This window comes from Nautilia abyssi, assembly GCF_055388085.1.
On the sequence record NZ_AP042376.1, the window covers coordinates 957659 to 1071894 of the forward strand.

Genomic DNA, 114236 nt, shown 5'->3' on the forward strand with positions numbered 1-114236 from the left:
TTGTTATAATCCATATTCACTACATTAAATGTACCGGTTACAGCAGTATAACTATTTAATGTTGAGTTAAAATCACTACATTTAGGCAAAATGTCATTATAGGTAAACTCATCACTTCCTATTGTATAAATATAATTTGTCAAGAAATTAAAGCTTATATTACCATCACTTTCTATTGTAGTATTGAAATCAATTGTCGCAACATAATCTGGATTAGTTGTAGTTGGTAAAAACTCATTATTACTATCACCTATAATACCGACATCCCATGTTTTATTATTATCACTGTAATATACACCTAAACTGCCATTAGTTTCATTATCATCCAAATGTATAAAATTATCTGTTAATACATTCTTAATATAAGTGGAATTAGGTACATAAGATGTGACATTACTATCGAATATGTTTCTTACAAAAACATTTTTTGCTATTTCATTATCCATATTTTTAACATCAAATTGCACTTTAATTTTACTTCCGACTTTTACCTGTGAACCTGAGGTAATCTCAGTTCCATTTTCATCAAAAAATTTAAGGTTATCATAACAAACTTTAGGAACGTATAAATCTGTTGCAAAAACTACCAAAGAAGGAAAATATGCATCTCCTTTAGAAGTCACATTAATTTTGGCTGATGTGTCACCATTTTTAACTATATTTAAACCATTTGTACCAACATCATAATTATGTATATCTATACCAAAGTTATTAGTTAAATCAGGATCAACATTAAAGCCATTTGTAGTAGAATCAAATGCATTATCTTCTTCATCAGTTCCATCATTTACATTTACATCATTTAAAAATAATTGATCACCTGTATATGCATAATCACCTTCTCCAACAAATATAGACATGTTTGCATTTACATCACCATATAACGGTGTAATAAACCCATTAATATCAATTTCAACATTATCATGCGAACTATCATTATATACAAATTTATACCCATCAAAAATTGATATATTTTTAAAATGTAATGATGTGTCTTTATAAACAACTAATAAACTCCAAGCACCAAATAATCCTAAATCACTATCCGCCCCTTCTTGTGTCTGAATATTTGCTCCTGTCCACCATCCATTAATATCTTTTCCATAAACTTTATGAGTAGAATTACTTTCAAGTGACTTAACTTCTGTAAATGTAGAAAAAGTATAAACATCTCCAAATTGATATGTATCTATTTGTTCAGGATAAATTGTATATTTCGTGCCATTTGGTGATATTAAATATGAAGGATTATTATTAAGCCTTTCTGTAAGTTCTGATAAACTTTCATCATTTCTATCTCCTTGAGTATAAAAACCAACCCATACAATTTCAGCATTATCAGGAATACCACTTATTTCAGCTTTTGATGAATTATTGTATTCTGAATTGACATTAATATAAGATAACGTCAATCTATTATTAGGAGAGGTGGTATTTATACAATTACCATTTCCATCTTTCCAACACAATACACTATTACCAACTAATTTATAATCACCATATATATTAAAGCTCTTTCTCAAAGTAAAATCTCTCTCTCCATTATTAATAACAGTATCACTTTTATAAATATATAAATTATAATTTGAAGCTCCTGTATATGCATATAAATCTAAATAATAAGTAGTACCACTACTTAAATAAGTATATATATAAACATTACTATTATCACTCTCGTCGCTTGCTATAAGTCTATAACTATTATTACTTTTTTCATTATATAAATATCCATCTATATCAGCTGTACTAGATATATTTTCAGTTTTAATAATATAATAACCACTTTCAGATGGAGTAAATTTAAAGAAATCATCACTATCATTATATTCATTAATATTACCGACTATTTCAACTGGCAATGAATTAATAATTTGAGCCGAACTAAAATCATTATTAGGTTCCACTTCATTAATAGTATCAGCATAAACAATTCCTAAAAATATAAATAAAAACAATATAAACTTCTTCATTACAAATCCTTTATATTAACCCTACTTTAATTATACATCTTTTTTATTTAAAACACAAATCAGATACATATTTTAATTAATATACGTAATATTAATGTAATATAAATTAATATATTTTTTGTTAAACTTATAAAAAACAAAAAGGTTTATATTGATTTGTTATATAGAAAAAAATGTTCTAACATTTCCTATCACGCAAAATATAATCGGCAGATTTAAGCCAAAAGTTATATTGATAAACCATTACAAAGATATTTTTAACCGCTCACATCAGGATTTTAACTGGCAAAAGAATAAAAATGTACTTATATTAGCCGAAAAAAAAGATAAATTTTTATATAAAGGTAGCGCTTTTTGCAACAGCAGAGGATATGAAAATTTCTACTATTCAACACAGATACTCGGATGTGTCTATAACTGCGAATACTGCTACATAGGAGGCATGTATCCGTGCGGATATCCGGTAATATTCGTAAATGAAGATGATTTTATCAAAGAAGCCGAAAAACTTAAAAACGCATATATAGCAATAAGCTACGAATCGGACTTGCTGGCTTTTGAAGGGATATATCCTTTTCATCAAAAATGGATAGAACTTGCAAGAAAAAGAGATGATCTGCTTATTGAAAGCAGAAGTAAATCCGCAAACGTTGACAGACTTCCGGATAATCCTCCGCAAAACTTTCTGCTTGGATTTTCACTCTCGCCTGTTGAAATAAACAGATTCGAAAAAAAAGCTCCAAATTTGGAAAAACGCATAAAAGCCCTAAAACTTGCAATCAATAAAGGATACAGTGTAGAAATAGCCATAGACCCAGTAATAAAAACAGAAAATTTCAAAGAAATTTATAAAAACTTTATCGAATATCTGAAAAGCGAAATAGACCTCTCAAACATCAACATAGAAATCGGTGCATTTAGAATGAATAAAGACTTTTTAAAAAAACTTCGTAAAATTCATTTAAGCGAAGTTACATGGTACCCGTATAAAATCAAACAGGGCGAAGCCAGATACAGGGATGAAAAAGAGATTATCGAGTATGTGAGGGAGCTGATAGTAGATAGTTGATGGTTAATAGTAGATAGTAGATGTTTGATAGTTGATAGACAACAATCGATAGTTAATGCTTAATGGTTTATAATTAACGGTTTGAAAATAACATTTAAGAATTTAAATTTTAAACATAATATTTAACAACAACTTAATCGTTAACTTAAAAAAATAACAACAAAACCCTCAGTATAGCGCCAGACACTAAATAAGGATATAAATTATGTATAATTTCTTAATAAGAGAATTAAAAAATAAAAAGGCAATAAATGAAAATACTTCTTACCGGTGCCAGCAGCGGAATAGGAAAAGCCATAAAAGAAACACTTACAGATCACGAAATAATAACACTTTGCAGAAACTGTGATAAAAAAATAGATTTCAATGATATAAACTCATTAAAAGATCTAAAATTTGAAGACGTTCACGGAATAATACATAATGCCGGAACCGGTTATTTCGGGCAGTTTGAGGATATCGGAATAGACAAAATAGAAAAAATGATAAACGTTAACTTTTTAGCTCCTATGATACTGACAAAAAACCACCTTAAAGACATCAAAAAAAACAGAGGGTTTATAATAAACATCTCTTCCACTTCAGCAATCCACCCTGCCCGTCAGGGTGTCGTCTACGGCGCAACAAAAGCGGCTCTGAGGCATTTCGGCACATCGCTTTTTGAGGAAGTGAGAAAATCCGGCGTAAAAGTATGTACTATACTGCCGGATATGACACTTACAAATTTTCATAAAAACACTTATTTTAAACCTTCAGCAGAAGAACTCGCACACATCAAACCCGAAGATATAGCCAAAATAGTCAAAGATATAATTGAAGCGCCGAAAAATATCGTTATGCACGAAGTGATAGTTAAACCTCAGATTTTTAAGCTTGACAAAAGTTAAGCCACTCTTTAGCCTTGCGTCTTAAATCCTCTGGATTGTCGCTTGCAAAAAGTTTAATGGAAGTATCTGCTTTTTCTTTTAAATTATATTCATTTCTAAGCAGTTCTACTATTGCCTGGCCTGAGTGAATCAGTTTGGCATTTGGAAAATGCTTTTGAAAACTTTTTTCTAAAAAAGGATAATGAGTGCAGCCTAGTATCACATAATCAATACCGTTTTTATCAACATCGTTAAAATACAGATCAAAAACCTCATCAACTATTTTACCTTCTGTAATCCCTTCTTCAACCAAAGGAACAAACAGCGGAGTCGCAACCGATATAATATTTTTATAATCAAGCTTTTTAAGCATAGACTGATATTTGTTGCTGTTGATTGTTCTTTTAGTTCCTGTTAACAGAATATTTGCTTCTTTTTCAGCGTTTAAAGCCTTTACGCCGGCTTCTATAACTCCTACAACAGGAAATCCTGCTTCGCGTCTTAATTCCTCAATGGCAACGGAGCTTGCCGAATTACATGCGACAACCAAAAAATCAATATCGAAATTTTTAAGAAATTCGAGAGCTTCGAGAGAATATCTTATTATTGTAGATTCGTTTTTGTTTCCATAAGGAACCCTGGCCGTATCTCCGAAATAAATTATTTCATCGAACAGCCTGGATTTAAGAATTTCGGAGGCTACGCTCAAGCCCCCTATTCCGCTGTCAAATACTCCGCACCTATTCATTTATTATACTTAAGAACTCCTGATTGTTTTTGGTTTTGAGCATTTTTGAATACATAAGTTTAAGCGCTTCTATTTCATCCATTTCCGAAATAATGTTTCTAATCGCCCATACTTTAGCAAGTTCTTCAGGAGTTAAGAGCAGTTCTTCTTTTCTTGTTCCGGATTTAAGCAGGTCAATCGCAGGATAAATTCTTCTGTCTGCAATTCTTCTGCTTAGAACCGCTTCCATATTACCCGTACCTTTAAATTCTTCAAAAATAACCTCATCCATTTTACTGCCGGTTTCAATAAGTGCCGTGGCTATGATAGTAAGACTTCCGCCTTCTTCGATGTTTCTGGCAGCACCGAAAAATCTTTTAGGTTTATGAAGCGCGTTTGCATCAACACCGCCGCTTAACACCTTACCGCTTGCGGGAGTAACGGTATTATAAGCACGGGCAAGCCTTGTGATTGAATCGAGTAAAATTACAACGTCTTTGCCCATTTCTACCATTCTTTTTGCTTTTTCGATAACAAGCTCAGCAACTCTGACATGGTTTTGAGCGGGTTTGTCAAACGTAGATGAAAACACTTCGCCTTTTACGCTTCTTTGCATATCTGTAACTTCCTCCGGTCTTTCGTCAACAAGTAAAACCATTAATTCGATTTCAGGATGGTTTTTAGTAATACCGTGGGCTATTTCTTTTAAAAATACGGTTTTACCGCTTCTAGGAGGCGCAACAATAAGACCCCTCTGCCCTTTTCCGATAGGAGCAAACAGATCCAAAACCCTTCCTGTAAGTTTTGTAGGCTCATATTCGAGTTTTATTCTTTCCTGAGGATAAAGCGGAGTCAGGTTGTCAAAAAGAGGTCTTTTTTTGGCTTCTTCCGGAGGCAGATAATTAATAGCCTCAATTTTTAAAAGAGCGTAATATTTTTCCTGGTCTTTCGGAGGTCTTACCTGTCCCGTTACGATGTCACCCGTTCTTAGGGCAAATCTTCTTATTTGTGTCTGAGAAACATATACGTCGTTTAAAGAGTTCTCAAAATTCCCTCCGATACTTCTTAAAAATCCGTATCCGTCAGGCATTACCTCAAGTATACCGGTAAAGAGCAGATATCCGCCCTGTGCCACCTGAGCCTTTAAAATTTCAAACATCAAATCCTGACGTTTAAATTCCTGAGGATTCTCAACATGAAGTTCGTTTGCAATTTTAATAAGCTCTTCTGTAGGTTTGCTTCTTAAATCTTCAATTGTATACCCTTCAACCGGTATATGAGTTCTCTGTTTCTTATTATTACCGTTATTTGCGGTATTTTGATTTTCGTTTTCCATAAATATCCTTGTAAGATTAATGTAGTAAATAGAAGTGTTTTGGTTTTGCGATTTTAGTTAAAATGAACTGTTTTGTCAAGTTTTAACGCAACCTTATAACCTTAAGAGGATTAATAGGCTTGTCTTTATACGTCACTTCAAATTCAAGGGAGTTTTTCACTCTTGCTATTATCTGTCCTCTTTTTACGTAACTTCCTTTTCTAAGGAGCGGCGAAACTTTTATAAGATTCGCATAAACACTGAATAAATTACCCGGGTGTTTTATAAAAATAACTTTCCTGTCTCCGTTATCGCCTATATAAACCACTTTACCGCTCATAATGGATCTGACAACGGAATTCGGCTTTGTTTTTATTGTAATGGAATCGTTATATATTCTTATTTTGTAAATAGGATCAATGTATGAACCGAACTTTTTAATTACTTTGCCGTATACCGGAGGAATGGTTTTTCTTCCTCTGTAAGTTGCCGTTTTAGGTTTAAAATATACAGATCCCACTTTTTTGACGTTAATCTGAGGGGTTCTTTTTTTAACAATTTTAAGTTCCTGCAGTTTTTTTCTCAAACTCTGCTGTTTTCTTATCATAGAAAGAAGTTTCTTTTTATAGTCTTCTTTTTGTTTTTTCAAAGAAACAAGCTCTTTGACTTTTTCTCTTCTCAGTTTGGCGAGTTCGTTTCTTTTTTTTATCAGAACAGCCTGTTTGGATTTGATATCGTTAATTTTTTTATTGGTGTTTGCAAGATTTTTATCAATTTTTTTATACTGGAAAAGCAGATTTGATATCTGTCTGGAATAAAGCTCAAGCGCTTTTTTGTTTATTTCGCTGTAAATGAGGTCATTAAGAGAATCTATCTGTTTTGTATCAAGGTAATAATTTTGAGAAATAAATTTAATCACCTCCGCTTTTATATCCTCTTTTTTTCTGTTTAAGCCTTTGGCAAGATCTGTCAGCTCGTTTAATGTTCTGTTTGAGTTTTTCAGCTGCTGCTGTAATGTATTGATATCCTTTTGGACGTCTTTTTCTTTTTTATTCAAAAGTTCTATCTGACGCTCTTTTGACAAAATCTGTCTGGCCAGCTTATCCAGCTTTTTATTCATTTTGGCAATTTTATAAGAAGTGTATCTAAGCTCTTTTTTAGTGGAAGTAACAGAAGCAAAGACAAAAACCGAAAAAACAATCAATAAAACTATTCTTTTCATTTTTTCCTTCCGATTACGACTACTATCGATGAAATAAACGAAATGGAAAGACTGACAATTAACAGTATTAAAATTTCTTTTTGTAAATCAAGCCCGGATGTAATATTTAAATCTCTCATAACCGCTTGAAAATAAATTGAATTTTCCATATAAAAAATTATAGCGACAGTAAAAATTAAAGCTGCTATCGAATCAATAAAAGCAATTTTGAAAAGCGCCGCCCCTCTGAACCAGAAAGGCGCACCGAAAAGCTCCATAATATACATTCTTTCATTATGTTCAAGACGCCATACTTCAAGCTGCTTGATAATCAGTAAAAATCCAAGTACCGCTATTATTACCATAAACACGTTACTTGTTATTTTCAAAAGCATTAACAAGTTGTAAATTTTCGTCTGTGAAGAACGGTATGTCAAAACTCTCTTAATATAAGGATAGCTTTTAAGCGTATCTTCTATATCGCTGAGCTTTTTAGGAGAAGGTAAGGTTTTTAATTTAAGTCTGTAAAAATAAGGCATTTTAATTTCATCAAGATTTATGTTTTTAAACTTTCTTTTCATATAATTAAGCTGCCTGGATATGTCAATTTTTTCAATTTTTCCTATATCTTTTATATCCAGATGGGTTATTTCTTTGTCGCTTACTACAACAATTGAATAATTGTTTAAAATATTCTGCTGGTACTGATGAAGTATATCATTAAACAGTCTAAATAAAAATATACTTAAAAGTATAGACACAAGTGCCAGGATAAGGGCAAAATGGCTTTTAAGAGAGTTCATAAAGAGTTCCTTTTTCAAGGTGTATTTGTCTGTAGTTAATATCAAATGTCTGAGGAAGTGAATGTGAAGCTATCATAATAGTTATGTCTTTTTCTCTGTTTGCCATTATAAACAACTCCATTACAAGATTCGCCGAATATTCATCAAGCCCGGAAATAGGCTCATCCGCCAAAATCATAACGGGATCGTGTATTATAGCTCTTGCAATCGCAGCCCTTTGCTGTTCGCCTCCGCTCAGTTCAGCCGGATATTTATCCAGTTTATGCGAAAGCTTTACTTTATTTAAAAGTTTAATAGCCTCTTCTTCGGCCGTTTTTTTATCTATTCCGGCTATCAGCATAGGAAGCATAACGTTTTTTAGAATTGTCCATTCCGGTATAAGCTTATAATCCTGAAACACCACTCCCAGATATTTTCTGAGATATGAAAGTTTCGATTTTTTAATATTGTTAAGCTCTATTCCTCCAACGTTTAAAGAACCGTTGAAAACAGGGACTTCTCCGTATAGGGATTTGATTATAGTAGTTTTTCCGCTTCCGCTGACACCCGTTAAAAAAACGAAATCCTTGGTATATATTTTAAAATTTGCGTTCTTTATTATCGGCTCGCCTTTATAACCTACATATAAATTTTTAGCTTCTACCAGTACACCCATTAAACAGCCTTTTAAGTTCTTTGTGAGCTAGATAATTTTCTTTTATAGGAGCCGGAAGCTTAAAATATTCCGGTTTGTCTTTATTTAAAATATAAATATGTTCGGGCCTGTTGAAATTTCCTATCGTAGCTCTGATAAGTTCGTTATTATCATCGATTTTAAATACTTTTTCTATATGTATTACAAATTTATCGTAAATTTTAGGTTTGAAATCAAGATTTTCAAGCCTGCAGTCAAAAGAAAAATCAAAATCGTCATTAATTTCTTCCGATATTTCATGATTAATCATGTAAATATCATATATGTCTTTTTGCTGTCTTCTCCATCTGTCTTCATATTTGCTTGATACTTCGTAAGGAATGTTTTTTTTGACTTTCAGATCCATTTCTTTAAATTTCATAAATTCGTTAAAAGAATATTCAAAATAGTTATCGCTGTCCGTTCTTAAATGTAAAAAACCGTCTCTTTGCAGCACTCTTTTTGATTCGTTTATAAAATCTTCGTTTATAACCCTTCTATGCGGCTTTTTATCCCACGGGACCGGAAAGTGCACATATATGGAATGCAGCTGATTTGAATTTATCTTGCTCAGAATTATTCTGGCGTCATGGTTTATAATTCTGATATTGTCTATTTTTTCATGAATACATCTTTTCAAAACCTGCTCAATTGACGGTTTGTGAATTTCAATTCCAAGTATCGTTTTTTCCGGATATTTTTTAGCAAGATGTATTAAATGCCTTCCGCTTCCGAATCCGACTTCCACAATATCTATACCGCTTAAATCGGAAGTGATGTCCAAAAGATTTTTATCAGGGATTTTTTCTTTAATGCCTTCTATGTTTTCAAATAAAATTTCGGCTTCATGCAGTTTAACAAAAGCCTTGTAGGCTTTTTTTATTTCACTGACAATCGGTCTTGTTATTTTGTCGTATTTAACAAGTGTGCCGTTTTCTTTTTGCAGCACCTTGATTAAAAACTTTGCACGCTCAGTTTTAACACCTATAAGATTTTCGGCTTTAAACAAAAACTCCACACCGTCAATATTTACAGGGTATTTAACATCTTTTAAACTGTCTACAACGATATGAGGCATTAAAAATCTACCTCCACGCTGTTGGCTTTTGAAATCAGTCCGTATTTATCCACGGCATATATATCATACGTATAAGAATGTTTATGCACTACGTTTTTATCAAAAAACCTGTTGCCGTTTACGATATATTTATGTTCTTTCGCATTAAACAGCCCGCCTTCTTTTTTTACTATCAGATATTTTACCGCTCTGTCGTCAGGACTTGACATTATAAACTGAACCCCGTCAGGCAGGATATTCGTAGAAACAAGCGGTTTAGCAGGTGCGGGAAGAGTCTGTCCCATTACTTCAGGCGTTTTGCTAAGAAGAGATTCCGTATCGTGAACGCTTACTGCGGTTACTTTATAATATTTGGTTACGCCGTCTTTATTTATTTTATCAGTATAAGTTGTCTGAGTTGTTTTTGCTATAGGCGTATATCCGAAACCTAAAAAATTCCTTGTATAAATTTTATAATATTTTGCACCCTGTACCGGCGACCAGGTTAACACTATTTTTCTTGGCAGATTGTTTGTAGCCGTAATGTTTTCCACAACCGGAGGTTTAGGATAAGTAGATACGCTTATAGTCTGAGAAGGCAGTGATTTCAAACCGTCAAACGTATAAGCTATTATTCTGTATTTATAAATTTTGCCGTCTGCAAGGTTTTTGTCAATATATTCAACATTATATCTCGGAGTTAAATTAGCCAAATCTTCCCATTTAGCGTTTTTGTCATTAAATCTTTGAATTATATATCCTTCAACCCTTTCATTTGGATGAGGCCTGAAAATTATTTTTACCATTCCCTTTTGAAGAGGTTTGATTTCAAGCGGAATCACCGGAGCTACCGTAGGAAGAGTTTTTTGAGTAACTTCTTTTGCCAAAGAAGGGATTTTAGCTTTGTTAAACGTTGCAATTCTGTAAGTATAAGTCGTAGAAGGTTTCAGTCCCGTATCTACGTATAAAGTTCTGTACGGATCATTAATTGTCGCAAGCATCGTCCACTTATGTGTTTTATTGTTGTATTTTTGAATATAATATCCGCTCATACCTTTTACCGCGCTCCATTTAAGCGCCATAGCGTTTCTGTCGGGATAAGCGTTAAACTTCTGAACAGCAGGAAGGTTGGGATTGGATTTGGGAGCCGGCTTATTATTTACCGCACAACCCGTAATAAGGAGCAAACCTATCAGATAAAGAGCCATTTTTTTCATTTTCGTATCCTTTTGGCAAATATTTTTTAAAATCATCAAACATTGGTGCAATTATACTAAGTTTTTCACCTCTTGGGTGCATAAAGTATATCTCCCTGGCATGCAGCATTACTCTAGGTATTTTCTGTTCTTTTTTACCGTAAAGCCTGTCGCCTAAAATATAGCGGCCTATAGTTCCCAAATGAACCCTTATCTGATGGGTTCTTCCCGTAAAAAGTTTAGCGGCCGCCAGGTTTTCAAAAATAGGGACAAAAAGCGTTTTGGCTTCCCTGCCGTTTTTTATATACGCCATTTTAAGACGGTTTTTAGGGTTTCTGGCTATCGGTTTGTCTACACACACAGCATCTTTTAACGGCTCGTTCAACAGCATCAGATAATACCTGCCCATTGATTTGTCTTTAAGCTGGGCGCTTAAAAACTCGTGTGTTTTATTGTTTTTGGCAATAACAAGAGCACCGCTGGTTTCTTTGTCGATTCTGTGCACTATTCCGAAACGCTCTTCCCCTGCTATGGTGGAAAGTCTGATATTTTTACTTTTCAGCCAGTCGACAAGCGTCGCTTCTTTAACCGAAGGTGCCGGATGCACTACAATCCCGGGAGGCTTGTTTATTACTAAAAGATCTTCATCCTCATATAAAACGGGGATGTCAAAATCCACTTCATATTCCTGTTCGGAATTTTCGGCATTTTTAAACTCGACTTCTACAACATCGTTTTCTTTTAACTTAACACCGCCTTTTTTTACATCACTGCCGTTTAATTTTACTAAAGAGTGTTTTATAAGGTTTTCAATCTGATTTCTTGATACATTAAGTTTTTGAGCCAAAAACTTATCAACTCTTTCGTTTTTTTCGGAAATAAACCTTTTAATCAACCGTTTCCTTTTTTAAAAATTATATCAAATAATCTCTGCCGTTGATTATTTGTATATTTATACATTGATATAACAGACAACTGTAATAAGCCAACCCAGCTAAAGCATATAAAAAACCATAAACCGGACATGAGTTTTAAACTCTCAACAAACAATCAACCGTCAGCAATTTACCATTAACTATCAACAGTTAACAATCAAATATTTTCCATTTTCAGTGTCGATTCTCCATTCTAAATTCTACATTCTTATGATATAATACCATTTTAAAAAGGCCTTCAATGAAAAGAAATCCAAAAAGAATTTTAATTAAATTTTCAGGTGAAGCATTAGCCGGTGACGACGGCTTTGGAATCAACACAAAAATATTAAAATATCTTGCAGACGAAATAAAGTCTGTAATAAAAGAGGGCTTTGAAGTTGCTATCGTCATAGGCGGAGGAAACTTCATCAGAGGCGTAAGCGCGGCTAAAGACGGAATAATAAAAAGAACTTCCGGAGATTATATGGGAATGCTGGCAACGGTAATAAACGCCGTAGCTATGCAAGAAGCACTCGAAAACGACGGAGTCGGAGTAAGGGTGCAAAGCGCTATAAAAATGGAAGAAATAGCCGAAAACTTCATAGTAAGACGTGCAATAAGACATTTAGAAAAAGGCAGAGTCGTAATTTTTGCGGCGGGAACCGGAAACCCGTTTTTTACGACAGATACGGCCGGAGTGTTAAGAGGAAGCGAAATAGGAGCGCATGCGATAATTAAAGCGACTAAAGTAGACGGTATTTACGACAAAGACCCGGAAAAATACGATGACGCCGTTTTAATCAAAGAATTAAGTTACGACGACGCTCTTAAAGAAAACATAAAAGTAATGGACGATACGGCAATAGCGCTGGCTCGTGAAAACAAGCTGCCTATAATCGTATGCAATATGTTTAAAAAAGGTAATTTATTAAAAATATTAAAAAACGATCCTGATGCCAAATATTCAATAGTTAAATAAAAGGAGAATCATGAGAATAGAACAAATCAACGCAAAAGCGCTCGAAAAAGCAAATTACGACAGATATCTGTTAAGCCAGGCAATCGCAAAAAGAGTAAACGAATTAATAAACGGGGCAAAACCTTTAATTGAACTTCCAAAACCGAACATGCAGCTTACTGAAATAGCAACTCTTGAAATAGCCGAAGGGCTTGTAAAGGTTAAAGAAATTTGAGAGAAGATTTCCTTCATCTGTTAGAAACAATAAAACATATCAAATCTACCGACGAAGCCGTCAGGCTTCTGCTTCTAAGAATCAATACGCCGTTAATTAATGAAGCCATAGAATTTGCCATAAAGGCACATCAAGGACAAAAAAGAAAAAGCGGCGAAGACTATGTAATACACCCCATACTTGTTGCAACGATAACCAGTTATTTCAGCGACGACGAAGATGTTATCACCGCAGCAATTCTTCATGACGTGGTGGAAGACACCAACTATACAATATATTATATTAAAGACAAATTCGGTGAAAACGTCGCAAACCTGGTTGAAGGGCTTACTAAAATAGTTGAAATCAGACAGAGCTCTTTAGTCCCTTCAACATCAAACGAAAAACTTACCAAATCGGCAATGACGTTCAGAAAAATGCTTCTTGCGTCGATTGCGGATATAAGGGTGCTGGTTATCAAACTCTGCGACAGACTGCACAATATGCTCACCCTCGACGCACTGCCTCCTCACAAACAAAAAAGAATAGCGGAAGAAACGCTTGTAGTTTATACGCCGATAGCCCACAGACTGGGCATATCTACGCTTAAAAACTGTCTGGAGGATCTGGCTTTTAAATATCTTCTTCCGGAAGAGTACAAAAAAATAGACGACTATCTGAAAAAACACAAAGAAGAATTCAGACTCAGACTCAACGAATTTACTCAAAAAATCCAAAAGCTTCTTTTAAAAGAAGGTCTTAAAGACTTTGAAGTTAAAAGCAGAATTAAACATTATTATTCAATATTTCTGAAAATGCAGAGAAAAGGTATATCCATAGAAGAAATACTGGATCTTCTCGCAGTCAGAATTATTGTAAACGAACCTATTGAATGTTATGAATCTCTGGGTGTGATACATCTCAATTTCAGGCCGTTAATATCAAGATTTAAAGACTATATCGCAATTCCGAAAGAAAACGGATACCAGACGCTTCATACCACCGTCTACGACGGAAACTCGATTATAGAAGTACAGATAAGAACGTTTGACATGGATAAAAATGCCGAATTCGGTATTGCCGCACACTGGAAATATAAACTCAACACCGCTCTTCCGAATGTAAAATGGCTTGAAGATATGAAATTTGACGAAGACATTGAGGATTTTTACGAACTTGCTAAAAACGATCTTTTCAGCGAAGACATAGTCGTTTACTCTCCTAAATTCGAAACCTTTACGCTTCCGCGCGGAGCGACTGCTCTCGATTTTGCGTATATGATTCATACCGATATAGGCAACAAAGCTATAGGCGCATACATAAATAAAGAAAAAGCCACCCTTCTTACTACGCTTAAAACCGGGGACATCGTCAGAATAGTAACCGGAAACGAAGTTATTCCGAGATGCAGCTGGATAGAATCTTTAAAAACAAGCAAGGCTAAATACGAACAGAAAAAACTATGCCGTCAAAAAGAAAAAGAGATAAACAAAAAATTAGCCCTTGCCATTTTAAAAGGCATATTCGACATTAACGAAATAAAACTGAGAGCCCTAATTAAAGCAAACTATTTATGCGATTCCATAAGCAAAATAGTAGAAGATAAAAATTTCTTAAAAGACGTTGTTAAAAGACTTTATAAGACTATGAGAAAAAGAAATCTTTTATATTTTAAAAACATCAACCTAAAAGAGCATGAATTCGGAAACATTAGAATACTCACAAACAAACAGATAAGCGATATCAGCTTCAATTACTGCTGCCATCCGAAATTCGGAGATAAAATATTGGGGCTTCTTAAAAAAAGAGAAGTTGAAATTCATCATAGATTTTGTAATAATGCCGAAAAAAAAATAGACAAAGCCGTTTTCGTAGAATGGATAAGGAACACCCAAAACAGATATTTTCTCGTAGTAACCCTGCAGAATAAAAAAGGCGAGCTTGCTAAATTTATAAGTTTTTTAAGCCGTCTGGGTATTTTTATTCATTCAATCAATTTAGGCAAAGAATCAAACAACTGTAAAATGGAAATAGAATTTGATTCAAAAGAGTTTAACAATATCAAACAGAAAATAGCAAACGAATACAACATAATAGAATTTATATCGACAAAGGACGCGTATAATGGGTAATAAAGTACAGAACACAAAAAACGGAGAAATTAAGATGGAAAAACATCCTAAATTAAACGAAGCGATGGCTGAAATACAAAGAGGATCAAACGAAATAATAGGTCTTGATTATATAGAAAACCTTGTAAACAGATATTTAAACACAGGTGAAAGATTTACTATAAAAGCAGGATTTGACCCTACGGCTCCTGACTTGCATTTAGGGCACACCGTTTTGCTTCAGAAACTTAAAACATTCCAAAAATACGGTGCAACCGTTCAATTCTTAATAGGAGATTTTACCGCTCAGATCGGAGACCCTACCGGCAAAAGCGCAACACGTAAAATGTTAACTCCCGAAGAAGTCGCACAAAATGCGGAAACATATAAAGAACAGGTTTTTAAAATTCTGGACAAAGACAACACTGAGGTGGTTTTCAATTCCGAATGGCTGAATGCTCTTGGCGCGGCGGGAATAGTAGAACTTACAACAACTTATACGGTTGCCAGAATGCTTGAACGTGACGATTTTGAAAAAAGATACAAAGCGCAGACTCCTATAGCAATAAGCGAATTTATATATCCGCTTCTTCAGGGATATGACAGCGTAGCGCTTAAATGTGATATAGAAATCGGAGGGACTGACCAGAAATTCAATCTTTTAATGGGAAGACAGCTTCAAAAAACATATGGAGTAGGAAAAGAGCAGAGTGTTATTATGATGCCTCTTTTAGTGGGTCTTGACGGTATAAACAAAATGAGCAAATCATTAGGAAACTATATAGGTATTACGGAAGATCCTAATACAATATTTGCCAAAGTTCTTTCTATAAGCGACGAACTTATGTGGGATTGGTATGAACTCTTAAGCGACAAATCAATTGAAGAAATCAATAAACTGAAAGAAGAAGTCAAAAACGGACTTAACCCTAAAATAGCAAAAGAAGCCCTTGCGATTGAAATCGTAGACAGATTTCACGGAAAAGGCGAAGGCGTTAAAGCCAAAGAACATTTCGACAAAGTACACAAACAAGGACAGATTCCTGACGATATTCCTGAATTTGAACTTGATGCCCAAAATATCGTAGACGCATTGGTAAATACCAAACTCGCAAGCTCAAAAAGCGAAGCGAGACGCCATATAAAAGGCGGAGCAGTTAAAATAAACCAGGAAAAAATAAGCGATCAGAATATTGGACTCAAAAGCGGAGAAGAATATATTCTTCAAATCGGAAAAAGAAAATTTGCAAAAGTAAAGGTTAAATAATGAAGCCTCTAAAAATAGGTAAACACACAATAAAGCACCCTATAATTCAAGGCGGAATGGGCCTTGGAATCAGCTGGGACAGACTGGCAGGGACCGTAAGCAAGCATGGCGGTCTCGGAGTAATAAGCGCAGTCGGAACAGGATATTATGAAAATAAAAAATATGCAAAAAAACTGGTAGAAGGCAGACCTCTTTTGGAAAAAGAGTTCTATAACAGAGACGCCCTTTTTAAAATAGTTGAAAACGCAAGAAAAATATGCGGTGACGCTCCTCTAGGATGTAACGTATTATACGCTATAAATGATTACGGAAGAGTTGTAAGAGACGCATGCGAAGCCGGAGTAGACGTAATTATTACCGGTGCCGGACTTCCGATGGATATGCCTGAATATACAAAAGATTTCCCTGATGTTGCATTGGTACCTATAGTCTCTACGGGAAGAGCCTTTAAACTGATAGCTAAAAGATGGGAAAAAAGATACGGAAGAATTCCTGACGCCGTAATCGTTGAAGGACCTCTTAGCGGAGGACACCAGGGATTTAAATACGAAGACTGCTATAAAGAGGAAAATCAGCTTGAACATCTTATTCCGGATGTAAGAGAAGAAGTGGACAAATGGGATCCTAATATTCCTGTAATAGCGGCCGGAGGGATTTGGACACACGAAGATATTATGAAATTCATAAAACTCGGCGCAAACGGAGCACAGCTTGGAACAAGATTCGCACTAACCCACGAATGTGACGCAAGCGACGAATTTAAACAGATTCTTCTTAACGCAAAAAAAGAAGACATCGTACTTATGAAGTCCCCTGTCGGATATCCGGCCAGAGGAATAAGAACAAAACTTATAGAAAAAGTAGAAAAAAAAGAAGGTCCCGCAATTAAATGTATTTCAAACTGTGTTTTCCCTTGTAACAGAGGCGAAGAAGCGAGAAAAGTCGGATACTGTATCGCCGACAGACTTGCGGACGCCTATGAGGGCGACGAAGAATTAGGATTATATTTCAGCGGAGCTTACGCATATAAAGCGGACAGGCTTTTAAGTGTCGAAGAACTTATGAAAGAGCTTACCGGAGAATAATGAAAAAACTTTTCTTTATTCTTTTTTTCACATATCTGTTCGGAGCATGTAACACACAGTCTATAAACACCGCCTATAAAGAGTATTATAAATACCAGCAGCAGTATATTTCTGCCATACTCGACAACAACAATCAAGATGAAATCAAAGCCTTAAAAGGGCTTATAGACTGCGGCAGATTTTTAAAGTTCAATATAAGCGATTATGAAAAAAAACTTCAAAAACTTTCTAAAAATAAAATTAAAAGCAAACTGAATCTAAACAAAAAATCTAAAATCCAGTCGAACACCCCGAATAATAAAACGAAATTTTCAAAATACGTAAAAATTTATTCATATAATCCTCTTAAAATCAGAATTCCCGATAAGAACATTAAATACTTTACGATAAAATCAAAACTTTACAAAAAAGTTATCGACCTTCCAAACGCAATAATCGCAAAGCCGGTATTCAAAAGACTTCCAGGCTCTGTAACGCTAAAAATAGCTCAATTCAATAAAAAAACCGTCAGAATAGTTTATTATTCAAAAAAACGTTTTCCATTTAAATACACTATAAACAATCACATTTTAACAATCAATACAACATCCAAAACGGCAAAAAAAAGAAAAATTCAAAGCGTGCTTGAAAAGCCGAAAGTATACAGGCAAAATAATAAAATAATCGTAATTGACCCCGGACACGGAGGCAAAGACCCGGGCGGTATAGGAATCGGTCACAGAATGGAAAAAATTGCCGTGCTGCAGATAGCCAAATATCTCAAAAACTTTCTCCAGCAAAAAGGATATACCGTATATTTGACAAGAAAAGGTGATTATTTTATACCTTTAAAACAAAGAACACATTTTGCCAACCTTAAAAAAGCTGATCTTTTTATTTCCCTGCACTGCAATATCGCTCCAAAACATATTAAACGCATTCACGGAATAGAAACTTACTTTCTTTCCCCTACCAGAAGCGAAAGGGCGATAAGGGTGGCAAGACTGGAAAACAAAGAGGTAAAAGGGTTAAACTATCTTGACCAGAGAGTTATTCTGAATTTTCTAAACCGAGACAGAATGATAGACTCCAACAAACTGGCTATTGATATACAGCAGGGAATGCTGAGCTCTCTTAGAAGCAGATACAAATATGTAAAAGACGGAGGAGTAAGGCCGGCTCCGTTTTGGGTACTGGTCGGAACACAGATGCCGGCCATTCTTATAGAAACCGGTTATCTTACCAATCCTTTGGAAGCCAAAAGGCTTTTCAGCCCCGCCTATCAGAAAAAACTAGCATACGGTATTGCACAGGGTGTTAGCAATTATTTTAGAAAAAACCCTTAATTTATAAGCTCAAATTCGTTTTTTTCTTTATTGTAATTATACACTTCACCCGTTTCGATTATGTAATACCACCCTATAAGATTAAGTTTTCCGCTTTCGACTCTTTCTTTTACAAACGGATATGTCATTAAATTATCAAGCTGTTTTATAATATTTAGCTGTTCTACTTCCCATTCTCTGAGTTTTGGATCTTCTATATCTATTACCGCTTCTTTTACGTCATCTATAATTTCAAGCCATTTTTTTACGTTAGGCAAAGCTTCTAATTTTTCAGGAGGATAAAAAAGAGCTTTTAACCCCCCGCAGTTGCTGTGTCCGCAGACAAGTATATTATCAACTTCCAAATATTTAACGGCATACTCCAGTATTGAGGCCGTACATTTGTAAGTACCGTCGTTAATTTCCTGAGGCGGCACTATATTCGCTATATTTCTTACAACAAACACTTCCCCCGGCATTGTCTTGGTTATAAGATTCGGAACAATCCTGCTGTCGCTGCATCCTATATAAAATGTATGAGGTTTTTGACCTTCTTTTAATTCCTCAAAAAGATCTTTATGCGCCTCAAAATCTTCTTTTTTGAAATTTAAAACCCCCGAAAAAAGTTTTTCACTCATTTTTCATCCTTTCTATCAGTTGAATTACGGTATCGGCAATTTTTTTAACGGATTCAATATTTACCCTTTCATTTAAGGAATGAGGATTTTCTATTAAAGGGCCTATCGAAGCCATTGAAACGTTAGGAAATTTGTTTTTCAGCACCGCACATTCAAGCCCGGCGTGTATGACTTTATATTCTGTATTCATGATTTCTTTTAATATTTTTGCAAGCTCGCTTATTTCAGGCTTCCAAGCCGGATATTCGCCTTCAAACTCTATTTCGGCTCCATAGCATTTCTGTTTAATATATTCTTTAAGCTCATGCAGCTTTTCATTTGAGTTTGCCCTAAGGGAGAGTATTATATTTTCATCATCGACAATTGCGAGATTTACTGATTTACTCACCACCTGAAACTCAAAATCATATTCAAGCACGCCGTGGGGAAGTTTTTTTAAAAATTCCAGATAATCATTGGAAATTATCTTAATTTCATCTCCTTTTTCGCTTACGAAACAAACTTTGGCCTGAGCGTTCGCAGGAATGGAGTTTCTTCTCTCCCCTCCTTTGAAACTGCAGATATTTTTTACTTTTTTTAACAGTTCTACAATTGCATTTGGAATGTCTTTATCGATATCTACTCCGCTGTGACCTCCCGGAAGAGCGTTTATACTCACACTTGCACAGTATCCCCTGCACTTTTCATAATTTAAAGGATATTTTACTTTTACATCCACACCGCCGGCACATCCTATATAGATATTTTCATCTTCGCTGTCAAGATTTAATAAAAATCCGCTTTTAATCTCTAGGTCTAAATTAAAAGCTCCTATAAGACCTATTTCTTCATCGTTTGTAAATAACAGCTCCAGATTGTCGTATCTTTTCATAAGATACAGCATTATGGCGACACCTATTCCGTTATCGGCTCCGAGTGTTGAGTTTTTAGCCTTCAGCCATCCGTCATGTTCTATTATTTCAATATTCGGCGCTTCTCCCACACATACCATGTCATAATGGCTCTGAAGGGCAAGAAGAGGTTGATTTTTATACGCTCTGATATTGCCTGCTTTATCCGTTTCGCAGCTGTAGCCGCAAGATTCGGCCCAATTTATTATAAATTCTTTCAGTTTTTCAGTATTCCCGCTGCAGTGAGGTATTTTTACTATTTCGTAAAAAATATCAAATATTTCTTTCATTTAAGCTCCTTAAAACGAAACAGTATCATTGTTTCTTTATGATATAATTTAAAAAAAGGCCTTTTTATGAAACTGGTAAAATTTTTCTTATTAATTATGATACCACTTTTTTTTATCGGTTGTGTAGACAAACAGGGCATTTCTTTAAAATATTATCCGGAATGTCATGAATATTACGATTATTACGGTGTATATCATGAAAAATGCGACAATAATATATATAATTTCAAAACTAAAAAGAAGCAGGAACTGCCGCCTGTGTGTTTAGACTGTAACTGAAATAAGCATACAAATAAAAAAGCCGGTATAAGTAGAGAATTTTAGGCTGGATATATTTTATAAAGGGAAAAAATGGATATAAACGCAGTTTTAAAAGAGCGTCAAAAATGGTTCGAATGGAAAAACATCAAACCTATACACCTTAAACTTGAGAAGTTTAAAAATGAAAACTTAAAAGTAAAGGATATAAAGATAGATGATGTCATAGAGATATTAATTGAAGAAAACCAGGAAAAACTTAATGAAATAGAAGAAATAGCCAAAATGATGAAGCCTTGGAGAAAAGGGCCTTTTAAAATAAACGATCTTTTTATAGACACCGAATGGAGAAGTTATATAAAATGGAACATAATAAAACCGTATCTGAATCTTGAAAACAAAGACATTCTAGATGTGGGATGCAATAATGGATATTATATGTTCAGAATGCTTGAAATGAATCCTAAAAGTATTACGGGATTTGACCCGAGTGCGCTTTTTAACCTTCAGTTTGAATTTATCAACAAGTTTATAAAAAGTAATATTGAATATAAACTTTTAGGCGTTGAGCATATACCTTTTTACGAAAAAAAATTTGACATAATCTTCTGTCTCGGAGTTCTTTATCACAGACCCGACCCGGTTACAATGCTAAAAGAGCTGAAAGCCGGGCTCAATCCAAACTCGGAAGTGATACTCGACACTCTCATAATAGAAGGAGAAGAAGAAATAGCCCTTTGTCCCGTAAGATATCAAAAAATGAAAAACGTCTATTTCATACCTACCCTAAAAGCACTTTACAACTGGATAGAAAAAGCAAAATTCAAAGATATAGAATTTATAGGCAAAAAATATACCGACCTTGAAGAACAGCGCAAAACAGAATGGATTGAAGGTGAAAGTCTGAACAATTTTCTGACTGAAGATTTGAGTAAAACGATAGAGGGGTACCCTCCGCCGCTTAGGGTATATTTAAAGCTGAAAAATTAAGCTTCGCTTCCCGCTTTCATCATAAAATAATATACCAAGATAATAAATGCAAATGTTGTAATAAATGAAGCCGCTAATATTGTACCAAATCCCATTTTTTCTCCTTTTTTTTTGAAATATAGTAAAATTATACAAAAAAGGAAATAAATGTCAAAACATTTAACCCATACCGCGGATTTAAGCAAAGAAGAAATATTACAAATATTCTCATATGCCCAAAATTTCCTTGATTTTAAAAAAAGAGAAGACTTAAACGGCAAACTGATTATTAACATTTTTTTCGAAAACTCCACAAGAACCAGAAGCAGTTTTGAAATAGCCGCCAAAAGACTTGGAGCCGATGTTGTCAACCTTGATGTGGCCAAGAGTTCTACAAGCAAAGGCGAAACTCTTTTTGATACGGCCGCAAATCTTGACGCAATGGGCCCGGACGCAATCGTAGTAAGACACAACAGGGCAGGTGTGCCGAAAATTCTTTCAAAATACGTTAAATGCTCTATTATAAACGCAGGTGACGGAGCTCACCAGCATCCTACCCAGGGACTTTTGGATCTGTTTACTCTTATGCAGAAATGGAAAAGCCTGGAAGGTAAAAAAATCGCCATAATAGGAGATATCAGAAACAGCAGAGTGGCAAACAGCGATATAGAACTTTTCACAAGATTCGGTGCAAAGGTTCTGCTGGTAGGTCCTCCCCAGTTTTTACCAAAAACGCATCTTCCGACAACCAATTCTTTAAAAGAGGCTGTTGAATTCGCAGATGCGTTAATCAGTCTCAGAACACAGACCGAAAGACACAAAAACCCTACTTTTTCATCACTTAAGGATTATGCTCAAAACTTTAAAGTTTCTAAAAAACTTCTGGGAGACAAAGATATATTTGTAATGCATCCCGGACCGGTACACAGAAACATTGATCTGGACGACGATATAATGGATGACGAAAGATGCCTGGTATTAGAACAGGTTAAAAACGGCGTTGCCGTAAGAATGGCTATATTAAAACATCTTTTAACGAAAAGATAAAAGTGGATCTGAAGTTTTTTCTAATTGATTTCGAAGGAAATTCTTATATCGAAGAGGTTAAAAACCTTAGGGATGTATTTTTTTCTTTTCCTTATTATAAAAACCATAATTTTCATTCGGAAAAAAAATGTAAAATCAAAAACAAATCTCCTATAAGTTTGAAAAGATATTCCAAGGCTTTCGAATACGTAATAGACGAAATAAAACACGGAAACACGTATCTTTTAAATTTGACATTTCCGACGCTTATAAAAACCGACTGTAATTTACTAGATATTTTCAAATCGTCGCAAGCGCCTTTTAAACTATATTTTAAAGACAGATTCGTCTGTTTTTCTCCGGAAAGATTCGTACGCATAGAAAAAAACAAAATTTACACTTTTCCCATGAAAGGCACTATTGACGCTTCCATACCAGAAGCGGACAAAAAAATACTATCAAACATCAAAGAAATGGCAGAACACACTATGGTTGTAGATCTTTTAAGAAACGACCTGGGCATAATAGGAACAAAAGTCAAAGTTAACTCTTTTAGATTTATAGATAAAATTAAAGCCGGAGAAAAAGAACTGCTGCAGGTAAGCAGCGAAATAGAAGCCACGCTTCCTGAAAACTGGCAGTACAACTGGCTGGATATGCTGAAAAAAATGCTTCCGGCAGGCTCAATAACCGGCACACCTAAGAAAAAAACCGTAGAAATAATTAAAAAGGCGGAAAATTATGAAAGAGGATTTTATACAGGTATATTCGGAATAACAGACGAGAAAACATTTCTGGACAGCGCTGTAATAATCAGATATATTGAAAATCCTGACAATACTCATTCACAATTTGACAATTTAACAACTCATGCACCTCACAGCTATATTTACAAAAGCGGAGGCGGCATAACTATAGACAGCAATATGCAAGAAGAATATGAAGAGCTTATAAAAAAAGTATATATTCCTAATTAAAAACTATTTTATTTCTACCGCTTTTTTTAGCGGCGTATAGCCGTTCGTCAGCAATTCTTATCATCTCTGCCAGCGTTTCACCTTCATCAGCCACACCGGCGGAAAAAGTATAATTAATATCTTTATACGCTTTTAAAGAATTTTTTATTTTGTTCAGAATGATTATAGCTTCCTGTTTTGAAGTACTAGGCATAAAAAGTAAAAACTCCTCTCCCCCGTATCTTATTATTTTGTCACTCTTTCTTACGTTCTTTTTTAATATTTCCGCAAAATGTTTTAAAATTTCGTCGCCTATTAAATGTCCGTATGTATCGTTTATCTGTTTAAAATGGTCAATATCAAGCATAACTATACATTTTGTTTTAAACGAATTAAAAAGGTTTTCAAAACTGGTTTCAAGATAGTTTCTGTTATAAACCTGTGTCAGTTTGTCAATCTGAGAAGACTCTAAAATACTCCTGAAATTATCGTAAATATCAAAAATATTATTTACCCTGATTTTCAGCTCTTCTCTTGTAAAAGGTTTTTTTATATAATCATTTGCTCCGATTTTTAAGCATTTGATTAAATGTTTTTCATCTTTGTTTTCAGAAATTACAATAATCGGAAGATCGTTTATATCATTTTTTTCCCTGACTTTTTTAATTAAATCCTCTCCGTTAAGTGCAGGAAGATTAAGCTTGGTGATAATAGTGTCGAATTTTTTATTTTCCATTTTTGAAACTGCTTCTTCTACACTTGAAGCTTCGGTTATATTAAGTTTTATTTTTTTTAATATTTTCTTCTGAAAAGTTCTGTCTTTTTTATTATCATTAATAATCAGCACGTTTCTTTTTCTGTTTTTGTATAAACTTTTTACGAATTTAACAAGATAATCTATTGTATGATAGTCGTCTTTAATTATATAATCAATAATATATTCAATATATGGCTGCTGTAAAAAATTATCTTCACACTGAGTTAAAACGATTACATCTTTTTTCTTTTTAACCAGATATTCAATCTGTTCTCCCTGAGCATCCGGTAAAACCGTATCTACAAGATATAAATCAAAATCTTCTTTTAATTCTTTCAGTTCGGCAAACGTATCCACACATTTACATTCGGCAAATAAAAGATGCTTTTCCAAATATTGTTTTAAGAGTTTCTTGTAAATAAGACTGTGTTCAAGTATTAAGATTTTCATGACCGTATATTGACTGACAGTTTTTTAGAAAGTATATAACTTTCATCCTTCCCCTTTTTCAAAATTAAACAAAACTTATATATGAAAATCAATTTTACTAACTGAACATTAATTTACTATTAATTTTAATATAAATTTAATTGAAGAAAAATAAAAGAAAAAAGAGAAGGGAATTAGCAAGAGTATGAAGTGATGAATTCATACGGATGCGGTCTTCCTTCTACAGGGATAATTTCAGTTTCATATTTGTAATCGATATATGTTTTAATAAAATCGTCTGTCATAACAGGTTTTAAGAAGCTGTTAGGATCTTTTAGTTCGCCTTCAACAGCGTAAATAGCTTCTCTTAAAGTTGCAGGAAGAGTTCTAATTCCTCTTTCTTTAATTTCATCAAGAGTAAGCTCGAAAAGATCTTCATTTAGAGGTTCTCTTGCCGCTTCATAAATTTCAAGATTGTTTTTGATTCCGTCAAGTCCCGCAAGAAGCATTACAGTAAACGCCAAATAAGGGTTAGCAGTTGAATCAGGGAATCTGAACTCTGTTCTTACAGATTTTTCACCCGCACCGAAAGGAATTCTGCAGCTTGCACTTCTGTTTTTAGCACTGTAAGCTAAAATATTTGGAGCTTCAAATCCTGGCTGAAGTCTTTTATATGAGTTCATTGATGCGTTTGTAAATGCAGCTACAGCGTCAGCGTGAGCAAATACACCTGCAATATATTTTTTAGCTATATCGCTTAAGTTAGCGTATGCGCCTTCTTGATAGAATAAGTTTTTACCGTCTTTCCAGATTGACTGGTGAGTATGCATACCGTTTCCGTTGTCTCCGTATAGAGGTTTTGGCATGAATGTAGCAGTTTTGCCGTTTAGGTGAGCCACCATTTTAACTACATATTTTAGTTTTTGAACGTTGTCGGCCGCTTCTACAAGAGTTCCGAATTTAACACCGATTTCACCTTGAGCCTGTGCAACTTCGTGGTGAACAACGAATGTTTCAAGACCTACTTCTTTAAGAACTTTAACCATTTCAGCTCTTAAATCCATCATAGAATCAGTCGGTGGTACAGGGAAATATCCGCCTTTAGTTCTAGGTCTGTGACCGATGTTTAGTTCATCACCCCAGTCAGCGTAATCATTCCAAACACCTTCGCTTGAATCTACTTCATAACACTGAGAGTTAACTTCATCTCTGATTACGATATTGTCAAATACGAAAAATTCATTTTCAGGTCCGAAGTAAGCAACGTCACCGATATTTTGTTCTTCCATATATTTAAGCGCTTTTTTAGCGATACTTCTAGGACATTTTTCATAAGGAGTCCCGTCAGTATTGTGTACGTCGCAGAATACTACCATTGTAGGATCAGCTGTGAAAGGATCTACGAAGTGAGTCCCTATTTCCAAATCAGGTTTTAAAATCATGTCAGATTCGTTAATAGGCTGCCATGCAGGAATTGAACTTCCGTCAAAAGGAATTCCGTTTTGTAAAACTTCCTCATCAATAGCATCAATGTCGTAAGTTACGTGATGCCATACACCTTTAATATCAGTAAATCTAAAATCAATAAATTCGATCTCTTTTTCTCTACATTCTTGTAAGAATTTTTTTGCGCTCATTTGCTCTCCTTTTAAAAATTTGAAATAATTATAACCATGTTAAAATATTAAAATCAAAAAATATTGTATAAATTTTAATCAACGGAGAAAAAATGAGGTTTATCGAAACAGTACTTATAACAGAAAAAATAGAAAATATCGAGTTTCACAATAATAGAATGAATAAAACAAGATATGATTTTTTTAAAGCCGCTCCTCTGAATTTAAAAGACTTCATAGAAATACGAAAAAACAAAAGAGTAAGGGTTACTTATTCTAAAAACATCGAAAAAATAGAATATTTCGATTTGCAAAAAAGAGAATTTAATAAATTCAAATTAATAGAATCGGACATCGAATATTCCTACAAATATGCGGACAGGACTAAACTAAACGCTTTAAAAGACGGACGTTACGATGAAATAATTATTGTTAAAAACGGGCTTGTTACCGACACAACAATTTCTAATCTAGCATTTTTCGACGGCGGTAAATGGTACACTCCCAAAACTCCTCTGCTTAAAGGGACAAAAAGGGAAGAACTGCTTCAAAAAGGCTTTCTGCTTTTAAAAGACATTCGCCCTGAAGAGATAAAAAAATATCATAAATTCGCCATGCTAAATGCGATAATAGGATTTATGGAAATTGACATAAACTGTATTAAAACCGACTGATTTGTGTTAAAATTAAACAAAAAAAGGAAACTGATGAATTGGGATTTAACACCTCTTTTCGGTTCGGTAAGCGAAGCGGAAGCTTTTTTAAAAGAAGCGGAATTCAGAGCTATCGATTTCGAAAAAAATTATAAAAACAGACTTTATACGTTAACTCCGGACGAATTTCTGGACTGTTTAAAAGAATATGAAGATATTCTGGAAAATATCGGAAGAGCGCTGACTTATATATATTTAGAATTTGCTACAGACACAAGCAAAGGACAGTTTCTTGCAAAATTTCAGGAAATTGCGAACAAAGCCGAAGAGCATTTGATTTGGTTCGAACTTGAATTTATATATCTTCCTATAGACAAACAACAAAAATTCATCGACAATGCGGGTATTTATAAATACTATCTTCTACATCTCCAGGAAGAAGCTCCTTATAAACTGAGCGAAAAAGAAGAAAAAATTCTTATGAAAAAAGACCTTACAAGCGGCAGCGCATTCAGCAGACTGTTTGACGAACATATAAGCAGACTAAAATTTTTCTTTAATGGTGAGAAGTTAAGCGAAGAAGAAGTATTAAGCAGACTGTATTCTCCTGACAGAAATGAAAGAAAAAAAGCGCAAATCTCTCTTACACTCGGGCTTAAACCTCATCAGGAACTCTTTGCTTATATTTACAACCAGGTTAAAAAAGACTGGAAAATAGATTTTTGTGAAATCAGAGGCTACGACAATGTAGAAGAACCGAGACATTTAAGCAACAAAGTAACCAAAAAAAGCGTCGACGCGCTTATCAGCACCGTAAATGAAAACACGGTACTGGTAGAAGAATACTACAATATAAAAAAAGAGCTTTTAGGATATGAAAACCTATATGACTACGACAGATACGCCCCTATAAAACTTACTGACAAAACACCTGAAATCCCGTTTGAAGAAGCAAAACAGACAGTGCTAAACGCATTTAAAAACTTTTCACATACATTTTACGAAATTGCAAAAAAAGCGTTTGAGGAAAAATGGATCGACGTATATCCTAAAGAAGGGAAAAGAGGAGGGGCTTTTTCTCATTCAGCAACACCGAAAGCACATCCTTACGTACTTTTGAATTATACAAACCAAAGAAGGGATATATTTACCCTTGCACACGAACTGGGCCACGCAATACATCAGTATCTGGCAAAAGACGTAGGATATCTTAATCAGGACACGCCTCTGACAACTGCCGAAACCGCCAGTATTTTTGCGGAAATGCTTCTTTTTGAAGAGCTTAAAAAATCTCTTCCTAAAGATGAACTTTTAGAAATATACGCAGGAAAACTGGAAGATATTTTTGCTACGCTTTTCAGACAGATTGTATTTACAAATTTTGAAAGAAGAGTCCACAGCGAAGACGAACTTAAACCTCAGGACTATAATAAAATATGGATGGAAGAAAATCAAAAAATGTTCGGCCAAAGCGTAATTCTTACTCAAAATTATGAAATATGGTGGAGTTACATTCCTCATTTTATACACTCTCCGTTTTACTGTTATTCATACTCATACGCACAGCTTCTGGTACTTACGCTCTATAACCTTTATAAAAACGGTTTTGAAAATTTCGAAGAAAAATATATTGAGTTTTTATCACAGGGAGGCAGCGTGCCGCCTAAAAAACAGCTTGAAATTTTCGGATTAGACATAGAAGACGAGAACTTCTGGAGAAAAGGTATAGGAGCCGTTAGAAAAATGCTAAACGAATTTAAAGAATTAAAGGATAAAAATGATAGTGAACCTACCCTATTTTAGAGAAATAAAAGAACAGCACGCAAAAGATATTTTAATGATACTTTTGGAAAGGGACGAGCCCTTTTCCGTTCTGGCGCATACTCCTGCGATAAAATTCGATCCGGAACTTCCTAAAAACATAACAGAACAGTTCACTGACGTAATAATGTTCGCTATTGCAAACTATACATTGCAAAGCGCACATATTTCTGATGATAATTTCGTATTTGAAGCCGGGTTTGGAGAAGAAAATATCGGAAGCGTAGTAACTGTGCCTATTTCAAACATTATACAGATTACGCAGGATGAAGTACCTCTTTTTGTAAATGCAGCTGCAACTCTGCCGAAAGAAGAAAAACCAAAAAATCCTTTTGCGGCCAATCCGAGAAACAAAAAATTTATAAAAGATTAATTTTTTACGAAGTTTAATATAGCTTCGATATCTTTTGTTTTTTCTTTGTAAACGATATACGTTTTTCTTTTTAAATTCATACCTTTAATTTTTGCCATAAACAGTTTTTTATCTCTCAGCTCGTCTTTAATAACCATTTTGGAAATTATAGAAACAACCTGTTCACTTGAACTCATAACGGTATATTTCAAAGCGGTAGAATTGTGCACTACACTGATAACATTCAGCGTATCTCATTCAAACTCATGCTCTTCAAAAACATTTTTTATAAAATCCCTGGTAGAAGAATTAGGCTCCCGGCATATCATTTTATAATTTTTCAAATCCGAAAGCTCAATACTAGGCGGCAGTGGTTTATTCGAAAAAACCACAAGTTCGTCGTCTATCCATTCCACGTATTCAAGTCCGTTGTCTTTCTTTTTGGTTACAAACGCCATATCCACGGCTTTTTTTTCAACATCTTCAAACAAAGCGTCATTATTCTTGATTACAAGGTTTATTTCTCTGTTTATCAGACTTTTAAAATACTTAATGCATTCCGGCAGATTGTAATTACCCACGGTAGGAGAAGCGCCTATTAAAAACGGCGTATCCGCATTTCTGAATTCTTCAAGCTTTTTTTCGAACCCGCTCAAAAATTTTTCAAACTCTTTGGCGTATATTAAAAACGTCTGGCCTTCTTTGGTAAGAATAACGCCGTTTTTTTTACGTTCGAAAAGACTTACGCCGAGAAAATCTTCAAGTATTCTTATCTGCTGGGTTACCGCCGGCTGTGAAATACCGAGCGCCTTACTTGCTTTGGAAAAACTGCTTTCTCTGTTTATAACTAAAAAAGTGTAAATTTTATCAAGGTATTTAATTACCATAATTCTCCTCTTCAATTTTATTAATGAGAATTATAACTAAAAATTATAATTATGCAAATACAATAGTTAAAAAAGAAAAAAAAGAATATTTCCACTTAAAAAGGAATATGTTTCAAAATAAATTTTCCGTTAAACAATTATTAATTTTTGCTTTTTAAAAAAATATTCTTTTGGTATAATTAATATAAAAAAGCGGGAAAATGGACTTTTTAAACGAACTTAACGACGAACAGAAAGAAGCGGCCACACATATAGACGGAGCCTTATTAATATTAGCCGGAGCCGGAAGCGGAAAAACAAAGACTATTACGACAAGACTTGCCTATCTTCTAAGTCTCGGTATCGACCCTGCAAACACCCTTACTCTAACATTTACAAATAAAGCGGCAAGCGAAATGCGAGAACGTGCGCTTAGAATGATACAAGGCGGAGCGGCGCACCCTCCTCTTTTGAGCACTTTTCATAAATTCGGGCTTATGTTTTTAAAGCTTTACATACATTTAATCGGAAGAAAAAACACATTCGTAATAATAGACAGCGACGATCAAAAAAAGATACTCAAATCAATTTCTACTGATCTTCCTCTTTCGTTTGTAAGCAAAGAAATAAGTAAATATAAAAACTCTTTTTTAAATGCCGATGAAGTTTATTCCCTTGCAAAAGACACGACTTATAAAAAACTCGCCCATATTTACGACAAATACCAAAAATATCTGCTTGAAAATAATTTAGTCGACTTTGACGACCTTCTTCTTTTAACATACACCATATTAAATGAAAACGACGATCTGTGCAAAGAAATTTCGGATAAATACAAATATATTATGGTTGATGAGTATCAGGATACCAATGAAATACAGCTTCTTTTATTAAAAAAACTCTGCAGAACACACAACAACATATGTGTTGTCGGAGACGACGATCAGTCAATTTATGGATTCAGAGGTGCAAACCACAAAAACATCCTGAATTTCGAAAAAGATTTTGACGCAAAAGTAATAAAACTGGAAACAAATTACAGATCAACAAATCAGATCTTAAACGCGGCGAATTCCCTTATCAGCTTCAATAAACAAAGATACGACAAAAAACTCAAATCAGCCCTCGGTGACGGCAAAGCCATCGAACTGCTGTCAAATTATAATGAAATGGCCGAATCAGAAGCAATAGCAAAACGGATTAAAAACCTTATAAATAGAGGCGTAAATCCAAAAGACATAGCTATCCTTTACAGAATAAACGCCCTCTCACGTTCCATAGAAGACGGACTCAGAACATACGGTATTACCTATAAGCTCGTAGGTGGCATGAGATTTTACGAAAGAGAAGAAATTAAGGATTTAATAAGCTATTTGAGAGTGTTTGTCAATCCAAACGATGATTATTCGTTTAAAAGAATAGTTAACAAACCTAAAAGAGGAATAGGAAAAACCACCATACTAAAACTCGAAGAAGCAAAAGGGGAAAAATCGTTTCTTGAATTTATTAAAGAAAACGATCTCTCATTTTTAAGTAAAAAAGCCGCAAAAACATTAAAAGATTTCGAAAAAACAATCCAGTTTTTAAGTTCTCTCTCAATAGAAGAGCTTCCTGAAGCTATTGAAAAAACCCTGGAACTCAGCACAAGCTACAAAGACGAAGACAAAAGAAGAAACGTTGAAGAGTTTTACGGTATGATGCATGAAAGAAAAGATTTAAACCTCAGAGAATTTCTAAATGAGCTCTCCCTTGAAAGCGATCAGGACAAAATAACAGATGAGATGATAAACGTTATGACAATACATGCAAGCAAAGGCCTTGAATTTGAACATCTTTTTGTAATAGGAATGGAAGAAGGCTTTTTCCCTTTAAACGAAGCGGATATAGAAGAAGAAAGGCGTCTTGCATATGTGGCGATTACAAGAGCCAAAAAAGAACTCACCCTTTCTTATGTGCAGAGCAGATATATCAGAGGCCAGAGAAGCAGGGTTTCGAAAAGCCGCTTTTTAACGGAAGCCGGCCTTATAAGAGGAGAGAGGGTAAACCTAAAAGAAGCTCCAAGCGGAGGAGCATTCAAAGTAGGAGGGCTTGTCAAACACAAAGTATTCGGAACCGGCAGAATTCTCGGTATAAACAAAGCCGGAAACAAAACAAAACTTAAAATAGATTTCGGACACAATATAAGAGAAATACTAAGCGATTTTGTGGAAAAAGCGTAAAATAAGTGGAAAATGGAAAATGAAAAGTGAAAAATTAAAATGTGAAAATATGCTGTTTGTAGCAAACAAACCGATGTTCATAAGTTCAAATAAATTTTTAAATCGGTTAAAAAGAAAATACGGTATTAAAAAAATGGGATTTTCGGGAACACTTGATCCTTTTGCATGCGGATGTCTTATTATAGCCAGCGGACAGTACACAAAACTTTTCAGATTTTTAAAAAAAACACCGAAAACTTATCTGGCTACATTAATGCTTGGAGCTTACTCTCCCAGTTTAGATATAGAAAAAATTGAAAAAATTGAAAATATCGAACCTCTTGAAAAAGAAAAAATCATCGAAACGTTAAATTCATTTAAAGGAATTCAAAAACAGCTGCCCCCTAAATACAGTGCCAAAAGAATAAACGGACAAAGAGCTTACAATTTAATTGAGAATGGAGAATTGAGAATTGAGAACAATATATCTCAAAACGTATACTTGGAAAAAGAAGTTGATATAGAGATATTTGACATAGAACTTATTAACTATTCCCATCCTTTTATTACGTTTAAAGCCAGCGTAAGCGAAGGGACGTATATAAGAAGCCTGGGTTTTGATATTGCAAAAAAACTGGGCGTAAATGGAGCTTTGACATATCTTGAAAGGTTAAACGAAGGAAAATTTCATTATGAATGCGAAAAACCTTTAAATCCTATCGAATATCTTGATCTGGAAGAAAACAGTTATGAAAACGATATTGAAAATTTAATACTCGGAAGAAAATTAAACATAAATGATTTTAAAATTAAAAAAAACGGCAAATATTATGTAAAATTTGATAAATTTTTTGCTATTATAGAAATAGAATCAGATAAAGTATCTTATATTTTGAACAGGATTGAACTATGCTAGTAATATCAAGGAAGATAAACGAAAAAATCAAAATAGGCGACGATATTGAAATAACGATAATATCAATCGACAAAAATCAGGTAAAAATTGGTATAGAAGCGCCAAAAGACGTGCCTATTTTAAGAGCAGAGCTTATTGAGCAGATAACCGCCGAAAATAAAAAAGCAGTGCAGGAAGTCGATATAGACACATTAAAAAATATTTCCGATATTTTTAAAGGATAACAGTGAAAATAAAAGCGCATGCAAAAGTAAATATATTTTTAAAAATAGTCGGTCATGACGGCTTTTACCATCTTATTAAATCAAGATTTATGAAAGTTGCAGATTTATATGACGAAATCGAAATAGTTGAAGCCGAAAAATTTAATATCGTAGGAGACATAAACTGCGCCCTTAGGGAAAACAGCGTATTTAAAGCTTATGTAGAACTTACACAGGAGTATCCGGCAATTAAACCCTGGTTTATAGGAAAAGAGATAAGAATACATAAAAACATTCCTGAAATGGCCGGACTTGGAGGAGGAAGCAGCGACGCAGCAGCTTTTTTAAGACTGGTAAATAAAGAATCAGGTCTTAATCTCTCAAAAGAAGAACTTGTAAAAATAGGTAATAAAATAGGCAGCGACGTAGCGTTTTTTATTTATGACTATGACAGCGCAAACGTATACGGAAGAGGAGATGTAGTAGAAAAATATGACGAAAATCTTCTTGATATTGAAGTATTTACTCCTCCTATAGAATGTTCTACGCCTGATGTGTACAAAACGTATAAAGAAAAATTCTTCAACCCTTCAAATACCGATTTTGATAAAAAAGATTCAGCTGAACTTTTAACCGCTCACACTCCTTCCGAATTAAACGACCTTCTAAAGCCCGCACTGAATTTATATCCTGATTTATATAAATATATGGACAAAGGCTTCTTTACAGGCAGCGGCAGCAGTTTTTTCAAAATAAAAAATTAACCCTCTCCTAAATATAATTTTATCTTATATTAATAATAAATTAATATTATAGGAATATACTTGCGCGAAATTCAATCGGAGGTTTAAAATGCAAAGAAGCCTAAAATATTTTCCTGTACAGCTGTTTGCAGTGATTATGGGTCTTTCCGGACTTACAATTGCATTTGCAAAAGCCTGGCATTTTCTAAAAATAGACGCTTTTCATCCAATATACGAAGCTCTGCTTGTAATTGACACAATACTGTTTTTTGTAGTATTTTTCACTTACATCATTAAATGGATCAAATACCCGGAAGCGGTTGCAAAAGAATTCAACCATCCTATTAAAAGCTCTTTTGCCGCGGCAATATCCATAAGCTTTCTGCTTATTTCCATAGCATATTACGACTATGCTCCTACCGTATCCATAGTATTTTGGTATATCGGTGCGCCTTTACATCTCTTTTTTACTTATAAAGTAATGAAATTCTGGATAGAACACAAATTCGAAGTGGGACAAATCAACCCTGCATGGTTCATACCGATCGTAGGTAACGTGCTGATACCTGTTGTAGGAGTTGACGCCCAGCCGGAAATGGTAAACATTTTCTTTTACGCGATAGGAATATTTTTCTGGCTTGTGCTCTTTACCATAGTAATTTACAGAATGATTTTCCACCATCCTATAGGACAGAGACTTGTTCCTACGTTTTTTATACTTATTGCGCCTCCGGCGGTAGGTTTTATAAGTTATTTTAGAATAACTTTCGGTCTGGTAGATACTGACAGCCTGTTTTTATATTTTATTGCGCTGTTTATTTTCGTACTGCTGCTTACAATGATTAAAAGTTTTATCAAACTTAAATTTTTCATTTCATGGTGGGCATACACATTCCCTATGGCTGCTATTACAATAGCCACAATATTAATGAATTCGGCTTACAATAACAATCTTACATATTACGGAGGGCTGCTGCTTCTTATAATAACAGCCCTGCTCGTAGCCTATGTAACATACAAAACATATATTGCAATAATAAATCAAAAAATCTGTATACCTGAGGAGGAATAAAATGAATAAAAGAAGTTTTATTGGAGGATTAATAATAGGAGCTGTAGCCGCGTTGTTCATAGTTCCGCTGTTAATTAAATTTTCGGCTCAAACTATGCTTTTCAAACAGGTTGTAAGCCCGTATTCTTTTGAAAAAACGGTCAATCTTATTACCCAAAGAATATCAAAACAGCCAGGATGGCATGTTGTAACCGTTATTAACCAGGAAGAAGAAATTAAAAAATACGGCGGTCCGGATGTCGGTAAAGTAGCCATTATCAAATTCTGTAACGCTAAATACGCAGGCAAAATGCTGAGCGACGACGATACTAAGTTTATGGCGGTAAAAATGCCTCTCAGCATAGCCGTATATGAAAACAGCAAAGGCGTAGTAAAAATATCTCTTATGAACGGTTATCTTCTTACAAGACTGTTAAGCGGAACAAAAGAAGCGAAAATTATGGAACATGTAGTAAGAGACATTCAGAGTATTTTAGGATTCGTCCACTTCAGATATTCTATTTTTTAAAAGGCTTTAAGCCTTTTAAGCTTTAAAATCAAACGTTTCGTTTTCTTTTTGCTGGTTATAAAATTTTTTTAAATTCTGGATTTTCTGCATTTCCAAAGACAGCCTCTCTTTTTCTTTTTGTAAAAGTTTTACGGCTTCTTTGATATATGCCTGTATTTCCATTGCTTCTTCTATACTCTCAAATTCAGGATCGTTTTGTATAATCTTTTCTAAAAGTTTTAAGTCCTGATTAATTACTGCTACTTTCAATTTATTTAAATAATCTTTCATCTTAACTGATTCCCGTCTCTTCTTTCCAAGCTTCAATCAGCCCTTTTAACACCCTTATAACGTCGTCTAAATATTTAGTGTCGTTTTCCAGATTGGCTTTTGCCAAAAGTTCTAGCTGATACCCGTATAATCCGTTTAAATAATAAGCGATATCCCCGCCTTTTTCAAAATCAAGAGAGTTGATAAGCTCGATAAAAATATTTGAAGTTTTAATAATATATTTTACTTTGTCTTCAATATTTCCTTCATCTATGGCTTTTTTTGCAAAATTTGCAAATCTTAAAGCTCCTTCATAAAGCATAAGTATTAATTTTTCAGGTCTGTCTATATTTACGTTCATTTGATTATAACTATTAAGAGCTTTATTATACGTCATTTACCGTCCTTTATTTTTTATCTGCTATTGACTGGTCTATTGTCTGCTGTAAAGTTTGACTCTGAACATTCAGTTTATTAATCATTTCATCATACGCTGCAAACTGTTTAGCCATAATATCATATTTAGTATCAAGATATTTGTTCATAGCGTCTATTCTGTCCTGATATCTGTCTTCTTCATCTTTAATTTCCTGATCAAGAAGGTTAAGATTCGAATTATCGCCGGTAATAGTTGTATCAAAATCGGTTTTTAATTTAGTAAACATATCGCCAAAAAGTTTGTTTGTTAAATCAGGGTCTTTATCATAGGCTTCTTTAAATTTATCGGCATCAAAACTGATCATTCCGGTTTTATCCATACTGAATCCTACATCCGCAGCCGTAAAAACTGATGTAGTGGTATACTGATTTCCGTTTAAATCTGTAGCAGTCGTTTGATTAGACATTACAACACCGAAAATATCGTTGCTAAATCTATTTTCAAGCATTGTAAAATCACTGTCACCCTGGAAAAGACCCACATTTCCGGTATCTTTATCATACGCTGTAAGACTCTGAAGATTTGAAATCATCTGATTGTAATCTGCTACGAATTTCTGAATAGCTTTAGTCATATCGTCTACATTGGATGTAATATCAACGGTAGAATCTCCTTCGCTTTCAAGATTAATCGTAACACCCGTAATCAAATCATCCACTGTGTTTGAAGATCTTTCTACCTGAACACCGTTATACGTAAACACGGAATCCTGAGCGGTTTGCAGTCTGTTTGAATTTGTAAAATCAGTGTTATCGTTAAAGTTTGTAGTAAGTCCCGTATCGGTAATACTGATATCGCCTATTGCCTGAAGACCGAAGTTTATAGCACCCGTATCTGAGTTATATGATGCGTTTACTTTTAAAGAATTTCCTTCACTGTCTTTTAAATCTCCGCTGTTTAAAGCATTTATAAAATCACTTACGGTTGTCCCGTCAGCCACGTTCATTGAATAAGTTGTTCCGTTTACATCAATACTGAAAGTCTGATCGCTTCCGCTGTTGTTAACCAAATCGGTATCCGAAGAATATGTAGCGGAAGTATAATTAGTAGCGTTTAATCCTAAATCGTCAATTCCGGAATAATTAAACTCTATATAATTATCCGCTCCGGTATCATTCGCTTTTAAAACAAGTTTATACGGATCGTCTCCTATACCTGTATCGATAATAGAAGCGGTAACTCCGGCATTTGCGTTGTTAATGGCATCTCTTAAATCTTCCAAAGTGGCTCCGGCAGGGACAGAAATTGTTGTTTCAGTCCCGCCCGTTCCTATAGTAATGTTTTGAGAAGTACCGGAACCGTTTATAATAGAATCAGTTGACGCATAACCTTTAGACTGATATACGTCGTTTTGCGCAAGCTGAGAAACATTAATATCAAAACTCTGAGGCTCAACCCCGTCATTAGCGGTTACGCTTACGCTGCTTCCGTTTACAGTAGTATTTACCTTTGCAAACAGTGTACCGTCCGCTAAATCCAAAATATCCGTTTTAACGGTAGATCCTATTGTAATAAACTGTGATAAAGCACTCTCTTTTTTCTTTAACAAATCAAGCTTATCTTCAAGAGGTTTTACCATCATATCTTGATCTGCTTTTTTTAATTTATCAATAACGTCGTAACTTAACACCCCGTTACTTCCGGCTCCCAATGAACTTAAAATTCCTAAATCTGCCATTTCCTATCCTTTCTTGTCAAATAGTAATCCTACTACTTCTCTCATTTTTTCCATTAATTCCAATGCTTCTTTCGGAGGATACTCTCTTATAACTTTATCGCTTTTAGTATCCACTACCTTTACGGTCAGTTCGTCAATTTTATCGTTAAAATGAAACTTAAGCGTCGTATTAAGAGGGTTTAACGCTTTATTCAGCTCCTCTGTAAGCTTTTGCAACTCTTTTTTTAATTTGTTTTTATCCTGTGATTCGATTATATCATGCTGTTCGTTAGATAATTTATTTACTTTTTCTACCTGCACGTGTTTCGTGCTGTTCTGATTTGTAATATTATCTAAATTCTGCGTTTTTTGAGCTACGTTTTTTATATTGCTAAAAACGTCCATAACAAACCCCTTTTTTAATCTGTAACAATATCGTCAAAAATATAAAATAATTTAATTTTTTGATAGAATTTCTTAAAACTATTCCCGAAGGTTTCAAATGCAGTATAAAATAAAATGCAATTCTCCGCTTTTACAACATACACTTGAATATTTTTTAAAAGACAGTTTAAGCGAAAACGGTATAATTATTACCGACAATCCGGATATTGACGGAATATTAATCGGAAAAGACATTAAAAAGCCTTTTACCAAAACAACACTTTACATGCAGCTGGAAAAACAGATGCCTGTAAAAACAGAAAGCCTGGAAGAAAAAATAGACAAAGCGTTTGAAAAATTCAGGGAAGAACTTTTAGAAATATTAAAGGAGTACGATGGAAAAAAGTAACATAAAAATTATCGGCGGCAAATACAGAGGCAAAAAACTTTATATGGGAAACAAAGAAGTCACAAGAAGCACCAAAAACATACTTAAAGAAAGCGTTTTTAACACCCTGCAGTGGGAAGTGCCGGATTCCACATGGGTTGAAATGTTCAGCGGTGTCGGAAGCATAGGCCTGGAAGCCGTAAGCAGAGGTGCAAAAAAAGCATATTTCCTGGAAAAAGACCCGGAAGCTGCAAAAGTTTTGAAAAAAAACATCGATTCAATGGATCCTGAAAAATGTGAAATTATTTTGGGAGACAGTTTTGAAACTGTATGGGATGTAATTGAAAAACTAAAAAGAGACAGGGATAAAGCGTTTTTCTATTTCGACCCTCCTTTTGCAATAAGAGAAGGCTATGAAGATATTTACGAAAAAGTTAAACAGCTGATAAAACAGCTTCCAAAAATCAATGTTGAAAAAATTTTAATAGAACATCAAAGCGATTATGACTTCCCTGAAGAACTGGGATTATATAAAAAAATCAAAACAAGAAAATTCGGAAAAAGTTCCGTAACTTATTATGAATAAAGGAAACATCATGAATAAATTATTATGGATACCATTAGCGGGAATTGTATTTTTTACTGGATGTGCAACTACTGCGCAGCAGCAAAACGTAAAACCTATAAGCTTTAAAAGCATAAGTCTTCTTGACAAATACGGCGTAAATGAAAACGCATTAATGAAAGCTGGCAAAAACGCATATATTTTTATTATTCCGGATCCTAACGGCACGGCAATATATAAAATTGACAAAAATTACAATCTGATATGGAAAAAAGTCACTCCGATACTTTTAGATGCCGTTAAATCGGAAGTAAAAAACGGCAAACTCTACATACTCGGATATGACCAGAACAAAAACAGAGTCGCATTTTTAGAATACGATTTAAACGGAAAACTTGATAAAATAACTTATTACGGGAAAAAATACGATCTTGCAAGAGACTTTATAATGATAAACGGCAAAACATATGTAGCCGTTACACAATACTCGCCAAACAGCAACTCTGATATTGTAATTTATTCCCAAAACAATAAAGACATAACACTTTCAACACCGAATATGGATGACGTAACATTTATAAAACCTTATAAAAAAGGTATTTTAATCATAGGCACAACACAAAACACTTCTCAAGACGTGATTATTGCTTACAAAACACTTGACAATAAAACAGTTTGGGCCAAATCAATAGACCTGGGAATGGATGAAAAACCGGAAAGCATAGAAATAAAAAACAATGAAATAATCTTAAAAATCCTTTCTACCGACCATATGGGTGCAGAAAAAGAAGTCACATTCATTATTGACGAAAACGGAAAAGTAAAAAGTGTAAAAAAAGGTATAGAATTTAAACAGCTGCCTGTTAAGTATAGGACGTAAATGAACCTGAAACAGGAATTTTACGCCCATAATTTTTCTTCTTTCGTTTTAGAAAACAGACCTTTTTTTAAAAGTTACAGGGAAAAATTCGCCGGCATACTTAGTGAATATTTAAACAGACTTACCAACAGCAGATTTACAACGGAAGAAATAGAGCACTTTTACGACATGCTGTTTATTTCTCCGTTTTTCAGTAAAAATACCGTTAATCCCTCTAAAGACATGGCTTTAATATACAAATTAAACGACTACGATATAGATTCCTCTTTTATTTTAAACAAAATGTTTCTTATTTTAAGCAACAGTTATATTAAGTATTTAATAAAAAAGAAAAATTCAGTCTCAGAACTTAAAAAAATGACTATGCTGCTGGATTTTTACATAAAATACATCGAACTTCACAAAAACATTGAAGAGGACATAACTACAAAAATTCCAAAAGAAATAAAAGAAATTTACATCAACAAAAAACCTTTAAACCTGTTTACGATTTACAAAGGTATCCCTATAGCTCATAAAACACATATTCTTTCTCTTGACGAAGAAGAAGGCATTATTAAAGTAACGGCAAACAATTACCAAATCGTAGCGGCAAAATTTCATAAAGAAATATTTCTTCTTGAAAACGATAAAGAATACAGTTTCAGAGCCAATATAAAACATTTTGTCGTACATAAAAAACAGATGTATCTGAACAATATAGAAAAAGTACACAGAAACGCACCTAAAAGAAGCTTCATAAGAGTTCAGCCAAAAGAAAAAATAGAAGTTGTTCTGAAATACGGCGATAAAAAGCTTAAAACGGAACTGTATGATATTTCTTTAAGAGGCTTATGCGTTTTAGGACCTATGTCTATACTGAAAGTATCTGATATAGTTACTTTGGAATTTATACTCCATATGGACAAGCCTTATCTTATCGCAACGGAAGGTGAAATCAAATCAATTACCAAACTTGATTCAAAAACATACAGATATCACATACATTTCGAACTTCCGACTCATTATGAATATATTCTCTCAAAATATATTACAAAAAGGGAAAAAGAGATCGTAAAAGAGCTTAACGCCTATATTTCAAAAGAATTTATCGCTCTTAACGAATAAAACTCTTTTTTGTATTCTTTAAACCTTCCCTCAAGAATCGCCTCCCTGATTTCTCTTACGAGATTGAGATAATAGTGCAGGTTGTGAATACTTGCAAGTCTGAAATACGTAAGCTCTTTTGCCTTAAACAGATGATTAAGATATGCCCTGCTGAAATTTCTGCACGTATAACAGTTACATTTCGGATCAATAGGTGAATCGTCAAGTTTGTATTTTGCGTTTTTAATTCTTAGCGTTCCGAATGTTGTAAACAGATAACCGTTTCTGGCGTTACGTGTCGGCATTACGCAGTCAAACATATCCACCCCTCTCTCAACCGCTTCTATGATATCCTCCGGTGTTCCGACACCCATGAGGTATCTTGGTTTGTCCTGCGGCATATATGGAGTCGTAGCTTCAATTGTATCGTACATCAGCTGATTTTCTTCCCCTACACTGAGCCCTCCTATGGCAAATCCGTCAAAAGTATGTCCTTCATACTCTAAAGAGACAAGACTCTCGGCACTTATACGCCTGAATTCAAAATCCGTACCTCCCTGGATAATCGCAAAAAGATTGTTTTTTTTACCTTTTTTTACATGATGTACAAGACTTCTGTAAGCCCACTCAGTCGTTCTTTCAATTGATTTTTTAATTCTCTCTTTAGTATTCGGAAGAGCTATCAAATCATCCAAAACCATCATAATGTCGCTGTTAAGGTTGTACTCTATATCTATAACCTTTTCAGGTGAAAAAAAATGTCTGCTTCCGTCTATATGGCTTTTAAACCATATTCCCTCATCCGTAAATTTTACGTTATCTCCTAGACTGAACGCCTGAAAACCTCCGCTGTCTGTTAAAAAACTTCTTTTATAACCGCTGAATCCGTGAAGCCCTCCGAGTTTTGCGACGGTTTCATCCCCCGGACGGAGATAAAGGTGATACGTGTTTCCGAGTATTATCGGCGCATCAAGTATTTCCGTCATATCTACGGCATCAAGGCTTTTTACGGCTGCCGCGGTTCCCACAGGCATAAAAATCGGTGTTTTTATTTCACTGTGGGCTGTTTTTATCGTACAGGCTCTGGCATTTGAGTCTGTTTTATCTATTTTAAATTCCATTTAATCCCTTTAATTATAATCAAGCTGAAAGCTCAACAAGATATATCCTATATTGTCTTCATTGCCCTAATTTTTACTTTGCACCAATGCACATACTTTTTTTTCAAGAGTATATACCCTGCAAGCTTTTTCACTTTTCACTTTTCATTTTTAACTTTTCATTTCCCATTCGTATGATATAATTTTATGAAATTTTATCAAAAGGAACTGCTTGAATAAAATATTAGTATTTGCAGGCTGTCAGGAAGCGACTCTGCTTATTAAAAAAATTTCGGATAATTATTTAAATCTGGGCGAATTTCACATAATATACGAAGAAGACGAAATCAAAAACGGATTTAACGAAAAAGAAAACCTCTTTTTTTATAAGATAAATTTTTATGCATACGAACTTTATAAAAATCTGCTTCATAAAGAAAACCTCAATAAAATAGTTATACTCGTTAAAAATAAAAAAGAAGCCGAATTTATACTGAAAAATTCCCTTGATAAAAAAGTTCCTATTTTATTCGTAAAATTCTGGCTAGATTTTGAAATACCTCAGCAAAACAATATAGAAATTATCGATATACCTGAACTTCTGACAAATAAAGTTATCGATTTCCTTCCCGGCGTTCCACTTTTTGCCAGGGATATAGGACTGGGAATAGGAGAAATACTGGAAGTTGAAGTGCCTCCCCACTCTCCATTTGTATACCTGCATCCAAGCAAACTGGAAAACAAAGAGGCAAAAATCGCCGCCATTTACAGAAACAACGAACTGAGACTCATAAACGAAAACACTATGATACTGCCAAACGACAAGCTGCTGCTTGTAGGAGAGCCTGAAGCCCTTAAAGACCTTTTTAATAAAATCAAAAAAAACATAGGCGCCTTTCCGCAGCCTTACGGACAAAATATATACCTGCTGCTTGATATGAAAAACATGGAACAAAAAGAGATATCGGCTCTTTTAAAATCAGCTCTGTTTTTACACAGAAAACTTAAAAACAAAAAACTTATTATAAAAATAATCAATCCTTCCATCAATAATCAGATTTATAAACTCTACAAATTCAACAATATAGAAATTCTTTCCGACTATTACGAAACATCATACAAAGAATGCCTTAAAAAAGACGTAGATACGTATAATATCGGTCTTATCGTAACAAACAACGAATTTTTCTTTAAATATTCAACATTTTTCTATGATATTAAACTTCCTATTTTCAAAAAAGGCGAAGAATCAATAAAAAAATGCAAAGGAATTAAAGTACTGCTGCAGGAAAACGAAATCAAACCTATAGCATCTGTAATATTCGACCTTTCATTTCAGCTTGACAAACCGTTAACGTTCATAGACGGTGACCCGGAAAACACACACACCGAACTAATTGAATATCTTACGAATTTTGCAAAACTGTTTAATTTCAAAGACGTACACATTGAAAAAACAAAAGATAATCCGATATTTGAACTGAACAAAGAAGACAATCAGTGCATTATTTCGCCGTTTACTACAAAACCGGTGCCTAAACTGTGGCAGGTTTTAAATCCTAAAATGGAATATTCATACCTGTTTTTAAACAAATTCAATCAATTTTTAATACCAGTAAAATAAGGACAGCAATGAAAGTACACATCAAAACGCCAAATAAATCATACGACATACTGATACAGCAGCTTCCGGAAATAACTTTGGATAAAAAAGTAGCCGTAATAACAAATCCTACGGTAGCCGGTTATCATTTAAACTATCTTTTAAACAGATTAAAGGCAAAAGAGCTTAAAATCATCACTATTCCGGACGGTGAAGAATATAAAACAATGGAATATATTACATATGCTCTTGACAGGATGTTCGACGCAAAATATGACAGAAACAGCATTGTTATAGCATTCGGAGGCGGAGTTATAGGAGATATGAGCGGCTTTGCAGCTTCGATCTTTTTAAGAGGAATAGATTTTATTCAAATCCCTACTACCCTGCTTTCAATGGTTGACAGTTCTGTCGGAGGAAAAACCGGAATCAACAACAAATACGGCAAAAACCTCATAGGTGCGTTTTACCAGCCTGAAGTCGTATACATCGATACACATTTCCTATCAACACTGCCGAAAAGAGAGTTTGCGGCAGGTATGGCAGAAGTTATTAAAATGGCGGTAATGTTTGATAAAGACTTTTTCGAAAATCTTGAAAAAGAGACTCTTAAGATAGAAGAAATAATAAAAAGGTCGGTAGAAATCAAAGCATGGGTCGTTAACCAGGACGAAAAAGAAAAAGGCATAAGAAGCGTTCTTAATTACGGACATACATTCGGACATGTCATAGAAAACCTGACAAACTACAAAACATACCTGCACGGTGAAGCAGTGGCTATAGGTATGGTGATGGCAAACGAGCTTTCGGTAAAATTAGGCCTGCTAAGCGAAGAAGAGGCGTTAAGAATTAAAAAACTGCTTGAAAAACATTTGCTTCCGACTTCATACCAGATAAAAGATGTTAACGAATTTTACGAGCATTTTTTTGCAGACAAAAAAACGCTTGATAATAAAATAAAATTCATAATTCCCGAAAAAATCGGAAAATACAAAATAGTAGAAAACATAGACAGACAGATTATATTAGAAGTACTGGAAAAGTTCGCTAAATGAGAATAATAGTTTTTTTATTATTCTTTTTATCCCTGTTTGCAAATACAAACGATACCAACATTACAGCTTTGAAAACAAAAAAGCAGAATATTTACGAACTGTTAAAAAAAGACGAATTTTTTATTAACTATCAGTCTTATTTAAATTACAAAAAACTTCAAAACAAAATTTATACGCTTGAAAAACTTGCAAGAAGAAATCCGGCTAAATATAAAAACAAACTTGACCAGCTAAAAACAGAGCTTGAACTGCTGAGTAAAAACAGAAATATATTTACAACGCTTATAAAAATAAAGGAGCTGCCGAAACCTCCCGTCGTAAACAACCCTTTTCAGATATTTAACGCATTGAACTATGAAAAAGAAGTAGACAACGTAATAAATGAAAACTTTAAAACATATGAATATTTCAAACAGACTTTAAATATGCTGCTGCAGCTTGATAAACTAAATAAAAAACTGAACATAAAAGACAGCGAGCTTAAACAGACGATTCAGGATTTTATAGTAATAAACAACATCTATAAAACAAAACTTAAAACCCTCGAAGCCGAATCCAAAATATACAAGCAGAAAGTTAAAAAAGAGATCAATAAAGAAATCAATAAACTCATATCCCTTGTAATTTCAATAGCAATCAGTATATTTATTTTCATGCTTATAAAATTAGCCGTGAGAAAATACGTAAAAGAGGAGTCTTTTTATTTAACTAATAAAATACTAAACTTCATAAACGCTACAGTCATCCTTATTATAATTTCATTTTTCTATATTAATAACGCAACTTATCTGATTACCATTGTGGGATTTGCTTCAGCAGGTATTGCCATCGCTATGAAAGACTGGTTTATGAATATCTTCGGGTGGTTTGTGATTATGACCAGCGGAAACTTTAAAGTCGGAGACAGAATAAAAATATATCTTCAAAACGGCCAGGTAAGAATAGTGGGAGATGTTATAGACATTACCATGACCAGAATCGTAATTTACGAAGACGTAACTCTTACAACTTACCTGTATAACAGAAGAGCCGGAAGAATCGTTTTTATTCCTAACAATATAATATTTACAAACCCGGTTTTTAACTACACCCATCACGGAATGTCAACGGTATGGGACGGTATAGACATTACCATTACGTTTGATTCAAACCATAAAAAAGCCGTATATCTTGCAAAAGAAATAGTAAGCAAATATTCAAAAGGTTATACCGACATAACCAAAAGAAGACTTCAAAAACTAAAGTCGGAATACCATATTAAAAACGCAAACGTTGAGCCCAGAATTTATACATTTATAGAAGACAACGGTATCAGAATCAGCTGCTGGTATCTTAACAATTATACGCCTCTTAATCTTAGAAGCAACATTTCTGCGGAAATAATCGAAGCTTTCAATAACGAAGAAGATATAACGATAGCATACCCTACATACACAATAGTAAAAAGAGGAGAACATGAAGAACCTGATAAAACTGAAACACCTGTATGATCTAAAAGCCGCCGGAGAGGAATATTTTGAAGGTTTTCATTCAAAAGAAACGGAAGTCAAAATGCCTAAACAGCTTGACGAGCTTAAAAAAATATGTCTTAATTGCACACTGTGTGATTTAAGCAAAACCCGCACGAACGTTGTATTCGGCGAAGGCAACCCAAATGCCGATTTAATGTTTATCGGTGAAGGTCCCGGAGCCGAAGAAGACAAAACCGGAAGACCATTTGTCGGAAGAGCCGGCAAGCTGCTTACCAAAATAATTTTAAATGTGCTAGAATTAACGAGAGAAGACGTTTATATAGCAAATATAGTAAAATGCCGGCCGCCGAACAACAGAGTGCCGAGTATAGAAGAAGCCCAAACGTGCAAACCGTATCTTTTAAAACAAATTGATATAATAAATCCTAAAATTTTGGTTTGTCTGGGAAAAACCGCTTTTATGTATTTAATGAACAGCGATATGCCTATAAGCAAAGTAAGAGGCCAGATATTCGAATTTAAGGAGAAAAAAGTGATACCTACATTTCATCCGAGTTTCCTTTTAAGAAACCCGTCAGCTAAAAAAGAGGCTTATAAAGACTTCCTGCTAATAAAGAGTATGTTATGATGAAAAAACTGTTAATAACAGTATGTGCGGTATTTTTAAACGCACAGCAGTTAAATTTCGAACTTCCAAACGATATAAACACAACTTCGGCCGAAACAAACAAAACCGCCGTAATTGCCGAGAGTAATGAAACAAATGTATCAGATACGAATATAACTGCAGAAACAAACACAAGCGCGGAAATAAACGAAACCAACAATACCGCTATTGTAGACGTAGAAGATTTCAACGACACTTATGTCTCTTTTAATTCAAAAGCCTCTTTTGCCGTGGTTATTAACAAACAGAGATTTTTTAAATTTATTCCTTCTTTAATGAACGCCCTGAATGCATATTACGCCCAAAAAGGAATAGATTACAATATTACCCTTTATAATATAGACACAAATCTTTCAAAAATAAAAAGCAAAGACATTATTTATTTTACAACAGACATAAACCAGCTGTCTAAATTAAAAGACTATAACAAAACCTTTTACCTGCCGTTAATCAATAAAAACGAAACCAACATAACGGCTAAAAACATCTATTTCGGCTCAATCGATTTCAAAGACCAGATACAAAAACTTACTTCGTTTATTGACGATAAAACGGATGTAATAGCTGACCATACTCTTTTATCAGACAAACTGCTAAATTACGAAAAAAATCTGACGTATATTCATACCGTATATCATTTTCCGAATATTTATTATCAGGATCTGAACAATTCTTTTGTAATATTTAATACAAGCGCAGGAAAAACGGCCCAGGTTCTTTCAACCATTACGCAAAAAGAAATCCAGACCAAACTGACTCTAACACCGCAGCTGGGATATAACCCTTTAATGATTGTACTGACCCAGCCGGCTGACATTCAAAAACTGCTTATTGCCAATTCCATAATTCATCCTCCTTTGATTATCAATGAAGATGCTTCTTTGCTTAATTCAGATATAAGATACAACTGGATGAATTACGCGGCCTGTATTTTTGCCAACAAAATATACAACAAACAAAATTCAGAAGACCAGTTTTATATGAACGACTTTAACATATATATATTTAACAATCAGATAAACTATAAAACAAAACTTTACAGAATAATAGACGGGGCTTTTAAACAGGTTGAATAATTAAGTTGTGAAAATAATTATCACTTCACAACTTACCTACTTCACAACTTAACCACTTTTTTTATGCTATAATTCCGCTTAAAAAAGGACACTAATGGCAACTTACGTTATCGGGTTCCCAAGAATCGGTGAGCAAAGAGAACTTAAAAAGGCACTAGAGGCATATTGGGCTGGCAAAATTTCTGCACAGGAACTTCAAAAAACTGCAAGCGAACTTAGAAAAAGACACTGGACTTATCAAAAAAACGCGGGTATCGATCTGATCAGTATTAACGATTTCAGTTTTTACGACAATATGATTGATGCAATGACAATGCTAAACGCTATTCCTGAAAGATACAACGATGTTAAAAACTGCATGGACAAAAACTTTGCGGTAGCAAGAGGTGATGCAAATCACAAAGCAATGGAAATGACTAAATGGTTCAATACAAACTACCATTACATCGTTCCTGAACTTGACATTAATATGGATTTCAAAGCAAGTATCGAAAAAATCAAAATTGAATACAATGAAGCAAAAGAGCTTGGAATTAATGTAAAAGTTAACTTCGTAGGACCAATTACATTCGTAAAACTTTCTAAAATCGTTAACGGCAGCGAAGATGAAATAATTGAAAAACTGCTTCCTGTTTACGAAGATTTAATCGCTCAAATCAAATCACTTGACGAAAACATCACTATCCAGTTTGACGAGCCTTATTTCGTAACCAACCCTAGCGAAAAAGACCTTCAGACACTTAAAAAAGTTTACGACAAATTAGGAAGCCTTGCCAATATTTTCGTAGCTACTTATTTCGAACATTCAAACGAAGCAAACGAAGTGCTTGCGACTACTCCTATTAAAGGTATGTTTTTAGATTTCGTTGCAGGAAATGAAAACAGCATCAAAGCACTTGCTGATGCAGGTAAAATCGTAGGTATAGGTATCGTTAACGGAAGAAACGTATGGGTTAACGACATCGAAAAATCTGTTGAATTCCTAAAAGGCATCGCTGAAACATACGAAGCTGACAAAATTATGGTAGGAAGCAGCTGTAGTTTACTTCACGTACCTTACACTCTTAAATACGAAACAAAAATGGATGAAGATATTAAATCTTGGATTTCATACGCACTTGAAAAACTTGACGAAATCAGAGTAATAGACAAACTTTTCAGAAATGAAGAGCTTAGCGAATACGAAAAAGAAGTTCTTGAAGGCAACAAAATCGCAATCGCTACAAGAAAAACAAGTGACAAAATCCACGATCCTGTAGTTAAAGATAGAGTTTCTAACCTTACTGACAAAGACAAACACAGAAGCGTACCGTTTGAAGAGAGAATCAAACTTCAGCATGAAAATCTAAAATACCCTATTCTTCCGACTACAACAATCGGAAGCTTCCCGCAAACACCTGAACTTAGAAAACTAAGAAGAGACTATAAAAACGGTGTAATTAGCGAAGAAGAATACAAAACTCAAATCAAAGCAATGATTAAAGACCTTGTTGAATATCAAGAAGCAATCGACATCGACGTACTTGTTCACGGTGAGTTTGAAAGAAACGACATGGTTGAATACTTCGGTGAGCAGCTTAAAGGTGTTGCATTCTCACAAAACGGATGGGTTCAGTCATATGGTAGTAGATGTGTTAAACCACCTCTAATTTTCGGAGACGTTTCTAGACCAAAAGATATGACAGTTGAATGGACTGTATACGCTCAAAGCCTTACAGACAGACCGATGAAAGGTATGCTGACAGGTCCTGTTACAATGCTTAACTGGTCATTTGTTAGAGACGATCAGCCAAAAAGAACAACTGCATATCAAATGGCTATAGCAATCAGAGACGAAGTTGAAGCTCTTGAAGCCGCAGGAATAAAAGTTATCCAGGTTGACGAAGCTGCACTTAGAGAAGGTTATCCTCTTAGAGCTGAAAAAAGAGCTGAGTATGAAGACTGGGCTATTACCAGCTTTAGAATTACAACTTCAAGCGTAAAACCTGAAACTCAGATCCACACTCACATGTGTTATTCTGAATTCAGCGACATTATGGACGCTATTGAAGATATGGACGCGGACGTTATCTCAATCGAAAACGCAAGAAGCGACAACAGCCTACTTAAAATCTTTAAAGAAAGAGGATACAAAGGTGAAATCGGACCTGGTGTTTACGATATACACAGCCCGAGAATCCCAAGCACTGAAGAGATGGTAGAACAGATCGAAGCTATTCTTGAAGTGTTACCTGCCCAAAAAGTATGGGTTAACCCTGACTGCGGTCTTAAAACAAGAAAATGGGAAGAAGTTAAACCAAGCTTAGAAAACATGGTAAAAGCTGCAAAAGAAGTAAGAGCTAAACTTAAATAATGAAAAAGCTCCTGCTTTTTTTACCCCTTTTTGCTTTTTCTTTTTATTATCCTCTGAATTTCAAATTCCAATTTATACATAACTGCATGCAGACATCCTCCCTGCCTGATAAATATCAATACTGCGAATGTGTTTATAATAAAATAACAAACCGTTTTACTTATCAGTTTTTTTCATACAACACTGCATCTCCGGAAGTATTGAATTTTATAAGAAAAGCCTCTAAAGAATGCCTCATAAAAATGAAAAGTGTAAAATGAAAAATTTAAAATGATTTATTTAGCTGTAATTTTTCACTTCTGACTTTTCCCTTAACAACTTATCCACTTATCAACTTAACAACTCATTTTATGCTATACTTCTAATTAAAAATTCTCAAGGAGATTTTATTATGAGAGAATATCTTTTTTCAAGTGAATCTGTAACTGAAGGCCACCCGGATAAAATGGCAGACCAGATCAGTGATGCAATATTAGACTATATTATAGAAAGAGACAAAAACGCAAAAGTAGCCTGTGAAACACTTCTTAGCAACGGTTTTTGTGTTATAGCGGGAGAGCTTAAAACAATAACTTACGCTCCAATGCAGGAAATCGCAAGAGAAGTGGTAAGAGAAATAGGATATACCGATGCAAGATACGGTTTTGATTACAGAACTGCGGGAGTTCTTAACGGAATCGGAGAACAAAGTCCTGATATCAGACAGGGGGTTGAAAGAGGAGAAGAAATAGGAGCTGGCGACCAGGGAATGATGTTCGGTTATGCGTGTACTGAAACACCTGAACTTATGCCGCTTCCGATTATGCTTGCACATAAACTCACAAAAAGACTCTCAGTTGCCAGAAAAGAAGCTATTATTCCATGGCTGAGACCTGACGGAAAAGCACAGGTAAGCGTAAAATACGTCGACGGCAAACCTGTAAGCGTAGAAAAAATTGTAGTTTCTACTCAACACGAAGAGGATATTAACTATTCTGAAATAAAAGAAGCGGTAATAGAAGAAGTAATAAAAAAAATAATCCCGGCTAATATGTTAAGCAAAAACGTAGAATATTTCATTAACCCTACAGGTAAATTCGTAATAGGCGGACCTCAGGGAGACGCAGGACTTACAGGGAGAAAAATCATTGTTGACACATACGGAGGAGCAGCGCCTCACGGCGGAGGAGCATTCAGCGGAAAAGACCCTACTAAAGTTGACAGAAGCGGAGCTTACGCAGCTAGATGGGTGGCCAAAAACCTAGTAGCGGCAGGAGCGGCAGAAAAAATAACAGTGCAAATCGCATATGCAATCGGTGTGGTAGAACCCGTAAGTATTTATGTAGACTCTCACGGTACTGCAAAAGTGGATGAGAGAAAAATAGAAGACGCGGTAAGAAAAATATTCAATCTTACACCAAAAGGAATTATAGATTCACTTGATCTGTTAAGACCTATTTACAGAAAAACAGCTGCTTACGGACATTTCGGAAGAGAAGAATTTTCTTGGGAACAGCTGAATAAAGTTGAAGAAATAAAAGATTTTTTAGGACTTAAATAAAATATTATTTTCAAAGTTTTTGAGGTTATTTAGGTTTTTATATATAACCTTTAATAACCTTAATATCTTTCGCTTATTTTTTACTTTTTATTATTAACTTTTCAATTCTTAATTATGGTAAAATACGACTATGATAGTTTACGGAAAAAGAGTAGTAGAATATATAATTCAAAAACACGGCGATATTGTTAAAGAACTTTTAATAGCAAAAAAACTTGATAAAAAAGAATTAAACAGACTGAAGAAATTTAAAATAAATTTTATTGATAATAAAACTGCACAAAAAATAAGCAGAAACGGAAATCATCAGGGTTATTTTGCAAAGATAGACTTCACTCCTCAGGAATGGGAAATAAGCGGTAAAAAAATTGTCGTTTTAGACGGTGTAACCGATATGGGAAATATAGGAGCAATTGTCAGAACTTCTTATGCACTGGGAATTGATCTGCTGATAATTACAGGAATTAAAGATCTTAAATGGCCTCAGATTATAAGAATGAGCGCCGGAGCCGCACTTGATATGAAAATCATCTCTTATCAAAACATACTTGAGCTTATTAATATTTTAAAAACCAAAGGATATACGCTTATTGGGGCCGATATGAACGGAGAATGTAAAGTAAAAGCAGAAAAATCAGCCCTGATTTTAGGCAATGAGGGTGAAGGAATTAAGAAAAAAGTCAAAGAAAAACTTGATAAAATTTTAACAATAGATATGAAAAACGAATTTGACTCTTTAAACGTATCAGTCGCTGCCGGAATACTAATAGATAGGATCACAAATGAATGCTAAAGACTTTTTTGAACAGTACTCAATTGAGGTAATAAACAAACGGACAAGAATATCTCCCATATCATTAAGATTTATAAAAAATAAAGAGTTTGAAAAAATACCGAGAGTTAAATTTTTAGGATTCGTAAGAATAATTGAAAAAGAATTTGATGTAGATTTAAGCGAACTTATAGAAGAATACAATCAGTCCACAAACCATACTCCTACTCAGACTTCCGATAAAAAAGAAGCAGAATTAAAAGAGCCAAAAAAGCATAATACGCTGCTGTTATTTATACTTGCGCTGATATTATTTTCATTGGGTGCTTATCTTCTTTACAAAACTTACAATTCAAAAAGCGGATCAGACACAATAAATAAAACTGCCTATATGCCGAATAATGAAGAAAACCTATCTTCCGAAAACAATATTACAACACAAAAAACACAAGAAAACAATACTTCAAAACAGGCGGCCAAAGCGGAACAAACGACAAAAACACAAATACAGCACTCTCAGCAAACGGCTATACCAAAAACGGTCAAAATTTTCCCAAATGAAAAAGTATGGTTTAAGGCTGTAAATTTAGACAACAATAAAACTGTGGAATATCTGACAAGCAATCCAAAAACACTGATAGGACCAAACTGGTATATAAAATTCGGCCACGGTAATATTACAATAGATTACGGAGACAAAACCATAACTCCTCAGACAAAAAAAATAGTAAGACTGCTGTTAAAAAACGGAAAAGTGGAATATTTAAAATATCCAAACAGGTATGAAAAATGAAAAAACTGATTTTTGTATTTATAAGTGTTCTGTTTTTATACGCAAACAATGCAAAACTGATAAAAGACTTGATAGGCGAAGAAAAGTTTAATACTTATTATGAACTGCTAAAACCGGTTTTAAACGAACCGTCGCTGGAAAAAACATTAAAATATCTGCAAAACAACGGTCTTTTAGAAATTTTTTTCAATAAACCGAAACTGATTCATCCGACTTTTGTATTCAAAAACAGCGATCCGGTTTTCAATACAAGAATCTTATACAAAACACTGGATTCACTGGGCTATTATTATTTCTATCCGGTACAGATAACTAAAAAATCTGATACTTATTCATTAACCCTTGAAATGAAATCAACACATTATATAGACCCTCTTTTATTTACAAATACTATTTCACAGTACGGATGTAAAATCATAGGTATAAAAAAAGACAAAAATTACAAATACACACTAGACTGCACAAACGAGAAACTGGATGCTTTAAAAGTTATAGACAAAAAAACAAAACTTTTAAACGCAAAAGGCGTTTACTGGTTAAATCCTAACGGTTTTAGAAAAATGCTTATTGTATCTTCAAAGTTTGACAAATGGTATCCTTACATTGTATTTTATGACAGAAATCTGAATATTTTAAATATAATTTCAAAACAAAACCCTCAAAGAAGCATTTATATAAATATACCGGCAGAATGCAGTTATATTAAAATTACAGACACATTTTCAAAAGAAAACTTTAAAAGAGGAATTTATATAAAAGGAATTAAATGAACCATTTTGAAAGAATAGAAAGACTTCCTAATTATATTTTTGCAGTAATTAACGAACTTAAACTTCAGGCAAGAAGAGCGGGAGAAGACATTATAGACTTTTCTATGGGAAATCCCGACGGCCCTACTCCCAAGCCTATAGTAGACAAACTGATTGAAGCGGCACAGAAACCTAAAAACCACAGATACTCTGTAAGTAAAGGTATATATAAATTAAGAGAAGCTATCTGCAACTGGTACGCAAGAAGATATAATGTATCGCTAAACCCGGAAACCGAAGCAGTTGTTACAATGGGAAGCAAAGAAGGCTACGTACATTTAACCCAGGCGATTACAAATGTGGGTGATGTGGCGATTGTCCCGGATCCAACCTATCCTATCCATTCATACGCTTTTATGCTTGCAGGTGCAAGTGTTAGAAAAGTAGAACTTAAATACAATGAAAAATACGAACTGAAAGAAGACGAATTTTTCGAACAGCTTAAACTCGCAATGATAGAAGCCGTTCCAAAACCAAAATTTTTAGTATTAAACTTCCCACATAACCCTACAACGGTTACTGTTACTAAAGAATTTTATCAGCGCGCTGTAGATTTCGCAAAAGAAGAAGGACTTTATATCATAAGCGATATAGCATATGCGGATATTACTTTCGACGGTTATAAAACTCCAAGTATTTTCGAAGCAAAAGGTGCTAAAGAAGTGGCGGTTGAAAGTTTCACTCTCAGCAAAAGCTATAACATGGCAGGATGGAGAGTAGGATTTATTGTAGGTAACCCTGTTTTGGTAGGAGCGCTTCAAAAATACAAATCATGGATTGATTACGGAATGTTTACACCTATACAGGTAGCGGCTACTGTAGCACTCAGAGATTATCAGCATTTAGTCAAAGACATAGTTGAAACATACAGACAAAGAAGAGACGTGCTTATAGAAAGTTTTGCAAACGCAGGATGGGAAATAGAAAAGCCTAATGCAAGTATGTTCGTATGGGCAAAAATTCCTGAAAAAGTAAGACATCTCGGAAGCCTTGAATTTTCTAAAAGACTGTTAACCGAAGCGCACATTGCGGTAAGTCCCGGTATAGGATTCGGTGCATACGGTGATGACTATGTAAGAATAGCATTAATAGAAAATGAAAAAAGAATCCGCCAGGCGGCTAAAAACATTAAACAATTTTTAAAGGATTTTGATGGTTAAAATAGGAATTGTCGGAGTCGGAACAGTAGGACAAAGCGTTGTTAAAAACATTCAAAAAAACAAAGATCTTATAAAAGCCAGAGCCGGAAAAGAAATTATCGTCAAAACCGGTGTAGTAAGAAACCTAAACAAAAAAAGAGCTATTGATATTCAGCTTACCGATAACTATAAAGAAGTTACACAGGACCCGGAAATAGATATAGTAGTGGAACTTATGGGCGGAGTTAACGAAGCATATGAAGTGGTGAAAGACGCCCTTAAACACAATAAAGCAGTAGTAACCGCAAACAAGGCTCTTTTAGCTTATCACAGATTTGAACTTCAAAGTATTGCTTCTACACCGTTTGAATACGAAGCAAGCGTCGCAGGAGGCATACCTATTATAAAAGCTCTGAGAGACGGCCTTAGCGCAAACCATATTGAAGAAATAAAAGGTATTATAAACGGTACCTGCAACTATATTCTTACTGAAATGAAAAACGGAAGAAATTACGAAGAAGTGCTAAAAGAAGCGCAGGATCTCGGATATGCAGAAGCAGACCCGACATTTGACGTAGGCGGTTTTGATGCTGCACACAAACTGCTGATATTGGCAAGTATTGCTTATAACATAGATGCAAAACCAGAAGATATTTTAATAGAAGGCATTGAAAATATAAATCTTACCGATATAGAATTTGCAAAAGAATTCGGATACGAAATAAAACTTCTTGGTATTGCCAAAAAAATAGAAAATCAGGTTGAACTCAGAGTACATCCGACTTTAATTAAAAATTCTCAGATGATTGCAAAAGTCGACGGAGTAATGAATGCCGTAAGCGTAATCGGAGATGTTGTGGGAGAAACAATGTATTACGGTCCGGGAGCCGGAGGAGACGCTACGGCAAGTGCTGTTATTAGCGATATTATAGAAATAGCAAGAGGAAATGTAAATCCAATGCTGGGCTATAAAAAACCTCTTGAAAACGAAAAAGTAACACTAAAACCGTCAAATAAAATAGAAACGAAATATTATTTAAGAATTGCGGTAAACGACAAACTAGGCGTTCTTGAAAAAATCGCAAATATACTTGCCAAAAACAATATTTCAATAGAAAGTTTTCTTCAAAAACCTAAAAACGGATATGTAAAACTGCTGTTTTCAACACACAAATGTGTAGAAGAAGAAATAAAAAAAGCAATAAAAGAAATAGAAAATCTTGATTTCGTAATCAAACCTATTAACTACATCAGGATAGAAGACTAGTGATTAACAAACTTAAAAAAATTTCTCTTTTTTTCAACATAGAAGAATCTCTTTTAAAAGAAATTTCTTCTTTTTCAACTATAAAACATTACAGTAAAGACCAGATAATATTTTATGAAGGTGAAAAAGAAAACTATTTTTACGGAATTGTATACGGACAGGTGCTAATGTATGACGTAGACCTTAAAGGCAACATCATTCCTAAAAATCAGTTCGGATGCGGTGACATATTCGGGTTAATTTCACAAATACAAAACAGGCAATACTGTCTTAGCGCCGTCAGTGAAAATGAAAGCGAAATAATCAAAATAGATTATTCTAAATTCCAAAAATATATCTCAAATCCGCCGTTTAGCGACAGAATCATTAAAATGCTCAGTAATCAGATTATGCAGGAGCTGGAATTTAACAAACTTCAAAAGTTTGACGCAACGAAAAGAGTCATATATACACTTCTTAATTTCCCGCAAAAATTCGTTAGAAAGAAAAAATACATGCTTGCAAAAGAGCTAGGAATGAGCGCTGAAACACTCAGCAGAATACTCAGTAAGTTAAAAAATGAAGAAATAATATGCTATTGTGAAAAATCGATAAAAGTAAATGATTTTGAGAAACTAAAAAGTAAACTAAATGAAAGTTAAACACTATCAAAAATAATAAGTGCCAGGCACTTTAGTTTACAAAACAAAACCCCCGAAAGGGGAAGTTGAATTAGAATTTGTATAGAGCTTGGAATCTAAATTCACCTTGATCAGTTGCGTCAGCTGGTTTATAATCAGCATAGTCATAATATGCAGAGAATGACATTTTTTTAGTGTAAGCATAGCTTCCACCAACAGTGTATTCATTGATGTCATCATTAGCTGCTGATTTGTCATTTTGATGTTGATAAGCTGCAAATACGCTTGTTTTAGCATCAACGTTATATCCAAGTTTAGCAAAAATTGAGCTAACTTTATAATCTTTACCTGCTATGTTGTAATTGTTAGCAGTTGTAATTACGTTACCAAATGGAGCATCGTCAGATGTAATAATTACACTATTACCGTCATTGTGGTATGCATAACCAAGTTTAGCACAGAAAGCATCTTGTTTAGCACTTGCTACAACATCGAAATAGCTTGAAGATTTAACATCGCTTCCTTGATCTTTACCATGACCATAGTCGAATTGAACATTAACACCTTCAACTGGAGCTGCATTTAAGCTTAAAGTATAAATACCGTCTGAGAAATTAGTGATTTTATATGCCCAGAAGTTACCTTTTACAACACCAGCATCAAATACTGCTACTGCCGCATAAATATCATTAGGTAAAATATCTGCACCAGTTTTTAATGTATCAACATAAGCTGCACCTACTGTTAAATTTTTGTTAACTGTGTAAGTTGCAACTGCACCTGCACCATGCCCTGGAGTTGCTGGATCAGCACTAGTGATTGAAGTTTTTACTGGAATTTTACCTAATATAGCATTAACTCCATTGCTTGAATATTTCAAGAAAAGTAAGTTGTTCGCAATACTATCATCTACTGCACTTGAAGTAGTTCCGTTAGGATTTAAAGTATCGTCATCTGTATAAACATTAGTTTGAACTGAGTTTCTAACTACTAATTTTAATTCTTCGCTTACTGGTACGCTGAAAATTAAAATCGCGTTTGTTCTCCATCTGTTATAAGAGTTTTGATCTTTTGGCATTTCATGATAGTATCTTATTCTTAACATACCACTTAAATCAACACCTTTGATTGCTTCTGTTAGAGGTGTAGCACTTGCTACGCTCATTGAACCCATTGCTATTAAAGCTGCTAAAGATAGTTTTTTTAGCATTCTCTCTCCTTTGTTTTGTTGTTTTGTCTCACAATTATATCGACAAAATTTTTAAAAATCAAATAAATTAGTGTTATTTTTGTGCTTTTTTTTAAAAAAATTCACTTTCATGTAACTTTTTGTATTAAAAACCGATATACAAGATATTACATATTATTTAAAAACAACAAATCTTTCACAAATCTTACATTGATTAATTTAAATCGCTTATATAGTAAAATGTGTATATTCATTACAACTGTAGTGACAGACACTAATTGTTACTCAAGGGCTTAAAAAGCCCGATTATTTTTCGTATCTTGGCATTCCCATAATATTATATCCGCTGTCTACGAAGTGTACTTCTCCTGTTACACCGCTTGCAAGATCGCTTAAAAGATACATACCGCTGTTACCTACTTCTTCAATAGTAACATTTTTCATAAGCGGTGAATTTTTTTCGTTGTATTTAAGTATTTCACTGAAATCTCCTATACCGCTTGCCGCTAATGTTTTGATAGGTCCTGCACTCAGTGCGTTGATTCTTATTTTTCTCTCACCCAGATCAACCGCCAGATATCTTACACTTGCTTCCAAAGCGGCTTTTGCCACACCCATAACGTTATAATGAGGGATATATCTAGTACTTCCAAGATAAGTCAGCGTAAGCACAGATGCTCCGTCATTCATAATAGGTTCAAGTTTTTGTACTACTTCTATTAATGAAAATACGCTAATTTCCATCGCTATATTAAACGCTTCTTTTGTAGTGTCTATAAATTTTCCGTCAAGAGCTTCTCTAGGTGCAAAAGCAACTGAATGAACTAAAAAATCTATATTACCGTAATCTTTTTCAATTGCTTCTTTCAAAGCTTCGATTTCTTCAGGTTTGCTTACATCTAAAGGATAAATATTGTTTACACCGAGCTCGTCGGCTACTTTTTGAACTCTTTTTTGCATTTTTTCATTCTGATAGGTAAGAATAATATCCGCACCCTGCTCTTTACATGCTTTTGCAATTCCATATGCAATGGACCTGTTGTTTGCAACTCCGATTATTAAACCTTTTTTGCCTTTCATTACCATTTTTTCTCCTTTAATTTTATACTTTTTCCTATTGAAATTTACTTTTTCACTTCTTTAGCTATTTCAATCATTTTTATAAATTTGCTTACATCAAGACTTGCGCTTCCTATTAAAACACCGTCAACATTAGGAATTAAAAGAATTTCTTTAATATTTTCAGGTTTTACACTTCCTCCGTATAAAATCGGTTTATTGGTAAGTTTTCTTATTTCCTCATGAGTTTCTTTGATCTGTTCTATTTTAGCGCTTACACCGGTGCCTATTGCCCAAACAGGCTCATATGCGATAATAAGTTTTTCATAATTAAGATCAATTCCTACAAACTGCGCTTTAAGATACTCGATAACTTCTTTGATACCTTTTTCCCTTATTTCCAAAGGCTCGCCTATACAGTAAGTTATTTCAAAGTTATGTTTTTTATAAAAATCAAATTTTTCAACTATAAATTTTTGGCTTTCTTTTAATATATGCCTTCTTTCACTGTGGCCGATTAAAATTTTATCAATGTCAAACTCTTTTATCTGTTCAAGTCCTATCTCGCCCGTAAAAGCCCCGTTTACTGCAGGATATGCGTTTTGTACTCCTAAATAATCCTTTTTAGTTAAAGCGGTACACGGAGGATACACTCTGACTGTAATTCCTGCGAAATTGACAACGTCTAAAACTTTTAAATATTCTTCAACCTCTTTCCTTGTTTTATTCATTTTAAAATTGGCTGCAACTATCATGATATCTCCAATGCGGCAATTCCAGGAAGTTTTTTGCCTTCAAGAAGTTCAAGACTTGCTCCCCCACCTGTTGAAATAAACGTCATTTCTTCATCATCTCCGGCTCTTTGAACAGCATCGGCCGTATCTCCGCCCCCTACAACTTTAATACCGTGGCTTCTTGCTATTTCATGTGAAATTTTAAATGTACCTCTGCTGAATTTATCCATTTCAAATACACCCATAGGACCGTTCCATAAAATTGTCTGGGCATCCCATAAAACCTCTCCAAAAAGTCTCACACTTGCAGGTCCTATATCAAGTCCCATCCAGCCGTCAGGAATTTCCTGAGAAGTTACATATTTAACCATAGCGTCTTCCGCAAACTTGTCGGCTATAACAATATCAACCGGAAGATAAAATTTTACGCCAAGTCTTTTCGCTTCAGCCATTATTTTTAAAGCCTCATCAATCAAGTCGTCTTCTACAAGAGAATTTCCGACATTATATCCCTGAGCTTTTAGAAATGTAAAAGCCATTCCCCCGCCTATAATAATTTTATCTACCTTAGGAAGAAGGTTAATAAGAGCCTGAAGCTTTCCACTTACTTTGCTTCCTCCTACTACCGCTACAAAAGGACGTACCGGATTCTCAAGAAGTTTATAAAAGAAATTGATTTCTTTAAGAAGCAAAAACCCTGCGGCTTTATGCTCATTATCATAAAATCTCGTAATTGCTTCTACACTTGCGTGAGCCCTGTGGGAAACTCCAAAAGCATCATTAATATAAAATTCTCCGAATTCGCTGAGCTCCTTTGCAAAGCCTTCGTCATTTTTTGTTTCTCTGCTGTCAAATCTGACATTTTCCAGTAAAAGTATTTCTGCATTTTTAAGTTTTGAAGCTTTTTCCTTAGCATCCGGGCCTACAACGTCATTAGCCATTATGATGTCTTGTTTTAACAGGTGTGAAAGTCTTTTTGCAACAGGCTTTAATGAATATTTTTCATCAAATTTACCTTTTGGACGTCCTAAATGAGACGCTATAACTATTTTACATTCGTTATCAAGAAGGTATTTAATAGTAGGAAGCGCCATTCTTATACGTCTGTCATCGGTAATATTACCGAACTCATCAAGAGGAACGTTAAAATCGCATCTTAAGAAAACAGAGCTTCCGGGTTTAAAATCCAAATCTTTTGGCGAGTTAATCTTCATACTTCTCCTTTTTGTCAAAATTATAGCATATTTGTTTTTTTCTTATTTGTGTCTTGGTTGCTGGTATATTGGTGCTCAGAAAAATATAGATAATGATTTCTTTAATTTTTGAATATCATTGTCAATATACCATTAACAATCCTCCTTCAGCCAGTTTTTTACTTCAATATAAATTCGGCCATTTCAATCATTCTGTTAGAATATCCCCACTCATTGTCATACCATGAAAATATTTTTACGAGATTTCCGTTTGCCTGTGTTAAATCATATGCAACTATACTGCTTGCAGGATTTGAATTGATGTCGCTGCTGACTCTGTATTCTTTGTCAATTTCTAAAATTCCTTTTAAATCAGTTTTGGCATGAAACTCTAAAAGTTCGTTAATTTCATCAGCAGTTACATCAGATTTAAGCTCCAAAACCAAATCCATAAGTGAGACATTGGCAACAGGCACCCTTACGCTTCTGCCGTCGAGTTTGCCTTTTAGCCCCGGAAGCACTTTATATACTGCTTTTGCAGCCCCTGTAAAAGTCGGAATTATATTCTCAGCCGCCGCGCGCGAGCGTCTTATATCCCTGTAATTTGGCGCGTCAAGCAGTTTCTGATCCATCGTATAGCTGTGAATTGTAGTCATAAACCCTTTTTCAATCCCGTATTTTTCATCTATTATTTTAGCTACGGGCGCAAGACAGTTTGTAGTACACGAAGCGTTTGAAATAATACTCTCTCCTTTGTAATCTTTATGATTCACACCTAAAACATAAGTCGGAGTATCATCTGCAGCAGGCGCGGAAATAATTACTTTTTTTACATTGCCTTTGATATGGTGCCTCACTTCATCGCTTGTTAAAAACTTGCCGCTGCATTCAAATACGACATCCGCTTCATGAAACTGTGTATCTTTAGGAGACGGAAAAGTAGTATAAGTTATAAAATTATCCCCTATTTTTATAATATCTTCTCCTATAACCTCTACATCCATAGAACCTCTTACGGTATCAAATCTTAATAAATAAGCAGCCGTATTAATATCCATAATATCATTAACCGCAACAATTTCTATATTTCTGTTTACGGCGACTCTTAATATATTTCTTCCTATTCTTCCAAGCCCGTTAATAGCTATTTTCATTACAAGCCTTTAAATAAAAATTTTCGTAATTATAGTACAATTTGAAAAAAGGTTATAAGTGAAGAGTGCAATTTTCGGAGGAAGTTTTGACCCGCCTCATCTAGGACATGTTGAAATAGTTAAAAAAGCTTTTGAAAATGTGGATATTGACAGACTTATAATAATGCCTAATTTTCTAAATCCTCTTAAAAACTCTTTTTCCGCACCGCCTGAACTCAGACTGAAATGGCTTGAAAAAATTTTTAAAAATTTTAAAAACGTAGAAATCAGCGATTTTGAAATTTCTAAAAACCGGCCGGTTTATTCAATTGAAACTATAGAACATTTCAAACCCGACTATTTTATAATAGGCAGCGACAATCTGCATACACTTGATAAATGGCACAGAATTAATGACATTTTAAAAAAAGTAGAACTTATTGTTGCAAAAAGAGGCACAGTTGATAAAAAACTTTTAAGTAAATATAATATCAAAAAAGTTTTGGATATCGACATACCTATAAGTTCTACCCAAATCAGAAAATGTAAGTTCGAATATCTGCCTGAAATTATAGAAAACGAAATAAAGGAGTTTTATGGAAAGAATTGCAAAAATTAAAGAATTACTTGAAGAGAAAAAAGCGCTTGACGTTATCGACTACGATTTAAAAGACAAAGACTATTTTGTAGATTATGTAATAGTTGCTACTACCATGGCGGATAAACATGCTCAGGCACTGCTTGACCATCTTAAAAAAACACTAAAACCTATGGGTGAAACATTTTTAGGCGTTGATTCCAGCGACGACTGGACGGTAATCGATTTAGGAGATATGCTAATACATCTAATGAGTGAAGAATACAGAGCAAAATATCAGATGGACAGATTTTTAGAAGAAATAAAAAACAGATTAAGAAATTAAATCCCACTCGCTTATAAGCTCTATCCCCTCTTCTTTTAATATTCTGCTCGTAAGTCCCGGAGCTTCACATTTACACTCACATCCGTTTACGTAAGCGCTTGTTTTTTTAACCCCGCAGCTCGGAGATTTTTCTTTGCCTATGAATATTTTAATATTTAACTCCTTACAGATTCTAAGCGCTTCATTCGCACCTTTAAAAAAGGCTTCCGTTTTATCCACTCCGTTTATGTCAATAATTTTATCGCCTATAAACCTCGCGGCAGGTCTTGGAGTCGGAAGAGCAAAAGCCTCCGGGCAGAAAGGTATAAGCTCATATTTTTCTTTTAGTCTGTTTATAACTTCATCGGGAAGGGGTTTCGACTTGCCGTCATACCTGCAAGGCCTCCCCAGCATACACTCACTAATCATCGCTTTCATAATGTTTCACTTTTCTTTTTTCACTTTTAACTTTTTACTTCTCACATTCTCTCTTTAGCTTCAATTCCTAAAAGTGAAAGTCCGAGTTTAATAATACTTGCTACAACCGCCAAAATTTTGAGTCTCACTTCTTCTTTTTCACTTCCGATTACTTTGTTTTTGTTATAGAAACTGTGAAACTCGCTTGCAAGTTCATACAGATAATTCGTAAGTCTGTGAGGTTCTCTGTTTGTAAAAGCCTCTTCCAAAACATACGGAAACTGAAGCGCTAAGAAAACTAAATCTTTTTCATCTTTGCTTAAGTCTTTAAATTCGGTATTTGCAGTATCTTCAAGGTTCATCTCTTTGTTTCTGAAAATCGACTTAATTCTCGCATGTGCGTAGTTTATGTAATATGCCGGGTTGCTCGAATCCTGACGGTTAAGCTCATCCACGTCAAATTCAAGGTGAGTATCCGCTTTTTTGGTTAAAAATACGAATCTAAGAGCATCCGCTCCAACATCTTTTACTACATCGCTTACAAGTATAAAATTACCGGCACGTTTGCTCATTTTATAAGGCTCTCCGCCTTTTAGGAGTTTTACCATTTGTGAAAGCAGTATTTCAAGTTTTTCAGGATCATATCCCAAAAATTTAATAGCTGCTTTTACCCTAGCAATATACCCGTGATGGTCGGCTCCCCAGATATTTATGTATCTGTCGTAATTTCTTTTGAATTTATCCCAGTGGTAAATTATATCCCCCGCAAGGTATGTAGGTCTGCCGTCTTCTCTTACTACGACTCTGTCTTTTTCGTCTTTGTATTCGCTGGATTTGAGCCATACTTTACCGTCTTTTTCATAAAGTGCTCCGTTTTTTTCAAGTATCGCCCTTACCTCATCCCAGTGTTTATAAAGTTCTTTTTCGCTCACCCAGTTATCAAAAGGCGTAACGTTCAGGGCTTTGATATCTTCTTTTATAAGGTTTAGCATTTTATCTTTTGCCCACATGTTGAGCTTGTCGTCATTGAAGTTTTCCGCATCTATTTCAGCTTTGAAGTAATCCTCGCCGAATTCTTTTATGGCTTCTGCTGCCAGGTCTTTTATATATTCGCCTCTATAGTATTCTTCAGGCCATTTAACGTCAAGTCCCAGAATCTCTCTTGCCGCAAGATAAACGGAGAGTCCGAGAAGTGTAATCTGGCGTCCCGCGTCGTTTACATAATATTCGGTCACTACGTCATATCCGATGTGTCTTCCGATTCTTGCGATCGCATCACCGAATACGGCTCCCCTTGCGTGTCCTATATGAAGTGGGCCCGTAGGGTTTGCCGAAATATATTCAAGCAGTATTCTCTCTTTGCCGCTTCCTTTGGCAAAATTTTCTTTTTCACTTAATACTTTGTTTGCAAATTCGTTTAAAAAGCTGTCACTAAGTGTAATGTTTACAAATCCGCTTACCGCTTCAACTTTTTCAAATTCCTCACAGTTTCCGAGTGCGTCGCATAAAGCAGCCGCAAACTCCTGAGGGTTTTGTTTGTTCATTTTTGCGTATTTGAAAATAGGAACCGCAAAATGTCCGAAATCTTTGTTTTTCGGTTTGGATAACGGAGGAATTTCTCCTAAATGGTCTTTAAACTTCCCGGCAACTTTTTGTTTCATTAACTTCCTTTCCATTCTTTTATAAATTCTTCTATATTATATTTCGTTCTTTTGATTAAACTCGCAATTGCAACACTTCTTAAAAGTTCTTTCGCTTCGTCAAAATCATCGTTTATCAAAAGAAAATCGTATTCGTCTATTTTTTGCATTTCTCTTATCGCATTAAACATTCTAAGCCTGAGGCTCTCTTCCGTTTCGGTCCCTCTTTTAAGAAGTCTTTCCTTAAGCACTTCCTGATTAGGCGTAGTTACGAAAATCCCCGTAGTAATATCTGGATAAGATTTTTTAACCAGTTCATATCCCTGAACGTCTATATCCAAAAACACAATCTGCCCTTTTTGCAAAGCGGCGTCAATCTGTCTTTTACTAGTACCGTAAAAGTTCCCGTGCACCTCGGCCCATTCCAGAAAATATCCGTCTTCAATGTCTTTAATAAATTCGTCTTTTGTTAAAAAAAAATAATCCACACCGTCTTGCTCACCTTCTCTTATCGGTCTGGTCGTACTTGATATACTAAAATAAGCTTTATCACCAAGCTCTTCGCATACAACTCTCGCCAAACTTGTCTTACCGCTGCCGCTAGGCCCTGAAATAACTAAAATACTGCCGTTTTTTCCATTCATATTAATCTCCAAAATCTATGGTAATTGTAACTTTTGCTTTTGCTTTTTTAAGCTCTTCCCAATTTATATTTAAAATACTGCCAAGAGTTTTTTCTTCCGCAGTCTGCTCTTTATTTACAATATTTTCCAATTCATGAGCTTCTTTTATTTCCGGAATTTTATCATCTATATTTATTTCTTCAATATCATTTTCGTTTATTTCTTCATTTTCCTGAGATTTTTCCTCTTCAGGAAGTTCTTCTCCAAGCACTTCAGCCAGATCATGTTCGTCAAGATCTTTCAGATCTTCTATTTCCTCCGGATTTTCTTCAATATTTTCTTCTTCATTTTCTTCATCAGAGCTTAATTCCGTAATATCTTCCAATGATTCAGCCTCTTCTTCCGGTTCTTCTGTTTGAGGCTCGTTAATATTTACATTTTCTTCTACAAGTTCGTCTAAATCAAATTCTTCATTCTGCTCATCAGGAACTTCTTTATTTTCTTGAACCGTATCTAAAATTTCTTCCGGTTTTTCTTCATTTTCTTCTTTTAATTCGTCTTCTTGTGTCTGTTCCTGTTCACTTTCTGATTTCATTTCTTCTGCAAGTTCGTCAATATCAAGCTCATTATGTTCTTCTATATTATTTTCTTCCGCCAGTTCATTTTCTTCGCTTAAAATATCTTCGTTTAGTTCATCATCAAGCTCCTGGGTCTCTTCAGAAAGTTCTTTTAATTCTTCAGGCTCTTCCTCGGCAAGTTCTGTTTCGTCTATTTCAAAACTTTCTTCTATGTCATCATCCGGAGCTTCGCCTTCTAGTTCTTCTTCACTGATTTCAAAATCTTCTTCATCACCGGCTGTAAATTCATCCTTTGCATCCAAATCTTTAAGATCTTCTTCGCTTTCTATATCTTCGAACATATCATCAATATCAAGATTTTCCTCTTTATCTTCCGTTTTCTCATTTTCTTCCGTAATTACATCATCAAGAGGTTCTACTTCGCTTTCTTCGTTTTCACCGTCCAGGCTGAAATCATCTTCCAAATCAATATTTAGATCATCATCAAGTTCATCCAATCCGTCTAAATCTGTATCAAGATCATCTTCAAAATCAAGATCTTTCAAATCTTCAAAACTTTCAATATCTATATCTCCGCTTTCTTCCGTATGCGAAGTCTTTGTCATATTTGGAAGTTTTTCCAGCAGTTCCATTAAGTCCGTAGGCAAAAAAGGTTTTGTAAGATATTCGTCAAAACCGACTATTTTTTCATCGTTTTTCGCAACAATAAGTACAAATTTAGCATTTGGATAATTTTCAATAAGCTTGTCAAACAGTTCCTGAGTAAACTGGTCTTTATCTACAAAAACAGCTTCAAAGTTTCCTTCCGGAATATTGTCCGCCGTGCCAATACTTACCTCATCGCCTTTCTTTTCCGCACTTAAAACAAAAAGTTTTTCTATAGTCGCATTTGAAGTAATTAGAAGAATTTTCATGGCCAACCCCGTTTTTTATTATAATTATAGTAAAAAAGGACGGATTTTGAAAAAAATTATATTTTTACTGTTTGCCTCGCTGCTTTTCGCATCGGAAGTATACTTTATGCCTCATGACGGAAAAAGAGCCGAAAACAGACTGTATTACCTGTTTACACATGCAAAAAAAGAAATAAAAATCACCATGTACACTTTTACAAACAGAAAACTTGCCCGTGCATTAAAAATAGCAGCAAAAAAAGGCGTAAAGATTACAATTATCGCAGACAAAAAAGAATCAAAATATAAATATTCTGTAATTCCGAGACTTGCAACTTTAAGAAATTTCCATGTTTACCTGCTTTCAGGCAAAAAATATAAAGACGGCCAAAAAGCAAAAATGCACGTTAAACTTTCCATTATTGATGATAAATATATAGTAACGGGTAGTGCGAATTATTCATACAGCGCTTTTTATAAAAATTACGAATACATTATAATTGACACCGACAAATATCTGATTAAAGAATTCGATTCGTTTTTTCATCATCTGAAAATTTTAGCCACATCATACAGGCTCAGCCGATAAAATGCATAACAGCGGCAAAGGCCTGAAGCATTTCGTTTGAAAACAGCCTCATTAATGAGGAAATAATTGCAATAAGCACCATAAAAGAGATAGTGATTTTTATAGGAAACCCGACTACCAGCAGGTTAAACTGCGGCATTGTTTTCATAATCATTCCGAATATTATATCTCCCAAAAGAGATATAGCTATAATCGGAAACGCCATTGCTACACCCAGAAGAAAATACTTACCCATATAAATAAGAAAATATTCGTATACGTTATGATAACTGAAAAACTCCCCGAAAGGCAGCATGGAAAGGGTTTTACTCAAAAACAGAATTTCAAGATGGTCACCCCCGAAGCTTATAAACACCAAAATGGCAACCCATGTAAAAAACTGAGAAATAATCGTAGTCTGTGTACCTGCGTTAGGATCTATAACATTTGCAAGCGTAAATCCCATAACGAAGCTTATCTGCTCTCCCGCATATTTCAAAACATCAAATATAAGCTGCAAAGCCGCTCCTACGAAAAAAGCAAAAGCTATTTCGTTTAATATACTAAGTGTAATAGTAGCAATGTTTATATCGTAGGCAAATTTCGGAGTAAGAGGATAAAGCAGTATGCTGAGCCAAAAAGCAAAAGCGGCTTTAACATTCATCGGAATAGCAGAATAATTAAAAAACGGTATAAAAGCCAAAAAAGAACTAAGCCTTACAAACAGTAAAAGATACGTAACTACATTTACGGGCGTTAAATAATTAAGAATCTCCATCTAACAGTACCAGTTTTTTTTCTTTCAGTTCATATACTTTATCAAATTTGTCCGCAACGTCCATATCGTGAGTTACGGTAATAAGCGACGCGTTATGATTATCACAGTACTCTTTTAATACATCTATTACCTCATATGCGTTTTTTTTATCAAGATTTCCGGTAGGTTCGTCAGCAAAAATAATTTTAGGTTTTTTTGTTAACACTCTTGCTATAGAGACTCTTTGCTGCTGTCCTCCGCTTAATGTTTGAATATTTTGATGTATAACGTCTTTAATATTCAGTCTTTCCAGTAATTCAAAATCAATATCCTCACCGCTTATCAGAGCCGCAGCTTCAAGATTTTCCAATGCCGTAAAAGTATTAAACAGATAATGAAACTGAAAAATAATACCAATCTCTTTTTTTCTTATTTGTATTAAATCTTTTTCTTTTAAAGAGTATATATTTTTGCCGTTTATATAAACTTCGCCTTTTTGAGGAGATAAAAACGTTGAAAGTATATGTAAAAAAGTAGATTTTCCGCTGCCGCTGCTTCCGACTATAGCGACTTTTTCACCTTTTTTGATTTGAATATTAACATCTTCAAACAACAAATAATCAAATGAATGTGTTAAATTAACCGCTTTAAGCATAACTGCCTTTTTTTGAGAATTATAGCAAAAGTTCAAAGCTGTTATTAGTTATTGGAGGATTGGTTACAGGTATATTTGTTATTAGTCACATGATGAACTTAGGATCAGTCAATAGTTGATAGTTGATAGTTGATAGTTGATAGTTGATAGAAAAATATAATTATATTTTTTCATAATGTCAAGCGTAATCCGGAATACAGCCGGTATGTAAAACAAAATACACATTTTTTATGTAAAAAATAGTAATAATTTATATATCAACCACTGCTGAATTTATATTCCCATCTTATATTCTCAATTCCATATTTCAATTTTTTATTCTCAATTTCCTGTTTTAAATTTTAATTCTCAATTTTTCATTCTTCATTTGCATTCTACATTTTAATTTTCAATTTTACACTTTGCTCTTCAAGTATAGTGCCAGACACTATTAATTAAAAACAAAAAGAAGCGGGGATTAAGAAAGAGCCGCCGCTACTTCATCCGCCATGTTGCATGCGTTTTTAACCAAACCTTCACCAACTTCAAATCTGATGAAGTCAACAAGTTTAGCTTCTCCGCCAGCAGCTTTAGCAGCTTTGCTAAGAGCTTCTGCTACAGTTTCTTTTTTCTCAGCTTTTACGTATTCTTGTTCTGTAACACATACGTCGCTGTAGAATCTTTTGATTTTACCAGGGATAATTTTATCAATTACCTGCTCAGGCTTACCTTCTTTAAGAAGCTGAGCTTTTGCGATTTCTTTTTCTTTTTCGATAACGTCAGCCGGTACTGCTTCAGGATTTAGGTACTGAGGTTTCATTGCAGCAATGTGCATTGCGATATCTCTTAAAGTATCTTTGATTGCTTCGCAAGTTTTTTCGCTGTCACATGCAGCAGCTACAAGCACACCGACTTTTCCGCCGGCGTGGATGTATCCGTTTACGATTCCGTTTTCAGGAGCTTTAATAGTTCCGATTCTTCTAACTACGATGTTTTCACCGATTTTAGCGATTTTAACTTTAAGTTCTTCTTCAAAAGTTCCGTTACCGAACGGAGCTTTGTTTAGAGCTTCAGTATCAGCGATGTCGTTAACATTTACAGTTTTAACAGTTTCAGCTACAAATTCAACAAATTCGTCAGTTTTCGCAACGAAGTCAGTTTCACAGTTAACTTCTGCGATACTTCCTTTTTTGTAATCATCAGTAATATAAATTTCAACTCTACCTTCAGCAGCGTTTCTGTCAGCTTTTTTAGCAGCTTTAGCAAGACCTTTTTTTCTTAGGATCTCAACCGCTTTTTCTTCGTTACCTTCAGCTTCTACAAGAGCTTTTTTACAATCCATCATTCCGGCGCCTGTTTTTTCTCTAAGCGCCTTTACCATTGCTGCAGTAATGTTAGCCATATTACGCCTCCTCAGCTTTAATTTCTTCAGTTTCAGCTTTGATTTCTTCTTCAGTTTTTTCTTCTGCTTTAGCTTCTTCTTTAATTTCTTTTACTTCTTCAGCGATTTCTTCTTGAGAAATTGGTTCTACTTCACCTTCTTCTTCTTTAGCCGCTAATTCTTTTCCTTCGATAATAGCATCGGCAATTGTTTTACAGAAAAGGTTTACACTTCTGATCGCATCGTCGTTTCCTGGGATTGGAACATCGATTAAATCAGGATCGCAGTTTGTATCTACAGGCGCAACGATTGGAAGACCAAGTTTGTTAGCTTCACCAACTGCGATTTTTTCTTTTACAGTATCAACGATAAACAGCATATCAGGAACAGTTTTCATATGTCTGATACCGCCGATGAATTTTTCTAGTTTTGCTTTTCTTCTGGCAAGGATTAATCTTTCTTTTTTAGTTAAAAGATTGATTTGTCCGCTTTCTTCCATTTTTTCAATAATTTCTAATTTTCTGATTGATTTTTGAATTGTTTTGAAGTTTGTAAGCATACCGCCTAGCCATCTGTGGTTTACATACGGCATACCACATCTCTCAGCATGTTCTTTAATAGCGTCAACAGCTTGTTTTTTAGTACCTACGAAAAGAATAGTTTTACCTTCTTCTGCAGCGTTTTTAACTACATTGTATGCATATTTGATATGTCTTAGTGTTTTTTGAAGGTCGATAATATAAATGTTTTTTCTTACACCAAAAATATATTTTTTCATTTTTGGGTTCCATCTTCTCTTTTGGTGACCAAAGTGTACACCACACTCTAAAAGGTCTTTCATTGTTACATTACACGGCATTGTTTCTCCTTGAATTATTTTGTTTTTGGTTCGGGTTTAGCCTCCCTCTTCTTTAACACCAAAATCCGGTGCAACCCTACCAAGGAATAAAGAGGTGAGAACTAGAAACGGAATTTTATCAAAAATAATGTATAATTGCAAACATAATAGTTAACTTGTATATTGGTTACTGGTATACTGGTTATTTGGATGTTGAAACATATATTATTAACAACCATTTTCCATCACTAACATACTAATATACTAATAACAAACACACTAAATTCAAGGAGTAAATATGCCGATGTTAGACAGTTTTTTGGTAGACCACGTAAAAATGCCAAGTCCGGGACTAAGAATTGCCAAACACGTAAAAACGCCAAGCGGCGATATTATTACGGTTTATGACGTCAGATTTGCAAAACCAAACAAAGAGATTATCGACGAAAGGGCAATGCATACGCTTGAACATCTTTTTGCGGGATATATGAGAGACAATCTGCAAAATTACGAAATAATCGATATATCGCCTATGGGATGCCGCACAGGGTTTTATATGAGCGTCATAGGCGAACCTGAAAATGAAGAAGTAATAGATGCATGGAAAAAATCTATGCAAAACGTGCTTGAAACGGATACAATTCCGGAAGCAAACGTTTACCAGTGCGGAAGCTGCTATATGCACTCTTTAGATGGTGCTAAAAAAGTGGCTAAACACATTTTGGACAATGAGATCGTAATTATGGATAACGAAGCCCTGGCTTTAAATCCAGAGAATATTCCAAACGATTGCAACGTTGATGTTTCAAAGGTTAAAATTTTAGGCAAATGAAATTAATAAAAAAAGAATTTCTTTTTTTTATTTTTCTTTTTTTGTTTCTGGTTTTTATAACCGTATACCCAAAAGAAATAAATTATATATATGATTATATAGGTTGGAGCACCATAAGAGCATTAAGCGTGCTGCTTTTATTAACTACGGCTTTGAAACTTTCGAATATATTTGATTATATTTCGGCAAAATTCGTAACTTTCCTGCATACCGAAAAAACATTGGCGCTGTTTTTTGTAATGCTGAGTATGTTTCTGTCTATGTTTCTTACAAACGACATAACTCTTTTTGTAGTAGTTCCTATTACCATATCGTTAAAACATATTATCAAAAACGATATAACAAAACTGGTTATTTTTGAAGCAATTGCAGTAAACGTGGGGTCTTTGCTTACACCTATAGGTAATCCCCAAAACCTGTTTTTATTCAGAGAATGGGGAGTCGGTTTTTACGATTTTTTACGTATTATGAGCCCTGTTTTTGTAATAAGCGCCGTTTTGCTTTTTTTATTTACATTAACAGTGTTTCCGAAAAAACCTTTGGAAATAACCGACATTAAAACACCTAAACCCGATAAATTTTTATTTTTTACGACAATTGTGTTTTTTATTGTTTTTATTTTTGCATTAGAAATGCATTTCGTCAAAATTTTAATACCGGCGGTTATAATGTGGTTTTTAATAATAAAAAAAGAGGTTTTTTTAAAATTCGACTATTTTTTAATTTTTACATTTATACTTATGTTTATTGATTTTAACATTATCAGCAATATTGATTTTGTAAAGAATATAATAAGCTCCATTAATCTAAATTCATTAAATGTCTTTAACCTTAGTGTCGCGGCAAGCCAGTTTATGAGCAACGTTCCCGCCGCTATTTTTGTGAGCAAATTTTCTCACGATTATCAGGCGATAGCTTACGGCGTAAATGTAGCCGGAAACGGATTTATTATTGCGTCACTGGCAAATATAATAGCTCTCAGGTTTCTTAACTCCTCAAAAGCTTATGTTGATTTTCACAAATACTCCATACCGTATTTTATCTTATCTTATCTATTAGTTATTGTAATACTTGGTTAAAAAAGAGAAGTTTTATCTTATTTATGTTAAAATGAGACAAAAATTATCTCAAAGGATCAACATGAAAAGAAGAGAAGCACTAAAAATCGGAGCGCTAGGATTAATGGCGGCAACTGTAACACCGGCAATGGCAAGTAAAGATGAGTACGAAGAAAGCCCGTACAAAAAATACAGAGAAAAAATTTACAACAGAAACAGATATGAAAAAGATTCAAAAAACCCTACAAAAGGCGAACTAAAACACACACCTGAAATAAAAATAGGCAAAAAAGACGCTAACGGATATACCTTAGTAGAAATTACAATAGGCCAGGAAGGTATAATACATCCAAGCAGCGAGAGCCACTGGATTGATTTTATCGAACTTGACGCAGACGGGAAACTCGTTGCAAGAACACTTTTCGAACCGGGCAAAGCTATGGGATATGCGGCATATAAAGTAAAACTTGACGGTGTTAAAAAACTTACAGCCAGAGAAGGATGTAATAAACACGGAATCTGGGAATATACAATTACACTTTAATTCCCTTCTCTGTTTTTCTTAAACATATAAGTGTCTGGCTCTAAAATACACATATCTATGATATGATATTAAATAAACATTTTGATTTTTGATTATTTAAAGAAAATTTAAAAAGAGATTATCTGTGTTTGAGAATCTCTTTTATTTTTTCCAGATTACCGCTTTTTATTAAGCATTTTTCAATCGTACAGAGTTCGTAGCTTTCCCCTTGTTTTAACTCCAGATAAGGATACCCCGTATAAATACATTCCGGTTTTTCAACACTTAAAACATACACTCCGTAATGTTTCATCAAATAGGCTTTGGTTATTGAAGGATAATAAAGAGGATATCTGTTTATATAATAACCTCCCGTTTTTATTATCTCCGTACCCTCCTTCCATAAATTATAATCATAATTCAAAATAGCAAGCCTTAAAAAGTCCTGTGCCAAAACAGAAAGAGACGAAGCGTAAGTGCTGTCGCTAAAATCAGCTTCAATATCATTTTCATAATTCATATACCAAACGTCTTTTTTAAAAATAAAAACTTCTTTTGCTAGTTTATCTGCTGTTTTTATATATTTTTCATTAAAAGTGGCTTCATAAGCGTCTATCAGCGCTTTTATAAGATAAGCGTAATCTTCTAAAAGAGCCTTTGTTTTTGCCTTTTCGTTTTTATTGTATGAATGATACAGTGTTTTGCCTGAATACATTGTTTTTAAAAGAGCATCCAACGTTTCCAAACCTTCTTTTTTATATTTTTCTTCTATACATCCGGCTTTTAAAAGCGCAGAAACAATCATTGAATTCCATGCGGTTATTTTTTTGGTATCTATAAAAGGAAACTCTCTTTTACTTCTGATATCCTGCAAAATTTTAAGAGCATGTCTGTAATTATCAGGTTTTTCCCCTTGTATTACCGGATTGTTTCTTGAATTGAAATTTCCGTATTTTTTTATACCGAAATATTCCATAAGCTCTGAGGCGTTATCAAAAACATTAAAAACGTCTTTTATTTCATCATAAGAATATACGAAATAAGCCCCTTCTTTTCCTTCGCTTTCAGCACTGCTTGCGCTGTAAAACAGACCGTTTTGGTCACGGTATCTGTTTAGCATTTCATCCAGACTTCTAAATGCAGCCGTTTTATAGAGTTCGTTTTTTGTAATATCATACATCCTTAGATACACAAAAGGCAAATTTGCATTGTTATAAAGCATTTTTTCAAAATGTGGAATTTCCCATTTCGCATCGGTAGAATATCTGTAAAATCCGCCTTCAATCTGGTCGAAAATTCCTCCCTGCGCCATTTTTTTAAGAGTGACATTCAGTATTTCAAAAATTTTTTCATCACCTTTAAGCTCATATATATCTATTAACAGATCAAGCGTACTCTCCATAGGAAATTTAGGAGCTCCTTTCATGCCTCCGTATTTAAAATCAAAAGCGTTTAACGCCTCCGTTTGAATTTTTTCAGTTATATTATCTGAAATTTCTGTTTTCTTAACAACTCCTCCGCTTTTTAAATACTCTTTTAAATTTGAAGCGATTTTTTCTATTTTTTCCGGATTGTTTTTCCAGTCATCAGTAATAGATGTAAGAATTTCTTTAAGTCCGGGACCCATTTGAGAAAAATGCGGAGGAATATACGTAGCCGAATAAAACACATCTCCGCTTGGAGTCATTATAACAGTAAGAGGCCACCCTCCGGCACGGTTATGCATTATCTGATATATTTTTTGATACTTTTTATCAATGTCGGGCATTTCTTCCCTGTCGACTTTTATACTTACGAAATTTTTATTTAAAACATAGGCTATTTCTCTGTCTTCAAAACTCTCCCTCTCCATCACATGACACCAGTGGCATGTGGAATATCCTATAGATAAAAATATAAGTCTGTTTTCTTTTTTTGCTTTTTCAAACGCTTCATTACTCCAAGGATACCAGTCCACCGGATTATCAGCATGCTGAAGAAGATAAGGGCTATCGCTGTGTTGTAAATGATTTGCCATTGTTAATACTCCTATTAAAAAAATTATAAATATTTTCACAGCTCTCCTTATAACATAAAAGATAATTTTTGTCTAATTTTAACAAATAAATTTCAATCCCGTATATGCTATAATTACAATAAAAAAGGATACATTATGTCTAAAAAAAGAGTGGCTATAAACGGACTTGGCAGAATCGGAAAAATGGTTTTATGGCATTATGTAACACAAAAACCTGAAAATATTGAAATTGTAGTGGCAAACGGGGGCAGCGGAACTCCTGAAGATTTGGCTTATATGCTAAAATTCGACTCAGTTCACGGCAGATTTCCAGTAAATGTAGAATACACAGACAATTCTCTTATTATTGACGGAAAAGAAATAGCAATCGTCAGCGAAAGAGACCCTGAAAAATTACCTTGGAAAGAGATGAATATTGATATCGTTCTTGAAGCAACCGGTAAATTTACAAAAAGAGACGACGCGGCAAAACATATTACTGCGGGAGCTAAAAAAGTAATTATTACAGCTCCGGGAAAACAAGTGGACAAAACAATCGTTTTGGGCGTAAATCATGACGAATACGATCCTCAAAACCATCACGTAATTTCAAATGCGTCATGTACTACAAATTCGCTTGCGCCTGTTATGAAAATTCTTGAAGACGAATTCGGAGTGGAAAGCGCTCTTGTAACCACAGTGCACGCTTATACCTCAAGCCAGGTGACAATAGACAGAAAAAAACCGGGCAAACACAGAAGAGGAAGAGCTGCGGCCGTAAATATCATCCCGACCACTACAGGCGCGGCAAAAGCGACAATAGAAGTTATTCCGAATTTAGCAGGCAAAATGCACGCAATGGCTCTTAGAGTTCCTGTTGCCGATGTGGCTATTACAGATATTTCTGTAACGCTTAAAAAAGAAACAACCACTGAAGATTTAAACAAAACATTTGAAAAATACGCAAACGGCAAAATGAAAGGTATTTTAGGAATAACTTACGAAGAAGTTGTATCTACCGATATGATAAGCAATCCTCATTCAAGCACTATTGACGCTCTTTCAACCGCCGTAGTTGAAGGTAACAAAGCAAAAATACTTACTTGGTACGATAATGAATTCGGTTATGCCGGAAGAGTTTTGGAACTGGCTCAAATGGTAGCAGAAAAACTATAAGAAAGGGACGGATTTTTATCCCTTTTTTAATTTTCAGATTTTAATATTTTATTTATATATCCGTTGCTTACACCTAGAAATCTGGCTATTTCGGTATATTTGTATCCGGCTTCTTTTGCAGCCATAATTGCATCTTTTTTTTCTTCATACTCTTCAAAAAAGTCGCTTATTTTTTTGCGTATTACTTTTAGCTCTCCGTCTACTTTAATAATCTTAGGCTCATTATATATCTCTTCAAGTTCAAATTTTTCAAGAGGTTTATTAAGCCATTCTATATATTCTTCAAGAGGTTTTTGGAAAATCATACTGCCTTCGATAATCTCATTGAATTTGTTTTTTTTCAATCTAAGAGCAAGTGACTGGTATTCGTAATCTTTAATATCGTCTACAAGCCCTAACACCAAAGCATTTCTTTCTATATATTTTATAACTTTCCAGCTGTGGTTGTCGTCAAACATCATATAACTTTCAAATCTTCCTTTCCACAAATGCCCTACTCTTCCTGTTTTATAGTTATACCACGCCGCATAAGCCGAATTTAAAAACCTCATAGCTTCACTGAGATTCGGAAGCGTCGTTTCTAATAATATGTGGTAATGATTCGGAAGAATGGTAAAAGCGTGAAAAACGACTTTATAATCATATTTAGTTTTAAGCATCAGTTCCATAAATTTAAAAAAATCTTCTTTTTCGTTAAAAATTTCTGCACCGTTAACACCTCTGTTTACTATATGATAAAATCCGGGATCGTTAACTCTTGGTTTTCTTGCCATTATCTCTCCTTATGTAATAAAAACGACTGTCACTTTTTTATTCTCAGTGCCAGACACTTGATATCGAAATTATAACATATTAATATTCTTTGGTAAAATATGTCACCTTTAAATTGGAGCCGCTATGAAAATCGTAATACTTGACGACAGCAAAGTTTTCTTGTCGTATATCAAAAAACAGCTGCAAAAACTAGGCTATATTGATATATATACTTTTAACGAACCTTCTTCTTTTTACACTTTTTTTGAAAACGGAAACACTGATACCGATGTGGTTTTTATAGATTATCATTTAAAAGAAACAGACGGACTTAAAGTCCTGGAAAAAATAAATCCTCATCTGCCATATACATATAAAATAATGATTACCGGCGACAATGATCCGAATCTTAAAGAACAAGCTCTCGAAACCGGTTATGACAACTTCTTTACAAAAGATATTTCTCTTATAGATTTAAAAGCGCTTTTAAATATGATTACGACCATAAGAAAATTCGTCAAAAAAGAACTTCAAAAAAAAGAAGAGCTGAAAAAACTTCTAAGCTATAAAGAAAAACAAGAACAGATAATACACAGAAAACAGAACAAAATAATGCAAAATGAACTTGAAATGTTTTTTGACGAGAATTTCCTGTTTGAAACTTTTTTTGCTCCGAAAGATATGCTCACGGGTGACACTATTCATACCAAGAAACTTTCGAAAAACGAATATTTCATAGGTGTAATCGATGCCATGGGTAAAGGGTTAGGTGCCTCTTTGACATCATTTAACGCATTGTCCTTTTTAAAACATTCAATAAAAAAAGCCATTGAATATAATGATTTTAACTTCGAAAAACTGGTTAACGATTTCGTAAACTATATTAAAAACATCCTGTTAGACAATGAAATACTGTGCGCTACGCTTGTATATATAAAAAATGACAAAATTTATTATTCCAATTTCGGGAATCCTCCGATACTCTCTTCCAAAAACATAATTCCGGCAAACAATTATCCAATAACAGTAAACACGCAACAAATACACATCGACAGCATTCAAACAGAAAACAAACTGCTGATATCAAGCGACGGAATTTTTGAGTCACCTTATGAAGAAACAATTTATTATAAAAGGCTTAAATCAATATTTCCCAAAATCACTTTTTTAAAAGAGCTCATGGAGGACTTTTACGCTAAATCCCATCAGATTGACGATACCTGCCTCGTTTATATTACGAAAGAGAAAAACGGATTTCAAACTCTTTTTGAAGATACGCTGGAATTAAATAAAAATGCAATTGATCATTTTCTTGAAAAACTGATATCCCAAAATATCCCGCTGATTGAGCAGATTCATCTGATTTTACACGAAATACTCACTAATACATACGAATACGGTATTTTAAATATTGAAAACAAAGATATTCCGGAACATAAAAAAAAGAAACTAAAAAACGATGAAAATAAAAAATTTTTCGCTAAAATTAAATTAAGCAAAAATGAAAATTGGCTGAAAATCGAATACGAAGACACAACAAAAGGGTTCGATGTTCAGACAATAAAAGACGCATTTTACAAAAAATATCACGGGAGGGGGATTAAAATCATAAAGCACCTCTCCTACGGACTGTTTTTTAACGAAAACGGAACGGCAATTAAAATCTTCTTAAAGGTTAAACAATGAAAATAGAAATAAACGGAAACGAAATAAATATAAATTCTCCTGTAGTAACAATTTCTGACGTTGAAAAACTGTTACAGATTCTGACTTCCAAAGAAAACGAACCTCAAATCATATTAAATATTAAATCTTTTTCACTTCCTTCAAGTATTATAGGAGAACTTTTAAGACTTCACGACAAAGGGGTTGCAATTATGATAAATGTTTACGATAATACGCTTTATGAACTTTTAGACGCTTTAAAACTTACACAAAAATTTAAAATAAGGAAGATCTGATGCATTCTATCGTCAAAGACTTTAACCTAAAACTGCTTGGAATCAACCTCTTAACGAGTTTTATTCTTTTATTGTACACATATTTCGAATATCCCGGCGATTTCATCTCCACGGCTTTTGAACATCTTATAATCGCCATAGTTATTCAGGTGGCTGCATATTATCTTTTAAAATATTACGTAATAAACCCTATCCAGGAATACATTTCTATTTCAAAAGAACTAAGCGAAGGGGACGGTGATTTAACAAAACAGATCAGTATTAAACAGCACAATGAAATCAAACAGGCCGCCGATTATATAAACAAATTTATTTCAAACGTAAGAGAAGTGATTATCGACATAAAAAACACAAGTTCTATTGTGTCAAATAATACAAAAGAACTGGAAAATATTGTAAAACAGCTAAAAAGCACAATACACCAGACAGACGTGGAAGCAAGCGAAATTTCAAAAATATCCAATACGCTGGCACAGCATCTTGACAAAACGGAAGCATCAGTGGCTTCAACTACAGATACATTAATAAAAACAGCCGACTTTTTAGAAAATTTCAGCAATTCTTTAATAAAAACAACAGATGAAATAATGAAAATAAATTCAAAAGAGCAGGAACTAAACAACCTCCTTCACAATCTGAACTCTCAAACCGAAGAAATAAAAAACGTTTTACAGATAATTTCAAGTATTACCGAACAGACCGAGCTTCTTGCACTAAATGCGGCTATAGAGGCTGCCAGAGCGGGAGAACACGGAAGAGGGTTTGCGGTAGTTGCGGATGAAGTCAGAAAACTGGCGGAAGAAAGCGCTAATTCTCTGGTAAATATAGAAACCATTATCAAAAACATTACTCAAACCATTGATTTAACCTCAAATGAAATCAACAACAACTCTGAAAAAATGAATGTTTTAGCCTCTCATACTAACGAAATCACCACACAGCTGGAGCAAATCCTGCAGATGAATAAAGATAATATATTATATGCCAAAGACGCTACTAAGAACGTTACCATCATGGCGTTTGAAGCAAAACAGCTCATGACCCACACTGAAAAACTTACCGATATTTCCACACAAAACGTTTCAATAGCAAAATCGATTTCAAAAATTACGGATATGCTAAAATCCGCATTCAGCAAACTTTATAAAGAAGTGTCAAGATTCAAAGTGTAAACAGGCAAATCTGTAATCACAGAATTTACACATATCTTTCTCTTCGCTTCTTTTAATCTCTCCTGATATAGAATCAAGCTTTTTTTCAAGACTTTTAATATCCGAATCCACTTTTATGAGTTTTACGTTGTATATGTCCCAATAATATATTTCGCTCTCAGGCATCAGATATTTATATACTTCTGCCTGCGTTAAATCTTTCAAATAATCCTGTTTTTTAGAAGTTTTATAATCATAAATTTTATTTCCTATGACCCTGTCGGCCCTTGCCTGAATGATGAAATTTTTATATTTTCCGGAAGGAAGCTGTATTTCGCACTGCGCAGGTTTTGTCAGTTCTTCAAAATCTATATAGGCGAATTTTTTTATTTTATCCTCCCACTCCGATTTAATTTCAAAATACTCTCTTTTAGAACAGTTTTTCAAAAGTTCCGACATTATACGGGAGAAGTACTCTTCCGCAGAGCCGGGCTGTGTTTTTAAAACAATCTGCAGTGCGTTATGCAGTCTGCTTCCGAAATAATCTTTATCCTCATCGTTTTTAATGTTTAATACATACGAAAAATAATATTTCATAGGACACTCAAGCAGCGTTTTGAGCTTGGTAGGGGTGATTGTTTCCGGAAGCTCAAACGCTCCTTTATATTCATAAAATTCAGGTTTGCTTGTTTTATAAACGGCCTGGGAATAATACTCATCCCTGTTTTCCCCAAAATCCAGACCCAGTTCGTATAAAAATCTGCTGGGTTCCTTTTCTTCGTTTTTCACATATGAAATTTTGGCAAATTTGGCATTAAGCAAAATATTATAATAATAGTTTTTCTGCAGAGCCTCTTTGTCTTTTCTGGTAGGCAGTTTTGCTTTTTTTCTTATTGCAGAATTTAAAAAGAAATCTTTATCTCCCACGTTAGGCACAAATTCATCGTTAAAATCGGCTATAATTACTCCGTCAAATTTCATACCTCTGCTTTCAAGCACGCCCATAACAGTAACTTTTCCGCCTTTAACGTCGTCAAAAGTAAGGTTTTTAAATCTTTCCAAAAGAAAATGCAGTATTTCTTCTTTGGAATAATGTTTTAACGCATCCAGCTTTGAAATTTTATAAATCTCTTCATCAAGAAGCTTTCTTTCTTTTAACGTTGCATGCTTAAGCACAAACTGCAGTATTTCGTCAAAAGTGTTCAGTTTTTCAAATTCTTCAATTTTTTCTTTTGCCTTCAGATAAGAAACCTCATCTTTTTGCACAGTATAATTATAAACAGCCTCCAGCATAATATAAATCTGCGAATGTGTAAAACTTTCCCCCATGGCAAAATTGAGATTGTTTTTCGTATCCAGCAGTTTCAAATACCTGCTGTATGTTTCATCCGGCAGAATTACTGCTATTTTTTCCGGTTTAACACCTTTAGCGACCATTTCTTCTATACTGGCAAAAATATATGAAGTCTGAGCTATTCTGCTTGAAAAATGCTCAACTTCAACATCCGCCATATTAGGCAGGGGCTTATAATCCAAAACTATGTTTTGATGTATATCAAACCTGTATTCTCCTAATTTAAATTCTCCGAACATTTTTCGTATAAGATTTCTGTTATACGGAGTAACCCTGAAAACCATTTCTACAGGCACGGGTATGTTTTTTATAATTTCCAGATCCGTTTTGGGCAGATATCCGCTTAAATATATTTCCGTTTTATCTATATTCTCAAAAAAGTTTCTGTTTATTTCGTATTCTTCCAAAACGGTTTTATCATACAGGGAATTTGCTTTAAGCAGTTTTTTATATTCATAATAAATCTCTTTAAGCACAGACAGATGCTCTTCATATTCCAGGTAGGTGTCTGCCAGTTCAATATCTTCAATGGATCTTTTCTCAAGATAAATCTCGTTAAAAAACGAGATAATAAATTCAGCATTCTTAAAAAAATTTAAAAAATCTTTTTTTAAACCCAGTTTTTCTATATCAATATTTTCCAAAGCTTTATATAAATAAATTTTTTTAAGATCGCCGTCTATTAAAGAAGCGTTTTTTACAATTATACATTTATCTAAAAATTCGCCTATAGTAATAAGTTTAGGAAGAAATGAGTCGTTTTGGCTTTTTACAAACTCTCTTATCTCCCTTTTGGTGCTGAAAACCTTTAATATCATATTTTTTCGACTCTGATAATTCTGTTGCCGTCAATAACCACTCTTACTTTATCTCCGGCCTGAATGTTTACGCCTTTGACAATAGCTACGATATTTCTGCCGTCGTCAAGTTTTATATACAGTTCTTCGCCGTTTGCCTTATCGGCTTCATATCCTGCATAAGCTCCTCCAAGGCCTCCTAAAAGTGTAGTCAATACGTTTCCTTTTCCGTTTCCAAAAAGACTGCCTATTACCGTTCCGGCTATGGCTCCCGTCATTACTCCGGTTCCGTTATCTTTGATAATAACTTTTTTTACACTTGTAACAACTCCTGTTTTATAGGTATACATTACATTCACGTCGCTTAACGCAACTTCATTTGAATTATACATCTGGGTACATCCAGTAAATAAAACGGCTCCCAGTCCAAGCGCCATAATCATTTTTTTCATAACCGTCCTTTTTTTATTAGTATTATACATTATTGCAATTAAATTAAATTAAATTCCTGAAAATTAGTTTCACTTATTTTTAACTCATATAATGTATTATTAAAGAAAAAAAGAGGTTCGCAATGCAGGTAATACAAGATATTAAAAGTGAAATTTCAAAAGTTATCATAGGACACGGGCATTTAATAGACTCAATGCTTATAGGACTGATTACAGGAGGCCATCTTCTTGTGGAAGGGGTTCCGGGTATTGCCAAAACAAAAAGCGTTTTAACTCTGGCAAAAACAATCGGTCTTGATTTTAAAAGGGTTCAGTTTACGCCGGACCTGCTTCCGAGCGACATCACGGGAATTGAAATATACAATCCTAAAACTAATGAGTTTGAAATAAAAAAAGGGCCTGTTTTTACAAATCTTTTACTTGCGGATGAAATCAACAGAGCTCCTGCAAAAGTCCAAAGCGCCCTGTTGGAAGTTATGCAGGAAAAACAGGTAACCATTGCAAAAGAAACGTTTAAACTTTCCCCTCCTTTTTTAGTAATAGCGACTCAAAACCCTATTGAGCAGGAAGGAACCTACCCTCTTCCCGAAGCACAGCTTGACAGATTCATTATGAAAATCAACGTAACATACAACTCTTTAGATGAAGAAATACTTATAGTCAAATCTCAAAGCGCCAAAGAGCCGTCGCAGGTAGCGACAATAGACGATATTTTGAACCTGCAAAAAAAACTTGACGAAATACATATGGACGAAGAACTTTTAAAATATATAGCAAAAATAACGGATGCGACCAGAAATCCTCAGAAATACGGTCTTGAAACAGCTGAATACATCGAATACGGCGTAAGTCCGAGAGCTACAATAGCTATGTACAACTGTTCAAAAGCGTATGCAATGATCCAAAACAAAGACTATGTCACTCCTCTGGACATTGTAAAAGTAGCAAAAGACGTATTAAGACACAGAATTATTTTAAATTATAAAGCGGAAATAGACGAAATATGCATTGAAGACGTAATAAACGACGTAATAAAAGCCATTCCGATTCCTTAAAAGGCTGAAACTAAATGAAAACAAAAGCACTGGTTTTAAAAACCAAAAAGAGAATTTTCGGAGCGTTGCTTGGAAGAAACCTCTCCAAATTTAAAGGTAACGGACTTGATTTCAGGGAATTTAGGGAATATAACTATGGAGAAGACTCCAAAAAAATAGACTGGAAAGTATCCGCGAAAATAAACAAACCCTTAGTAAAAGAATATGACGAAGAAAGGGAGCTGAGAATTATTATAGCCGTTCTTAAAAGCGGCACGCTGTTTTTCGGAAGCAAAAGACTTAAAACGGAACTTATAGCCGAAATTATAGCTTCTTTGGGATTGGCCGCCTTGGAAGAAGACAATAAAATACAGCTTGTGTTTTTGGGTAAAAATAAAAAAATATTCAAACCTACAAAAAATAAAAAAAGCGTTTACTCTTTCGTAGACTACACGCTTAAAACAGACTATTTACAAGAAGACTACACTCAAAGCGACATCGATTTTCTCAACAGCTTTAAAAAATCCCTTCTGTTTATTATAGGGGATTTTTTTAAACCTGTAGAACTGAGAAACCTGAAACATGAAACATATGTAATATCCGTAAGAGACAAATTCGAAGAATCTCCACAGTTCAGCGGCTATACGGAAATAGTAGATCCCGTAAGCCTAAATTCGGTAAACGTATATTTTAACAAATCGTCTATAAACAGACTGCAAAAACATATAAACCGCCTTGACGCAAAAATCGCCTTGCAGTGTAAAAAAAGCAAAATACCTTTTACAAAAATATACACGGATGAAGAGCCTATATATAAACTCATAAAGCTGGTGAGGTAACTATGGATCTGTTAAAACAGTTAAAAGACATAAAGCCTAACGCTCATATAATCGACTATCAGTTTTATATATTCGTTATTTGCTGCATTATTACAGTAATGCTTGTTTTATATTTAATATATAAATTTTTCAAAAAGAAAAAACCAAACCCTTATTTGCTGAAACTTCAGAATTTAGACTTTGGCGATTCAAAAAAAACGGCATATGAATTTTGCGAATACGCAAGATATTTTCTGAATGAAGAAAACAGAAAAAATTATGAAGAACTGGCTAAAGAGCTCGAAAAATACAAATATAAGCCTAAAGTAGAAAAACTTGATGAACAGACCAAACAGAAAATAAAACAGTTTATAGAGGACATAGCACAATGAGTTTTGAATATCCCGTATTTTTATTAATCCCGGTTGTTTATCTTTTAATGAAATATTTTTTTACATCCGCCGATGACAGAATAATATTTCCTAATACGCAGCTTTTCGCAAAATCGGTAAGCAGATTTTCTCTGCCGGAATTTTTAATAATTCTTTTTTTATCTGTCGCACTGGCTTCTCCCGTAAAAAGCAAAATCATAACAAACACGTATAAAAAAGGATATAATATCGTAATAGACCTCGACACAAGCGGTTCTATGGAGGAATTTAATAAATTAGGAGCCGCAAAAACAGTAAGCCTGGATTTTGCAAAAAAAAGAAAAAACGACGCTTTGGGACTGGTGGTATTCGGAAACATAGCTTATATAGCCTCGCCTCTTACTTTTGACAAGAAAACGTTTAATGATATTTTAAAAAGAATATACGTATCAATCGCAGGAAATAAAACAGCTATTTACGATGCGCTTTTTTTATCGTCAAACCTTTTTAAAAACACGAAAGGCTCAAGAATTATAATACTTCTGACAGACGGTATGGACAATGCAAGTATAACACCTCTGGATGTGGTTATTAAAAAACTGAAAAAAGAGCATATTAAAGTATTCGCAATCGGCATAGGAAGCGATGCCGACGTTAACGTTTTACAAAAAATAGCCGACTCGACAGGCGGTAAATTTTATCTTGCATCTTCTTTGGAAGACCTTCAGCAGATATATAAAGACATAGACAAACTTACAAAAAGCAAAATAAAATCCAATATTCAGATATTAAACACATATTATTACCAGTATCCGCTTTTTATAGCTATTTTACTGTTTTTATTTTACTTATACCAATACAGGAAGAACATATGGAATTTCTAAACGGTTATTTTTTATTGTTGCTGCTTATTATACCTGCGTTGTTTTTAATAAAAGACAAAAAGCTTCCTTTTTCAAAAGAAGTCGCACAAAAAATAACACTAAAAGGCAAAATACCTAAAAAATTAAAATTTTACATTCTGCTTGCAAGTTTCGCTCTGTTTGTAACAGCGTTAAGCAGGCCCGTTATCGACAACGGGTACATAACAATAAAAGCTCCTGTTCAAAACCTTGTAATAGCCCTTGATATAAGTCACGAAATGGACAAAACGGATCTTTATCCGAACAGATACAAATTCGCTATTTCTAAAATAAAAGTTCTCTTAAAACATCTTAACTCCCAAAATACGGCTCTGATACTGTTCGACAAAAACGCATATCTTATTTCAGCCCCTACAAAAGATTACGAATCGTTGATATATCTGCTTGACCATACTGATATCAAAGACATGCAAAGAACTCAGACAAGCGATATAAACAACATGATTTCTTCAGCAAAAAAACTCGTAAAAAATCCTAAAATAGTTATTTTTACTTCGAATATATACATTCCTAAAAAAGACAATATTTTCGTATATCTGTGTAAAAAAGCGGATATCAGAGCAAACAACGTTTTTCAGGCGGAATACTCCAACAACAATATAAAAACGCTGGCAAAACTTCTTAATTCGTCAAAACATAAAGATATAAAAATAAAAGACAAAACGGAACTGTTTTATTTTCCTCTCGGACTTGGAATGATTCTGTTTTTCTTTGTAATATTTTTTCCTCTTAGGAGAATAAGATGAAAAAAATACTCTTTTTACTTATAGCAGTAAATCTTTTCGCTTTCGATTTTTTTACTATAAAAAAAGCGGATGAATATTATAAAAAAGGACATTATCTTTCAGCGGCAAAAGAATATGAAAAAATACATTCGCAAAAAGCCCTTTATAATGCGGCAAACAGTTACTATAAAGCCGGAGATTACAAAAAAGCGATTTCTCTTTACAGTAAAATTAATGAAAAAGATTTAAAATTTCAAAAATATTATAATACGGGTAACGCTTATGCTCTTTTACATCAATATAAAAAAGCCATAGAAGCATACAAAAAAGCATTAAAAATAAAAAAAGACAAAGATGCGGAATATAATCTAAAACTGATAGAAAAACTGCTAAAACACAAACAGCAGCAAAAGAAAAACAACAAAAAAAACAATAATAAAAATAAAAAGAAAAAAAACGGCAGTCAAAATAAACAAAACGGTAAAAACAGTAAAAACAATAAAAATAAAAACGGAAATAAAACAAAAAACAAAAAACAAAATAAAAATAATAAAAACACTCAAAAAAACAGACAGCAAAACAATAATAAAGAAAAACAGAATAAAAAAACAGCAAAACAGCAAAATAAAAAACAGGAAAAAATGCAAAAACAGCGAATTGTGAAAACAAAAGAAACAAATACAAGCGATATCAGAATGAAATTTTATGAAAAACAGTTAAAATCTCTGCAGTTTAATACATTACTGATACCATTAAAAGGAAACGAATGAAAAAGATACTGTTATTTTTAATACCTATTTTGATGTTTGCGTATGTCAATGTAAGCGTAAACAAAAAAACAATTTACCCTGGTGAAGAGGTAATTTTTACAATCGAAGCCACCGGAAACAATATAAAGTTTCCATCCATAAAAAATATAGACGGTTTTCCAGTCCAGGGTACGGCGGTTACGCAAAATATAACCATATTAAACGGAAACATGCAAAAAAGTGTTTCCAAAAGCTATATATTCTTTCCGACAAAAAGTGTTACTATTCCGTCATTTACGGTAAATGTAGACGGAAAAGATTTCAAAACAAAATCAATTAAAATAACGGTAACAAAGCCTAAAGAAAGCAAAAACGGCAATTTCAAACTTAAACTCTCCGTAAATAAAACAAAAGCTTATATAGGAGAACCTTTAGTATTTAAAATCAAATTTTTTCAAAAAGAAGGTACTTCCCCTCAAAGTATAGAAATACAAAAGCCGAATTTCAACAACTTTTATACAAAACAGATTTCAAAAAAAGAATATATTAAAAAAGGTTTTGATATTACCGAATATTCGTTTTTAATAATTCCTCAAAAAGCCGGAGATTACAAAATAGGGCCTATTCTTGCAAAAGTCGGATATTTAAGCAAACAGACGCCTTTCCAAGATCCTTTTTTCAATCTGATGACCTCTACCCTAAAATATACAAATATTTTTTCTAATCAGGTAGATATTAACGTATCTTCAATCCCGGCCAACAGCGTTTACGGAAACTTTAAAGCATATTTCAGTGCCGATAAAACAAAAGTAAGCGCAAACGAACCGGTAAAAATAACCCTAAATATCAGCGGATGCGGAGATTTTTACGATTTACCGGATTTTAAACTGAACATTCCTAACGCTACGGTTTATGAAAACTCTCCGGTAATTAAAACTTTTATAAAAAACGACAGTTTATGCGGCACTTATACAAAAGAATTTACTCTGGTATCCAATCAAAGCGTATCAATACCTCCTATCGAATTTAAAGCCTTCGACGGAAAACTAAAAACGGTCAAAACCAATAAACTCCTTATTACGGTTAAAAACTCTAAAAACAAACCACCTGTGCACACAATATCAACACATACAAATCAAAAAATAATATATAAAACAAAAACAAACTACATTCTTCTTGGCCTTGTGTTTGTAATAGGAATAATAGTGGGTATTTTAAGCGTATATTTAATTAATTTGAAAACATCTGCAAATAACGATTTAATAAAACAGATAAAAAAAGCTGATGAAAAAGAGCTGTTCAATCTGCTTTTAGAATATTCATATTATCCTGAAATCGAAAAAGTCTTAAAAGACCTTGAAGAAAACATCTACAACAATAAAAAAAATAAAATAGATAAAAAGAAAATTATCAAAATTATTAAATCGATAATAAAGAAATGATTTTTTTCTTTTTTCTCTCAAAAATCCCTTGACATCAAAAAAGTTATTGCGTATAATTTCAGTCCACAACGACAAGTTGTGAAAGAAAAGCTGACCCGTTAGCTCAGTCGGTAGAGCATCTGCCTTTTAAGCAGAGGGCCGTTGGTTCGAATCCAACACGGGTCACCATGTCCCCTTCGTCTAGGGGTCTAGGACACCGCCCTTTCACGGCGGCGACAGGGGTTCAAATCCCCTAGGGGACGCCATTAATTCCTAGACCGGTCGCTTAGCTCAGTTGGGAGAGCACCAGCCTTACAAGCTGGGGGTCGCAGGTTCGAGCCCTGCAGCGACCACCATTAAATGAGGAGCCGTAGTTTAGCTGGTTAGAATGCCGGCCTGTCACGCCGGAGGTCGCGGGTTCGAGTCCCGTCGGCTCCGCCATTACTTCAAGAATCTCGTAAATTCGGTATCTTTTAAAAATCAACGGGGTAAGTGTCAGTCGTTTTTGGCGGATTTTTACTGACAATATAACTGACAATTTATATTCTATAAAACATTTGCAAATCAGTTTTTATTTCACTCCAAACATTTAATTTTGTTTCTACTATCCTTATTCCGAATTTATCAATTAACCCCCACAGTAACTTGCTTACTTTAATATCAATTCCCCAAAATTTCAAATCATACATTAGGTTTTTAGAAGCAGTTTCAGACCATTCATTAAAATAAATATCATTTCCGGTGATATCGAAAAAAGTGATTTTAATTTCGATGTTTTTGTCGCATATATTCATTGAATCCAAAAACTCATTTATTTTAAAATATTTTTTTATACTGTCCTTTTGAACGGCTTTATAAATTTTATCCTTCTTCTTTATAAGAGGAATTAAATTTTTCTTATATTCCTCTTCTAATTCAATCACATCATTTGTAGTAATTTCGACATTATTTTTTATGATTTTATAATCCTCGGTAATCCAAATATCTAAATAACTGATATAAAACGGAAAAATTTCCGGCTGTTTGAAAAATATCTCTTTGTTGTTTTCAATTGCCTCAAAATCCAAAATAAAATGTTTTGCAAATTTGTCCTGAAATAAAAAATGCTCATCCAAATCTTTTATAAATCTAAAACATAAATCTTTCCCCAATTTTTTTATTGCTTTTTGTGGAATTTTATATTCCAAAGACAACCTCAGATTTAAAATATATTTTAATCTTTCTAATTCATTTAAAAATTTCCAAAAACCAAAATATTCTTCTAAAATTGTTTTTTTAGAAGTTTCATATTCTGTAACCTTATCGATTTCAAATTTAAAAGTATTAATAAAAACGCTGCCTTTGTTATCCAAATACAAAAGGTAATAAATCATTTCGTCATCAACAAATACAAAAGTTTCTGACATATTAAACCTTAATTTTTTAACAAACTGTATTCAACCAAATCTTTTTCAATTTTAAAAATATTGTTTATTTTTTCTTTTAACAAATCACTTTTTAAAATCTCTTCGGTTGCAAATATTTTATGACTTCCTTTTTTTTCATTATATACAACCTTGCCTCTTGGAAGTTCGTTATAAGAAAAGCATTCTAAAATAGAATTTTTTGTCTGAACTTCTCTCCAATATTTTTTAAACGAATATCTTTTTATTTCTTGATACTCTTTTTTTATCTCATATATTTCATTGTCATATACCCAAAATAAACCCTCATATTTAGTGATATAATCCCAAAGAAGACCGGAAATACCGTTAATTTTATATTTTTCTTCTTTTATGCTTTCTTTAATTAAAATTCCGTTTTTAATCTCGAGCTCGATTATTTCTCTTTTTCTGTAAGGCAATTTACAAGGTTTTCTTTTTATTAGTAGTCTTAATTTTCCGCTATACCATTTAGCAAATTTTTTTCTTTTGCCTATTACTTCCTGGGTTAAATCGTAAGTATTAAATAGTTTATCTACAATTTTACAAAGATATAATTTATTATTTTCTATTGAATAAATAAAATCCCTACATTTTCCAGGAGCGGTGCAAATTACTTTTTTAACTTTATTATATTTATATAACAATTCTGCGCTTATAGGATTTTTAAATATTTTATATATTTTGTGATTATATTTAATCAACGCCCAAGTCGTTTCATTGTTTGGAAAACTCATTTAATCCCTTTTTATATAAATTTTCAGCCATTTGCAAAATCAATTCATGGTTTTTTACTGGTCTTATCAACTTTTCATCAATATTGTCTATTCCATAATATGCTCCTGCAATTTGTCCGTATACAGCACCTACAGTATCGGCGTCATCTCCTAAATTAACCGCTTTTATTAATCCTTTTTCAAAACTATTGGTGTTATAAAAGCACCATAAAGCCGCTTCAAGAGTGTCAATCGCATATCCGCTCGATTTGATTTCATCTTCTTTTTTATGTAAAAAAGAGCCGCCAGTAATATCACTTAAAGCAGGATGGAATGATAACTTTTGAATTTTTGCTAAAACTTCATCTTTTTTACTTCCATTTATAAACCACCACAAAATCGCTCCAAGCAATTTTGCACTATCAACCGCAATGGGAGAAGAGTGTGTAGTTTTTGAACTCTCACCGCTGTAAAAAACCGCTTTTTCAAAATCGGTATGGAAATAAATAACAACTGGAGCAAGCCTCATAATAGAGCCGTTTCCCGAAAATTTTTCATTTCTTAAAGGGGAGATTAAATCGCCTTTTCTTTTATAATTGCTTAAACTTCTAAATACCGTCTGTCCTATGTCAAAGGCTTTATGCTTGGAACTAAAAAGCCCATCTTCCAGCCATTTTAAATATGTATCGAGCTGGTCTTTTAAGTCAAATCCTTTTCTTAACAGCGAATCGCCAAGACACAGAGCCATAGCCGTATCATCCGTATATTCTCCAACCTTAACTTTATATCTTCCACCGCTTGTGTAATAAGTTATTTTAAAACTGCCTCTTTTTTTAAACTGAACGGGAGCACCCAACGCATCGCCTATTGCAAGACCTATAAATGTTCCTTTGGCTTTAGTTAGCATTTATTTGTTTTTTTATTTCATTAAGTTTTTCAATAAATTCTTCTATGATATTTTCATTATTATAATCAATCGGTTCATAATAAATATAACTATTACCAAAAGGATGCTCTTCCCATTTTTTTAAGTTGCCAATATTTGAAATTTCATCATCAGTAATTATTTGAATACTAAATGGAATATTGTATGCTTTCCATAATTCAAAATCAACTCCAAACCAAATTTTGACTGTATCACTTTTATTATGTTTTAAAAAATATCCATAAAATTCGGCATTTTGTTCAGTAGTAGATTTATTATTAAGTATATCTACTTTGTTTTTTACATTTTCAACTATTTCAAACATTTTTTCAATTAATTCCGGAACTGCTACATTTGTAATATTCACTGTTTCTCCTTTTAATAAATTTTTCTCATAATTCGAAAATTTAATTTTTTTAATTTCAAACCAATTTTTCAATGCATTAATAAAATCATTTATGTAAATATTTAATTCACTCAATTCATCTTTTTCAATTATTTTTATAAACTCTTCCCAATATCTTATTTTTTTATCTTTCAATAGGTCTTTATAAAAAAAAGCCTTTGGAATAAAATATATAACTTCTCCAATTTTTTTCGTTTTTTCTATATATTTTTCATAATCTTCATTTTTTTGATGAGCGGAAAGGTTTGTATATAGATTGGTTTTTATTTCAATAATATAAATTTTTTCATCTGCTTCTAAATACAAATCCGCTATACCATATTTTTTGTTATCAATGCTTAATTCATATTGTGTATAAATATTTTCATCTTCGATATTTTCTTCAATATCTAAAAATTTTAAAAATTTTTTTCTAAAACTTTTGTATTGACAAAATGTTTTAATTAATTCTGTTACATTGTCTTCTTTTGTTATGATTGATTCAAATATATTCATTTTATCCTCCTTTTTTGTATTATAACTTCTCAATTTTAAAATTTTTAAGTTTTGAAGTTTGAATTTTTATTTTCTCAAATATTTTATTGAGAATATTAAGATAGTTTTTATCATTTGGCTCTCCTAAATAAAACTTCTTATCATACATTGTTATTGCAGCAAATACACCGGGAAAAGGATAAAAGTAAGTTATTTCTTTTTCAAACGGCTCTAAAACAATTATTTTAAAGAGTTGTTTGTGTATAAAAGAAGTTACCTTGCCTTCATTGTAAAATAAAATTAATTTATAATTTTTATTTTGAAAATTAAATGTAATTTTGGCTGCTTTCATGTTTTTCCTTTATTTTAATATTGCTTTCAAAGGCATATACAAATCAATCTTTTATTTCTTACAAAAAAAATAGAAAACCAATGAAAAAAATCTTTTATGTGTAATTTTGTTACATAATACTTATAAAGTTTCAAAAATTCCCCTAAAAATCAATTGTATATGTTTTATTCGGATTGATTTTATGTTTGCGTTCGATTTGTTTCTCAACCTCTTTTTCTCTTTCATTTAGTTTCGTATAAGGTCTGCTCTCTTTTTGATAGAAATTTTCAAGTTCGGCTCTTGTTTTTTCATAAAGTTCTTTGAAATAGCTAACCTTAGCTTTCAAAATCTGATTTGCTTTTATTTTCAGTTCTTCAAACTTTTCTTTGGCTTTAAGAAGTTTTTGTTTTAACTCTGCGTTTTCTTCTTTTAATTTTTGATTTTTCTTTTTAAGTTCTTCGTTTTCTCTGATGATTTGAATGACGTTTTTATCGGAATCCGTTTTGCATACCGTATTGACGATTTTTATCGCTATATCTTTTTGGATAACCTCTTCTTTGCTAAATACCCCTTTTTCTTCTGCATATTTTTCAATAAGCTCTTTTTGTCTTTTCTTGATTCTTTGTTTAATTTCATTTTCAAAATTTTTCAGTTTTTCGACAGCCTCTTTAAAGTTTTTAGCCTTCAAAAGTTTTTTAATTTCGGATAAGGCTTTGTAATCTGCTTGTGAAAATTCTTTTTCTTTTCCCTCCTGCCCGTTTTTTTCATTGAAGTTTTTCATCTCTTCTCTTAATAGTTTGATTTGCTCTTCAAGTTCTTTTTTGGAAATTTTAAGTCCCTCGATTTGATTGTCTTTTTCGATAAGTTTCTTTTTAAGTTCTATAACTTCTTGATTTTTTAATTTCATAGCTTCTTTGTATTCATAAGTATCCAAGCGCTTTCTTTTCGTTTCCCTTGCGCTTCTGCCTCTTTCCATTCCAAGTATTTCGGAAGCCCAGTCCTGCATTGCTCGAAAGTGTCTTGTTTTTATTTTCCTCTTGATTGAGAATCCGTTTTCATCAAGTCCTGTAAGCATAATATGGGCGTGTTGGTTAATGTGCTTATTTCCGTTTTCGTCAATATATCCCTCATCACGATGTATGGCTATTTGTAAAGGCGTTGCCCCAAATTCATCTTCAAATTTTTTGGCAAGTTTTTCAAGCTCTTCCATTGTCGTATCTTCTTTGATGTTAACCACAAGGCTTAATAAGGTTTGAGTTTTCTTTTGAAGTTTACGACCCGTTCTTTGAACGTATTTTTCCGTTCTCTCTTTTAATAGCTTTTGGTATAGCTCCAATGCTGCTTTTGCACTTCTGTTAACGATAACTTTGTTTTCTTTAAAGATTGAATTTTTAGTCGGTTTGCTTCTATCGTTGTGAAAAAATTCTCCAATTTTTCCCTTTTCCAAATGAACGCTTGCGATGTTACCCATAATTACTCCTTTTGTTTTTCAAGCACGCAGACATCAAGCGAACTTGTGAGCTTGTGTCAAGTGCGTACGCACTTGACACCTCGTCGCAAGCTCCTCGTGTCAGTGCTTTTTAATCTATTTATATGAGTTTGAATTTTTTTAATGGGTTACAAGAAAAAAAGAGAAAAGATTGATTTGTGAAAGTTAGTTTGTAGTAGTTGAATGAGGTTGATTGTTATTGTTTGCAATTGAAAGAAGTTTGTTTAATTCAGATTGAGTAATATTAATCTGTTCTTTCATCTTTTTTATTTTAGATTCAAGCAGGGCTTCTTCCTTTTGCAGTTTTTCTAATTTGTTGATTAGCTGTTTTATTTTTCTGTAATCCATAGGATAACTCCTTTTATGCTTAATTATAATAAAGAAGTTATATTTGAATCGTTTTAGTGAAAAAAATAAAAAAATTTAAGAAATTTTCAGAAATTTTTTCAATTTCGAGTTTTTTTGAAATTCTTTATTATAATTAAGTAACAAAAAGGATAAGCCCATGAAGCCTTTTTGTTACTCTACCTCTAAAATGGCAAACTATCTTGGTGTTAGCAAAGATTTTCTTTTAAAAAACAAAAACAGACTTTTCAAAAAAGGAATCCACTATTACGAGCCTTACGGAATAAAGAAAACCTTATGGAACGTTACCCAAATGGAAAAATGGATTACCGGTAAAGAGGAAAATCCTTTTAAAGAGATTTTAAATGAGCTATAATTGTATTACGGTTGGCACTTACCTCATAGGAGGTAAGAGATGATAGAAAATCCAAAAGTCAGTTTGTTTAATAGAAAAGGGAAATTATACGTTCAGTATTATATAAACGGCAGGTGTGTTCAAAAGTCACTTAAAAGGGATTACACCAAAGAAAACGTTAAGCTCGCTAAAAAATACGTTATTCCCGAAATCGAGAGGAAAATACTTTTAGGCGAGATTCAGGACAGTAAATTTAAACCCAAAGAATTCAAACACTATGCCGAACTTTATCTCAAACAAAAAGAGTCTCTTAAAACATGGAAAGAGTTTAACAATATGGTTTCAAACCAGTTGATACCCGTCTTTGGAAATTATCCAATAGATAAAATCTCAAAAGGCTTTATCAAGCAGTGGGTCGATGAGAGATTAAAAGAAGTTTCACCCGTAAGAATGCAAAAACTTCTTGGAATATTAAAGGCTATATTTGAAATAGCAATTGACTATGAACATATAAAAGAAAACCCGTGTGATAGAATTAAACTTCCAAAACATAATCCGATTAGGCAGATGTATCCTTTCAGTAAAGAGGAAGTGGCTCTTATACTTAACAATGCGGACGGATGGTTTTTAAACTATTTGGCAATTGCTTTTATGACCGGTATGCGTCCGGGTGAGATTATCGCTTTAACGATTGATGATATCGATTTGGAAAATAAAACCGTTAACGTGGATAAAAGAATTAAAAAAGGCGAAATAGGCACACCCAAAACAAAACACTCAATAAGAAAAGTTCCTATAATGAATGAGCTTATCCCTTATTTAAAAAATCAAATCGAAACTCAAAAACAAAAAGGACTTGATTTACTCTTTACCACAATCAATAACAGGATGTATTATGACAGTGACAAATTCCATCCGTTCTGGTATAGACTGCTTGATAAGTGCGGTATTGAGAGAAGGGTAATGTATAACACAAGACATACGTTTGCACTTAACGCAATAAGAGCGGGTATCAATATACTTGACGTATCACAGATACTAGGGCACAAAGATTCATACGAAACACTTTCAACATATGCGAAATACATTAAAAACGAACATCTTAAAATCAAAAGAGACATAAAACTCTACTGACAATTTTACTGACAATATAACTAAAACACCATAAATCCGATGTTTGAGAAGTTTCCCGTCGGCTCCGCCATTTAACACTTCCCACTACTTGGTGTCTGTCACTTATAATTAACTTTTCCTAAAAAGTAACACTTCTTATTAATAAAATTTATATAATATCTGTAATGTCCTAATTTAAGCAATTTTTAAGGAATAAATGATATATTTCTAATTACAAATACTAAAAAAGGAGCTAGTATGGCAGTAAAAATTACTGATACTTGTATTAACTGTGGGGCATGTCTTGATGAATGTCCAGTAGAAGCAATCGTAGACGATAGCGAAAACCCAACTGGAGAAGAAATTTATTACGTATATCCTGATAAATGTGTTGAGTGCGTTGGTTACTACGACGAACCAGCATGTGCAGCAGCTTGTCCTACAGAGGGATGCATCGTTTGGGATGAATGCAAAGAAGGACAAACTTGCTCAGAAAACAGAGGTGAACCAGGAGAACCTGTAATCGATTAATCCTTTCACCCTCTTCTTTTTTCTTCAAAATTTGATATAATTCCTCTCTAAAAACTCAAGGAGAGAAAATATGGAAAAAACTCTTTCAATTATTAAACCGGATGCGGTAGCTAAAAATGTTATAGGAAAAATCATTGACAGATTCGAAAGCAACGGACTTAGAATAGCTGCAATGAAAAAAATCAAACTAACAAAAGAAGATGCCGGTAAATTTTATGAAGTACATAAAGAAAGACCGTTTTTCAACGACTTATGCGAATACATGAGCAGCGGACCTGTTGTAGTAATGGTATTAGAAGGTGAAAACGCTGTTGCTAAAAACAGAGAATTAATGGGTGCAACAAACCCTAAAGAAGCGGCTCCTGGAACAATTAGAGCTGATTTTGCGGAAAGTATCGAAGCAAACGCTGTTCACGGAAGCGATTCGCTTGAAAACGCTAAAAAAGAAATCGCATTTTTCTTTGCTGAAAGAGAGATTGTTTAATTGGAAATAAATAAAAATTTCCAAAACCTTGAGCTTAAAGCCGAAAGTACAAAACAAAAAGACGGCACTTTTATTATTGAAGGAAAGCTTCAAGGAAGTGTAGAAGTTGAATGTATTAAATGTTTGAAGACATTTAACAAAGAAGTAAACGAAGATGTTAAATTTAAAGTCGTCAAACCTCCGTATAAAGGCTTTGACGAAGAGTATGATATAATTGAAATGGAAACATTCGACCCTGTAGAGCTGTTAAAAAGTGAAACAGAACTGATTAAAAACGATTATAACGTATGCGAAGATTGTAAAAAACAAGAATTTAACAAAGAATTTTAAGGAGAAACAATGGCAGTTCCAAAGAGAAGACACTCAAAAACAAGAGCAGCTAAAAGAAGAACTCATTACAAAATTAAATTAAGTTCTGTAATTAAATGTTCAAACTGTGGCGCTTATAAAAGACCTCATAGAGTATGCCCAAGCTGCGGTGAGTATTAATGAAAATAGCAATTGATGCAATGGGTGGGGACTTCGGTCCTGCTCCAATAATTGAAGGGGTAGCAAAAGCTCTTGAAAAAAAAGACTTTACACCTTATTTAGTAGGTAAAGAAGAAGAATTAAAGCAGCTGTTGCCAAAAAAATACCACTCCCGTGTTAGATTTATAAATAGTGACGACGTTATTCATATGGGAGAGAGTGCTACTGAAGCATTAAAAAGAAAAGAATCCACTATTTATAAGTCTATCGACCTGTTAAAAGCAGGAGAAGTTGACGGTGTTGTATCAGCAGGCCACAGCGGTGCGACCATGAGTTTAGCAACACTGAGACTCGGAAGAATCAAAGGTATAAAAAGACCTGCTATAGTAACATTTATGCCTACAATAAAGAAAAAATACTCTTTAGTGCTAGACGTAGGCGCAAATGTAGACTGCGACGCATATAATTTATATCAGTTCGCATTAATGGGCGAAGTTTACGCTAAAGTGGTTTTAAACACCCAAAATCCTAAAATAGGTCTTTTAAGCAACGGTGAAGAAAAAAGCAAAGGCAACTCTATCACCAAAGAAGCTTACGAACTGCTTAAAGATTTTGAAAGTTTCATCGGAAACGTAGAAGGCGGAGATATCTTTAAAGGCGATACGGACGTAATTGTCACTGACGGTTTTATAGGAAATATTGTACTTAAAACAAGCGAAGGTGTGGCCGATACGATAGGAAAACTGATAAAAGAAGAAATTAGAAACTCAGGAATTTTACAAAAAATCGGCGCATTGTTACTCAGACCGGTATTTAAAGGACTGAAAAAAGCGACGGATTATGCGGAATATGGAGGAGCCCCTCTTTTAGGCGTAAACGGCTGTGTTATAATTAGCCACGGAAAAAGTAATTCAAAAGCAATAAAAAACGCTATTTTTCAAGCAGTTAAATATATTGAAAATGATGTAACAAATAAAATACAAGAGTCATTAAAGGTTCATTAATGTTTGCAAAATTTACCAGTATTGGTGCATATGTCCCTGAAAAAATATTAACTAACAAAGATTTAGAAAAAATAGTTGATACCAATGATGAATGGATCACAAAAAGAACCGGTATAAAAACCAGACATATTGCCCAAGAAGAAGTAACAAGCGATTTGGCATATAAAGCGGCTCTCGATACGCTTAAAAATGCATCTATGAAACCGGAAGACATTGATATGATCATTGTAGCCACAATTACTCCCGATTATTTCACAATGCCTTCTACAGCGTGTGTGGTTGCCGAAAAATTAGGTATCGTCAGACCGGCCGTAGATATCAGTGCCGCCTGTACCGGTTTTATTTATGCTTTAGCCCATGCAAAAGCGTTTATTGAAAGCGGAATGTATAAAAACGTACTTATTATAGGTGCTGAAACGCTCAGCAAAATCGTAAACTGGAAAGACAGAACCACTTGCGTTCTTTTTGGAGACGGAGCCGGTGCAGCCATTATAAGTGCAACAGATAAAAAAGAAGAAGCAATTATCGATATAGACATCAATGCAGACGGTAAATTTCAAGATTTCTTAATCACTCCCGGAAGAGGCGTAAAACTGGGATGCGACACGGACAGAATATGGCTTGAAATGAAAGGCAACGAAACATTTAAAGTAGCAGTAAAAACACTTTCACAGTCTGTCAGGGATATATTAAAAAGAAACAACATGACAAGCGACGATATAGACTGGTTCGTACCTCATCAGGCTAATTACAGAATAATTGACGCAGTTGCAAGAGCCATAAAAATGCCTGAAGAAAAATCAGTTTTAACAGTCCATAAATACGGAAACACTTCTTCAGCGTCAATACCTATGGCAATTAATGACATGTATAAAGCAGGTAAAATCAAAAAAGGCGATATAATGCTTCTTGATGCATTCGGAGGAGGATTTACCTGGGGAAGCGCTTTAGTCCCTTTCAATTAATTTTTTTTCACAGCTCTCTAAAGCGGATAAAACATTGTCTTCCAGTTCAGGCACATGTGAAAAAGCTATATCAAAAGCCACTTTTATACCTTCATAATCGGTATTTTCAAGTCTGTTTTTAATTCTTTTAACGATTTTATCTGTTATTTCCAAATTATTAAAAGTAAGTATTTTAAATCTGTGCCCCATTCTAAATACAAAATCTATATCTCTGACTGATTTTTTTATAGTCTCGGCATATGTTTTAATTATTTCATTAATTTTATCAGCCCCGTAAAAACCTTCCAGTATATTCATGTTTTTTAAATCAATGTATATAATTCCCAAAGGTTTGTTGAATTCATTATACTCTTCCAGTAAAACATCAAAATATTTTTGATTAAAAAGTCCGGTTAGAGGATCTTTTATTACTATATCCGCAATTTTAAGACTGAGTGTTTTAAAAGAAATCTCACCGATTAGGTTATCATTCTCATCTACTATAGGAATATGCTTTAATTTATTGCTTCTCATAAAATAATATGCATCAAGAATATTTGTGGTTATAGGCAGTTTCTTCAGTTCTTTAGGATTTTGTTCTATATAATCTATTATTTTAACCGCAAGTATGTTTTTCATAAATATTTCTAACATATCAGTACTTGTAAATATAAAAATCGGCTTATTGTTATCTACTATATAAAAAGTCGAAGTATCGCATTTATACATATAAGCAATCAAATCTGCTAACGTTTTATCTTTTATGTCACTCAGCTCTTTATAACATACTTTTTCCAGATAATTTTTAAGCGTCATATTTTACCTTTGATATATTTTTACAGCTAAGTATCTTTTTATTGTAGCATAGTTTTAAACTTTATGCTATAATTTCATCTCAATTCGTAAAAGGAGAAGCTATGCCTAAAATGAAAACAAACAGAGGGGCAGCTAAAAGATTCAAAGTTAAAAAAAGTGGTAAAATCAAAAGAGGTGCGGCATATAGAAGCCATATCCTGACTAAAAAATCACAAAAAAGAAAAAGAAACTTAAGAGCCCCAAAATACGTAGATAGCACTAACATTAAAGCGGTAAGAGACTTACTAGGTATTTAATTTAAGTGAAGAAGCGGCAAAGAAGGCGCAATAGCCTCACGCTGTTGTAGCGTTAAGTTGCATAGATGCACGCCAAAATGACAAGGAGATAAAATGAGAGTAAAAACTGGAACAGTTAGAAGAAAAAGACATAAAAAAATATTAAAAATGGCAAAAGGCTTCTACAGCGGTAGAAGAAAACATTTTAGAAAAGCTAAAGAGCAAGTTGAAAGAAGTTTAGTATACGCTTTCAGAGACAGAAAACAGAAAAAAAGAGAATTCAGAAAATTATGGATTATGAGAATTAACGCAGCTTGTAGATTAAACGATATAAGCTATTCAAGATTCATCAACGGTCTTAAAAAAGCAAATATTGATTTAGACAGAAAAGTTCTTGCTGATTTAGCAATGAACGAGCCGGAAGTATTTGCTTCAATCGTTGAAAAAGCAAAAGCTGCTCTATAATCTTTTCCCTTTCCGGGATTTTTGTTTTACAAATAGCGCCAGACACTGTTAATTTCAACACTGCTATATTTATCCACAATCAAACAAAACATGAAAGCAACCGCGATAAATTATATAAGTGCCAGACACTATATGTCGTGTTTTTAAGGTCCCCAGACACCTGCGGCACAGGATGACAGGAGGTGCTCTGCTCCCTTCCGGGCCTGAAGCGTTGCCTCCTACCACCCTTGCACAGGGCTGAGGATGTGGAATTATACCATATTATATTTCTTTATCAAGTTTTTGTTCCATACAATAATATGAAAAACTCAAAATTCCGATTGCCGGAGCAAATAAATTTACTACCGGAATAAAATTAAACAATACACTGAATATGGAATAAAACCATACAAGTTTTTTATTTTCAAAATCACATCCGAATTCCATTTTTACACTTTCGCTTAAAGCGTTTTTAATTAAAAAACTCCATAAAAATATCATTACAAATATATTTAGCACAGGTATAAACAGCAAAGGATACGTTAAAAGCAATAAAACTAAAAAGAAAAAAAGATCTCTGATTAAAATATAAAAAATTTTAACTCTTGAAAACTTGTGAGGTATTTCTATATCAGGATATTCGTTTTTAATAATATTATTAACTTTTTTTATACTAATAAACAAAAATCCCAAATATAAACTTGCAATATAAAAAGAATAAAATACGAATATATTAAATATAACCGACACCGCTTTTTCTATCGTAGTAAATGGAAAAATCCTGATTAAATGCTGAATATACTCTATCATTCCGTCATAATAATGTATAAAAACAAAACTCCAAAACAGAGCGACAATCAAAGAAATAAACACCGGGAGTATTTTTTTAGACAGCAGTTGGTTAAAGAGTGAAAAAATCACTCCAAGCGTTATAAGTATCATCTGAAGCCAAAAAATCATTAATATAAATTCAGCTCCGGCAACCTGCAAAAATTTAAACGGCAGAATATTAATCAAAGCTGACGTTACCGTTAAAAAAGGATCCCACAATAAAAAAGAGAGTCCAAACCATACTATAGCCCAGAATATTCCGTTTACAACCGAGACAGTCGTCAATTCCTTATTTAAAAGACTTTTAAACGCAAGAGACAATGAATATAAAAATTCCATATTAATCCTTTTTAATTTTAATTTCAAACGGTACCGATTCTTTAATATGCAGATCCTGCTGAGGGAATGGAATGCTAATTCCGGCTTCATTTAACGCTTTATAAATCATTTTTAAAAACTCGCTTCTCGTTCTTCTCGGTCTTCTGGCATATTCCCCTCTTACCCATATAAACAGTTCAAAATTCAAACTGCTGTCTCCAAGCTCCAAAAACACTATATGAGGTTCGACATTTCTGTCTTTATATTTTTTAATATAATGAAGATTGGAATTTTTCAAAGCATTAAGAACCACTTTTTCAACTTCATCAACATCACTGCCGTAAGCAACGCCAAAAGGCACTCTAAATCTGACAATATCATCTCCCAAAGTCCAGTTTATTACATTATTTTGAATAAAACTTTGATTCGGAATAATAAGGTTAATATTGTCATTGGTTCTTATCACGGTTGAGCGCATAGATATATCAACCACTTCACCTCTGGTATCCTGATCAATCTGAATATAATCTCCTACTTTTATACTTCTTTCAAACATAAGTATAATACCGCTAACAAAGTTGCTGACGACATTTTGCAAACCAAAACCTATACCGACAGACAAAGCACCTGCAATTATTGCAAGAGAGCTTAAATCAAGCCCCACTACTTTCAGTGCAATCAAAAATGAAAGCGTTAAAATAGTATAATATCCCATATTTGCCAGCAGAGTGGCTGTTGCATAAGAAATATTTTTACTGTGTCTTAATTTATAAATGATATGTTTATAATATTTACCGATAAACCATCCAAAAATTAAAATTAAGACAAAAAGCGCAAAATTCAAAGGAGTAATAATCCTGTTTCCGACATTAAAAAGCGGATAATTAAGCAGTGAAATTATTTTATGCAAAGTAAGCTCCGCTTCTTTTTTTGCTCCGTATACAAGCGCTTTTGTTCCAAATGTATAATTCTCAAAATCGGTTATAATCTGGTTAACCGCATTATAAAATTCTTTTCCGATATGTTTAGAATATTTTAAAAGGTCATCATCGTCTTTAAATGCATTTTTATTTTTATTTTTCAAATCAGAAAACCAAATTATCAGCTGATTATCAAACAGATGTTTATAAATCTCTTTTTGCTTTTCTAAATTAATTTTTATCAGCCTTTTTACATTCTGTATATTTTCTTCATTGTTTAAAACCTGCCATTTTTGCAAGTCAATATTAAGCTTTTCGAACTCTTTTTGTTTTTGCAGCAAAAGTTTACGCCAATACTGAATATTCACTTTGGCCTGTTTAGTATCAAATTTTACGGAATAAATTCTTTTTTGAAGAGATTTTTCCATTTTCCCCATATTTTCCGTTAAATATTTAAAAGTTTTATTATAAATTTGTAAAAGCTTCTCATAATAAAGATATTGAAGTTTAGAAGTTGGATCAGTTAGATTTTGTAAAATAGACAGTTTATCGTTAATTTCATTAATCTTACGAGGTAAATCGTTTAATTCTATCTCCAGTTTAATTAAACGATAAAAAGATTTCAAATAATCATACTGATTATTTATATCAAGATTAACAGTTACTTTATTAAATTTCAGTTCTTTTATTTTATTTGCCAGCGCCACATCTAATGAATAATTAGGCGAATCTTTGGCAACTTTACTTATTATCTGGTTAATCTGAGTATCCACACTGCTCTCTTTTGCAAAAGAAAACACTATAACCATTAAAAGAAAAATAATTTTTTTCATAATATCCAAGCCTTTAACAAAATGCTTTTATATTATTATATCATTACTTATGAATTTAGTGTGAAATTATTGATTAGATTGAATAAAGAAGAGGAAGAGATTAAAAATATAATTTTGCCACTACTCTTCTGTTTTTAGCTCTTCCTTCAGCAGTATCGTTAGAAGCAACAGGATTTTCTTCACCGTAACCTTTATATGTCAGTCTGTCTTTGCTTATACCTTCATTTATTAATGCTTCATAAACGGCTTTTGCTCTTTTTTCAGAAAGTTTTTTGTTATAAGCCGCTGAACCTTTAGAATCTGTATATCCCTGAATTTCAGCTTTATATGCAGGATTTTTCTTTAAAAATTCAGCAAATTTATTTATTCTGTCCATAAACTGAGGTTTAATTACTGCGCTGTTGTTATCAAACGTTATATCAAAATTATATGTCATAGGACATCCGTTTTTGTCTACTACAACGCCTTTAGGAGTATTCGGACATTTATCAAGATAATTAGGAACTCCGTCATGATCGCTGTCAATCGGACAACCGTTTACGTCAACTTCAACACCTGCAGGAGTGTTTGGACATTTATCAACATTATCATAAACACCGTCGTTATCACTGTCAATTTGGCATCCGTTTTTATCAACCTCAACTCCTTTAGGCGTATTTGGACATTTATCCATTGAATCAACTACTCCGTCACCGTCACTGTCTAAAACTTTTTTAACAGGTTCTTGTTTTACAACTTTCTGCTCTGCACCGAAATTATAGACTATTCCGAAAATCAAACCGTAATGATTGTCGTTATTTCCAAAATCTCTTAATCCTCTAAGTTCTGCAAATGCACCAAATTTATCGTTGATAGGATATTTAGCTCCTAATCCCAAATCAGTTACGATATTGTCTTCATAATTACCGCTTACCCACTGATAACCGGCACCTACAAATGCATAAGGCGTTAATTTACAGTTTTCCAAAGGAAAATAATGTTCAACATTTAATAAAGCTCTTGTTAAGTTTTCTTTATTTCCAAGTATTTTTTCACTTCTTTCCAATTCAAATCTTAAAATATGGTTTTTTTGAAGATATTTCCCTACTCTTATGTTTAAAAAATTATAATTCTCTATAGGTGAATTGCTTACATAGTTTCTTCCGGCTCCAACACCTACTTCATATTGATTGGAAGCTAAAAGAACAGCAGCAGTTATTGACATTCCTACTATTATTTTTTTCATTTGATCTCCTTTTTTGATTAAAAGTGGCCAGCATGGCCACCTCCCCCCTGAGCAAAATTATACTTCTCCAAAATGACATATAAATGATTTAAGAATACCAAAGAGCTTTAATTCCTCCGACCAAAAACAAAAACGAAATTGCACCTATTATAAGACCCATAATCCTGGTAACTATTTTTAAACCGTTTACACCCAAAAACCTTGAAATAAAAGCCCCGTTCCTCAAAATTAAATACGTCAGCAGCGATGAAAGTGCAATTGCTATAAAAAGTAATATTTTACCCTGTAGGGAAGAATGTTTTTCACTTAATACTATTATAGTAGTAATAACTCCTGGACCGAATAAAATAGGAATGGCCATAGGAATAATAGCCACATCTTCTTTTTCTTCAGCAGCGTTGTGCTCGTCTTTTGTAGTATTGGTCGGAGCTATTTCCTTACCTTGTATCATGTTTAAAGCTATAATCAAAAGAACAACACCGCCTATTGCTTTGATAGAAGGGATATTTATCCCAAAAAATTTCAAAATCATACCTCCTGCCAGCATTGTTACCACCGAGGCTACAAATACGGCAAACGAAGTTTTGGCAGACACGTGTTTAATTTCCGAATATTTAACTAACGACAGCATAATAGCAGCTGCAGCAACAGGATTTAATATAGTAAGTATTGATATGGTGTCAAATAAAATTTCCCTGAACATTTTTCGCCTTTTTTATGTAACTATAACATATTAATTAAATCTTTAATTAATCAAAATGATTTATTATAATTAAGAAAAACACTTTAAAAAGGCAACAAAATGAAAAAAATGATTTTTATTACTTTTATCGTAATTTCATTATTCGCAAATACGAAATTCGTACCTCAAAACGGAATATACATTAATACAAAAACTGCTGATAAATATTACAATCTTGAAAATGCATATATACAAACTGAAACATTAATACATTTAATAAGAACAATGCTAAACAATCAAAAATTTATTCGCCTCAGCAATCTGAAGGAAACCGCAAAAGTTCAGGCAAACACATCTCTTTTGTTAGAGAAACTTTTAAATTTTTTAGAAGGCGAAAAAGCATATTCAAATACTGAATTTGACAATAACGGCAATAATGCCGGAATTAAAGGAGTTTTAAAAGACTATATTGACTCTCAACTTTTTAATCTGCCTCAAAAAGCTAAAAACAATATTTTAAACTCCATAAATTCTTCAGATTTCATTTCTATAGCAAAAAAAACAGAACAATTACTAAATAACATCAATAAAAACAATATAAAAGAAATTATTAATAATTTTAATCTTTTGTTTAACACCTATGTAAACAATATAAACCGCTTAAATGTTCCTCTGTTAAAAAACTTCAATCCGAAAACAGAGCAAAAACTGCTTAAAGACTACCGTATTGAAGCCAAAACGTCAATCATAAAAACATTAAAAATATTTAAAAAATATCTTAATAAAAACAAAGAAGTTTATAATCAGCAATAATCTATATTTATTAATTTTCTCTTTTTTTGTTTTTGATAAAATAAAGTGACAGACACCAATATAAAGAATTTAAATGGCGGAGAGGGCGGGACATGTTGACAATACCGAAATTACGCCTTTTTCTACACACTGTCAGTGGAATTGTCAGTAAAAAGTTCTAAGTTTCTGTCAAGCTGCAGATGTTCGTTGTTGATAAATTTGGCATAAGTTTCAAGGGTTTCCTGTGTGTTTCTGTGTCCGAGTATCTGTGATACGTTGAAAATCGGAACGCCTCTTTTAATGGCAAGTGTGGCAAACGTGTGTCTTGTATTATACATCACCCTTTTTTCTATATTACACTTTTCAAGTAAATCATACCATTGAGGATGAAGTTTATCAGATGAATAATACCTTTTACCCGTTTTGGTTGTGAAAAGGTTAAAAGTTTTATTTTCTTTGGCTTTTTTAATCAGCTCTTCAAGGTATGGTTTTAAATTTTCAAATATTGGAACTTTTCTTATAGAGTTTTTTGTTTTGGGTGTATCGATTTCGCCTTTTCTTATTCTTTTGTTTACGTTGATATACATCTCTTTAAGATTAATATCGCTTATCGTAAGAGCTATAATCTCACCCGGACGCATTCCCGTATAAAAGGCAATGGCTAAATAACATTTAAACTGACCTTGTACGTTTTCGATTAAGAGTTTAACCTCTTCTTCGTTAAAAGGTTTCATATCTCTTATTTTTTTATGGGAAGGCAGTTTAATGTTTTTAGCGGGATTGATTTGTATATGCTCATACTCTACAGCTATATCTAAAATGGCGATTAATATATTGAGGATATTCCTTAACCTTTTAGACGTTACCTCGTTAAGCCTTTTATCTATCCACTCTTTTATTTCGCCTTTGGTAATTTCGTTTACCTTTTTGTGTTTAAAAAGCGGGAAGAGCTGGTTTACAACAATGTTTTCGTATTCATAGTAGCTTTTCAGGTTTTCTTTTTGTCTTAAATATATGGTGGCGTAATACTCAAACTCTTTAGGCTTAACCCTGTTATCCTGAATCTCACCTAAAAGTATTTTTCTCTCGATTTCAGGGACCACGTATTTTTTAGCGAGCTTAACGTTTTCTTTGGTGTAATCCCTTTTAAGTGACTTTTGAACACACCTGCCGTTTATATAATACTGAACGTATAATCTCCCTTTTCTATTAAACAAACTGACTTTTGGATTTTCTATCATCTCTTACCTCCCGTGAGGTAAGTGCCAACCGTAATACAATTATAGCTCATTTAAAATCTCTTTAAAAGGATTTTCCTCCCTGCCCGTTATCCATTTTTCCATCTGGGTAACGTTCCATAATGTTTTTTTTATTCCATACGGTTCGTAATAGTGGATTCCTTTTTTAAATAGCTTATTCTTGTTTTTAAGAAGAAAGTCTTTGCTTACACCGAGATAGTTTGCCATTTTAGATGTAGAGTAACAAAAAGGCTTCATAGGCTTATCCTTTTTGTTACTTAATTATAATAAAGAATTTCAAAAAAACTCGAAATTGAAAAAATTTCTGAAAATTTCTAAAAATTTATTAATTTTTCTATTTTTTTACCCAAAGTTAACTTCTTTATTATAATTAATCAGAAAAGGAGTTATCCCATGGATTACAGAAAAATAAAACAGCTAATCAACAAATTAGAAAAACTGCAAAAGGAAGAAGCCCTGCTTGAATCAAAAATAAAAAAAATAAAAGAACAGATTAATATTACTCAATCTGAATTAAACAGACTTCTCTCACTTCCAAACAATAACATTCAACAACCTCAAACATCTTCTACAATAAACTCATAACTGACTCACAATTTTATCTTTCCTAATTTCTTCTTTTTTTTTCTTGTAACCCATTAAAAAAATTCAAACTCATATAAATAGATTAAAAAGCACAAGCGTTTGAGTTTACGAAAACGTGTAGTGCGTACGCACTACGCAATTGTTCGGCAAGCTCACAATCGCAAGTGCGTAAAGGAGTTACGCTATGATTAGAAAATCCTCAATCCATATAGAAAAAGCGAGTATCGGAGAATTCTATCACAACAGCAGGGAAAAAGATACAAACAATTCAATATTCAGTAAAGATGATAATTACTGCAATATAAAAGCAAACGAGGCTATGGAGTTATACTTTTCGGAACTTAAAAAAAGAACGGAGCTTTATCAGAAAAGAACGGGTAAGAAACTTCATAAAAAAACGATTACCCTTTTTAGTGCCATAATCAACCTTAACGAAAAACACACAAAAGAAGATTTGGAAAAAGTTGTAAGATTTATTGAGAAAAGATACAACACCAAAGTAATCCAATACTCAATCCACAAAGACGAAGGACACATAGACGAAAACGGAAACAAGATTATAAATTATCACGCTCATATACTTTTTATGGGAATAGACAACGAAGGTGTGAGTGTCAGAAGAAAAATGGACAGGAAAGATTTAATAACCCTTCAGGATGAAATCGCAAAACTTCTTAATATGCCAAGAGGCGTAAACTATACGCAAGAAAAGAAAAAAAGACCAAAAAGGCTTGACACCTACGAATATAAAAGAGCCATGAAACTTAAAAACAACGAAGTGGCTAAACTTAAAAAAGAGCTTAAAATCGAAAAAAATTTAAGAAAACAAACTGAAGAGGAAAATAAAAAACTAAAAAAAGAACTACTGCTTAAAGACGCCGAAATCAGAAAACTCGAACTTACCAAAAAAGGACTTGAAAAAAGAATTCAAAAATTAAGAAACCAAATGAAAGACTATAATAAACTCCAGGAAGAAAATAAACAATACAAAATTTTCACCAAAGAAGATTACCAGACCTTATCCCAAATCAAAAAACTTTTAAAAGTAACAGAACTTAAAGATATAAACCATATGCTAAATGAATTTGAAAATTCAATCAAAGAGAAAATCAGAAAAAAACAGCTTGAGCTTATCGAGAAATATTCGGAAGATAGAGGTATACTCAATAAAGAAAAAATCGTTAAAACCTCTAAATCAAAAAAAATAATCAAATCCACAACATCACCTAAAAAAGACTACGGCAAAGAATTCATCGATGCCGTTTTCAGAGTCAAACAGCTTCAAAAAGAACTAAAAGTTGAAAAAGAGAAAAATCAAATCTTAAAAACAAAAATAAAAGATTTAGAAAATGAAAATGTCAAACTTAAAGTTGAAAGGGATTATAAAAAGATGGACAATAAATCGAATACAGAGAATAAATCTGAAAAAAAAGAAATAAACAAAACATTAACGCATTCATCAAAAAAACGTATAAAAAGTAGTAAAAATATTGAAGATTTATGATTTTTTAATAGAGTCAATACCTTCAAAAAATTCACATATATTTGTATTAAGAGCATTTGAAAGTTTATATAAATGTTCTAAATTAAAGTGTTTACCGTATCTTAAATTTTCACAGTTAGAATAAAAAGCAACGGATTTAATACCGATTTCAAGAGCCAAATCAAGCTGGGAAAAGCCTTTTTCAATTCTTTTTTTCTTAACATTGGAAGAAATTATTTTATAAAACTCTTTAATATCGTTATTCATTTACATCCTATGGGATAATTTGACAGGTAAATAATAAAGAGATATAATTGTTTTGTCTTTATCCTATGGGATAATTATTTCAACAAATAAACTTTTTCCCTTGAAATTGAGAGAGAGAGAGAGAGAGTATAATTGACAAAATACGTTGCTGTTTATAAAGGGGATAGGATGAAAAGGGCTATTGCTAACCATGTAACTTTCACTGTCAGGTGTAAATATTTAACTTTTTCTTATTCTGCTTCTTAAAAATAAAAAAATAAAGGAATGATAATGAAAAAAATTATTTTTTTATCAATATTAAATGCTTTTGCTTTTGGATTAGATATAGGCAGTAGTAATTTAGATACACTTGTTGGATATCCTTCACATTCTTGTTCTAAACCATATATTCCATATAGATTTTCTTCTGAATATGAATTTGAAAACACAAAATCTGAAGTTGAAAATTATCTTGAGTGTATAAAAGAATATATTGAAGCAGCGAACAATGATATTAAAAGAATTGAAGATAAAAAACAGGAAGCCATTGATGAAGCAAAGGATGTAATTAGAGAATTTAATTATAGATAAAAGGATTACAATTAATGGAAAAATATATAAATCCATATGATATTGCAAAAACTATTGAATTTGACAATTTAAATAAAGAAAATTTCAAAAAATTTAAAAAACGTGTTTTAAATCAATTAGAATTATTTGATGATGAAATTGAAATTTATAATCAAAAATTTTCCAAGAATGAAATTTATGAAATGTTAGATGCAATTGATAATGACAGAAATTTATTAGATATTTATTTCTTGCTTTATAATGAAGAAAAAAATATAAATAATTTTTTATACGGTGTGCGAAATCAAAATATAAAGGAAGTTTTTTCAGATATAAAATTTTTAGATGAAAGGGTAAAAATTTTCGTTGAACCGTTTATAGTGGAAAGATTATCTAAAATTTACAAAGAAGCTTTCGTAAATAAAAATATAGATATACTCAAAATTACTCCTCCCGTTTCAAAAATTTATTTAGAACAAATTTATGAACCTATTTATAAAATGCTTAAAAACATACAAAACGAACTTTTATCTAAAGAAAATCAAAATATAGATTTTTATGAAATTCAAAAGATTATAGGAGATGTTGATTTTATAAATCAATTACCGGATTATTTTGATAAAGTAAGAAATGATATTGCTTTGATTGTTAGAAATTTAAGTGTAGATGTATGGAATAAAAATGAAAATATTGATTTAGCTATTAAATTGATTAATTTAGCTTTGAAGTTTAAATTAAATTCAAAAAATAAGAATAATTTTTTAAATGATAAAAAGCAATTAGAGGAATTAAAAGAAAATATAAAAAAATCAAAGTATTTAGAACAAATTGAAAATATACTTTATTCTCGTGAAAATTTTTATGAAAAAATAAAAAAAATTCATAATGTTGTCCAATCTAATAATGAGTTTGATGATGAATTATTAAAGTATATTTTTTTTATGATATTAAATTATATTGAAGATAATAAAATAAATCTTTTAGAGAAAAATAATTTAAAATCGTTAAAAAATTTGTTTATTTTTTTTAAAACTCGAACAAAAGATTATGAATTTTTAAATATTCTGAATTCTAATATAAATGATATTATAAAGATAAGTAGAAAAATAGATGAAAATACAATTACAAATTTTATTTGGTTAATAGTAGGGCTTATTATTATTTTTGTTGTGCTAACCAATTAAAAGGAGAAAAATTGAATGAACTTAGAAATAAAATTAAATAAAGAATTAAAGAAATATTTATTTCTTTTAAATCAAATTTTTGAAATGGAAAAAAAAGTAGAAAAATTGCAAGAAAAAAATTCTATTCAAAGAAATTTAAATAAATTAAAATCTTTTTTTGAAGAGGAGTTTATAGAGGGTGTTTCTTTGATGATAGAAAATCCTATAAATCAAAAGTATGATGAAACGAGAACGGATGTAGAAGCGATGATAGCGGGAGAAAGTGCTGAAAATTTGGTAATTGTAGATGTGATAAAACCTATTATTCGTATAAAACAGAATAATCG

At 33.4% G+C, this 114236-nt stretch carries 123 protein-coding genes, 4 tRNA genes and 1 other RNA gene (2 of these 128 running past the window's edge); 75 read left to right on the forward strand and 53 right to left on the reverse strand.

The annotated features are described in order from the left end of the window. Positions 1 to 1970, reverse strand: the start of a protein-coding gene (locus ACZ5EP_RS04850; protein ID WP_464508184.1) for a hypothetical protein. The gene continues 2005 nt to the left of window position 1, outside the view; the window shows 1970 of its 3975 coding nt (coding positions 1-1970); its start codon is at positions 1968 to 1970; its stop codon lies off the left edge, out of view. A gap of 151 nt (positions 1971 to 2121) precedes the next feature. Between ACZ5EP_RS04850 and ACZ5EP_RS04855 the strand changes: the two genes are divergently transcribed. After that, positions 2122 to 3039 (forward strand): SPL family radical SAM protein, encoded by a 918-nt coding sequence (locus tag ACZ5EP_RS04855; protein ID WP_464508185.1) that lies wholly within the window; start codon positions 2122 to 2124, stop codon positions 3037 to 3039. 251 nt (positions 3040 to 3290) lie between these two features. Further along, positions 3291 to 3926 carry an SDR family NAD(P)-dependent oxidoreductase gene (locus ACZ5EP_RS04860; protein ID WP_464508186.1) on the forward strand — a complete coding sequence of 212 codons (636 nt, stop codon included), beginning with the start codon at positions 3291 to 3293 and terminating at the stop codon, positions 3924 to 3926. Here the strand turns inward: ACZ5EP_RS04860 and murI are convergent. The 8 genes from murI to ACZ5EP_RS04900 form a co-directional block, all read right to left on the reverse strand. Continuing rightward, entirely contained in the window at positions 3907 to 4653 is a 747-nt protein-coding gene (gene murI, locus ACZ5EP_RS04865; RefSeq protein ID WP_464508187.1) for a glutamate racemase, read from the reverse strand. The two genes, ACZ5EP_RS04860 and murI, sit on opposite strands and share 20 nt — an antisense overlap. Beyond that, positions 4646 to 5968: a transcription termination factor Rho gene (rho, locus tag ACZ5EP_RS04870; RefSeq protein ID WP_464508188.1), complete on the reverse strand. Its 1323-nt coding sequence runs from the start codon at positions 5966 to 5968 to the stop codon at positions 4646 to 4648. The genes murI and rho overlap by 8 nt, the downstream gene beginning before the upstream one ends. An 82-nt stretch (positions 5969 to 6050) precedes the next feature. Beyond that, positions 6051 to 7169, reverse strand: coding sequence for a murein hydrolase activator EnvC family protein (locus ACZ5EP_RS04875; protein WP_464508189.1), 1119 nt, complete (start codon positions 7167 to 7169; stop codon positions 6051 to 6053). Beyond that, positions 7166 to 7951, reverse strand: a complete 786-nt coding sequence (locus tag ACZ5EP_RS04880; RefSeq protein WP_464508190.1) for a hypothetical protein — start codon at positions 7949 to 7951, stop codon at positions 7166 to 7168. The genes ACZ5EP_RS04875 and ACZ5EP_RS04880 overlap by 4 nt, the downstream gene beginning before the upstream one ends. Beyond that, positions 7938 to 8606, reverse strand: coding sequence for a cell division ATP-binding protein FtsE (locus ACZ5EP_RS04885; protein WP_127679625.1), 669 nt, complete (start codon positions 8604 to 8606; stop codon positions 7938 to 7940). Before ACZ5EP_RS04885 ends, ACZ5EP_RS04880 begins: the two co-directional genes overlap by 14 nt. After that, a complete protein-coding gene (gene trmB / locus ACZ5EP_RS04890) occupies positions 8584 to 9702 on the reverse strand; it encodes a tRNA (guanosine(46)-N7)-methyltransferase TrmB (RefSeq protein WP_464508191.1) in 1119 nt (372 codons plus the stop codon). The genes ACZ5EP_RS04885 and trmB overlap by 23 nt, the downstream gene beginning before the upstream one ends. Next, positions 9702 to 10898, reverse strand: a complete 1197-nt coding sequence (locus ACZ5EP_RS04895) for a hypothetical protein (RefSeq protein WP_464508192.1) — start codon at positions 10896 to 10898, stop codon at positions 9702 to 9704. The genes trmB and ACZ5EP_RS04895 overlap by 1 nt, the downstream gene beginning before the upstream one ends. Further along, positions 10837 to 11772 (reverse strand): RluA family pseudouridine synthase, encoded by a 936-nt coding sequence (locus ACZ5EP_RS04900; protein ID WP_464508193.1) that lies wholly within the window; start codon positions 11770 to 11772, stop codon positions 10837 to 10839. The genes ACZ5EP_RS04895 and ACZ5EP_RS04900 overlap by 62 nt, the downstream gene beginning before the upstream one ends. A 281-nt stretch (positions 11773 to 12053) precedes the next feature. Here ACZ5EP_RS04900 and pyrH point away from each other — a divergent pair, with 281 nt between their 5' ends. The 6 genes from pyrH to ACZ5EP_RS04930 are packed head-to-tail and all read left to right on the forward strand — an operon-like array spanning position 12054 to position 18754. Next, positions 12054 to 12773 (forward strand): UMP kinase, encoded by a 720-nt coding sequence (pyrH, locus tag ACZ5EP_RS04905; protein ID WP_464508194.1) that lies wholly within the window; start codon positions 12054 to 12056, stop codon positions 12771 to 12773. A 10-nt stretch (positions 12774 to 12783) separates the two neighbouring features. Beyond that, complete coding sequence (locus ACZ5EP_RS04910) at positions 12784 to 12987, forward strand: DNA-directed RNA polymerase subunit omega (protein ID WP_127679620.1); 204 nt, start codon at positions 12784 to 12786, stop codon at positions 12985 to 12987. Beyond that, positions 12984 to 15098, forward strand: a complete 2115-nt coding sequence (locus ACZ5EP_RS04915) for a RelA/SpoT family protein (protein ID WP_464508195.1) — start codon at positions 12984 to 12986, stop codon at positions 15096 to 15098. The genes ACZ5EP_RS04910 and ACZ5EP_RS04915 overlap by 4 nt, the downstream gene beginning before the upstream one ends. Next, positions 15091 to 16344 (forward strand): tyrosine--tRNA ligase, encoded by a 1254-nt coding sequence (gene tyrS, locus ACZ5EP_RS04920; RefSeq protein ID WP_464508196.1) that lies wholly within the window; start codon positions 15091 to 15093, stop codon positions 16342 to 16344. The genes ACZ5EP_RS04915 and tyrS overlap by 8 nt, the downstream gene beginning before the upstream one ends. Next, on the forward strand, positions 16344 to 17429 hold the full coding sequence (locus ACZ5EP_RS04925) for a nitronate monooxygenase (RefSeq protein WP_464508197.1): 1086 nt from the start codon (positions 16344 to 16346) through the stop codon (positions 17427 to 17429). The genes tyrS and ACZ5EP_RS04925 overlap by 1 nt, the downstream gene beginning before the upstream one ends. Next, positions 17429 to 18754: an N-acetylmuramoyl-L-alanine amidase family protein gene (locus tag ACZ5EP_RS04930; protein WP_464508198.1), complete on the forward strand. Its 1326-nt coding sequence runs from the start codon at positions 17429 to 17431 to the stop codon at positions 18752 to 18754. The genes ACZ5EP_RS04925 and ACZ5EP_RS04930 overlap by 1 nt, the downstream gene beginning before the upstream one ends. Here ACZ5EP_RS04930 and ACZ5EP_RS04935 read toward each other — a convergent pair. Both ACZ5EP_RS04935 and ACZ5EP_RS04940 read right to left on the reverse strand, forming a co-directional pair. Continuing rightward, a complete protein-coding gene (locus tag ACZ5EP_RS04935) occupies positions 18751 to 19371 on the reverse strand; it encodes a carbonic anhydrase (protein ID WP_464508199.1) in 621 nt (206 codons plus the stop codon). The two genes, ACZ5EP_RS04930 and ACZ5EP_RS04935, sit on opposite strands and share 4 nt — an antisense overlap. Further along, positions 19364 to 20551: a M20/M25/M40 family metallo-hydrolase gene (locus ACZ5EP_RS04940; RefSeq protein ID WP_464508200.1), complete on the reverse strand. Its 1188-nt coding sequence runs from the start codon at positions 20549 to 20551 to the stop codon at positions 19364 to 19366. Before ACZ5EP_RS04940 ends, ACZ5EP_RS04935 begins: the two co-directional genes overlap by 8 nt. 66 nt (positions 20552 to 20617) lie before the next feature. On the opposite strand from ACZ5EP_RS04940, the gene ACZ5EP_RS04945 reads away from it, so the two are divergent. From ACZ5EP_RS04945 to ACZ5EP_RS04960, 4 genes are all read left to right on the forward strand, one after another. Further along, positions 20618 to 20830: a hypothetical protein gene (locus ACZ5EP_RS04945; RefSeq protein WP_464508201.1), complete on the forward strand. Its 213-nt coding sequence runs from the start codon at positions 20618 to 20620 to the stop codon at positions 20828 to 20830. 72 nt (positions 20831 to 20902) lie between these two features. After that, positions 20903 to 21799: a tRNA 5-methoxyuridine(34)/uridine 5-oxyacetic acid(34) synthase CmoB gene (gene cmoB / locus ACZ5EP_RS04950; RefSeq protein WP_464508202.1), complete on the forward strand. Its 897-nt coding sequence runs from the start codon at positions 20903 to 20905 to the stop codon at positions 21797 to 21799. A gap of 147 nt (positions 21800 to 21946) precedes the next feature. After that, complete coding sequence (locus ACZ5EP_RS04955; RefSeq protein WP_464508203.1) at positions 21947 to 22825, forward strand: aspartate carbamoyltransferase catalytic subunit; 879 nt, start codon at positions 21947 to 21949, stop codon at positions 22823 to 22825. Between the two features lie 2 nt (positions 22826 to 22827). After that, positions 22828 to 23781 (forward strand): aminodeoxychorismate synthase component I, encoded by a 954-nt coding sequence (locus ACZ5EP_RS04960; RefSeq protein ID WP_464508204.1) that lies wholly within the window; start codon positions 22828 to 22830, stop codon positions 23779 to 23781. On the opposite strand, the gene ACZ5EP_RS04965 is transcribed toward ACZ5EP_RS04960, so the two are convergent. Both ACZ5EP_RS04965 and glnA read right to left on the reverse strand, forming a co-directional pair. Further along, the gene (locus tag ACZ5EP_RS04965; RefSeq protein ID WP_464508205.1) at positions 23774 to 24967 is read right to left on the reverse strand and encodes a GGDEF domain-containing response regulator; all 1194 of its coding nucleotides are present in this window, start codon (positions 24965 to 24967) and stop codon (positions 23774 to 23776) included. The two genes, ACZ5EP_RS04960 and ACZ5EP_RS04965, sit on opposite strands and share 8 nt — an antisense overlap. A 173-nt stretch (positions 24968 to 25140) precedes the next feature. Beyond that, positions 25141 to 26583: a type I glutamate--ammonia ligase gene (glnA, locus tag ACZ5EP_RS04970; protein WP_464508206.1), complete on the reverse strand. Its 1443-nt coding sequence runs from the start codon at positions 26581 to 26583 to the stop codon at positions 25141 to 25143. 92 nt (positions 26584 to 26675) lie between these two features. On the opposite strand from glnA, the gene ACZ5EP_RS04975 reads away from it, so the two are divergent. The 3 genes from ACZ5EP_RS04975 to ACZ5EP_RS04985 are packed head-to-tail and all read left to right on the forward strand — an operon-like array spanning position 26676 to position 29409. Continuing rightward, complete coding sequence (locus tag ACZ5EP_RS04975; RefSeq protein WP_464508207.1) at positions 26676 to 27236, forward strand: aminotransferase class IV; 561 nt, start codon at positions 26676 to 26678, stop codon at positions 27234 to 27236. Between the two features lie 30 nt (positions 27237 to 27266). Then, a complete protein-coding gene (locus ACZ5EP_RS04980; RefSeq protein WP_464509636.1) occupies positions 27267 to 29018 on the forward strand; it encodes a M3 family oligoendopeptidase in 1752 nt (583 codons plus the stop codon). Next, positions 28993 to 29409 (forward strand): hypothetical protein, encoded by a 417-nt coding sequence (locus ACZ5EP_RS04985; RefSeq protein ID WP_464508208.1) that lies wholly within the window; start codon positions 28993 to 28995, stop codon positions 29407 to 29409. The genes ACZ5EP_RS04980 and ACZ5EP_RS04985 overlap by 26 nt, the downstream gene beginning before the upstream one ends. Here ACZ5EP_RS04985 and ACZ5EP_RS04990 read toward each other — a convergent pair. Together ACZ5EP_RS04990 and ACZ5EP_RS04995 are read right to left on the reverse strand one after the other, a co-directional pair. Then, on the reverse strand, positions 29406 to 29585 hold the full coding sequence (locus ACZ5EP_RS04990; protein ID WP_464508209.1) for a hypothetical protein: 180 nt from the start codon (positions 29583 to 29585) through the stop codon (positions 29406 to 29408). The two genes, ACZ5EP_RS04985 and ACZ5EP_RS04990, sit on opposite strands and share 4 nt — an antisense overlap. Before the next feature lie 57 nt (positions 29586 to 29642). Further along, positions 29643 to 30275: a LysR family transcriptional regulator gene (locus ACZ5EP_RS04995; RefSeq protein WP_464508210.1), complete on the reverse strand. Its 633-nt coding sequence runs from the start codon at positions 30273 to 30275 to the stop codon at positions 29643 to 29645. A 200-nt stretch (positions 30276 to 30475) separates the two neighbouring features. Here ACZ5EP_RS04995 and ACZ5EP_RS05000 point away from each other — a divergent pair, with 200 nt between their 5' ends. The 6 genes from ACZ5EP_RS05000 to ACZ5EP_RS05025 all read left to right on the forward strand — a co-directional run bounded on the left by ACZ5EP_RS05000 (position 30476) and on the right by ACZ5EP_RS05025 (position 35894). Continuing rightward, complete coding sequence (locus ACZ5EP_RS05000; RefSeq protein ID WP_464508211.1) at positions 30476 to 32473, forward strand: ATP-dependent helicase; 1998 nt, start codon at positions 30476 to 30478, stop codon at positions 32471 to 32473. Positions 32474 to 32492: 19 nt separating this feature from the next. Then, positions 32493 to 33368, forward strand: coding sequence for a pseudouridine synthase family protein (locus ACZ5EP_RS05005; RefSeq protein WP_464508212.1), 876 nt, complete (start codon positions 32493 to 32495; stop codon positions 33366 to 33368). Then, complete coding sequence (gene csrA, locus ACZ5EP_RS05010) at positions 33362 to 33592, forward strand: carbon storage regulator CsrA (protein WP_127679601.1); 231 nt, start codon at positions 33362 to 33364, stop codon at positions 33590 to 33592. Before ACZ5EP_RS05005 ends, csrA begins: the two co-directional genes overlap by 7 nt. A gap of 2 nt (positions 33593 to 33594) precedes the next feature. Then, a complete protein-coding gene (locus ACZ5EP_RS05015; RefSeq protein ID WP_464508213.1) occupies positions 33595 to 34335 on the forward strand; it encodes a 4-(cytidine 5'-diphospho)-2-C-methyl-D-erythritol kinase in 741 nt (246 codons plus the stop codon). An 88-nt stretch (positions 34336 to 34423) separates the two neighbouring features. Continuing rightward, the gene (locus ACZ5EP_RS05020; RefSeq protein ID WP_464508214.1) at positions 34424 to 35386 is read left to right on the forward strand and encodes an SLAC1 anion channel family protein; all 963 of its coding nucleotides are present in this window, start codon (positions 34424 to 34426) and stop codon (positions 35384 to 35386) included. 1 nt (position 35387) lies between these two features. Next, complete coding sequence (locus ACZ5EP_RS05025) at positions 35388 to 35894, forward strand: DUF302 domain-containing protein (protein ID WP_127679598.1); 507 nt, start codon at positions 35388 to 35390, stop codon at positions 35892 to 35894. 15 nt (positions 35895 to 35909) lie between these two features. Here the strand turns inward: ACZ5EP_RS05025 and ACZ5EP_RS05030 are convergent, their stop codons facing one another. From ACZ5EP_RS05030 to ACZ5EP_RS05045, 4 genes are read right to left on the reverse strand one after another with little or no spacing between them, the layout of a single operon-like run. Further along, positions 35910 to 36164 (reverse strand): hypothetical protein, encoded by a 255-nt coding sequence (locus tag ACZ5EP_RS05030; protein ID WP_464508215.1) that lies wholly within the window; start codon positions 36162 to 36164, stop codon positions 35910 to 35912. Position 36165: 1 nt separating this feature from the next. After that, positions 36166 to 36540 (reverse strand): flagellar export chaperone FliS, encoded by a 375-nt coding sequence (gene fliS, locus ACZ5EP_RS05035; RefSeq protein ID WP_127679596.1) that lies wholly within the window; start codon positions 36538 to 36540, stop codon positions 36166 to 36168. A gap of 10 nt (positions 36541 to 36550) precedes the next feature. Next, positions 36551 to 38260 carry a flagellar filament capping protein FliD gene (gene fliD, locus ACZ5EP_RS05040; RefSeq protein ID WP_464508216.1) on the reverse strand — a complete coding sequence of 570 codons (1710 nt, stop codon included), beginning with the start codon at positions 38258 to 38260 and terminating at the stop codon, positions 36551 to 36553. A gap of 3 nt (positions 38261 to 38263) precedes the next feature. Beyond that, on the reverse strand, positions 38264 to 38644 hold the full coding sequence (locus tag ACZ5EP_RS05045) for a flagellar protein FlaG (RefSeq protein ID WP_464508217.1): 381 nt from the start codon (positions 38642 to 38644) through the stop codon (positions 38264 to 38266). Positions 38645 to 38741: 97 nt separating this feature from the next. On the opposite strand from ACZ5EP_RS05045, the gene ACZ5EP_RS05050 reads away from it, so the two are divergent. From ACZ5EP_RS05050 to ACZ5EP_RS05065, 4 genes are read left to right on the forward strand one after another with little or no spacing between them, the layout of a single operon-like run. Next, on the forward strand, positions 38742 to 39032 hold the full coding sequence (locus tag ACZ5EP_RS05050) for a hypothetical protein (protein WP_464508218.1): 291 nt from the start codon (positions 38742 to 38744) through the stop codon (positions 39030 to 39032). Continuing rightward, positions 39019 to 39597: a 16S rRNA (guanine(966)-N(2))-methyltransferase RsmD gene (gene rsmD / locus ACZ5EP_RS05055; protein WP_127679592.1), complete on the forward strand. Its 579-nt coding sequence runs from the start codon at positions 39019 to 39021 to the stop codon at positions 39595 to 39597. The genes ACZ5EP_RS05050 and rsmD overlap by 14 nt, the downstream gene beginning before the upstream one ends. A gap of 10 nt (positions 39598 to 39607) precedes the next feature. Continuing rightward, positions 39608 to 40456 carry a hypothetical protein gene (locus tag ACZ5EP_RS05060; protein ID WP_464508219.1) on the forward strand — a complete coding sequence of 283 codons (849 nt, stop codon included), beginning with the start codon at positions 39608 to 39610 and terminating at the stop codon, positions 40454 to 40456. Next, positions 40457 to 41563: a PilZ domain-containing protein gene (locus ACZ5EP_RS05065; protein WP_127679590.1), complete on the forward strand. Its 1107-nt coding sequence runs from the start codon at positions 40457 to 40459 to the stop codon at positions 41561 to 41563. Here ACZ5EP_RS05065 and tgt read toward each other — a convergent pair. Next, positions 41527 to 42663 (reverse strand): tRNA guanosine(34) transglycosylase Tgt, encoded by a 1137-nt coding sequence (gene tgt / locus ACZ5EP_RS05070; protein WP_464508220.1) that lies wholly within the window; start codon positions 42661 to 42663, stop codon positions 41527 to 41529. The genes ACZ5EP_RS05065 and tgt overlap by 37 nt on opposite strands. Before the next feature lie 211 nt (positions 42664 to 42874). On the opposite strand from tgt, the gene ACZ5EP_RS05075 reads away from it, so the two are divergent. The 13 genes from ACZ5EP_RS05075 (at position 42875) to ACZ5EP_RS05135 (ending at position 57829) form a co-directional block, all read left to right on the forward strand. After that, complete coding sequence (locus tag ACZ5EP_RS05075) at positions 42875 to 44266, forward strand: COG3400 family protein (RefSeq protein WP_464508221.1); 1392 nt, start codon at positions 42875 to 42877, stop codon at positions 44264 to 44266. An 8-nt stretch (positions 44267 to 44274) separates the two neighbouring features. After that, entirely contained in the window at positions 44275 to 45300 is a 1026-nt protein-coding gene (aroB, locus tag ACZ5EP_RS05080) for a 3-dehydroquinate synthase (protein WP_464508222.1), read from the forward strand. After that, on the forward strand, positions 45297 to 46790 hold the full coding sequence (locus ACZ5EP_RS05085) for a mechanosensitive ion channel family protein (RefSeq protein ID WP_464508223.1): 1494 nt from the start codon (positions 45297 to 45299) through the stop codon (positions 46788 to 46790). Before aroB ends, ACZ5EP_RS05085 begins: the two co-directional genes overlap by 4 nt. Further along, positions 46756 to 47400 (forward strand): uracil-DNA glycosylase, encoded by a 645-nt coding sequence (locus ACZ5EP_RS05090; RefSeq protein ID WP_464508224.1) that lies wholly within the window; start codon positions 46756 to 46758, stop codon positions 47398 to 47400. The genes ACZ5EP_RS05085 and ACZ5EP_RS05090 overlap by 35 nt, the downstream gene beginning before the upstream one ends. Continuing rightward, entirely contained in the window at positions 47397 to 48515 is a 1119-nt protein-coding gene (locus ACZ5EP_RS05095) for a hypothetical protein (RefSeq protein ID WP_464508225.1), read from the forward strand. Before ACZ5EP_RS05090 ends, ACZ5EP_RS05095 begins: the two co-directional genes overlap by 4 nt. Before the next feature lie 94 nt (positions 48516 to 48609). Further along, positions 48610 to 50868 carry a 5-methyltetrahydropteroyltriglutamate--homocysteine S-methyltransferase gene (gene metE / locus ACZ5EP_RS05100; protein ID WP_464508226.1) on the forward strand — a complete coding sequence of 753 codons (2259 nt, stop codon included), beginning with the start codon at positions 48610 to 48612 and terminating at the stop codon, positions 50866 to 50868. Positions 50869 to 51256: 388 nt separating this feature from the next. Beyond that, entirely contained in the window at positions 51257 to 52408 is a 1152-nt protein-coding gene (metK, locus tag ACZ5EP_RS05105) for a methionine adenosyltransferase (protein ID WP_127679582.1), read from the forward strand. Positions 52409 to 52538: 130 nt separating this feature from the next. Then, positions 52539 to 53201, forward strand: coding sequence for a 23S rRNA (guanosine(2251)-2'-O)-methyltransferase RlmB (gene rlmB / locus ACZ5EP_RS05110; RefSeq protein ID WP_464508227.1), 663 nt, complete (start codon positions 52539 to 52541; stop codon positions 53199 to 53201). Next, positions 53191 to 53973 (forward strand): helix-turn-helix domain-containing protein, encoded by a 783-nt coding sequence (locus tag ACZ5EP_RS05115; protein WP_464508228.1) that lies wholly within the window; start codon positions 53191 to 53193, stop codon positions 53971 to 53973. The genes rlmB and ACZ5EP_RS05115 overlap by 11 nt, the downstream gene beginning before the upstream one ends. Beyond that, a complete protein-coding gene (locus ACZ5EP_RS05120; RefSeq protein ID WP_464508229.1) occupies positions 53970 to 54743 on the forward strand; it encodes a hypothetical protein in 774 nt (257 codons plus the stop codon). Before ACZ5EP_RS05115 ends, ACZ5EP_RS05120 begins: the two co-directional genes overlap by 4 nt. Next, entirely contained in the window at positions 54740 to 55942 is a 1203-nt protein-coding gene (locus ACZ5EP_RS05125; protein WP_464508230.1) for an LL-diaminopimelate aminotransferase, read from the forward strand. The genes ACZ5EP_RS05120 and ACZ5EP_RS05125 overlap by 4 nt, the downstream gene beginning before the upstream one ends. Then, on the forward strand, positions 55935 to 57188 hold the full coding sequence (locus tag ACZ5EP_RS05130; RefSeq protein ID WP_464508232.1) for a homoserine dehydrogenase: 1254 nt from the start codon (positions 55935 to 55937) through the stop codon (positions 57186 to 57188). The genes ACZ5EP_RS05125 and ACZ5EP_RS05130 overlap by 8 nt, the downstream gene beginning before the upstream one ends. After that, the gene (locus tag ACZ5EP_RS05135) at positions 57188 to 57829 is read left to right on the forward strand and encodes a Crp/Fnr family transcriptional regulator (protein WP_464508233.1); all 642 of its coding nucleotides are present in this window, start codon (positions 57188 to 57190) and stop codon (positions 57827 to 57829) included. Before ACZ5EP_RS05130 ends, ACZ5EP_RS05135 begins: the two co-directional genes overlap by 1 nt. Positions 57830 to 57899: 70 nt before the next feature. On the opposite strand, the gene ACZ5EP_RS05140 is transcribed toward ACZ5EP_RS05135, so the two are convergent. From ACZ5EP_RS05140 to gap (ACZ5EP_RS05160), 5 genes are all read right to left on the reverse strand, one after another. Further along, the gene (locus tag ACZ5EP_RS05140) at positions 57900 to 59018 is read right to left on the reverse strand and encodes a major outer membrane protein (protein ID WP_464508234.1); all 1119 of its coding nucleotides are present in this window, start codon (positions 59016 to 59018) and stop codon (positions 57900 to 57902) included. 285 nt (positions 59019 to 59303) lie between these two features. Further along, a complete protein-coding gene (gene fabI, locus ACZ5EP_RS05145) occupies positions 59304 to 60083 on the reverse strand; it encodes an enoyl-ACP reductase FabI (protein ID WP_464508236.1) in 780 nt (259 codons plus the stop codon). Positions 60084 to 60121: 38 nt separating this feature from the next. Next, positions 60122 to 60811, reverse strand: a complete 690-nt coding sequence (locus ACZ5EP_RS05150) for a triose-phosphate isomerase (RefSeq protein WP_127679573.1) — start codon at positions 60809 to 60811, stop codon at positions 60122 to 60124. Further along, the gene (locus ACZ5EP_RS05155; protein WP_127679572.1) at positions 60808 to 62004 is read right to left on the reverse strand and encodes a phosphoglycerate kinase; all 1197 of its coding nucleotides are present in this window, start codon (positions 62002 to 62004) and stop codon (positions 60808 to 60810) included. The genes ACZ5EP_RS05150 and ACZ5EP_RS05155 overlap by 4 nt, the downstream gene beginning before the upstream one ends. A gap of 158 nt (positions 62005 to 62162) precedes the next feature. Further along, positions 62163 to 63137, reverse strand: coding sequence for a type I glyceraldehyde-3-phosphate dehydrogenase (gene gap / locus ACZ5EP_RS05160; protein WP_464508237.1), 975 nt, complete (start codon positions 63135 to 63137; stop codon positions 62163 to 62165). A 58-nt stretch (positions 63138 to 63195) separates the two neighbouring features. On the opposite strand from gap (ACZ5EP_RS05160), the gene nadD reads away from it, so the two are divergent. Both nadD and rsfS read left to right on the forward strand, forming a co-directional pair. Next, entirely contained in the window at positions 63196 to 63735 is a 540-nt protein-coding gene (gene nadD / locus ACZ5EP_RS05165; protein ID WP_127679570.1) for a nicotinate (nicotinamide) nucleotide adenylyltransferase, read from the forward strand. Further along, positions 63713 to 64039: a ribosome silencing factor gene (gene rsfS / locus ACZ5EP_RS05170; protein WP_464508238.1), complete on the forward strand. Its 327-nt coding sequence runs from the start codon at positions 63713 to 63715 to the stop codon at positions 64037 to 64039. The genes nadD and rsfS overlap by 23 nt, the downstream gene beginning before the upstream one ends. Here rsfS and ACZ5EP_RS05175 read toward each other — a convergent pair. From ACZ5EP_RS05175 to ACZ5EP_RS05190, 4 genes are read right to left on the reverse strand one after another with little or no spacing between them, the layout of a single operon-like run. Further along, positions 64028 to 64456: a 2-thiouracil desulfurase family protein gene (locus ACZ5EP_RS05175; RefSeq protein WP_464508239.1), complete on the reverse strand. Its 429-nt coding sequence runs from the start codon at positions 64454 to 64456 to the stop codon at positions 64028 to 64030. The genes rsfS and ACZ5EP_RS05175 overlap by 12 nt on opposite strands. Before the next feature lie 41 nt (positions 64457 to 64497). Beyond that, positions 64498 to 66096, reverse strand: coding sequence for an arginine--tRNA ligase (gene argS, locus ACZ5EP_RS05180; RefSeq protein WP_464508240.1), 1599 nt, complete (start codon positions 66094 to 66096; stop codon positions 64498 to 64500). Then, positions 66096 to 66719, reverse strand: coding sequence for a guanylate kinase (gmk, locus tag ACZ5EP_RS05185; RefSeq protein ID WP_127679563.1), 624 nt, complete (start codon positions 66717 to 66719; stop codon positions 66096 to 66098). Before gmk ends, argS begins: the two co-directional genes overlap by 1 nt. A gap of 1 nt (position 66720) precedes the next feature. Continuing rightward, on the reverse strand, positions 66721 to 68190 hold the full coding sequence (locus ACZ5EP_RS05190) for a hypothetical protein (RefSeq protein WP_464508241.1): 1470 nt from the start codon (positions 68188 to 68190) through the stop codon (positions 66721 to 66723). Between the two features lie 46 nt (positions 68191 to 68236). Between ACZ5EP_RS05190 and ACZ5EP_RS05195 the strand changes: the two genes are divergently transcribed. After that, positions 68237 to 68758 (forward strand): phospholipase D-like domain-containing protein, encoded by a 522-nt coding sequence (locus ACZ5EP_RS05195; protein ID WP_246831086.1) that lies wholly within the window; start codon positions 68237 to 68239, stop codon positions 68756 to 68758. On the opposite strand, the gene fliR is transcribed toward ACZ5EP_RS05195, so the two are convergent. The 4 genes from fliR to rpsB form a co-directional block, all read right to left on the reverse strand. After that, positions 68748 to 69515 (reverse strand): flagellar biosynthetic protein FliR, encoded by a 768-nt coding sequence (gene fliR / locus ACZ5EP_RS05200; protein WP_127679561.1) that lies wholly within the window; start codon positions 69513 to 69515, stop codon positions 68748 to 68750. The two genes, ACZ5EP_RS05195 and fliR, sit on opposite strands and share 11 nt — an antisense overlap. Next, positions 69502 to 70149 (reverse strand): ABC transporter ATP-binding protein, encoded by a 648-nt coding sequence (locus ACZ5EP_RS05205; RefSeq protein WP_127679560.1) that lies wholly within the window; start codon positions 70147 to 70149, stop codon positions 69502 to 69504. Before ACZ5EP_RS05205 ends, fliR begins: the two co-directional genes overlap by 14 nt. A 457-nt stretch (positions 70150 to 70606) precedes the next feature. Continuing rightward, positions 70607 to 71530 carry a translation elongation factor Ts gene (gene tsf, locus ACZ5EP_RS05210; protein ID WP_127679559.1) on the reverse strand — a complete coding sequence of 308 codons (924 nt, stop codon included), beginning with the start codon at positions 71528 to 71530 and terminating at the stop codon, positions 70607 to 70609. Between the two features lies 1 nt (position 71531). Then, positions 71532 to 72368 (reverse strand): 30S ribosomal protein S2, encoded by an 837-nt coding sequence (rpsB, locus tag ACZ5EP_RS05215; protein WP_127679558.1) that lies wholly within the window; start codon positions 72366 to 72368, stop codon positions 71532 to 71534. 277 nt (positions 72369 to 72645) lie between these two features. On the opposite strand from rpsB, the gene luxS reads away from it, so the two are divergent. The 3 genes from luxS to ACZ5EP_RS05230 all read left to right on the forward strand — a co-directional run bounded on the left by luxS (position 72646) and on the right by ACZ5EP_RS05230 (position 74781). Continuing rightward, positions 72646 to 73179 (forward strand): S-ribosylhomocysteine lyase, encoded by a 534-nt coding sequence (gene luxS, locus ACZ5EP_RS05220; protein ID WP_464508243.1) that lies wholly within the window; start codon positions 72646 to 72648, stop codon positions 73177 to 73179. Continuing rightward, a complete protein-coding gene (locus ACZ5EP_RS05225; protein ID WP_464508244.1) occupies positions 73176 to 74258 on the forward strand; it encodes an SLC13 family permease in 1083 nt (360 codons plus the stop codon). The genes luxS and ACZ5EP_RS05225 overlap by 4 nt, the downstream gene beginning before the upstream one ends. A 61-nt stretch (positions 74259 to 74319) precedes the next feature. Continuing rightward, on the forward strand, positions 74320 to 74781 hold the full coding sequence (locus tag ACZ5EP_RS05230; RefSeq protein WP_464508246.1) for a desulfoferrodoxin family protein: 462 nt from the start codon (positions 74320 to 74322) through the stop codon (positions 74779 to 74781). Positions 74782 to 74899: 118 nt separating this feature from the next. On the opposite strand, the gene ACZ5EP_RS05235 is transcribed toward ACZ5EP_RS05230, so the two are convergent. After that, on the reverse strand, positions 74900 to 76816 hold the full coding sequence (locus ACZ5EP_RS05235; protein WP_464508247.1) for a thioredoxin domain-containing protein: 1917 nt from the start codon (positions 76814 to 76816) through the stop codon (positions 74900 to 74902). 96 nt (positions 76817 to 76912) lie between these two features. Between ACZ5EP_RS05235 and gap (ACZ5EP_RS05240) the strand changes: the two genes are divergently transcribed. After that, positions 76913 to 77932, forward strand: a complete 1020-nt coding sequence (gene gap / locus ACZ5EP_RS05240) for a type I glyceraldehyde-3-phosphate dehydrogenase (RefSeq protein ID WP_127679553.1) — start codon at positions 76913 to 76915, stop codon at positions 77930 to 77932. Positions 77933 to 77958: 26 nt separating this feature from the next. Here the strand turns inward: gap (ACZ5EP_RS05240) and ACZ5EP_RS05245 are convergent, their stop codons facing one another. After that, positions 77959 to 78705, reverse strand: coding sequence for a transposase (locus ACZ5EP_RS05245; RefSeq protein ID WP_127679552.1), 747 nt, complete (start codon positions 78703 to 78705; stop codon positions 77959 to 77961). A 124-nt stretch (positions 78706 to 78829) separates the two neighbouring features. Here ACZ5EP_RS05245 and ACZ5EP_RS05250 point away from each other — a divergent pair, with 124 nt between their 5' ends. The 3 genes from ACZ5EP_RS05250 to ACZ5EP_RS05260 are packed head-to-tail and all read left to right on the forward strand — an operon-like array spanning position 78830 to position 81818. Continuing rightward, the gene (locus tag ACZ5EP_RS05250) at positions 78830 to 80371 is read left to right on the forward strand and encodes a response regulator (protein WP_464508249.1); all 1542 of its coding nucleotides are present in this window, start codon (positions 78830 to 78832) and stop codon (positions 80369 to 80371) included. After that, on the forward strand, positions 80368 to 80646 hold the full coding sequence (locus tag ACZ5EP_RS05255) for a hypothetical protein (RefSeq protein ID WP_127679550.1): 279 nt from the start codon (positions 80368 to 80370) through the stop codon (positions 80644 to 80646). The genes ACZ5EP_RS05250 and ACZ5EP_RS05255 overlap by 4 nt, the downstream gene beginning before the upstream one ends. After that, on the forward strand, positions 80646 to 81818 hold the full coding sequence (locus ACZ5EP_RS05260) for a methyl-accepting chemotaxis protein (RefSeq protein WP_127679549.1): 1173 nt from the start codon (positions 80646 to 80648) through the stop codon (positions 81816 to 81818). The genes ACZ5EP_RS05255 and ACZ5EP_RS05260 overlap by 1 nt, the downstream gene beginning before the upstream one ends. On the opposite strand, the gene ACZ5EP_RS05265 is transcribed toward ACZ5EP_RS05260, so the two are convergent. Together ACZ5EP_RS05265 and ACZ5EP_RS05270 are read right to left on the reverse strand one after the other, a co-directional pair. Then, the gene (locus ACZ5EP_RS05265) at positions 81801 to 83969 is read right to left on the reverse strand and encodes a PD-(D/E)XK nuclease family protein (protein ID WP_464508250.1); all 2169 of its coding nucleotides are present in this window, start codon (positions 83967 to 83969) and stop codon (positions 81801 to 81803) included. The two genes, ACZ5EP_RS05260 and ACZ5EP_RS05265, sit on opposite strands and share 18 nt — an antisense overlap. Then, positions 83966 to 84400, reverse strand: a complete 435-nt coding sequence (locus ACZ5EP_RS05270; RefSeq protein ID WP_127679547.1) for a glycine zipper 2TM domain-containing protein — start codon at positions 84398 to 84400, stop codon at positions 83966 to 83968. Before ACZ5EP_RS05270 ends, ACZ5EP_RS05265 begins: the two co-directional genes overlap by 4 nt. 122 nt (positions 84401 to 84522) lie before the next feature. Between ACZ5EP_RS05270 and ACZ5EP_RS05275 the strand changes: the two genes are divergently transcribed. From ACZ5EP_RS05275 to ACZ5EP_RS05325, 11 genes are all read left to right on the forward strand, one after another. Further along, positions 84523 to 85455, forward strand: coding sequence for an AAA family ATPase (locus ACZ5EP_RS05275; protein WP_464508251.1), 933 nt, complete (start codon positions 84523 to 84525; stop codon positions 85453 to 85455). Positions 85456 to 85469: 14 nt separating this feature from the next. Continuing rightward, a complete protein-coding gene (locus ACZ5EP_RS05280) occupies positions 85470 to 86273 on the forward strand; it encodes a DUF58 domain-containing protein (RefSeq protein WP_464508252.1) in 804 nt (267 codons plus the stop codon). A gap of 2 nt (positions 86274 to 86275) precedes the next feature. After that, positions 86276 to 86644 carry a hypothetical protein gene (locus ACZ5EP_RS05285; RefSeq protein ID WP_464508253.1) on the forward strand — a complete coding sequence of 123 codons (369 nt, stop codon included), beginning with the start codon at positions 86276 to 86278 and terminating at the stop codon, positions 86642 to 86644. Beyond that, entirely contained in the window at positions 86641 to 87507 is an 867-nt protein-coding gene (locus tag ACZ5EP_RS05290) for a vWA domain-containing protein (RefSeq protein WP_464508254.1), read from the forward strand. The genes ACZ5EP_RS05285 and ACZ5EP_RS05290 overlap by 4 nt, the downstream gene beginning before the upstream one ends. Next, the gene (locus tag ACZ5EP_RS05295) at positions 87495 to 88292 is read left to right on the forward strand and encodes a vWA domain-containing protein (protein ID WP_464508255.1); all 798 of its coding nucleotides are present in this window, start codon (positions 87495 to 87497) and stop codon (positions 88290 to 88292) included. The genes ACZ5EP_RS05290 and ACZ5EP_RS05295 overlap by 13 nt, the downstream gene beginning before the upstream one ends. Next, positions 88289 to 89041 (forward strand): tetratricopeptide repeat protein, encoded by a 753-nt coding sequence (locus tag ACZ5EP_RS05300; protein WP_464508256.1) that lies wholly within the window; start codon positions 88289 to 88291, stop codon positions 89039 to 89041. The genes ACZ5EP_RS05295 and ACZ5EP_RS05300 overlap by 4 nt, the downstream gene beginning before the upstream one ends. Then, a complete protein-coding gene (locus tag ACZ5EP_RS05305) occupies positions 89038 to 90462 on the forward strand; it encodes a BatD family protein (RefSeq protein WP_464508257.1) in 1425 nt (474 codons plus the stop codon). The genes ACZ5EP_RS05300 and ACZ5EP_RS05305 overlap by 4 nt, the downstream gene beginning before the upstream one ends. 92 nt (positions 90463 to 90554) lie before the next feature. Then, a tRNA-Lys gene (locus ACZ5EP_RS05310) sits at positions 90555 to 90630 on the forward strand. Between the two features lies 1 nt (position 90631). Beyond that, positions 90632 to 90707 (forward strand) — tRNA-Glu (locus ACZ5EP_RS05315). A 14-nt stretch (positions 90708 to 90721) separates the two neighbouring features. Continuing rightward, positions 90722 to 90797, forward strand: a tRNA-Val gene (locus ACZ5EP_RS05320). Between the two features lie 8 nt (positions 90798 to 90805). Continuing rightward, positions 90806 to 90882: transfer RNA gene (locus ACZ5EP_RS05325), tRNA-Asp, on the forward strand. 98 nt (positions 90883 to 90980) lie between these two features. On the opposite strand, the gene ACZ5EP_RS05330 is transcribed toward ACZ5EP_RS05325, so the two are convergent. The 7 genes from ACZ5EP_RS05330 to ACZ5EP_RS05360 all read right to left on the reverse strand — a co-directional run bounded on the left by ACZ5EP_RS05330 (position 90981) and on the right by ACZ5EP_RS05360 (position 96551). Next, positions 90981 to 91847: a hypothetical protein gene (locus tag ACZ5EP_RS05330; protein ID WP_464508258.1), complete on the reverse strand. Its 867-nt coding sequence runs from the start codon at positions 91845 to 91847 to the stop codon at positions 90981 to 90983. Between the two features lie 8 nt (positions 91848 to 91855). After that, a complete protein-coding gene (locus tag ACZ5EP_RS05335; RefSeq protein WP_464508259.1) occupies positions 91856 to 92599 on the reverse strand; it encodes a hypothetical protein in 744 nt (247 codons plus the stop codon). Further along, a complete protein-coding gene (locus ACZ5EP_RS05340; protein WP_464508261.1) occupies positions 92580 to 93485 on the reverse strand; it encodes an ADP-ribosylglycohydrolase family protein in 906 nt (301 codons plus the stop codon). Before ACZ5EP_RS05340 ends, ACZ5EP_RS05335 begins: the two co-directional genes overlap by 20 nt. Next, positions 93475 to 94404 carry a hypothetical protein gene (locus ACZ5EP_RS05345; RefSeq protein WP_464508263.1) on the reverse strand — a complete coding sequence of 310 codons (930 nt, stop codon included), beginning with the start codon at positions 94402 to 94404 and terminating at the stop codon, positions 93475 to 93477. The genes ACZ5EP_RS05340 and ACZ5EP_RS05345 overlap by 11 nt, the downstream gene beginning before the upstream one ends. 19 nt (positions 94405 to 94423) lie before the next feature. After that, complete coding sequence (locus ACZ5EP_RS05350) at positions 94424 to 94735, reverse strand: hypothetical protein (RefSeq protein ID WP_464508264.1); 312 nt, start codon at positions 94733 to 94735, stop codon at positions 94424 to 94426. 142 nt (positions 94736 to 94877) lie between these two features. Then, the gene (locus ACZ5EP_RS05355) at positions 94878 to 96185 is read right to left on the reverse strand and encodes a hypothetical protein (protein ID WP_464508266.1); all 1308 of its coding nucleotides are present in this window, start codon (positions 96183 to 96185) and stop codon (positions 94878 to 94880) included. Between the two features lie 183 nt (positions 96186 to 96368). Further along, on the reverse strand, positions 96369 to 96551 hold the full coding sequence (locus ACZ5EP_RS05360; RefSeq protein ID WP_464508267.1) for a hypothetical protein: 183 nt from the start codon (positions 96549 to 96551) through the stop codon (positions 96369 to 96371). A 157-nt stretch (positions 96552 to 96708) separates the two neighbouring features. Here ACZ5EP_RS05360 and ACZ5EP_RS05365 point away from each other — a divergent pair, with 157 nt between their 5' ends. The 8 genes from ACZ5EP_RS05365 (at position 96709) to ACZ5EP_RS05400 (ending at position 101468) form a co-directional block, all read left to right on the forward strand. Further along, positions 96709 to 96924: a hypothetical protein gene (locus ACZ5EP_RS05365; RefSeq protein ID WP_127679524.1), complete on the forward strand. Its 216-nt coding sequence runs from the start codon at positions 96709 to 96711 to the stop codon at positions 96922 to 96924. 39 nt (positions 96925 to 96963) lie between these two features. After that, entirely contained in the window at positions 96964 to 98037 is a 1074-nt protein-coding gene (locus tag ACZ5EP_RS05370; RefSeq protein WP_464508268.1) for a tyrosine-type recombinase/integrase, read from the forward strand. 237 nt (positions 98038 to 98274) lie between these two features. Next, positions 98275 to 98547, forward strand: a complete 273-nt coding sequence (locus tag ACZ5EP_RS05375; protein WP_464508270.1) for a 4Fe-4S dicluster domain-containing protein — start codon at positions 98275 to 98277, stop codon at positions 98545 to 98547. Positions 98548 to 98617: 70 nt separating this feature from the next. Then, a complete protein-coding gene (ndk, locus tag ACZ5EP_RS05380) occupies positions 98618 to 99031 on the forward strand; it encodes a nucleoside-diphosphate kinase (protein ID WP_464508271.1) in 414 nt (137 codons plus the stop codon). Further along, the gene (locus ACZ5EP_RS05385) at positions 99032 to 99361 is read left to right on the forward strand and encodes a DUF177 domain-containing protein (RefSeq protein ID WP_127679537.1); all 330 of its coding nucleotides are present in this window, start codon (positions 99032 to 99034) and stop codon (positions 99359 to 99361) included. Positions 99362 to 99370: 9 nt separating this feature from the next. Beyond that, on the forward strand, positions 99371 to 99520 hold the full coding sequence (rpmF, locus tag ACZ5EP_RS05390; RefSeq protein ID WP_127679536.1) for a 50S ribosomal protein L32: 150 nt from the start codon (positions 99371 to 99373) through the stop codon (positions 99518 to 99520). Then, positions 99520 to 100503: a phosphate acyltransferase PlsX gene (plsX, locus tag ACZ5EP_RS05395; RefSeq protein ID WP_127679535.1), complete on the forward strand. Its 984-nt coding sequence runs from the start codon at positions 99520 to 99522 to the stop codon at positions 100501 to 100503. Before rpmF ends, plsX begins: the two co-directional genes overlap by 1 nt. Beyond that, complete coding sequence (locus tag ACZ5EP_RS05400; RefSeq protein WP_464508272.1) at positions 100503 to 101468, forward strand: beta-ketoacyl-ACP synthase III; 966 nt, start codon at positions 100503 to 100505, stop codon at positions 101466 to 101468. Before plsX ends, ACZ5EP_RS05400 begins: the two co-directional genes overlap by 1 nt. Here ACZ5EP_RS05400 and ACZ5EP_RS05405 read toward each other — a convergent pair. Then, positions 101451 to 102263, reverse strand: a complete 813-nt coding sequence (locus ACZ5EP_RS05405) for a diguanylate cyclase (protein ID WP_464508273.1) — start codon at positions 102261 to 102263, stop codon at positions 101451 to 101453. The two genes, ACZ5EP_RS05400 and ACZ5EP_RS05405, sit on opposite strands and share 18 nt — an antisense overlap. A gap of 101 nt (positions 102264 to 102364) precedes the next feature. Here ACZ5EP_RS05405 and rpmI point away from each other — a divergent pair, with 101 nt between their 5' ends. Together rpmI and rplT are read left to right on the forward strand one after the other, a co-directional pair. Further along, positions 102365 to 102559 (forward strand): 50S ribosomal protein L35, encoded by a 195-nt coding sequence (rpmI, locus tag ACZ5EP_RS05410; protein ID WP_127679532.1) that lies wholly within the window; start codon positions 102365 to 102367, stop codon positions 102557 to 102559. A gap of 93 nt (positions 102560 to 102652) precedes the next feature. Then, positions 102653 to 103003 (forward strand): 50S ribosomal protein L20, encoded by a 351-nt coding sequence (gene rplT / locus ACZ5EP_RS05415; protein ID WP_127679531.1) that lies wholly within the window; start codon positions 102653 to 102655, stop codon positions 103001 to 103003. 146 nt (positions 103004 to 103149) lie between these two features. Here rplT and ffs read toward each other — a convergent pair. The 5 genes from ffs to ACZ5EP_RS05440 all read right to left on the reverse strand — a co-directional run bounded on the left by ffs (position 103150) and on the right by ACZ5EP_RS05440 (position 107812). Further along, positions 103150 to 103247: signal recognition particle sRNA small type (ffs, locus tag ACZ5EP_RS05420), an RNA gene on the reverse strand. A 17-nt stretch (positions 103248 to 103264) separates the two neighbouring features. Then, positions 103265 to 104152, reverse strand: coding sequence for a hypothetical protein (locus tag ACZ5EP_RS05425; protein ID WP_464508275.1), 888 nt, complete (start codon positions 104150 to 104152; stop codon positions 103265 to 103267). 1 nt (position 104153) lies between these two features. Continuing rightward, complete coding sequence (locus ACZ5EP_RS05430) at positions 104154 to 105884, reverse strand: mechanosensitive ion channel family protein (protein WP_464508277.1); 1731 nt, start codon at positions 105882 to 105884, stop codon at positions 104154 to 104156. 100 nt (positions 105885 to 105984) lie between these two features. Beyond that, entirely contained in the window at positions 105985 to 107109 is a 1125-nt protein-coding gene (locus tag ACZ5EP_RS05435; RefSeq protein WP_464508278.1) for an OmpA family protein, read from the reverse strand. Between the two features lie 88 nt (positions 107110 to 107197). Next, on the reverse strand, positions 107198 to 107812 hold the full coding sequence (locus ACZ5EP_RS05440; RefSeq protein WP_464508279.1) for a MarC family protein: 615 nt from the start codon (positions 107810 to 107812) through the stop codon (positions 107198 to 107200). Between the two features lie 99 nt (positions 107813 to 107911). Between ACZ5EP_RS05440 and ACZ5EP_RS05445 the strand changes: the two genes are divergently transcribed. Next, positions 107912 to 108604 carry a hypothetical protein gene (locus ACZ5EP_RS05445; RefSeq protein ID WP_464508280.1) on the forward strand — a complete coding sequence of 231 codons (693 nt, stop codon included), beginning with the start codon at positions 107912 to 107914 and terminating at the stop codon, positions 108602 to 108604. A gap of 122 nt (positions 108605 to 108726) precedes the next feature. Here the strand turns inward: ACZ5EP_RS05445 and ACZ5EP_RS05450 are convergent, their stop codons facing one another. Further along, positions 108727 to 109824 carry a tyrosine-type recombinase/integrase gene (locus tag ACZ5EP_RS05450; protein ID WP_464508282.1) on the reverse strand — a complete coding sequence of 366 codons (1098 nt, stop codon included), beginning with the start codon at positions 109822 to 109824 and terminating at the stop codon, positions 108727 to 108729. Between the two features lie 39 nt (positions 109825 to 109863). Continuing rightward, the gene (locus ACZ5EP_RS05455; protein ID WP_464508283.1) at positions 109864 to 110079 is read right to left on the reverse strand and encodes a hypothetical protein; all 216 of its coding nucleotides are present in this window, start codon (positions 110077 to 110079) and stop codon (positions 109864 to 109866) included. A gap of 156 nt (positions 110080 to 110235) precedes the next feature. Here ACZ5EP_RS05455 and ACZ5EP_RS05460 point away from each other — a divergent pair, with 156 nt between their 5' ends. Continuing rightward, positions 110236 to 110427 (forward strand): hypothetical protein, encoded by a 192-nt coding sequence (locus tag ACZ5EP_RS05460; protein ID WP_464508284.1) that lies wholly within the window; start codon positions 110236 to 110238, stop codon positions 110425 to 110427. 184 nt (positions 110428 to 110611) lie between these two features. Continuing rightward, positions 110612 to 111931 carry a plasmid recombination protein gene (locus tag ACZ5EP_RS05465; RefSeq protein ID WP_464508285.1) on the forward strand — a complete coding sequence of 440 codons (1320 nt, stop codon included), beginning with the start codon at positions 110612 to 110614 and terminating at the stop codon, positions 111929 to 111931. Here ACZ5EP_RS05465 and ACZ5EP_RS05470 read toward each other — a convergent pair. Further along, entirely contained in the window at positions 111926 to 112177 is a 252-nt protein-coding gene (locus ACZ5EP_RS05470) for a helix-turn-helix domain-containing protein (protein WP_464508286.1), read from the reverse strand. The genes ACZ5EP_RS05465 and ACZ5EP_RS05470 overlap by 6 nt on opposite strands. A gap of 270 nt (positions 112178 to 112447) precedes the next feature. On the opposite strand from ACZ5EP_RS05470, the gene ACZ5EP_RS05475 reads away from it, so the two are divergent. The 3 genes in view from ACZ5EP_RS05475 to ACZ5EP_RS05485 are tightly spaced (at most 15 nt apart) and all read left to right on the forward strand, a layout consistent with a single transcriptional unit that may run on beyond the window. Further along, positions 112448 to 112747 carry a hypothetical protein gene (locus tag ACZ5EP_RS05475; protein ID WP_464508287.1) on the forward strand — a complete coding sequence of 100 codons (300 nt, stop codon included), beginning with the start codon at positions 112448 to 112450 and terminating at the stop codon, positions 112745 to 112747. 14 nt (positions 112748 to 112761) lie between these two features. Beyond that, the gene (locus ACZ5EP_RS05480; RefSeq protein WP_464508288.1) at positions 112762 to 113910 is read left to right on the forward strand and encodes a hypothetical protein; all 1149 of its coding nucleotides are present in this window, start codon (positions 112762 to 112764) and stop codon (positions 113908 to 113910) included. A 15-nt stretch (positions 113911 to 113925) separates the two neighbouring features. After that, a protein-coding gene (locus ACZ5EP_RS05485) for a hypothetical protein (RefSeq protein ID WP_464508289.1) crosses the window boundary here: on the forward strand, positions 113926 to 114236 show its 5' portion. 160 nt of this gene lie beyond the right edge of the window; only the first 311 of its 471 coding nucleotides appear in the window; the start codon lies at positions 113926 to 113928; the stop codon falls past the right edge of the window.

Coding starts and splice junctions, on each gene's coding strand:
- ACZ5EP_RS04860 (WP_464508186.1), top strand. CDS start 3,291: ATGAAAATACTTCTTACCGGTGCCAGCAGCGGAATAGGAAAAGCCATA.
- murI (WP_464508187.1), bottom strand. CDS start 4,653: ATGAATAGGTGCGGAGTATTTGACAGCGGAATAGGGGGCTTGAGCGTA.
- rho (WP_464508188.1), bottom strand. CDS start 5,968: ATGGAAAACGAAAATCAAAATACCGCAAATAACGGTAATAATAAGAAA.
- ACZ5EP_RS04875 (WP_464508189.1), bottom strand. CDS start 7,169: ATGAAAAGAATAGTTTTATTGATTGTTTTTTCGGTTTTTGTCTTTGCT.
- ACZ5EP_RS04880 (WP_464508190.1), bottom strand. CDS start 7,951: ATGAACTCTCTTAAAAGCCATTTTGCCCTTATCCTGGCACTTGTGTCT.
- ACZ5EP_RS04885 (WP_127679625.1), bottom strand. CDS start 8,606: ATGGGTGTACTGGTAGAAGCTAAAAATTTATATGTAGGTTATAAAGGC.
- trmB (WP_464508191.1), bottom strand. CDS start 9,702: ATGCCTCATATCGTTGTAGACAGTTTAAAAGATGTTAAATACCCTGTA.
- ACZ5EP_RS04895 (WP_464508192.1), bottom strand. CDS start 10,898: ATGAAAAAAATGGCTCTTTATCTGATAGGTTTGCTCCTTATTACGGGT.
- pyrH (WP_464508194.1), top strand. CDS start 12,054: ATGAAAAGAAATCCAAAAAGAATTTTAATTAAATTTTCAGGTGAAGCA.
- ACZ5EP_RS04910 (WP_127679620.1), top strand. CDS start 12,784: ATGAGAATAGAACAAATCAACGCAAAAGCGCTCGAAAAAGCAAATTAC.
- tyrS (WP_464508196.1), top strand. CDS start 15,091: ATGGGTAATAAAGTACAGAACACAAAAAACGGAGAAATTAAGATGGAA.
- ACZ5EP_RS04925 (WP_464508197.1), top strand. CDS start 16,344: ATGAAGCCTCTAAAAATAGGTAAACACACAATAAAGCACCCTATAATT.
- ACZ5EP_RS04930 (WP_464508198.1), top strand. CDS start 17,429: ATGAAAAAACTTTTCTTTATTCTTTTTTTCACATATCTGTTCGGAGCA.
- ACZ5EP_RS04935 (WP_464508199.1), bottom strand. CDS start 19,371: ATGAGTGAAAAACTTTTTTCGGGGGTTTTAAATTTCAAAAAAGAAGAT.
- ACZ5EP_RS04940 (WP_464508200.1), bottom strand. CDS start 20,551: ATGAAAGAAATATTTGATATTTTTTACGAAATAGTAAAAATACCTCAC.
- ACZ5EP_RS04945 (WP_464508201.1), top strand. CDS start 20,618: ATGAAACTGGTAAAATTTTTCTTATTAATTATGATACCACTTTTTTTT.
- cmoB (WP_464508202.1), top strand. CDS start 20,903: ATGGATATAAACGCAGTTTTAAAAGAGCGTCAAAAATGGTTCGAATGG.
- ACZ5EP_RS04955 (WP_464508203.1), top strand. CDS start 21,947: ATGTCAAAACATTTAACCCATACCGCGGATTTAAGCAAAGAAGAAATA.
- ACZ5EP_RS04965 (WP_464508205.1), bottom strand. CDS start 24,967: ATGAAAATCTTAATACTTGAACACAGTCTTATTTACAAGAAACTCTTA.
- glnA (WP_464508206.1), bottom strand. CDS start 26,583: ATGAGCGCAAAAAAATTCTTACAAGAATGTAGAGAAAAAGAGATCGAA.
- ACZ5EP_RS04975 (WP_464508207.1), top strand. CDS start 26,676: ATGAGGTTTATCGAAACAGTACTTATAACAGAAAAAATAGAAAATATC.
- ACZ5EP_RS04985 (WP_464508208.1), top strand. CDS start 28,993: ATGATAGTGAACCTACCCTATTTTAGAGAAATAAAAGAACAGCACGCA.
- ACZ5EP_RS04990 (WP_464508209.1), bottom strand. CDS start 29,585: ATGAGTTCAAGTGAACAGGTTGTTTCTATAATTTCCAAAATGGTTATT.
- ACZ5EP_RS04995 (WP_464508210.1), bottom strand. CDS start 30,275: ATGGTAATTAAATACCTTGATAAAATTTACACTTTTTTAGTTATAAAC.
- ACZ5EP_RS05000 (WP_464508211.1), top strand. CDS start 30,476: ATGGACTTTTTAAACGAACTTAACGACGAACAGAAAGAAGCGGCCACA.
- ACZ5EP_RS05005 (WP_464508212.1), top strand. CDS start 32,493: ATGAAAAGTGAAAAATTAAAATGTGAAAATATGCTGTTTGTAGCAAAC.
- csrA (WP_127679601.1), top strand. CDS start 33,362: ATGCTAGTAATATCAAGGAAGATAAACGAAAAAATCAAAATAGGCGAC.
- ACZ5EP_RS05020 (WP_464508214.1), top strand. CDS start 34,424: ATGCAAAGAAGCCTAAAATATTTTCCTGTACAGCTGTTTGCAGTGATT.
- ACZ5EP_RS05025 (WP_127679598.1), top strand. CDS start 35,388: ATGAATAAAAGAAGTTTTATTGGAGGATTAATAATAGGAGCTGTAGCC.
- ACZ5EP_RS05030 (WP_464508215.1), bottom strand. CDS start 36,164: ATGAAAGATTATTTAAATAAATTGAAAGTAGCAGTAATTAATCAGGAC.
- fliS (WP_127679596.1), bottom strand. CDS start 36,540: ATGACGTATAATAAAGCTCTTAATAGTTATAATCAAATGAACGTAAAT.
- fliD (WP_464508216.1), bottom strand. CDS start 38,260: ATGGCAGATTTAGGAATTTTAAGTTCATTGGGAGCCGGAAGTAACGGG.
- ACZ5EP_RS05045 (WP_464508217.1), bottom strand. CDS start 38,644: ATGGACGTTTTTAGCAATATAAAAAACGTAGCTCAAAAAACGCAGAAT.
- ACZ5EP_RS05050 (WP_464508218.1), top strand. CDS start 38,742: ATGCAGTATAAAATAAAATGCAATTCTCCGCTTTTACAACATACACTT.
- rsmD (WP_127679592.1), top strand. CDS start 39,019: ATGGAAAAAAGTAACATAAAAATTATCGGCGGCAAATACAGAGGCAAA.
- ACZ5EP_RS05060 (WP_464508219.1), top strand. CDS start 39,608: ATGAATAAATTATTATGGATACCATTAGCGGGAATTGTATTTTTTACT.
- ACZ5EP_RS05065 (WP_127679590.1), top strand. CDS start 40,457: ATGAACCTGAAACAGGAATTTTACGCCCATAATTTTTCTTCTTTCGTT.
- tgt (WP_464508220.1), bottom strand. CDS start 42,663: ATGGAATTTAAAATAGATAAAACAGACTCAAATGCCAGAGCCTGTACG.
- aroB (WP_464508222.1), top strand. CDS start 44,275: ATGAAAGTACACATCAAAACGCCAAATAAATCATACGACATACTGATA.
- ACZ5EP_RS05085 (WP_464508223.1), top strand. CDS start 45,297: ATGAGAATAATAGTTTTTTTATTATTCTTTTTATCCCTGTTTGCAAAT.
- ACZ5EP_RS05090 (WP_464508224.1), top strand. CDS start 46,756: ATGAAGAACCTGATAAAACTGAAACACCTGTATGATCTAAAAGCCGCC.
- ACZ5EP_RS05095 (WP_464508225.1), top strand. CDS start 47,397: ATGATGAAAAAACTGTTAATAACAGTATGTGCGGTATTTTTAAACGCA.
- metE (WP_464508226.1), top strand. CDS start 48,610: ATGGCAACTTACGTTATCGGGTTCCCAAGAATCGGTGAGCAAAGAGAA.
- rlmB (WP_464508227.1), top strand. CDS start 52,539: ATGATAGTTTACGGAAAAAGAGTAGTAGAATATATAATTCAAAAACAC.
- ACZ5EP_RS05115 (WP_464508228.1), top strand. CDS start 53,191: ATGAATGCTAAAGACTTTTTTGAACAGTACTCAATTGAGGTAATAAAC.
- ACZ5EP_RS05120 (WP_464508229.1), top strand. CDS start 53,970: ATGAAAAAACTGATTTTTGTATTTATAAGTGTTCTGTTTTTATACGCA.
- ACZ5EP_RS05125 (WP_464508230.1), top strand. CDS start 54,740: ATGAACCATTTTGAAAGAATAGAAAGACTTCCTAATTATATTTTTGCA.
- ACZ5EP_RS05130 (WP_464508232.1), top strand. CDS start 55,935: ATGGTTAAAATAGGAATTGTCGGAGTCGGAACAGTAGGACAAAGCGTT.
- ACZ5EP_RS05140 (WP_464508234.1), bottom strand. CDS start 59,018: ATGCTAAAAAAACTATCTTTAGCAGCTTTAATAGCAATGGGTTCAATG.
- fabI (WP_464508236.1), bottom strand. CDS start 60,083: ATGGTAATGAAAGGCAAAAAAGGTTTAATAATCGGAGTTGCAAACAAC.
- ACZ5EP_RS05150 (WP_127679573.1), bottom strand. CDS start 60,811: ATGATAGTTGCAGCCAATTTTAAAATGAATAAAACAAGGAAAGAGGTT.
- ACZ5EP_RS05155 (WP_127679572.1), bottom strand. CDS start 62,004: ATGAAGATTAACTCGCCAAAAGATTTGGATTTTAAACCCGGAAGCTCT.
- gap (WP_464508237.1), bottom strand. CDS start 63,137: ATGAAAATAGCTATTAACGGGCTTGGAAGAATAGGAAGAAATATATTA.
- rsfS (WP_464508238.1), top strand. CDS start 63,713: ATGGAAAGAATTGCAAAAATTAAAGAATTACTTGAAGAGAAAAAAGCG.
- ACZ5EP_RS05175 (WP_464508239.1), bottom strand. CDS start 64,456: ATGAAAGCGATGATTAGTGAGTGTATGCTGGGGAGGCCTTGCAGGTAT.
- argS (WP_464508240.1), bottom strand. CDS start 66,096: ATGAAACAAAAAGTTGCCGGGAAGTTTAAAGACCATTTAGGAGAAATT.
- gmk (WP_127679563.1), bottom strand. CDS start 66,719: ATGAATGGAAAAAACGGCAGTATTTTAGTTATTTCAGGGCCTAGCGGC.
- ACZ5EP_RS05190 (WP_464508241.1), bottom strand. CDS start 68,190: ATGAAAATTCTTCTAATTACTTCAAATGCGACTATAGAAAAACTTTTT.
- fliR (WP_127679561.1), bottom strand. CDS start 69,515: ATGGAGATTCTTAATTATTTAACGCCCGTAAATGTAGTTACGTATCTT.
- ACZ5EP_RS05205 (WP_127679560.1), bottom strand. CDS start 70,149: ATGCTTAAAGCGGTTAATTTAACACATTCATTTGATTATTTGTTGTTT.
- tsf (WP_127679559.1), bottom strand. CDS start 71,530: ATGGCTAACATTACTGCAGCAATGGTAAAGGCGCTTAGAGAAAAAACA.
- rpsB (WP_127679558.1), bottom strand. CDS start 72,368: ATGCCGTGTAATGTAACAATGAAAGACCTTTTAGAGTGTGGTGTACAC.
- luxS (WP_464508243.1), top strand. CDS start 72,646: ATGCCGATGTTAGACAGTTTTTTGGTAGACCACGTAAAAATGCCAAGT.
- ACZ5EP_RS05225 (WP_464508244.1), top strand. CDS start 73,176: ATGAAATTAATAAAAAAAGAATTTCTTTTTTTTATTTTTCTTTTTTTG.
- ACZ5EP_RS05230 (WP_464508246.1), top strand. CDS start 74,320: ATGAAAAGAAGAGAAGCACTAAAAATCGGAGCGCTAGGATTAATGGCG.
- gap (WP_127679553.1), top strand. CDS start 76,913: ATGTCTAAAAAAAGAGTGGCTATAAACGGACTTGGCAGAATCGGAAAA.
- ACZ5EP_RS05245 (WP_127679552.1), bottom strand. CDS start 78,705: ATGGCAAGAAAACCAAGAGTTAACGATCCCGGATTTTATCATATAGTA.
- ACZ5EP_RS05250 (WP_464508249.1), top strand. CDS start 78,830: ATGAAAATCGTAATACTTGACGACAGCAAAGTTTTCTTGTCGTATATC.
- ACZ5EP_RS05255 (WP_127679550.1), top strand. CDS start 80,368: ATGAAAATAGAAATAAACGGAAACGAAATAAATATAAATTCTCCTGTA.
- ACZ5EP_RS05260 (WP_127679549.1), top strand. CDS start 80,646: ATGCATTCTATCGTCAAAGACTTTAACCTAAAACTGCTTGGAATCAAC.
- ACZ5EP_RS05265 (WP_464508250.1), bottom strand. CDS start 83,969: ATGATATTAAAGGTTTTCAGCACCAAAAGGGAGATAAGAGAGTTTGTA.
- ACZ5EP_RS05270 (WP_127679547.1), bottom strand. CDS start 84,400: ATGAAAAAAATGATTATGGCGCTTGGACTGGGAGCCGTTTTATTTACT.
- ACZ5EP_RS05275 (WP_464508251.1), top strand. CDS start 84,523: ATGCAGGTAATACAAGATATTAAAAGTGAAATTTCAAAAGTTATCATA.
- ACZ5EP_RS05280 (WP_464508252.1), top strand. CDS start 85,470: ATGAAAACAAAAGCACTGGTTTTAAAAACCAAAAAGAGAATTTTCGGA.
- ACZ5EP_RS05285 (WP_464508253.1), top strand. CDS start 86,276: ATGGATCTGTTAAAACAGTTAAAAGACATAAAGCCTAACGCTCATATA.
- ACZ5EP_RS05290 (WP_464508254.1), top strand. CDS start 86,641: ATGAGTTTTGAATATCCCGTATTTTTATTAATCCCGGTTGTTTATCTT.
- ACZ5EP_RS05295 (WP_464508255.1), top strand. CDS start 87,495: ATGGAATTTCTAAACGGTTATTTTTTATTGTTGCTGCTTATTATACCT.
- ACZ5EP_RS05300 (WP_464508256.1), top strand. CDS start 88,289: ATGAAAAAAATACTCTTTTTACTTATAGCAGTAAATCTTTTCGCTTTC.
- ACZ5EP_RS05305 (WP_464508257.1), top strand. CDS start 89,038: ATGAAAAAGATACTGTTATTTTTAATACCTATTTTGATGTTTGCGTAT.
- ACZ5EP_RS05330 (WP_464508258.1), bottom strand. CDS start 91,847: ATGTCAGAAACTTTTGTATTTGTTGATGACGAAATGATTTATTACCTT.
- ACZ5EP_RS05335 (WP_464508259.1), bottom strand. CDS start 92,599: ATGAGTTTTCCAAACAATGAAACGACTTGGGCGTTGATTAAATATAAT.
- ACZ5EP_RS05340 (WP_464508261.1), bottom strand. CDS start 93,485: ATGCTAACTAAAGCCAAAGGAACATTTATAGGTCTTGCAATAGGCGAT.
- ACZ5EP_RS05345 (WP_464508263.1), bottom strand. CDS start 94,404: ATGAATATATTTGAATCAATCATAACAAAAGAAGACAATGTAACAGAA.
- ACZ5EP_RS05350 (WP_464508264.1), bottom strand. CDS start 94,735: ATGAAAGCAGCCAAAATTACATTTAATTTTCAAAATAAAAATTATAAA.
- ACZ5EP_RS05355 (WP_464508266.1), bottom strand. CDS start 96,185: ATGGGTAACATCGCAAGCGTTCATTTGGAAAAGGGAAAAATTGGAGAA.
- ACZ5EP_RS05360 (WP_464508267.1), bottom strand. CDS start 96,551: ATGGATTACAGAAAAATAAAACAGCTAATCAACAAATTAGAAAAACTG.
- ACZ5EP_RS05365 (WP_127679524.1), top strand. CDS start 96,709: ATGAAGCCTTTTTGTTACTCTACCTCTAAAATGGCAAACTATCTTGGT.
- ACZ5EP_RS05370 (WP_464508268.1), top strand. CDS start 96,964: ATGATAGAAAATCCAAAAGTCAGTTTGTTTAATAGAAAAGGGAAATTA.
- ACZ5EP_RS05375 (WP_464508270.1), top strand. CDS start 98,275: ATGGCAGTAAAAATTACTGATACTTGTATTAACTGTGGGGCATGTCTT.
- ndk (WP_464508271.1), top strand. CDS start 98,618: ATGGAAAAAACTCTTTCAATTATTAAACCGGATGCGGTAGCTAAAAAT.
- rpmF (WP_127679536.1), top strand. CDS start 99,371: ATGGCAGTTCCAAAGAGAAGACACTCAAAAACAAGAGCAGCTAAAAGA.
- plsX (WP_127679535.1), top strand. CDS start 99,520: ATGAAAATAGCAATTGATGCAATGGGTGGGGACTTCGGTCCTGCTCCA.
- ACZ5EP_RS05400 (WP_464508272.1), top strand. CDS start 100,503: ATGTTTGCAAAATTTACCAGTATTGGTGCATATGTCCCTGAAAAAATA.
- ACZ5EP_RS05405 (WP_464508273.1), bottom strand. CDS start 102,263: ATGACGCTTAAAAATTATCTGGAAAAAGTATGTTATAAAGAGCTGAGT.
- rpmI (WP_127679532.1), top strand. CDS start 102,365: ATGCCTAAAATGAAAACAAACAGAGGGGCAGCTAAAAGATTCAAAGTT.
- rplT (WP_127679531.1), top strand. CDS start 102,653: ATGAGAGTAAAAACTGGAACAGTTAGAAGAAAAAGACATAAAAAAATA.
- ACZ5EP_RS05425 (WP_464508275.1), bottom strand. CDS start 104,152: ATGGAATTTTTATATTCATTGTCTCTTGCGTTTAAAAGTCTTTTAAAT.
- ACZ5EP_RS05430 (WP_464508277.1), bottom strand. CDS start 105,884: ATGAAAAAAATTATTTTTCTTTTAATGGTTATAGTGTTTTCTTTTGCA.
- ACZ5EP_RS05435 (WP_464508278.1), bottom strand. CDS start 107,109: ATGAAAAAAATAATAGTAGGAATGTCAATAACTGCTGCTGTTCTTTTA.
- ACZ5EP_RS05440 (WP_464508279.1), bottom strand. CDS start 107,812: ATGTTCAGGGAAATTTTATTTGACACCATATCAATACTTACTATATTA.
- ACZ5EP_RS05445 (WP_464508280.1), top strand. CDS start 107,912: ATGAAAAAAATGATTTTTATTACTTTTATCGTAATTTCATTATTCGCA.
- ACZ5EP_RS05450 (WP_464508282.1), bottom strand. CDS start 109,824: ATGATAGAAAATCCAAAAGTCAGTTTGTTTAATAGAAAAGGGAGATTA.
- ACZ5EP_RS05455 (WP_464508283.1), bottom strand. CDS start 110,079: ATGAAGCCTTTTTGTTACTCTACATCTAAAATGGCAAACTATCTCGGT.
- ACZ5EP_RS05460 (WP_464508284.1), top strand. CDS start 110,236: ATGGATTACAGAAAAATAAAACAGCTAATCAACAAATTAGAAAAACTG.
- ACZ5EP_RS05465 (WP_464508285.1), top strand. CDS start 110,612: ATGATTAGAAAATCCTCAATCCATATAGAAAAAGCGAGTATCGGAGAA.
- ACZ5EP_RS05470 (WP_464508286.1), bottom strand. CDS start 112,177: ATGAATAACGATATTAAAGAGTTTTATAAAATAATTTCTTCCAATGTT.
- ACZ5EP_RS05475 (WP_464508287.1), top strand. CDS start 112,448: ATGAAAAAAATTATTTTTTTATCAATATTAAATGCTTTTGCTTTTGGA.
- ACZ5EP_RS05480 (WP_464508288.1), top strand. CDS start 112,762: ATGGAAAAATATATAAATCCATATGATATTGCAAAAACTATTGAATTT.